Origin of the sequence: Curtobacterium flaccumfaciens (assembly GCF_013359815.1) — a bacterium.
In the GTDB taxonomy this organism is placed as follows: Bacteria; Actinomycetota; Actinomycetes; order Actinomycetales; family Microbacteriaceae; genus Curtobacterium; species Curtobacterium flaccumfaciens.
Map to the genome: position 1 here is coordinate 54,550 of NZ_JABMCF010000039.1, position 112,672 is coordinate 167,221.

Consider the following 112,672-nt stretch of genomic DNA (forward strand, 5'->3'; position numbering starts at 1 on the left):
GGCGAGGGCTTCGCGGATCGGCGTCCGGGACACACCGAGCCAGGCGATCAGGTCGTCGTCGTTGAGCCGTTCCCCGGGCTCGAGCGTGCCGTCCATGATGGCGTCGCGGATCTTGTCCTGCACCGTGTCACGGAGGAGCTTGCGCTCGGCAGCGGGCTGCGTCGAGGGAACTGGCATGGACCCAGCGTGTCACATGTCAGGGTTCGTGCGCGAGAGGCGCGACGGCCACCAGGCGCGGTGCCCGAGGTCGTAGGCCAGCGCCGGGACGAGCAGCGAGCGGACCACGATCGTGTCGAGCAGGACGCCGAACGCGACGACGAACGCGATCTGCACGAGGAACAGGATCGGGATCACGCCGAGGGCGGCGAACGTGGCGGCGAGCACGACGCCCGCCGAGGTGATCACTCCGCCGGTCACGCCGAGTCCGCGCAGGACGCCCTCGCGTGGACCGTGCCGCAGCGCCTCCTCGCGCACTCGTGTCATGAGGAAGATGTTGTAGTCGACGCCGAGTGCCACCAGGAACACGAACGAGTACAGCGGCACGCTCGGGTCCGCGCCCGGGAAGTGGAACACGTGGTCGAAGACGAGCGCTCCGACACCGAGGGCCGCCGCGAAGGACACGATCACGCTGCCGATCAGCACGAGCGGCGCGACGATGCTGCGGAGCAGGAGCATCAGGATCAGCAGGATCACGACGAGCACCACGGGGATGATCAGGGTGCGGTCACGGATGCCGGTGTCGTTCGTGTCGACCGCCGTCGCGGTAACGCCACCGACGATCGCTCCCGGGTCGACCCGTTCGACGGCGGTGCGGAGGTCGCGGACGGTCTGCTCGGCGGCGTCCGAGTCGGCGGCGTCGGACAGCGTCGCCTCGAGCAGGACGTCACCGCGGGAGACGGTCGGCGTGCTGCTGCCGGCGGCGGACCCGGTCACCGGGACGGTCCCGGCGGGGCTGTCCTTCGCTGCGGCGACGACACCGTCGACCCCGTCCACCGCGGTGATCGCGTCGACGAGCTGGTCGAGGTCGCGCTCCGCGCCGATGACCTGCGCGGGGCTGCCCGAGCCGCCCGGGAAGTGGTCGGCCAGCACGTCCTGGCCGTCACGGGCCTGCGACGACCCGATGATCAGGTCGCTCTGCGGCACCCCGTCCGCCTTGAGTCCGAACAGGCCGGCACCCATCGCGAGCAGGCCGACCGTGCAGACGATCCACACCACCCGCGACCGCCGGGCGACGAGCCGGCCGACGCGCGCCCAGATGCCGCGGGCGTCCGGACCGGTGAGCACGGGGTGGGCGCTGCCGAACGCGGGACGCAGCGGCCAGAACGCCGCGCGGCGGAACGCGAGCAGCAGCGCGGGCAGCAGCGTCAGGGCGGCGAGCAGGCTGAACGCGATGCCGATGGCCGCGACGGGGCCGAGCGCCTTGTTCGAGTTGAGGTCGGAGAGCAGCAGGCAGAGCACTCCGACGATCACCGTGCCACCCGAAGCCAGGATCGGCTCGAGGCTCCCCCGCAGGGCGGCCTTCGTCGCGTCCCAGCCGGTGCGGTGGTCGCGCAGCGCCTCCCGGAAGCGCGAGGTGTACAGGAGCGCGTAGTCCGTCGCCGCGCCGATCACCAGGATCGACAGGATGCCCTGGACCTGCCCGTTGACCGTCACGATGTCGGCCTTGGCGAGCCACCAGACCACGAGGATCGAGGCGCACAGGGCGAACGTGGCGGTCCCGAGCACGAGGACGGGCAGCAGGGGTGATCGGTAGACGATGATCAGGATCACGAACACCGCGGCGAGCGCCACCCCGAGCAGCAGCCCGTCGATGCCGGCGAAGGCCTCGGTCAGGTCCGCGGTGAACCCGGCGGGGCCGGTGACGTAGCCGCTCACCCCGGACGGCAGTGCGTCGTCGACGTCGGCCCGGATGGCCTCGACCGCATCTCCGGTCTCGGCGTCCTGCGTGAGTGTGGCGACGATCTCGACCGCGTCGCCGTCCTCGCTCGGGATCACGGGGCTGACGGCATCGACGTCGGCGCGGTCGGACAGCGTCGTGGTGAGCGCCTTCGCGTCGGCGAGGTCGGTCGACGTCAGTCCGCCGTCGCGCTCGAGGACGATGATCGCGGGCGCTCCGGACTCGTCGCGGAACTCGGAGGACCGCTCCTGCACCTTCGTGGCGTCGGCCGAGGCGGGCAGGAACGAGGTCTGGTCGTTGGTGGAGACCTCGGAGATCTTGCCGAAGAAGGGACCGCCGACCGAGGCGATGCCGAGCCAGACCACGATGACGAGCGCGGGGAGGACGATGCGGAGGAAGCGGGACACGTCGGTGAGCGTACACCGATCGTCAGCATGCTGATTACTTGACGGTCGAGCGCTCCTGACGACCATAGAATCACGGCATGCAGGACACGAGCGAGCAGTGGCCCCTCGGGCGCCTGCTGTCCGCGGCTGCACGGTCCGTCGAGCGGGACTGGGACGAACGACTCCGTGCCATCGGGCTCTCGCACGCCGCGGTCGTCGCGATCGACATCCTCATCCGGACCGGCCCGACCGGCGCGGACACCATCGCCCGCACCGCACGGGTCCAGCCGCAGACGATGTCCCGCACGCTCGAGCGGATGGAGCGGGACGGCCTGGTCGAGCGCACCCCGCACCCTGCCGATCGTCGGCGCCGCGTGGTGAGCGTGACGCCTGCCGGCCGATCCGCCTGGGAGACCGCGCGGCACATCGAGCGCGAGGTCCTGCCGGAGGACCCCGCACTCCGGACGGCACTGGGAGAGCTGCTCACCAAGCCGCAGCCCGAGTGAAACACTGTTCCTGAAATACCACATGCGATAAGATCCCGTGGTCGGTCCGTGCCGACCTGACCACAGGAGCCCGCATGTCCGAACGCCGAGCCGCCCGCGCGGCCGTTGCACACGCCCACCACGCCGCCAGCAGCAGACGGCGGCGTCGGCCGTTCCTCGTCGCGCTGATCACGACGCTCGGCTCGCTCATCGGTGTCGCCCTGGTCGTCGCCGTCGTCGCGAGTGCGTTCGTCGGCGGTCTCGCTCGGAGCTTCGACGCCGGGCGCGAGACCATCACGAACCCGTTCCCGAGCGGCACCCGACCGACGCCGACGTCAGGTGAGAACGTCCTGCTCATCGGTTCCGACTCCCGGGCGCAGGGCAACCCCGATGATGGCCCTTCGTCGTCCGGCGGGCGTTCGGACACCCTGATGCTGGCGCACGTGCCCGCCGATCGTCAGCACGTCTACCTGATGTCGATCATGCGGGACTCCTGGGTCGAGGTCCCCGGGCACGGGCGCGCCAAGATGAACGCCGCGTACGCCTGGGGCGGGGTACCCCTGACCGTGCGGACCGTCGAGCAGCTCCTGGACGTCCGGGTCGACCACGTCGCCGAGATCGACTTCACCGGGTTCGAGGACATGACCGATGCCCTCGGCGGCGTGACCGTGTCCTCCCCGCAGGCCTTCTCGACCACCCACCACGACTTCGTGGCGGGGACGAACCGCCTCGACGGCGCCGACGCACTCGCCTTCGTGCGGGAGCGACACGCCTTCGCCGACGCCGACCACACCCGGGTCCGCAACCAGCAGGCGTTCATGCGCGGCGTCGTGAACGGGCTGCTGTCCCGCGGCACGGTCACCAACCCCGGGCGCATCCAGGACTTCGTCGCCGCGACCAGTGCGCACCTGTCGGTCGACGCGGGCTTCACGTTCGCTCGGATGGCGGAACTCGGGTGGTCGCTCCGCGCGGTCCGAGCCGACGACCTCGTGACCTTCACGGTGCCGACGGCGGGCTCCGGGACGTCACCGGACGGACAGTCGATCGTGACGCTGAACCAGCTCGCGGTCGGGTCCCTGTCCCAGGCGCTCCGCTCCGACGACGTCGGCGGCTGGCTCGCGGACAACCCGCAGTAGCCCGGCACCGCACGCACGACGACGCCCCACGACTCGAGGTCGCGGGGCGTCGTCGTGTTCGGTCTGCGGAGAGATCAGGCTGGGAGCTGGAGCTCCTGGCCGGCGTAGATCAGGTTCGCGTCGTCGATGGTCGACGTGTTCGCGGCCCAGAGCTGCTTCCAGCCGCCGTCGATCCCGAGCTTCGTCGCGATCGTATCGAGCGTGTCACCCGAGGCGATCGTGTACGTCTTGCCGCTCGTCTTGACCGGGGCCGGCTTGCTCGGCGTGGTCGCTGCCGGGGCCGGCGTCGACTCGGTGGTGCTCGGCGCGGCCGGCTGCGGGGCAGCCTGCTCGGCAGGAGCCGGTGCCGGAGCAGCGGGCTGCGGGGCGGCCTGCTGTGCGGGCGCCGGAGCCGGTGCGGGGGCCGGAGCCGCCGCGGCGGGCGCTGCACCGCTGGTGCCGCTCAGCCCGAGCTGGGCGGAGCAGGCAGGCCAGGCACCCCAGCCCTGCGAGGCGAGGACACGCTCGGCGACGGCGATCTGGGCCTCGCGGGTGGCGGAGGCGGGGTTGCCCGCGCCACCGTTGGCCTGCCAGGTACCGAGGTTGAACTGCAGGCCGCCGTAGTAGCCGTTGCCGGTGTTGATGGCCCAGTTGCCGCCGGACTCGCACTGCGCGAGCTGGTCCCAGGTCGAACCGGACGCTGCGTTCGCGGGGGCTGCCGCGAGGCCGACACCGGTCGCGGCGATGCCGGCGAACGCCAGGCCACCGACGATGGTGCGGGTACGGGAAAGCTTCTTCATGTGATTGCTCCACCGGGGTCACGAGCCGCATCTGTTGCGGAATCCACTGCCCACCCCGACCGATCGCGGTCAGTTGTGGGGGTGCGCCACCGGGGGCAGTGGTCATCGGGCCGGCGGCACCTCGGTCGGCAACCATAGGAAACTCTTGACCGTTATCAAACCGAGACAAACGGTTCTACCCGTGCATGCTATGTACCCCGCCCCAGAACCTGAACGGCTCGATGCCCATGGCCATGGTGATCGAGGCGTACCCGGGTACGTGTCCTTGGCAATTCCCTGGCAATGCCGATCGGCGGTCGGGATCAGGCGCGCGTGAGCAGGGTCACGGCCTCGAGGTGACCGGTCTGCGGGAACATGTCCAGCACCCTGGCCCGCCGCAGCCGGAACGACGGCATGCGTGCCAGGTCCTTCGCCAGGGTCACCGGGTTGCAGCTCGAGTAGACGACGTGCTGGACGTCCGACTCCTCGAGCCAGGTCGACAACCGCTCCCCGATCCCGCGACGCGGAGGGTTCACGACGACGAGCTCGGGCACCGCGTCCGGACGGGCCCGGAGGGCGTGCTCGGTCGCGTCGTCGGCGGCGAACCGGAGGCCCTCGAGGCCGGCCTCACGAGCGGACTGCTTCGCGGAGCGGATCGCCTCGGCGCTCGTCTCGATGCCGGTCACCACGCGGCCGGGACGGGCAGCGTGCAGCGCGAACCCGCCGACGCCGCAGTACAGGTCCCACATCGACGCCGGGTCGAGCTCGTCGATCCAGGCCGTCGCCTGCGCGTACAGCTCGGTCGCGACGCCGGTGTTCGTCTGGAAGAAGCTCTGCGGCCGCAGGTGCATCGTGATCCCGCCGAGCCGCATCGGCAGGGTCTCCTGCTCGGTCAGCACGATCTCGCGGGCGCCCTCGGTGACGGCCTTGTGCTCGGGCAGCAGGTTGGCGGTCACCACGACCGCGTTCGGCAGTGCGGCACGCAGGGCGTCGAGGTGCTGGCGGAGCCGTGGCAGCTGCCCCTCGGAACGCAGCACGAACCGGATCATCAGCTCGCCGTCGGGCGACTCGGTGACCAGGACGTACTTGAGCTCGCCCCGGCGCGCGGCGACGTCGTACGGGATCAGCCCGGCGGTCGAGACGAACTCGGCCAGCACGGGCAACGCGTGCCGGATGCCGGGCGTGCAGATCCCGCAGTGCCGCAGGTCGACCCCGCGCTGCCGGTGGTCGAGGATGCCGACGGTGGGGTGCTGGACGGTCCCGCCCACGACCATCTTCGCCTTGTTCCGGTACCCCGACTCCGGGCTCGTGATCGCGGGCGACCAGGAGACCGCTCCGGGGCCCCCGGCGGCCTCGACCGCGGCCTGTAGGAGCTCGCGCGTGCGGAGTTCCTTGTCGAGGACCTGGTCGGCGTAGGGCTGGCCCATGAGCGTGCACGACCGGCACACCCCGCGGTCGAAGTAGTCGCACTGCATGGCCGAGTCAGGATACGGCAGCGTCCCGCGTCGTCGTGGCGATCCGGTACACCGACGTCGTCGCGGTCAGGAACAGCGTCGTACCGTCGTCGCCGCCGAAGCACAGGTTCGACGTGACCTCCGGCACGGCGACCGCACCGATCCGGGCACCCGTCGGGTCGAACACGACGACGCCGCGGTGCGAGGACGACCAGACGTTGCCGTGCACGTCGACCCGGATGCCGTCCGGCGCACCCTCTCCGGGCTCGAGCCGCGCGAACACCCGGCCGTTCTTCAGCAGGTCGCCTCGTCGGTCGTAGGCGCGGATGACCGGCTCGTCGCCCGACGAACTCGCGATGTACAGCACCCGCTCGTCGGGGTCGAAGGCCAGGCCGTTCGGCTCGTCCAGGTCGGTCGCCACTGGTCGCAGGTCCTCGCCCGCCGGGCCGCACCGGAACACCCAGTGGTCGCCGTACTCACGCACGCCCGGGTGTCCCTCACGCGGCTGGGTGATGCCGTAGGCGGGGTCGGTGAACCAGACGCCGCCGTCCCGCGCGACCACCACGTCGTTCGGGGAGTTGAACCGGCCCCCGTCCCACACGTCGACGATCGACGTGACGGCGCCGTCGCGGTCCCGCTCGACCCGACGCAGCCCGTGCGAGCACTGCACGACGCTGCCGTCCCGGTCGAGCGTCCGGCCGTTGGTGAACTCGACGCCCTCGGCGTACGTGGAGGTCTGGCCGGAGTCGGCGTGCCACTGCAGGATGCGGTCGCCTGGGATGTCGGACCACCGCAGCGTGCGCGTCGACGGGATCCAGCAGGGCCCCTCGGCCCAGGTGCTGCCGGTGGCGATGCGCTCGAGCGCGGCGGGGTCCGGTACGAGGTCGTCGAGCAGCACGGGTTCTCCTTCGAACGGGGTGCCCAGCCTACGTTCGTCAGGCCGCGGCCGCAGCCTCGCTCCGTCGTCGGACGGCCTTCTCGATCGCGGAGATCGCGAGGCCGAGCAGGATCGACGCCACGACCGCGAGGGTCGTGACGAGGAAGGGCTGCTCGCGGCTCCAGCGCCCGGTGGCCGAGGCGATGCCGACGCAGTACGCGGCCCACACGACGTCGGCGAGCACACAGCTGAGCAGGAACCGCCGGAGGTCGAGCCCGCTGTCGGCGCCGACCAGGTTCGTCGTCAACCGGCCCATCGGGATGAAGCGTCCGAGCACCGCGATGCGCCCGGGAGCGGCACGGTAGCGGCCGTCGATGGCGTCCCGGGCCGCGCGGACCTTCGGACGCGCGAACCACGACCTCGAGCCGAGGTCGACCGACCGCGCCAGGTGGTAGAGCCCGAGGTCGCCGAGGACCATCCCGATCGACGCCGCGACGACGAGGAAGAGGACCGGCAGGAGACCGCCGTCACCGCCCACCAGGAGCGTGCCGATCGCGACGACGAGTGCCTGGCTGGGCAGGAAGACCGCGACGCTGCCCACGGCGAGCACGAGGCCGACCACGAAGAACGCCCACGGGGTGCCGACGAGCTGGACGACCAGGTCCTGTGCTGCGTCCACGACTCACCCTCCACGGGCACCGGAGGGGCGCACCGGGGTCCATCCTCGCAGGTCCGGGGCGCTCCGATCACGTGCGGTCGACGATCGCCCGCATCGTCGCGGCCGCGTCGTCCGGGCGGCCGTCGAGGACGGCGTCGGCGAGTGCGAGGTGGAGGCCGACGTCGTGCCGGTCCGGGCGGATGCTCCCGCGTTCGCGCAGTACCTGGCCGACGACCTGGTGCAGGCGTCGGTACAGGGCGTTGCCGGACAGGTCGAGCACGAGCGCGTGGAACCGCACGTCCGCGGCCACGAAGTCGAGGCGGTCGTCGCGGGTCGCGGCGGCGGCGAGCTCGTCCGCGGTGGTGCGGAGGGCCTCCCGTCGGTCCGCGCACTCGTCGAGCGCTGCCCGCCGGGCCGCTGCGGCAGCGGCGGCGGGTTCGACCGCCGCGCGCAGCTCGCGGAGCTCGACCGCCACGCGGTCACCGTCGGGGCCACGCAGACGCCACCGCACCACACGCGGGTCCAGGACGTCCCACTCCCGCGCGCCGAGGACGGTCACGCCGACCCGGCGCCGCGCGGTGAGCAGGCCGAGGGCGACGAGGACGCGGACGGCCTCGCGGACGATGCTGCGACTGGCACCCGTCAAGGCCACCAGGTCGTCGATGCTCCGGCGGCTGCCGACGGCGACCGCACCGGAGACGACGGCGGCGCCGACCTGGTCGAGGACCCGTTCGAAGGTGCTCGTCACCGCTGCGAGACCGGCGACAGCACGAGCTCGTCGATGCGCACGTGCGCCGGCGACCCGAGCACGAAGGCGACCGTCCGCCCGATGTCCTCCGGTTGGAGCATGCGCTGCCGCGCGGCCGCGTCGGGGACCTCGGGCCGCTGGTCGAGGAAGTCCGTCGCGACGTCACCCGGGCACAGGTGGGTGGCACGCACGCCGTGCTCGGCCTCCTGCTGGTTGAGCGTCCGGACGACCGAGGCCAGCGCGGACTTGCTCGCCGAGTACGCGACACCCGCCCCCGGCTGGAAGGACCACCCGGCGTACGACGACACGACGACCACGACGCCGCCGGACGACCGGAGTGCCGGCAGTGCGGCATCCACGACGGTGACGACGGCTGTGAGGTTCGTGTCCACGATCGCGCGGAAGTCGGTCAGCGACTGGTCGTCCCACCGGCGCCTCGGGGCGTTGAGCCCGGCCGCCAGCACGAGCCCGTCGAGCCGCCCGTGCCGCTCGAGCACGGTGTCCCACGCGGCTGCGACGGCGTCGGGGTCGTTCGCGTCGAGGGGCAGGACGTCCGCGGTTCCCCCGGCGCCGCGGATGGTGCGTGCGACCTGCTCGAGCCGCTCGGCACGGCGCCCGCTGAGGACCAGCGTCCAGCCGTCCCGCGCCGCTGCCTCGGCGCTCGCGGCCCCCATGCCGCTGCCCCCACCCGTGACCCAGAGCACACGCTGATCCGTCATGCTCGAATAGTATGCCTATTCAAGGCACCGACGACGGGAGCAACGATGCACCTCGACCTGACCGACCGCGTGGTGGTCGTGACCGGCGCAGCGCGCGGGATCGGCCGCACGCTCGCCGACCGCTTCCTCAGCGAGGGGAGCCGCGTCGTCGCGCTCGACCTGGCCTTCGAGCCGGACTTCCCGCTCGACCACGTCGTGTGCAACGTCGCCGACCCGCAGTCGGTGCGCGACGCTGTGGACGAGGTCGTCCGGCGGCACGGCACGATCGACGTGCTGGTGAACAACGCCGGCATCAACGTCACGGGCACGGTCGCCGAACTCGAGTGGGACGCCTGGCGCCGCTGCATGGACGTCAACCTCGGCGGCACGTTCCTGATGAGCCAGGCCGTGGCTCCGGTGATGCAGGCGGCCGGGCGCGGTCGGATCATCAACGCCGCCTCGTTCGCGGCGATCGTGCCCAGCGTCGGGAGCGCGGCCTACGCGGCGTCGAAGGCCGCGGTCGTCTCGTTCACCCGGGTGCTCGCATCGGAGCTCGGACCGTGGGGCATCACTGTCAACGCCTACGCGCCGGGCATGGTCCCGACAGCGATGAACGGCTTCGCGACGATGCCGGCCGAGGCGCAGGACCGCCTGCTCGACACCCTGGCGCTCCGCCGGTGGGAGACGCCGGACGACGTGGCCGACCTGCTCGTCTTCGTGGCGAGCGACGCTTCCGGGTACATCACCGGGACCCTGCTCGACGTCTCCGGCGGCAAGCTCGCGACCCAGATCCCCGCCCGCGCGCACGGCCGGACCTGAGCGGACTGCTGTCCGGCCGCACAGGTTCTCCACATGGCCCTCTCCGTAGGCTGTGAAAGCCCAGTGAGCCGGACTGCCGCCCGACCCCGAGGAGGTGCCCGATGGTCCTCGTCCTCGTCGCGTTCGCGATCGTCGCCCTGATCGTCCCCGCTCTGACCCCCGTCCTCGGCCGCCGCGCGTTCTACGTGGCGGCCCTCGCCCCCGCCGCGGCGGCGGTGCTGACGATCGCCCAGACCGACGCCGCCCTGCACGGCAGCGTCGTCGAACGGCACCAGTGGGTCCCCCAGCTCGACCTCGACGTCACGCTGCGGATGGACGCCCTGTCGTGGGTGCTCGCCCTCGTGGTGTCGATCGTCGGCGCGTTGGTGCTGGTCTACTGCGCCTCGTACTTCGAGCGGGACGAACCCGGGCTCGGTCGGTTCGCCGGGGTCCTGACCGCCTTCGCCGGCTCGATGTACGGGCTCGTGATCGCCGACGACGTCATCGTGCTGTTCGTCCTGTGGGAAGCCACGACGGTCTTCTCCTACCTGCTCATCGGGCACGACGCCGCGAAGCGCGCCAGTCGCGCCGCCGCCATGCAGGCGCTCGTGGTCACCACCGCGGGTGGTCTGGCGATGCTCGCGGGTCTCGTGATGCTCTCGGTCACGGCCGGCACGACCTCGCTGTCCGCGATCGTCGCCGATCCCCCGAGCGGCACGGTCGTCTCGGTGTCGGTGGTCCTCGTGCTGCTCGGGGCGCTCACGAAGTCGGCGATCGTGCCGTTCCACTTCTGGCTCCCCGCCGCGATGGCCGCACCGACCCCGGTCAGCGCGTACCTGCACGCCGCCGCGATGGTGAAGGCCGGCATCTACCTGGTGGCCCGGCTCGCCCCCGCGTTCGCGCTGCTCGACGGCTGGCGCGAGACGATCACGCTGCTCGGCGTCGCCGGGATGCTCGTCGGCGGGTACCGGGCCCTGCGGCAGACCGACCTCAAGCTCCTGCTCGCCTACGGCACCGTGGCCCAGCTCGGGTTCCTCGTGCTCGCCGCCGGCTGGGGTGCCCCCGCGGTCGCCCTGGGCGGGGTCGCGCTGCTCGTGGCACACGCCGCCTTCAAGTCGACGCTCTTCCTGGTCGTCGGCGCGATCGACCACGTCACCGGCACGCGTGACCTCGGTCGGCTCAGCGGGCTCGGCCGTGCCCGCCCGTGGCTGGCGGTCGTCGCGGTGCTCGCGCTGCTGTCGATGGCCGGGATCCCGCCGACGATCGGCTTCGTCGCGAAGGAAGCCGTGCTGACCGGGTTCACCGAGTCCCTGCACGGCCCCGACGCCGGCTGGGCATGGTTCGCCCTGATCGGCGTGACCGTCGGTTCGGTGCTCACCGTGGCCTACTCGCTGCGGTTCCTGTGGGGCGCCTTCGCCCGCAAGCCCGGCGTCGCAACCACCGAACCGCACGCCCTGCACGGCCTGGGTGTGGTGCCGTCGATCCTGGCACTGACCGGCGTGGCCCTCGGCCTGCTGACCCCGGTCGTCGCGCACGGCATCGAGCCCGAGGCGACGGTGGCCTCGCTCCCCGGCGAGGAGGTCCCGCACCTCGCGCTCTGGCACGGCCTCGAACCCGCACTCGGCCTGTCTGCGATCACCCTGGTCGGCGGCCTCGCACTGTTCGCCCTGCGTCGTCCGGTCGAAGCGCTCCAGCACCGGCTCGCGGGGTTCCCGAGCGCTGCGGGCACGTACCGGCACGGCATGCGACTGCTCGACCGTGGGGCGACCGGACTCACCGCGAGCCTGCAGCGCGGCTCGCTCCCGTACTACCTGACGGTGATCCTGTCGGTCTTCGTCGCCGGGGCGCTCGCCAACCTGGTGCTCGGCGGGCCGTGGGAGTTCCACGTCCGGTTCGCCGACTCGTGGGGTCAGATCCCGGTGATGATCGTGATGTCGATCGCGGGCATCGCGGTGCTCACGGCGAAGACCCGGTTCGCCGCCGCGGTCCTGGTCGGCGTCACCGGCTACGGCCTCTCGGTGCTGTTCGTCCTGCACGGCGCCGTCGACCTCGCCCTGACGCAGCTCGTGGTCGAGACGGTCACCCTGATCGCCTTCGTCCTGGTGCTCCGACGACTGCCCCCGCGCATCGCCACGACCAACCCGTCGCGGTTCCGGGTCGTGCGGGCGCTCTTCGCCGGGCTGGCGGGGCTGACGCTGGCGATCGTCGTCGTCGTTGCTGCCTCGGCCCGAACGGCACGCCCCCTCTGGCCCGACCTGCCCGCACTGACGAGCTCGTTCGGGCACGGTCTGAACGTCGTGAACGTCGCCCTCGTCGACCTGCGCGGCTGGGACACCCTCGGTGAGCTCACCGTCGTGGTCGCCGCGGCCACCGGCGTCGCGAGCCTGATCTTCGTGAACTCGCGCGAGGACACCCTGCCGCGACTGCGCGACCTGCCGGAGACCCTGACCGCGAACGGCGAGCGCACCGACGGTGAACCCCGCGCCTGGCTGCCGACGAGCGCCGCGATCCCGACCGGCCGTTCGGCACTGCTCGACGTGGTCGTCCGCCTGCTGTTCCACGGCCTGATCGTGCTGTCGGTGTACCTGCTGTTCGCCGGGCACAACTCGGCCGGTGGCGGGTTCGCCGGTGGCCTGGTCGCCGGCATCGCGCTCGCGGCCCGCTACCTGGCCGGCGGCCCGGCCGAACTCGGCGCCGCAGCCCCGGTGCGTGCCGGTCGTCTGCTCGGCCTGGGGGTCGCGACGGCAGCCATCACCGCGATCGTGCCGCTGTTCTTCGGTCGCGAAGCCCTGTACTCCGAGTTCTTCGAGGCCACGGTCCCGATCCTCGGGCACGTCGAGTTCGTCACCGCCACGTTCTTCGACATCGGCGTGTACCTGGTCGTCGTCGGCCTGGTGCTCGACGTCCTCCGCAGCCTCGGTGCCGAGGTCGACCGGCAGCGCCTCGAGGACGCCTCGACCCCGACCCGCGACACCACCGAGGGGTCCGTCAGCGACGCCCTCGATGCCCCCACCCCGGAAGGGAGCGCCACGTGACCGTCACCCTCGTCCTCGTGATCGCCATGGCGGTGCTGTTCTCGTGCGGCGTCTACCTGCTGCTCGAACGCTCCCTGACCCGGATGCTCCTCGGCTTCCTGCTGCTCGGCAACTCGCTCAACCTGCTGCTGCTGGTGATGTCCGGCGCCGCGGGCGACCCGCCGATCGGCAAGAGCGCCGAGGGCATCACCGACCCGCTCCCCCAGGCGTTCGCCCTGACCGCGATCGTGATCACCTTCGCCGTGAGCGCGTTCCTGCTGGCCCTGATCCACCGGTCGTGGCAGCTGTCCCGCGCCGACGAGGTCGAGGTCGACGAGGCCGACGCAGCCATCGGCCGCGACCGCGACGAGGCGGCCGACGAGGACCCGGAGACCACCACCGACGCAGAACAGGAGGCGACCCGATGACCTGGCTCGTCCCGCTCCTCGTCCTCGTCCCGCTGCTCGGTGCCGCGGTCGCGCTCGGACTCCTCCGGCACCAGAAGCTGCAGCGTGCGATCACCGTCGTGGTGCTCGTCGTGGCCCTGGCCGTCGCCGCCACGCTCATGGTCCTGGTCGACCGGCACGGCACGATCGTGGTGCAGGTCGGCGGCTGGGACGCCCCCTACGGCATCTCGCTCGTCGTCGACCGGCTCAGCGCACTGCTGCTCACCGTCAGTGCGAGCGTCCTGCTGCTCGTCCTGCTCTTCTCGATCGGGCAGGGCCTGGCCGCCGACGACGAGGACGCCCCGGTCACGATCTTCTACCCGACGTACCTGGTGCTCGCCGCCGGCGTGCTCGACTCGTTCATCGCCGGTGACCTGTTCAACCTGTACGTCGCGTTCGAGATGCTGCTGGTGGCGAGCTACGTGCTCATCACGCTGGGTGGCAGCGAACAGCGCGTCCGGGCCGGCACGACGTACATCGTCACGAGCCTGATCGCGTCGGCGATCTTCCTCGCCGCCATCGGGCTGGTCTACGGCGCCACCGGCACGGTGAACATCGCCCAGATCAGCGAGCGCGTCGCCGACCTGCCGGAACACGTCCAGTTGCTCCTGCACACGATGCTGCTGATCGGGTTCGGCATCAAGGCGGCCGTGTTCCCGCTGGCGTTCTGGCTGCCGGACTCGTACCCGACGGCCCCGGCGCCGGTCACCGCGGTCTTCGCGGGCCTGCTGACGAAGGTCGGCATCTACGCGATCATCCGGCTCGAGACGGTGATCTTCCCGCGACCACAGCTCAACGAGGTGCTGCTCGTCGTCGCCGCACTGACGATGGTGGTCGGGGTGCTCGGCGCGGTGTCGCAGACCGACGTGAAACGGCTGCTGTCCTTCACGCTGATCAGCCACATCGGCTTCATGGTGATGGGCGTCGGCCTCGGCACCGTCGCGGGCACGGCGGCCGCGGTGTTCTACACGGTGCACCACATCGTCGTGCAGACCACGCTGTTCCTGGTGTCCGGCCTGATGGAACGCGTCGGCGGGACGACCTCGACCCGGTCGCTCGGCGGACTGCTGAAGGCCGCACCGCTGCTGGCCGCCCTGTACCTGATCCCCGCGTTCAACCTGGGCGGGATCCCGCCGTTCTCCGGCTTCATCGGCAAGCTCGGTCTGTTCCGCGCCGCCGCCGAGGACGGCTCCCCGATGGCCTACGTCACCATCGGCGCCGGCGTCGTCACCTCACTGCTCACCCTGTACGCGCTCATGCGGGTCTGGGACGCCGCCTTCTGGCGGCCGAAGCCGGCGGCCGAGGCCGCCGCCCCGCACGCGACGAGTGCCGAACCGCACGCCCACCTGCGGTCGCCGGAACCGGCGCCGCTCACCGTCTCCGAGGAGACGGGCGAGGCGTACCACCCGGGAGGCTCGGTGACGGTCACCGACGCACCGCACGCGGCCACCGCCTCCAGTCCGACCACCGGCGCGACCGAGGCGGTCGGCGAGGCTCCCGAGAAGGTGCGCCTGCCGCGCATGCTCGTCGGCGTGACGACCGTCGCGGTGCTCGGGTCCGTCGCCCTGACGGTCGTCGCCGGCCCGCTCTACGGCTACGCGACCCGCGCAGCGGAGTCGCTGGAGTCGCCCGACCGCTACGTGCAGGCCGTGCTCGGAGGTGAGCGATGACCGACGTCCGCCGCATCTCGAACGCCCGCCGGATCGCGCTGGCGTGGCGCTACGACGTGCCCCTGGTCGCGGGGCTCACCGTGCTCTGGGCGCTGCTCTGGGGGTCGTGGACCCCGCTGACGCTGCTGTGCGGCATCGTCGTGGCGCTCATCGTCACCCAGGCGCTGCCGCTCCCGCCGGTCCCCCTGTCCGCACGGTTCTCGATCGTGCACGTGCTGCGGTTTCTGGTGGTGTGGTCCGGGCTCGTCGTCGTGGCGTCCTTCCGGGTCGCCTGGGTCGCGTTCCGACCCCGCGGTGTGCGGCGGAGCTCGATCACGCTCGTGCAGCTGCACTCGACCTCCGAGATGACCTTCACCCTGGCCACCCTCGCGATCTCGCTCGTGCCCGGCTCGTACGTCGCCGACGTGGACCTGCGGCGCCGTCGCCTGCTGCTCCACGTGCTCGACACCGAGCGCCTCGAGCAGGTCGAGGACGAACGCCGCGTCGCACTCCGGATCGAGGCCATGGTCATCCGCGCACTGGGATCCAAGCAGGACGTCTCCGAGCTGTCCGAGCCCCTGCCGGAGGTGACCCGATGAGCCCCGCCGTCGTCGTGATGGGCATCGCCGTCGCGCTCGTGCTCGCGCTCCTCGGGGCGACGTTCGCCCTCGCGGTGTTCCGCATCGTGCGCGGCCCGACCATCCTCGACCGCATGATCGGCTCCGACATGGTGCTGACCACGGTGCTCGTGGTGATCGCCGCCGCGATGGTCATCCGCCAGGACCTGACCGGCATCCCCGTGCTCGTGGTGATCTCGGCGACGAGTGTGTTCGCCACGGTCGCCGTCGCCCGGGCCGTCACGCCCTCGGCTGACCCGTCCGACGAGGGACTGACCGTCACCACCCCCGAGCGCGCCGAGGAGGACCAGTCGTGATCGAGATCATCGAGTCGTTCGTCGACGACGCCGGCATCCGGGCGTGGATCGCCATCGGGCTGCTGCTCGTCGGGTCGCTGCTGTCGCTCGGCGCCGGGGTCGGCATCGTCCGGTTCCCGGACCCGCTCGTCCGCCTGCACGCGATGGCGAAGCCGCAGGTGCTCGGGCTCGCACTCGCGCTGGCCGCCATCGTGGTCGCGGTGTGGACGTGGACGGCGTTCTGGGTCGTGCTGCCGATCATGGTGTTCCAGCTGTTCCTGGTGCCGGTGTCGACGCACATGATCGCGCGCGCCGGCCTGCGTGCCGACGACTACCGGCACGAGGACCTGCTCGTCGACGACACGGAGTCCTGACGGTTTACGAGCGTTATCTCATTTTATGTGCGATCACTAAAGCAGGATAAACTCGATAAGCTCCCGCCGTGGACAGCGTCAGGAATCCCTACACGCCCAATGCAGGCGCCACTCCGGAGATCGTGGCCGGCCGCGTCGAGCACACGCGGGCCTTCGAGGTACTCCTGCAACGCCTCTCCCGAGGACGCACCGACCAGTCGCTGATCATGACCGGTCTCCGCGGCGTCGGCAAGACGGTGCTCCTCAACGAGTTCGCCGACCTTGCTCGGACCGCGAAGTGGGAGGTCGTGGAGTTGGAAGCGAGCAAACACGACGACGGCCAGTTCCGGCAGACGATCGCCTCACTGCTCCGATCAGCCCTGCTCCAGATCTCTCCACGGAAACGGTGGACGGACCGCGCACGTCGAGCAGCCGAAGTCCTCACCGCGTTCGGGATGTCCGTCGCCCCGGACGGCACCTGGTCCATGACCTGGGACGTCGAGCCAGCTGAAGGGCTCGCTGACCACGGCGATCTCGCCTTGGACCTGACCGACGTCCTCGTCGCGCTGGGCGAAGCCGCTCAGGAGCACGGACGCGGTGTCGCGATCCTCGTCGACGAGGTGCAGTTCCTGCGGTCCGCGCAACTCGAAGCGCTGATCCAAGCCCTGCACAAGACCGTGCAGCGGAAACTCCCGATCACCTTCGTCGGGGCTGGACTCCCCCAGATCGCAGAACTCGCCGGGGATGCGAAGTCCTACGCAGAGCGGCTCTTCCGGTTTCCCGAGATCGATTCGCTCGGCGAGGACGACGCACGAGAGGCGCTCATCCGCCCCGCGGAGCTCGAGGACGCGTCCTACGATCCCGACGCGGTCGATCTCGCACTGGAGATCACCAAGGGCTACCCCTACTTCATCCAGGAGCTCGGGTACCAGGCCTGGGAGATCGCGGCCGGGCCGGTCATCACCCTCGACGACATCGATGCAGCCCGCGAGGGCTACCTCACGAAGCTCGATAGGTCGTTCTTCCGTGTGCGACTCGACCGGGCCACGGGGCTGCAGACCGCGTACCTCCGCGCGATGGCCGAACTCGGACCGGACGCCCACAAGGCTTCTGACGTCGCAAGAGTGCTGCACCGAGAATCCACCCAACTCGGGCCGACGCGCGCAGAACTCATCGACATGGGTCTCCTGTACACACCGGAACACGGGTTCGCCGCCTTCACTGTGCCGGACTTCGACCAGTTCATGCTGCGGGCGGTACCGGAGCTCGTGATCCCGGAAGTGCGGCGGCGCCCCCGCCGCAGGACCGGTTCTTGACTCTGACGGACGGGAGGCCCGTGGCGGCGTCGCCACGGGCCTCCCGTCCGTCAGGTGGTCACGTTCGCGGTCAGGCGGTCGCGACCCGGCGCGGGAGCAGCAGGTTGCCGACCGCGGCGACCACGACGATCGCGGCGGAGACCGCCGGCAGCAGCATCGCTGCGGCGGTGCCGTGGTGCTCGGCGACGTCCCCGGTGATCGCGGAGGCGATCGACTGCCCGACGATGACGGCCGACCCGAGGATCGTCATGGTGGTGGCGGACCGGCCGACCGGTGAGCGGTCCGAGCCGAGGCTGTACTGGGCGACCAGGGTCGGCCCGATCCCGATGCCCATGATCGCGAGGACGACGCCCGCGGCGAGGACGGAGTCGGCGCTGGCGAACGCGACCGCACCGGCGAGGAGCACGACGCCGAACAGGAGCCAGCGCCAACCGAGGCCGAACGACCGCGGGAACGCTGCCGACCCGAGTGCCAGCCCGGCGGAACCGATGCCCATCAGGCCGTAGAGCAGGCCGGCCTGCGAGGCTTCGCCGTGGGTCTCCATGAAGGCCGTCAGCGAGGTGAGCGTCGAGCCGAAGAACAGGCCGATGCCGAGGATGCCGACGACCACGACGACGAGCCGCGGGCGCAGGAGCTGCCGTGCGGGTGCCTGCGTCGACTCCGCGTGCTGGCCGACCACGAGCTTGCCGGTCGGGTGCAGCGCGAACGCCGTGACGAACACGAACGTCAGGACCGAGGCGCCGGCGACGGCCACCCACGGGGCGATCGCGCTGGCGAGGATGCCGACCAGGAACGGGCCGATGATGAACACGGTCTCGTCGGCGGCGGACTCGTAGGCCATCGTGCCGCTGAGGGTCTTCTCGCGCCGCGCCGGGGCCATCCGCTGCCGGATGATCGCGACGAGCCGGGTGCGGGACATCGGGGCGACCTGCGGGGCCGAGGCACCGATGCAGAACGCGACCGCGAGGACGGCGAGGTCGGGCGCGGTGCCGCTGACGACGAACGGGAAGAACCCGAGCAACGCCGCGTTCACCAGGCCGACGGGGACGAGCACCGCCCGCTGGCCGTAGCGGTCGGCCGCGGCGCCGACCATCGGGCCGAAGATCGCGGAGCCGATGCCGACGGCGGCGGAGTTGATGCCGCCGAGGGCGACGGAGTCACGGGCGGCGACGACGAGGGTCAGGACGCCCACCACCATCATCGCGAACGGGAGCCGGGCGATGAACGCCACGGGGAAGTACCAGCGGCCGGCGAGGGAGACGAGTGAGCGGTCCGGAGCGGGCGGGGCGTCGGTTGAGCGGGTCTGGAGCATCGGGGTTGTGCCTTCTCGGCCCGCCCGGTTCAGTGGCGGCGGACCCATCGGGTGCCGCCGTTGTCCGCCGGGATGCCGGCGGCCGGTAGATACACACTGCGTGTTGTCGAACGCTGCCGATGGTACCAACCGGCCGCCGCGCCCCGGAGGAGTTCGCTCCGGGCGCCGTCCCGGCGGTCAGCCGTGGTGCGGTCGCAGACCGTCGCCTGCGGCGCCGCCAGCCGACAGTTCGTGACCGGTCGCCGGGCGACCCGCGACGGGTCGTGACCAGCCCCCGTATGCCGACCACGCGACGCAACGCGACCGGACGACGGACGGGAGGCGCGTGGCGGCGTGCCCCGTGCCTCCCGTCCGCCGCGCCGCGCGCCCAGGGCCAAGCAGCGGTCACGACACCCCGTCGGCCGTGCGCCGTGCGGTCACAGACCGTCGCCGGCGGCGCCGTCAGCCGACAGTTCGTGACCGGTCGCCGGGCGACCCGCGACGCGTCGTGACCGGCCGGCGGGACCCGCCGAGCGACGAGATGCGACCGGCCGAGGGACTGGTGCGGCGTGGGGCTCGGGTCAGGAGACCTCGCCCGCGCGGGCTCCCGCCCACAGGTCGACGTCGGTGATGCCGACCGAGTGCTCGTCGATGACGCGGAGCTCCTCGTCGCTGAACGACGTGTTCGACAGCGCGGCGACGTTGTCCTCGAGCTGCGACACCCGGGACGCACCGATGACGAGGGAGGTCACCCGCTCGTCGCGGAGTGCCCAGGCGAGGGCGAGCTGCGCGAGGGACTGTCCGCGGGCGGCCGCGACGTCGTTCAGGGCGCGGAGGTGCTCGACGACCTCGGGCGTGATGCTCGACGCGTCGAGGGACTTGCCCGCTGCCGCGCGGGAGTCCTCGGGCACCCCGTTCAGGTACTTGCCGGTCAGCAGACCCTGCGCCAGCGCGGTGAAGCCGATCACGCCGAAGCCGAGCTCGCCGGCGGCGTCGAGCAGCCCCTCGGTCTCGATCCAGCGGTTGAGCATCGAGTACGAGGGCTGGTGGATCAGGAGCGGGGTGCCGAGGTCGCGGAGGATCTCGACTGCCTGCCGGCTGCGCTCGGCGTCGTACGAAGAGATCCCGACGTACAGCGCCTTGCCCTGCTGGACCGCGGTGTGCAGGGCGCCCATCGTCTCCTCGAGCGGGGTCGAGGCGTCGAGGCGGTGCGAGTAGAAGACGTCGACGTAGTCCAGGCCCGTGCGCTGCAGCGACTGGTCGAGCGAGGCGAGCACGTACTTGCGCGAGCCACCGCCCTGCCCGTACGGCCCCGGCCACATGTCCCAGCCGGCTTTCGTCGAGATGACCATCTCGTCGCGGTAGGGCCGGAAGTCCTCGCGCATCAGGCGGCCGAAGTTCACCTCGGCAGCACCGTACGGCGGGCCGTAGTTGTTCGCGAGGTCGTGGTGGGTGATCCCGAGGTCGAACGCCCGGCGGCTGATGGCGCGCTGGTTCTCGAAGGGCATGTCGTCCCCGAAGTTGTGCCAGTACCCCAGGGAGAGCAGCGGCAGGTCGAGGCCCGAGCGGCCGGTCCGGCGGTACGTCATCGAGTCGTAGCGGTCGTCACTGGCGATGTAGGTCATGGGACGAGCCTGGCACTCGTTCGAGCCCTGGCCTCGCATGCTTCGCTTCGCGGACCCATGATGGGTGCACGAGACCACGAGGAGACGACGATGGCACGGACGACGAAGACCGAGACCACCTTCACCGACGAGGAGCGCGCGGCGATGCAGGAGCACGCCGCAGAGGTCAAGCGCGCCCGCGGCACGAAGGGCACCAAGGCCGAGAAGGCAGCGGCCGACGCCGCTGCGGTCGAGGCGAAGATCGCCGAGATGCCCCAGCCGGACCGCGGGCTGGCGGAGCGCATCCACCGCATCGCGCTCGAGGTCGCCCCCGAGCTCGCGCCGAAGCTCTGGTACGGCATGCCCGCCTACGCGCGGGACGGCAAGGCGGTGTTCTTCTTCCAAGACGCCGCCAAGTTCAAGGCCCGCTACGCGACACTCGGGTTCCAGGACTCGGCCGCGCTCGACGACGGCACGTTCTGGCCCACGTCGTGGGCGATCAGCCCCGAGTTCTCCGAGGCCGACGAGGCACGGGTGGCCGACCTGATCCGTCGCGCGGTCGGCTGACGGTGCTCGGGCTGGGCGCCGCTCCCGTCTTCGCCCTGCTGTTCCTGGTGCTGTACGTCCTGGGGCGGCGACGGGACCCGCGGATGCTCCGCAACGGGGTGTTCCTGACGGCGGCCGTGCTGTTCGGGCTCGCGACGGTCGTGGCCGTGCTGACCAGGGTGGTCCCCGGGTTCAGCCTGCTCGTCGCCGTGGTGCTGCTGCTCGTGCCGCTCGCCGTGGTGGTGCTCGGCGTCGCCCTGGTCGCGAACGGCCTGCAGATGCTCCGGGCCGAGGGGCGCAGCGTCGGCAACCTGCTGTCGCTCGCCGCCGGGGTGGCGGTGTTCGTGCTGCCGGCGATCGCCATCGCCCTGCTCGTCTCGGGCAGCGGCGAGGGCGTCACGCTCTGGGACGGCACGAAGATCGCGGTCGCCGTGCTGATGGTGTTCGTCTGCGGGTACTTCGCGCTGTCGCTGGTGGCGTTCGCCCTGTACTCCGTGGTCTACGGGCGGACGCGGCACGGCATCGTCCCCGACACGATCGTGGTCCTCGGCTCCGGGCTCGTGCACGGCGAGGTCCCGCCCCTGCTGCAGAGTCGACTCGACCGGGCGCTCGGCGTCTACCGAACCGAACGGGCCGCCGGACGCCACCCGCTCCTCGTGCCGTCCGGCGGACAGGGCGACGACGAACCCCGCCCCGAGGGCACCGCGATGGCCGAGTACCTGGTGGCGCACGGTGCCGACGCGGACGACGTCGTGGCGGAGACCGCGTCACGGAACACCCGCGAGAACCTGCGGTTCTCGCGGGACGTGCAGACGTCCGCCGGGCGGGACGGCCAGATGGTCGTGGTCACGAACAACTACCACGTGCTGCGGGCCGCGACCCTGGCCCGTCGCCTCGACCTGCCGGCCCAGGTCGTCGGCGCGCGCACGGCGGCGTACTACGTCCCGAGTGCGTTCCTGCGGGAGTTCGCCGCGGTGATCGTCGAGCACCGCTGGCTCAACGTGGTCGCCTGCACGCCGTTCGTGCTGTTCACCGGGTTCCTGCTCTGGGAGTCCTTCCAGCAGTAGGATCTCCACCATGGTCGAGATCCAGGCACCGCGGCCGACCGACCTGCTGCCCATCGGCGAGATCGTCCGCCGCACGGGCGTGGCCGCCTCGGCCCTGCACTTCTACGAGCGCAAGGGGCTGATCCACCCGGAGCGCACCGACGGTGGCACGCGGATGTACCCGCGGCACGTCGAACGGCGGATCGCGATCATCCAGGTGGCCAAGCGCCTCGGCATCCCGCTCAGCGAGGTCGCCGAGCAGTTCGAGGCCCTGCCCGCCGACCGCATGCCCTCGCTGCGCGACTGGAACCGGTTGAACGAGCGGTGGCGCGCACGACTGCGGGCCCGCCAGCTCGAGCTCGAGCGCCTGCAGCAGGAGATGACGCAGTGCATCGGCTGCGGGTGCGTCTCGCTCGGGGCCTGCTCGGTCGTGAACCCCGGCGATGCGCTGGGTGACGAGGGGCACGGCGCGCGTCGCCTGCTGCCGATCCAGGACGATGCGGCAGACGATGCCGCTGCCGAGGACACTGTCGCCTAGCCCGCGCGCAGTCCGTCGTCGATCCGCTGCAGCAGCTCCAGCGCCTCGACCGCACCCCGTTCGTCGCCGCCGAGGGCCGTCCGGAGCTTGCCGGACCAGTGCCGGTAGAGCCGGTCGACGCTCTCCTGGGCCAGGGCGGTCGAGTGCAGCTGCACGGTCCGGGCGTCCGCCGGGTCCTGGCGCCGCTCGACCATGCCCTTCGCCACGAGCGACCGGAGCGCGACGCTGAGGTTGCTGCGCTGCAGGGCGGTCGCCTCGGCGGTGGCACTGGGCGAGGTGCCGGGGTTGCGGTTGATCCAGCGCATCACGAGCGCCTCGGTGCCGGTCAGCGGCACGATGTCGAGGGTCTCCGAGCCGTGCGGGTCGATGTCACGCGCGATCCGGAGCAGGACGTCCGCGAACTCGGCGAGGACGTGGTCGGACACGGCGGAGTGCATGACCGTACTGTACCGATCTCGGGCAATGAGTTATGCTTTCATAACAATGACCACGGACACCGGAACCATCCGCGCGACGATCGCGACACCCACGACCAAGCAGCAGGGCATCACGACCGCGCTGCTCCTGGTGCTCGGCCTGCTCAGTGCCGTCGCCCCCTTCGCCACCGACCTGTACCTGCCGGCGTTCCCGCAGATGACCACCGAGCTCGGGGCGAGCGCCACCGCCGTCCAGCTCACCCTCACCGCGTTCCTGGTGGGCGTGACCGCGGGCCAGCTCGTGTTCGGTCCGCTGTCCGACCGGTTCGGCCGCGTGCCGCCGCTCATCGCCGGTGCCGCGGTGTGCGTGCTCGCCAGCATCGCCGCGGTGCTCGCGCCGAACATCGGCGTGCTGATCGCCGCCCGCCTGCTGCAGGGCCTCGGCGGTGCGGCCGGCATGGTGATCAGCCGTGCGGTCATCTCCGACCTGGCGACGGGCAAGTCCGCCGCCCGCGCGTTCTCCCTCATGATGATCGTCGGCGGGGTCGCCCCGGTCGTCGCACCGCTGCTCGGCGGCCTGCTCACCGGTCCGATCGGCTGGCGCGGCCTGCTCTCGATCGTGCTCGGCCTGTCGGTCGTCATGCTCATCGCGGTCCTCGCCGTGATCCGCGAGACCCACCTGAAGGAACACCGCGACGCCCTGCGCGAGGAACGCCGTGGCTCCGGCTCGGCGCTCCGTGCCCTGCGCTCCCGCACGTTCCTCGGCTACACCGCGGTGTTCGGCTTCGCGTTCGCCGTGATGATGGCCTACATCTCCGCGTCACCGTTCCTGTACCAGGACATGATCGGCTTCGGCACGGTCGGCTACGGCCTGGCCTTCGGGCTGAACGCCCTGGCGCTGATGGGCGTCAGCATCCTGTCCGCCAAGCTCACCGCGACCCGTTCGGTCACGGGCGTGCTGTCGCTCGGCATCGTGCTGGTGCTCGCGTCGACCGTGGCGTTCGCGCTGCTCGTCGTCTCCGGGGCGCCGGTCATCTGGCTCGCCGTACCGCTGTTCACCGCGGTGGGCTCGCTCGGTCTGGTGCTCGGCAACGCCACGGCACTCGCCCTCGGTGCCGTGCCCTCGGCCGCCGGCAGCGCCTCGGCCGTACTCGGTGCCCTGCAGTTCGGGCTCGCGGCGCTCGTGTCCCCGCTCGTCAGCATCGGCGGCTCGGACACCGCGGCGCCGCTGGCGATCGTGATGCTCGCCGCCGCCGTGGTGGCCGTCGTGGCGCTGCTCGCGGCGCGGGGCCGGACCAGCACGCTCCGCTGACCCGGACCAGCGCCGCCCGCTGACCCGGAACGACACCGCCCGCTGACGCGGAACGACACTGTCGACGTCGTACGACATCGACAGTGTCGTTCCGCGTCGACCAGACCGCCCCCGCACCCGCCCAACCAGCCCGGCGTCAGCCCCGCCCCGGCCGCAGGAACGGTACCCGCGGCATGAGCCAGTCGACCCACACCACCCGCACCCCCGGCGCCACGGCGAGCGCCCACAGGATCGAGGCAGCGGCGTCGGTCGGGTAGTGCACCGCGTCGATCGACACCGCGAAGAACACGATCACGATGGCCACGACCCCGAGGGTCAGCGCGAGTCGGTGCCACCGGGTCTCGCGGAGCAGCCAGATCAGGGCGATGACGAACGCCGTGATGTAGACCGTGTGCCCGCTCGGGTACCCGGGGTCGGGCTGCACGGGGAACGGGTGCGGCAGCACGGCCACGTCGGGTCGGGCGCGGTGCACGATCTCCTTCACGATCGCGGACGGCACCCACGTGATCGCGATGGTGCCGCCGAACGCCAGGGCCGGTCGCAGGTCGCGCGTGCGCCACCAGATCACGGCGACGACGACGACCGTGATCCCGATCGCCGGTGCCGGGCTGATCACGTGGTAGACCGCCGTGCTGAACGCACCGATGAACCCGGTGTGCAGCGCGTTGAGGGCCTTCGACAGCCCCAGGTCCACGGTGCCGAGGGTGAACCCGACGATGGTGATGACGACGACCGCGATGACGGCGATCGCCACCGAGACGAGCGGGTACGGCGAGCGCTCGAGGATCCCGTACGCGGCGGGCTCCCGTCGGCGGGGACGGAGGAGCGGCGCGTCGTCGGTCATCCCGCCATCGTCGCAGTCCGACCTCGGCATCCCAGGGCGAGTGAGCCTCACAAAACTCCGAAAGCGTTCAGCGCGACGGTCGGGAGTAGACAGGACGCATGCCAACCGTTGCCGAGAACATCGTCGCCACCCTCCGCGCCAACGACATCCACCGGGTCTACGGCCTGCCCGGTGACTCCCTGAACGGCTTCACCGACGCCCTGCGCAAGGACGGCACGATGCGGTGGGAGCACGTCCGGCACGAGGAAGCGGCCGCGTTCGCCGCCTCTGCCGAGGCCGCCCTGACCGGTGAGCTGACCGTCTGCGCCGGCAGCTGCGGGCCCGGCAACCTGCACCTGATCAACGGCCTGTACGACGCGAACCGTTCGCGGGTGCCGGTGCTGGCGATCGCCGCCCACATCCCCACGGCGGAGATCGGCTCCGGCTACTTCCAGGAGACGCACCCGCAGGAGCTGTTCCGCGAGTGCTCCGTCTACGTCGAGTACGTCGCCGACCCCGTCCAGATGCCCCGCCTGCTCGAGATCGCGATGCGCGAGGCGATCGAGAAGCGCGGCGTCGCGGTGCTCGTGATCCCGGGCGACGTGCTGCTCGCCGAGGCGAAGGACGACCGCACCACCCGCATCGAGCGGGCCACCCCGCGCATCGTGCCGAGCGAGGCCGAGCTGCAGCGCACCGCCGACCTGCTGGACGGTGCCGACCGGGTCACCATCCTGGCCGGAGCCGGCGTCGCGGACGCCCACGACGAGGTCGTCGCCCTGGCCGAGCGGCTGCAGGCCCCGATCGTGCACGCGCTGCGCGGCAAGGAGTACATCGAGTACGACAACCCCTACGACGTCGGCATGACGGGGCTGCTCGGCTTCGCCTCCGGGTACCGCGCGATGGAGGACGCCGACGTCGTGCTGATGCTCGGCACGGACTTCCCGTACCAGCAGTTCTTCCCCGCCAAGGCGAAGCACGTGCAGGTCGACATCCGCGGCTCGCAGCTCGGCCGGCGGCACCCCGTCGACATCGGGCTGGTCGGCACCGTCAAGGACACCGCCCTCGCACTCATCCCGCTGCTGACCGGCTCGCACCCGACGAAGCACCTCGAGGACTCGCTCAAGCACTACCGGAAGACCCGCGAGAAGCTCGACGACCTGGCCGTGCCCGCCGGGAAGAAGAAGCCGCTGCACCCGCAGTACGTCGCCCGGGTGCTCGACCGGCTCGCCGCCGAGGACGCCGTCTTCATCCCCGACGTCGGCTCCCCCGTCGTCTGGGCCTCGCGCTACCTCACGATGAACGGCAAGCGCCGACTGATCGGCTCGTTCGTGCACGGCACGATGGCGAACGCCGTCCCGCAGGCGATCGGCGCGCAGACGGCGTTCCCGGACCGGCAGGTGATCGCCCTGGCCGGTGACGGCGGGCTGACGATGCTCCTCGGTGAGCTCATCACGATCGTGCAGAACAAGCTGCCGGTGAAGATCGTCGTGTTCGACAACTCGTCGCTCAACTTCGTCGAGCTCGAGATGAAGGCCGCCGGCTTCGTGAACTACGGCACCGAGCTGCAGAACCCGGACTTCGCCGCCGTCGCCGAGGCGATCGGCATCAAGGGGTTCCACGTCGACGTGTCCGACGACTTCGAGGACGCGATGGCCGCCGCGCTCGCGCACGACGGCCCCGCGCTCGTGTCGGTCCGCGCGAACCGCCAGGAGCTCTCCATGCCCCCGGCGGTCACCCTCGAGCAGGCGAAGGGCTTCACGCTCTACGCCATCCGCACGGTGCTGTCGGGTCGCGGCGACGAGCTGCTGGACCTCGCGTCCACCAACGCGCGGCAGCTGCTGTAGACGCGAGCGGACGACGGCCTGGAGGCGCGGTGCCAGCTGGCACCGCGCCTCCAGGCCGCCTTTTCGTCACCACCCGAGCGTCTGGCCGTCCTCCAGGAACACGCCGGTGGGGCCCTCCGGGCCCGCGCTCGCGGCGGCCGCGATCGTCGCGGCGCTGACCTCGACGGGGCGACCGTGCGGGTTCGGCATGCCACCGAACTCGGTGGCCGTGTAGCCGGGCTCGATCGCGACGAAGTGCACCTCGGGCACGACGCGTGCGTACTGCACCGTCAGCATCGAGACGGCGGCCTTGGACGCGCCGTAGACCACGGCCGGCACGCTGAACGCCGGCTTCGACGGGTCGTGGGTGGCGGTGAAGGAGCCGAGCGCGCTCGAGAGGTTCACGACGATCGGGTTCGCGGAGCGACGCAGGAGCGGCAGCGCGGCCTCGGTCGCGCGGATCGTGCCGACGGCGTTCGTGTCGAAGACGGCGAGCGCCTCGGGCCCGCTCTGCCCCCAGACGGCGATGCCGGCGTTGTTGACCAGCACGTCGAGTCCGCCGTTCGCGTCGACGTGGGCGAAGGCCGCGGCGACCGAGTCGTCGTCGCGGACGTCGAGCTGGACGGAGCGGGCGCCGATCTCGGCGGCGACCGCGGCGCCCTGGTCGGCGTCGCGGGCACCGATCCAGACGGTGTGCCCCGCCTCGACGAGCTGGCGGGCGGTTTCCTTGCCGAGGCCGCGGGTGGCCCCGGTGATGAGTGTCGTTGTCATCGGTCCAGCGTCGTGCTCGGCGGCGACCGCAGGGAGTCGCCCGGTTGTCGTAGGACCGGCAGGGCCAGGACCCGGTCGACCGTCGCGCGCAGACTGGGGACATGGCGGACACGGACTTCGGGCACACCCTGCGGCGGCTGCGCGACCACGTCTCCCCCGAGGCGGCGGGAGTGGTCGTCGGGCCCCGTCGGCGTGCGTCCGGTCTGCGGCGTGAGGAGCTGGCCGGGCTGGCGGGGATCTCCGCCGACTACCTGACCCGGCTCGAGCAGGGGCGGGCGACCACGCCGTCCGCCCAGGTCGTCGAGGCGCTCGCGAGGGCGCTGCGGGTCGCTGATGCCGACCGCGAGCTGCTCTACCGGCTCGCCGGGCACGCGCTCCCCGGTGCCGACGTGGTGCCGTCGAGGATCCCGCCGAGCGTGCAGCGACTGCTCGACCGGCTGGCGGACACCCCCGTCGCGGTGCTCGACGCCGCGGGGAACCTGCTCGTCGCCAACGCCCCGTACGACGCACTGATGGGGCCGATCGGGGCGCTGCACGGGAACGACCGGAACACCGCGTGGCGGCACCTGGTCGGATCCGGCAGCCGAGCCGTGCACACGCCGGAGGAGCAGGCGGCGTTCGAGGCGAACCTGGTGGCGGGGCTCCGGATGACCGCGGCGCGCTACCCGCTCGACCGCCAGTTGCGGCAGCTCGTGCGAGACCTTCGGGCGGCGAGCCCGCGGTTCGTCGAGCTGTGGGACTCGGGCGCGACCGCGCTCGGCGAGACCGCCCGCCGGAAGGTGATCGACCACCCGGACGTCGGGCTGATCACGCTCGACTGCGACACCCTGGTCGTCGGGCCGGAGGACCTGCGGATCCTGGCGTACACGGCCGAGCCCGGATCGGTGGACGCGGAGCGGCTGGCCCTGGCGATCGTGGTGGGGACGCAGTCGTTGGTGGAGTGAGGCGGGGGTTCGATTTCGGTGTGCCCCGACTCCGAAGCGGCCGGACTAGCGAGCGGGCCGCACAGGTCTCCGCGGTGGGAGCGCAAGGGAACCACGACTGTGGAGGACGAGCAGGACCAGCCCGAGGGCCACCGGGAGTGCCACCAACTCGACGGACCCGCTCCCGACGTCCATCGCGCGGACTTCGTTCACCGCGACCGCCCCGACGTACGGGACGAGACTCAGGACGATCGTGAACGCTGTCCGCCACCACCGCACGATCGCGAGAACGACGGCGCTGATCTCGAGCACTGCCGTCCCGTACCAGGCGTAGAGGTTCCCGTCCCACAGGGACCGGCTGTACTGCCACTGTCCGGGATCGCTGACGCTGCAGTAGCTGAGGGCGCCGAGCAGGAACCACCCGACGGCTGCTGCCGCGGTGTGCTGGGAGCGGTGCGGGCGCCCGAGGACCGCGACGACCGCACACGCGCTGAGCAGGAGCAAGGTCGCCCGGTCGACACTCCAGACGCCCGGGTACCGGTTCAGGAGGTACGGCGACACGGTCCCGAGCAGCACGGACACCAGCAGGACGACGCGCCCGACGTTCCACCGGCCGGAGAGCGCAGCGACGAGGGCGATCACCCAGAGCGCCGCGAACACGAAGCCCGTGTCGCGGAAGGGTCCGACCTGCACCATCGATCCCGGAGCCGGGTTGCCGGTGATCCACGGCGCCCAACTCGAGAACAGGAACTCGGCGAGAGCAAGCCCGGTGCCGAGGGTCAGGGCCACCGTGCTCGCGGGGTTCCGCACATCGGCCACCACGAGCCCGTCGAGCCGCAGGCCCACGCCGTGCTCAGCGATGGCCCGACGTTCCTGACGGGTCGGACGCTCTTGGCCTTCGCCCTCGGCGACGTCGAGGAGTGTCCCGACGAGCGCGTCGGCGTTCGCGGACCGCCACGCAGCCGGGTACCAGGCGAGCAGTCGCCGGTACCGAGCTTCGAGTTCGGCGCTCATGCTCCGGCCACCTTTCCGGAGATGCTCGACGTGCGCGGCAGACGGGCACGCACCGCGCGCAGCCTGACCTCGAGTCGCTCGGTCTCCAGCGCGAGCCGCTGTTCGCCCTGGGTGGTGAGGGCGAAGTAGCGCCGGAGACGCCCCCGAACGACTTCGTCTCCGGCGCCGGTCACCAGTCCGTCCTGTTCGAGACGTTCCAGTGTCTTGTACAGCGTCGTCACCGGCAGGCTGACGTCGCCCTCCGTGAGCTCGGTGACGGCCTGGATGATGCCGTACCCGTGGAGCCGTCCCCGGGCGAGGGTGGTCATGACCCAGAACGCCGGCTCTCGCAACTCTGCTGTTCGCATGGTGAGACCATTTGCCCGAAATGGGAATATTTCCACCTCTCCAGATGAGCGCTGCGACGACTGCGGCGCGATGCCGCTCCCCCACTTCGCGGGTGATGCCCGCCCTCGGGCTCAAGGACGCTTCACAGGTTGGCTACGATCCGAGGGCGCCGGCTTCCGGCGATCGCACTCGTCCGGCCGTTGTCGGACGGCACACCCGAGGGGACAACCCGTGCCACACAGCACCGCAACACTCCGACGCGCATGCGCGATCGGCGCGACGATCGCCGTCATCGGCCTGAGCACCGGCTTCGGGGCGCTGTCTGCCTCGGCGGCAGAACTGCCGGACGCAGCACCGGCGAGCGCGTCGGCAAGTTCGACCGCGGCCCCCACCGAGGACACCGCGCCCGGAACCGGCACGGACCCCGGTGCCGGCACCGGCACCGGCACCGATGAGGAGACCGCAGCAGCGTCGCCCGACGCGACGACTCCTGTCGTCCCGGTTCCGGATGCCGCCGAGGACACGGAGGTGCCCGCGGACGAGACCACCGCGCCCAGCAGCGCTCCGGCCGCCCCGGCGACGTCTGCTCCCGCCGTCGCCGACCCCACCGCGACCATCGTCGGGGATGCGACCGTGGGCAGCACCCTCACCGCGACGGGGACGGGCTTCACCGGCACGCTCTCCTTCGTGTGGACGGGTGACGGCACCACGCTCCCCGTCACGACCGAGTCCTACCTCGTCCTCCCTTCGGACGCCGGCAAGGTCATCGCCGTCACGATCACGGGCGATGACGACCAGACAGCAACGGCGTCGACCGCTGCGGTGACACAGGCCGCCTCGTTCCCCGAGGCGACCACCGAAGACGAGCCGGTCATGCTGTCCACGACGGCCGGGGAACGGTTCACCCACACGTTCGCCGCGGACGGGTTCCCGAAGCCGACGTACTCGGTGGAGTACTTCTCGCTCGACGACCCGTACGCCGACGAGACCGATCAAGACGAATCCGGTTACCTTCCCTACGGTCTGTCGCTCGACCACTCCACCGGGGTGCTGTCCGGCACCTCTGACTACTCGGGCACGTACGCCTTCCGCATCGTCGCGACCAGCGGCACGACGACCGCATCGCAGTACGTGAACCTCACGACGGACGCCTCGACACCGCTCGGCGTGCGGGTGACGGCCGAGGACAAGGACACGTTCCTCACCGCTCATTCCACGAGCTGGGTCGTCGAGCGCGACGGCACCGTCTGGACCTTCCAGAACGAGACCACGCCCGAGCCCGACGGCGGTTACAGCACCTTGGGCGTGGGCTTCGAGGGCGGGCAGCCGACCATCGATCAGGGCGGCACGCTCCTGGTCGGCGGGAGCCTCGTCGACCGCTTCGGCAACGAGGTCGACGGCGCCGACGGCTACCCGGCACCGTTCACGGTGACGTCCGACCACACCTCTGACGTCATCGTCCCGAACACCGACCCGTGGGCAGGTGCCGAAGTGACGTTCCCGCACGCGTCGACCCACGCCCTGACCGTGGCGTCGAGCAGCTTCGCGACGGCGTTCACGGTGGACGTCCGTCCGACCGCTTCGACGGTGGCGACCCCTGTCGCTCCGACGAGCGCGGTCTCCGCTGCCGTCCCGACCGGCCAGCTGGCCTACACCGGGAGCGACGCGATGCACCTGCTGCCGTGGGCTGCGGGACTCGCGCTGACCGGCGTCGGCGTGATCGCGCTGCAGGCCAGTCGTCGGAAGCGATCCTGACCCACCACAGATGAACGACCGAGGGGCCCAGCGCGTGCTGGGCCCCTCGGCCGTTCACTGCGAGCCCGCCTGAACCCTTCGGAGAAGGCCCACAGGTCGGGTCCTTCGCCCTTGTCCGGCTCGGATGCCGTCCATAGGCTCCCGCTGTCAGACGATCGTCTGATTCCAGAGCGGGACGAGGACGGGCATGAACGACGACACGCAGGTCAGCATGAACCGGGTGCACTGGGACGGGGGCGTGCCGCGCAGTGCGGTGGACGCCCTGCTGCACGACGGCGGGCTGGCGGTGGTCCCCACCAAGGTCGGCTACATCCTGATGACCTCGGACCGCGCGGGTCTGGAGCGCAAGTTCGACGCGAAGGAACGCAACCGCAACAAGCCGGGCGTCGTGCTCGTGAGCTCGCTCGAGATGCTCCGGAGCATCGCGCAGCTCACCCCCGAGATCGACGCCCTGTACCAGCGGTGCTGGGACGAGGACGTCCTGCTCGGGTGCATCCTGCCCTGGAGCGACGAGGGTCGAGCGGCACTGCCGGCGGACGGCTCCGACGAACTCATGATGGACACCCGCGGGACGTCCTGCTTCGTCATCAAGTTCGGCGTCCCCGGTGAGCTCGCCGCCCGCGAGCTCTGGACCGAGCACGGCAAGTTCGCCTTCGCGAGCTCGGCCAACCCGTCGGGCACCGGCAACCGTGGCGTGGTGGACGGCATCGGCGAGCGCATCGCCGAGCGCGCCGACGTGATCGTCGAGGCGGACGACTACGTCGCGTCCATCCAGCCGGAGCAGAGTGCCGAGACCCGCTACGAGCAGGGAGTCATGGTGTCGATGGTCGACAGCACCGGAGCCCTGATCCCGCTGCAGGACGGACGCCGATCGGTCGTCCCCGCACCGACGCTGATCCGCAAGGGGCTCGACGTCGACCGGATCATGGGGCTGCTCGCGGACACGTTCACGAGCTGGGACTACCGGCAGGGTGAGTACTACTGAGCCCGCACGAGAGGACTTCCGTGGGCCGGAGCCGCCTGTCGCGTGAGGACGCCTCGAGCCGCATCACCGCGTTCGTGTACGGCAACATCGTGATCCTCGGCACGATCGCACCCATGCTCCCGGACACCGCCGAGAGCGGTCGGGGGCTCTGGTACGTCCTCGCCACCGCGTTCTCGACCTTCCTCGCACACACCTTCGCCGAATCGGTCGGACGACGTGCGCGGAGCGACCACCGCCTCACCGGGGAGACCGTCCGCGCCGAGCTGCGAGATTCGCTGCCCATCCTCACCTCCGGTCTCCTGCCGGCTGCCGTCCTCGCCTACGCCTGGCTGACCGGCACATCCGGGCTCGCGGCCGAGATCATCGCGATCGCGTACCTCGTGGTCCGGCTCGCGCTCCTCGGGCCCGTCGTGGCCAGGCTCCGCGGAGAGAACCCGTCCCCGCGGACGTTCGTGGCCGGTCTCGTCCTCGCGCTCGTCGGTGTCGGCATCGCGCTGGTCAAAGCGGGTCCCGGCTTCTGAGGCGAGCGTGCGCGGGAGCGCGGGAGCGCGGGAACCTCGACACCTCGCGTCGTCACGTGGGCTGACCGTCGGCGACGGCCGCGACGGCTTCGATCTCGACCAGCTGGTCGTCGTAGCCGAGCACCGTGACCCCGAGCAGGGTGCTCGGCACGTCGTGCGTCCCGAAGGCATCGCGCACCACCTGCCATGCGGCGACGAGGTCGGCCTGCCGCGAGGACGCCACGAGCACCCGGGTGCTCACGACGTCCTCGATGGAGGCGCCTGCGGCACGCAGCACCTCCTGCATCGTCTCGATGCACCGGGCAGCCTGGCCCGCGTAGTCGCCGACCGCCGCCGTGGACCCGTCCGAGGCGAGCGGGCAGGCCCCGGCGAGGAACACGAGCCGCGTCCCGGCCGGCACGGTGGACGCGTACGCGTACTGCGCCGCGTCGCTCAGGACGTCGGACCGGATGAGACGGACTGCGCTGGCCATGCCCGTCATCCTGCCAGCAGCGACGTTCGACCTTCGGTGGTGTCAGGCGCAGTACTCGTACGGCAACATCGCGACCGACCCCACCCAGATCGCCCCCACGGTGGTGCCGTCCGTCCCGAGCTGGAACGTCATGTAGCGCCCGTCGGCCTGCACGCTCCACATCGAGTACGGCCCCTGGTCCTCACCGTAGGTGCCGGTGTACTGCAGGTCCGGGTACGCGGAGCGCACCTCGGTCAGGGTCGCTCCGATGCCGATCCCGGCGTCGGTCTCGGGCGAGTTCGTCGTCACCGGGTCCGCCCCCACCCCACCGATGGTCACCCCGGCGACCTTGCCGTCGCGGGGGATGACGATGAGGCCGGGGGCGTCGGACCGCTCCCAGAAGGTCGTCTCCGGGCTGGCCGGACACGCATCCGTACTCCGGGTGTATGCAGCAGCCAGGTCGTCGATCTCGCCCTGCACCGGACCACCGAGGGCGATCGGTCCGACCTCGTCGGTCGAGATGGTCCACGTCGCGGGGTCCGACAGGCTGAAGGCCGTGTCCGTCGCGGTCGGGGTCGCAGCCGGGGTCGGAGTGTCGGGGTCAGCAGGCGCCTCCGGGGTCGCGGTGGCAGTCGCGGTGACGGTCCGGGTCGGCGACGCGGCCGGCGTGCCGGAACAGGCGGTCAGCGCCATCGCTGCGATCAGCCCGAGGGTCACCCCGGCGGTCCGGGCGGTGCCGTTCACGCGGCCCCCGCCGCACTGCGCCGCTGCCGGTCAGGCGGGAGCTGGGGGCCGGGTTGCTGCACGGTCCTCCAGCTGCCGATCCGCGGGTCGAGCCGGACGGCGTCCCCGCATTCGTCGCAGTGCGCCGCTCCCGCCTCGCCGAGCAGGATCTTCGCGCCGTCGTGGACGAACGGGTTCGGGTTGCCGGGCATCGTCTGTTTCCCTCCGTCGGCGGATGTCGAACGGTCCCCGCCCGCGGGCGGGGACCCGGCCGGCGCGGGCTCCGGAGAGCCGCAGCGCCGGCCGATGACCCCCGCGCCGTTGCGATGGCCGATCCACCGTACGCCGAGCCTCCACGAGGAACGGAACCCCTCGTCCGCCATCGCAACCAGAGCGTTACACAGCTTCCGGCGCAGCGATCAGGCGGCGTCCTCGACGTCGAACACGACGACCCGCGCACTCGCCGCACCGATGAACTCGGCCACCGGCCGGTGCTCCGGGTGCGGCAGGTACCCGGCGAGCGCGGCACGATCGCGGAACCGGACGACGAGCATCCAGTGGAACCCGCCCTCCAGCCCCTCGGTGCTCACGCTCGTGCCGGCCTGCACCGACTCGACTCCCTCGATCCGTGGCAGGTGCTCGCGCGACAGGGCCGTGGCCTCGGACGACCGGTCCTCCCCGTCCCACTCGACCAGCACGGTGTGCGTCACTCCGGACACGTGGTCCCCTTCCTCGAACGCAAGAACGCGAAAACGCCAAAAGCCCAGAACGACAGATCAGAACGCCGGCGTCCCGCCCGCGATCGTGATCGTCGACCCGGACTGGTAGCTCGACTCCGGGCTGACCAGGTGCACGTAGGCGGCACCGAGCTCGGCAGGCTGACCGGGACGGCCGAACGGCGAGCTCTCACCGAAGTGCGACACCGTCTCGGCGTCGTCGGAACCCGGCTGCAGCGGCGTCCACACCGGCCCCGGCGCAACGGAGTTCACACGGATGCCCTTCGGGGCGAGCTGCTGCGCGACGGCCTCGGTGAAGAGCTTGATCGCGCCCTTCGACACGGCGTAGTCGATCTTGTCCGGCGAGGGCGTGGACGCCTGGATCGAGCCGGTCGTCACGATGGTCGACCCGGGCTCGAGGTGCGGCACCGCAGCCTTGGTCAGCCAGAACAGCGAGTAGATGTTGGTCTTGAAGGTGGAGTCGAACATCGAGGTGTCGAGCGTGAGGATGTCCTCGTTGCTCTCCATGCGCCCCGCGACCATGACCAGGGTGTCGAGGCCGCCGAACTCGTCGACGCCCTTCTGCACCAGGTCGGTGCAGTACTGCTCGTCGGAGATGTCCCCGGGGAACAGCACGGCGCGACGGCCCTCGGACTCGAGCAGGTCGCGGACCTGTTCCGCGTCCTCCTGCTCGTCCGGCAGGTACGAGAGCACCAGGTCCGCACCTTCGCGCGACAGTGCGATGGCCGCGGCACGGCCGATGCCGGAGTCGGCACCGGTGACGATGCCGCGGTACCCCTTCAGCCGTCCGAGACCGACGTAGCTCTCCTCGCCGTGGTCGGGCTTCGGGTCCATCTTCCACGCGGCACCCGGCAGCGACTGCTCCTGCTTCGGGTACGGCGGTGCCGGGTAGAGGGTGTTCGGATCGCGCTTCTCGTACTGGCTCATGGCCCCACTGTCGTCGCAGCGCCCGCACGGGCGCTCAGCTGGAGCTGGTGGGCAACGACGCCGGGCAGGCGAGCAACGCCCTGGAGACGGGTGGGACGGACTGGAGGCGCGGTGCCAGCTGACACCGCGCCTCCAGTCCGTCAGGTGGTTCAGACGCCGGCCGTGGTCCGGATCCAGGACGAGGCCTGCGACAGCAGGGCGTAGTTCGAGCCGGCCTTGGTGTTCGCGCCCGGGTCGGCGCTGTCGCCGGTGGAGCAGACGGCGACGACCTTGCCGTTGACGAGCAGCGGGCCGCCCGAGTCGCCGTGGTTCGAGGCACCGGTCACGCCGGTGAGGTGCTGGGCGCGACCGCTGAAGGCGTCGGTGCTCGCGCCGGTGAGCGAGACCGTGGCCTGGTACAGGCCGTCGGACTGGGTCGCGTTCGCACGCAGGCCGTAGCCCTGGATGGTGCCGGTGCCGCTCGACTTGGCCGTCGCGGTGAGGTCGAGGGGTGCGTAGGTGGACAGCGAGTAGGCGGTCCGCAGGTGCACGAGCGCGATGTCACCCGCCGGCGAGGCGCTGACACGGTCGACGGCGACGGCCGTGCCGCGGTTGACGGTGGAGTTCGAGTGGTAGACGTTCATCGCACCGATGCCGTCGATGCAGTGCCGGGCGGTGAGGATCCACGAGGCGTTGAGCTGCTCGCCGGTGCAGTTGCTGACGTAGCCCGAGGGGATGCTCCCGCCGGAGGCTTCGAGCTGCACCGCCCACGAGGTGGTGGGGGCCTTCTCGCCGCCGACGACCTTCGTGCTGACGGGCAGCGCGGAGGCGGGCGAAGCGGCGAACACGCCGGCGGTGATGACGGCGACCGCGGCGAACGCGGCGGCGATGGACTTCTTCATGACGACTCCTCTGTCGGTGAAGCACCTGCCAGTTGCTCTGTGCAACTGATGCGTCATCCTGACCCTTCTTCAGGGGTCGCACCAGTCCGCACTTCGACGGACGCGGCTCCCGGAAGGGCCGTCGCGGGCTTGCTGACGGTCGTCCGCTACGCGAACTGGCTGAGCCGTGCGCCATCGGTCTGGACGTAGCGTCGAAGCATGACGACCAGTGACGCGATCAACCTGCCGGATCGGTTGGTGCCGGCTCTGGACACTGACCTCGAGGTGCTCGACGCCATGGACCGGGTCATCGCGGCGTGCGTGGAGGGGACCTCGGCGACGGAGGCGGGGGTCGTGCTGGCGGACCGGTCCGGCGCGTTGCAGGTCGTCGCCTCGACGAGCGAGCGCAGCAGCGAGGCCGAGGAAGCGCAGCTCGGGACGAACGAGGGCTCGTGTCTCGACTGCTACCGGACCGGGAAGACGATCGACGTGCCCGACGTGTCGACGCACGAGTCGGAGTGGCCGGCGTTCTCGGCGACGATGCGTGACCGCGGGCTGCACGGCACGTTCGCCGAGCCGATCCGTCTGCGGGACCGGACCATCGGTTCGCTGTGCGTCTTCGCCGACCACACCCGCGGGCACAGTGACCAGGACGTCGTGCTGATGCAGCTGCTCGCCGACGCGGCTTCAGCTGCCCTCGTGCGACAGCGCGACCGCGGGGTGTCGACCACGATCGAGGAACAGGTCGAGGACGCGCTCGAGGCCCGGGAACTCCTCGAACAGGCCAAGGGCGCACTCGCGTACCGACGGGGCATCCGCATGGACGAGGCGTTCCAGATCCTGCGGCGTGCTGCTGCCGGTGCGGGCCGCGGGATCCGGGCCATGGCGGAGGACGTCGTGCACCGGGGCGCCGACCTCGGCAGCACCGGCTAGGCCCGTCGGGTCCGCGGCCCGTCCGGCTCCGTCCGCAGCACCAGGCCGTGGTGGTCGGTGGTGAGCGTCACCGCGACCACCTCGCCGAACGCGTCGCCGTCGAGCTGCACACGCTCCGGGGTGTCGACGGTCAACCGCAGCGTCCGTGCCCGGGTGTACCGGAGCGCACGCGAGGTCGGCAGCACCCGCGCCAGGAGTCGCCCGAACCGGGTGCGCGCGAAGAAGCGGTTGAGCGTCAGGGCGTACCCGACCTTGGTCCAGCCGAACCACCCGGCCGGCCGGAACGCCACGGCGTCGAGGATGCCGTCGTCCGGTCGCGCCGCGGGGAGCAGCAGGATGCCCGCGGTCAGGGTGCCGCAGTTCCCGACGATGATCGTGTGGGCGCTCATGCTGCGGAGCGGGCCGTCGTCGATCCCGTAGTGCACGGGGATCTGCCGGTTGCCGATCACGGACCGGGCGATCGGATCCGAGTAGGCCACCCACCCCAACCGCTTCTTCACCCACGCATTCGTGTCCGCGGCCATGCTCGCATCGAGCCCGATGCCGGTCATCACCAGGAACGCGTGCGACGTCGTGGTGCCCGCCGGGTCGGTCAAGTCGGCCAGCCCGACGTCGATCGGGCGGTCCGTCCCGCTGAAGCCCGCTCGGACGGACCGCACCAGGTCGCCGAGGGGCAGACCGAGGTTCCGCGCGAACAGGTTGCCGGTGCCGCTGGGGAGGAGCGCCACCGGGATCCCGGTGCCGCGGAGTTCCGCGGCGACGACCCGGAGCGTGCCGTCACCACCGGCGACGAGGACGACGCTCGGGTGAGCGTCGCGCGCGGCCCGGGCAGCCGCCCGTCCGTCGTCGTCAGCGCTCGTCTCGAACCAGAGCGACTCGGCCCATCCGTACGCGCGCTCCTCGGCGCCGAGCACCGCTCGGAGGCGGGCCTGGTCGATCTTGGTCGGGTTCACGACCACCGCTGCTCGGAGCTGCTGGGGTTCGTTCGGGAGGTTCGGCACGGGGGTGGTGGTCAGTGGATCCTGAGCTCGGACACCATCGGGCAGACGAAGGGGTCGCGGGCGCCGAGGCCGACGCGGTTGAGGTACCGGACGACGATCCCGTAGGAACGCAGCAACGTGGTCTCGGTGTACGGCACGTCGAGGGTGTCGCAGTGGTCACGGACGAGCAGGCGAGCCTGCTTCAGCGCCGGACGCGGCATCGACGGGAACAGGTGGTGCTCGACCTGGTAGTTCAGCCCACCCATCAGGAACGACACCCACCAGCCGCCACGGATGTTGCGCGACGTGCGCACCTGGCGGGAGAAGAAGTCGACCTTCGCATCGTGCGCGATCGTCGGCATGCCCTTGTGGTTCGGGGCGAACGACGCACCCATCATCACGCCGAACACGGCCAGCTGCACCCCGAGGAACGCACACGCCATCCCGAACGGCAGGAACCAGAACACCACCGTCAGGTAGATCGCAAAACGGGCAACGAGCAGGACGCCCTCGAGGACCCGCCCCCGGACGTCACTGCGCCCACCCGTCCCGCGGAGCACCGACATGACGGCAGCCCGGTGCAGGTTGATGCCCTCGAGCGTGAGCAACGGGAAGAACAGCCAGCCCTGGTACTGCACGAACACCCGGAGCGGCCCGTTCTTGACGGCGGCGGCGTCCTCCGGCAGGAACCGGATCACGTCCGGCGCGATGTCCGGGTCCTTGCCGACGGTGTTCGGGTTGCCGTGGTGACGCGTGTGCTTGTTCATCCACCACGAGTAGCTGAGGCCCACCAGGAACGTCCCGACCCAGCGGCCAGCACGGTCGTTCCACTTCTGGGACGCGAACACCTGACGGTGCGCGGCCTCGTGCGACAGGAACGCGAACTGCGTGAACAGCACACCCAGCGCACCGGCCACGATCAGCTGGAACCACGAGTCACCCAGGAACGCGAACGCGACCCAGCAGGCGGCCGTCGCCACGACGAGGGCGGAGAACAGCGCCCAGTAGAACCCCCGACGGCGCTCGAGCAGCCCCGCTTCCTTCACCTGCGCCAGCAGTGCGGAGTACGACGAGGTGCCGCCGGTCCGCGGCCCGGCCGGGGAGCCGGTCTTCCGGTAGCCGCCGGTGAGGGGTTTCGAGCTGGTCTCCCGCTGCGGGCTGGTACCGGCGTGCTGCGTCGTCATGGGTTCCCTGGTCGTCGACGGAATGGAGGAACGTTCCGGCGGCCGGGGTCTGGGGCAGCTGCTCCAACGCTAGAGCCGCCGCGCTCCCGGGTGCAAGCCACAGGTCCGCGTGTCCGCTGCTCGACTACGGTTGTCCCGCCTGCTCGACGGAAGGACCGTTCCCCACATGACCGAGGTACGCGAAGCACGACTGGTCGAGACGTTCGTGACCCTCACCGACAGCCTGGTGGCGGACTACGACGTGGTCGACGTCCTGCAGACGCTGGTCGATCGGGCCGTCGAGCTGTTCGACGCCGCCGCGGGTGCCATCCACCTGCTCGACAAGCAGGACGAGCTGCGGGTCGTCGCCTCGACGAGCGAGCGCAGCAGCTTCATCGGTCTGCTCCAGCTCAACGCCGGCGAGGGGCCCTGCATCACTGCCGTGACCACCGGCCGGTTGGTGACGTCGGAGAACGCCGACGACCTGCGGCAGCACTGGCCGCGGTTCGCCGAGGCCTCGCGGGCGCGCGGGTACGCGGGGGTCCACGCCATCCCGCTCCGGCTGCGGGACACCACCGTCGGGTCGCTGAACCTGTTCCGCGAGACCGAGGGGGCGCTGAACGGAGCCGATGCCCGAGCCGCGCAGGCCCTCGCCGACGTCGCGACCATCAGCCTGTTGCAGCAACGGACCCTCGAGCACGCGACCCTCACCGCGGAGCAGCTCCAGCGAGCGCTCGACAGCCGGGTCGCCATCGAGCAGGCCAAGGGGTACCTCGCACGTGCGGCCGGGGTCGACGTCGAGCAGGCGTTCGGCATGATCCGTCGCTACGCCCGCGCCCACCAGCGCTCGCTGAGCCAGGTCGCCGCCGCCGTGGCGCGCGACGACGTCCCGCTCGCCGACCTGATCGGGGCCGGAGCGTCCTGAGGGTTCGCTCGGGACGCTCCGGACCGCGCACGACTACTTCGTCGTCGTGAAGGTGCCCCGGGCCCGCTGGTCCGAGCCGTAGCCACGGGCGTGCACCACGTGCGTGCCCGGCGCCAGCACCGCCACGGCCTTCGTGATCTCCAGACGGACCTTGCCGTCGGCGTTGGCCGTCGTGCGGGTGGCGCGACCGCCGTCGATGCTGACGGTGACCGACTCCCCGGCACGGAACCCCGTCGCCGAGATCGCGACCTTGGCACCCTTCCGGCTGCTCGTCGGCGTCACGGCGATGGCCGTGCTGGTCGCCTGCGCCTCGGCACACGCGTCACCCGGGGTCCCGACCGCCGGAGCGGACGCGGTCGGCCGTCCGTTCACGCTGCGCACGCCGTCGTCCTCGCGGATGCGCATCGTGCCGACCGAGTCACCGATCACCGATCCGCCCTGGGTGTTGCTGAGGGTCATCGCGTAGTCCGACGTCCGCGAGAACGACGGGGTGCGGTCACCGTTCACCGAGACCGCGACCGCGCGGCAGACCTCACCGGGCTGGAACGTGACGGGCTGGACCGCCGGGCGGATGCGCCCGTCGTACGCCTGGTCGAGGTCGAAGTACACGGTGGTGGCCTGCTCGGCCGGTCGGGAGAGCACGACCGCTGCCCGCACCACCGTGCGCGTGCGGCCCTCGTCGACGAACCGGTCCGCGATGCGTGCGGCGGGACGCTTCGTGACCACCGGGGTACCGAGGGTCGCAGCGGGCACGAGCGACAGGTCGCTCAGCAGGACCCCACTGTTCTTCTGCGGGACGTCGATGGTCACCTCGCGCACCGACGTCAGGTCGATGCCGGTGAACGTGTCGAGGGGGATGCGCGCCTGCTGCAGGATCGTCTTGCGCGGGGCCATCCGGGTACCGGGGAGCAGCTGTCCGGCACGGCTGGTGTCGGACAGGCGTCGGGTCGCCACGGCACCGGTCGCGTCGCGGAGGGTGATCGAGACGTTCGCGTTCGTCGTCGCGGTGTCGTCCGGGGTGAGGCGGAGCGACAGCGCCTGGAACCCCGTGAAGTCACCGGCCGCCGGAGCCACCGGGACGTGCACCTGTCCGCCGGTCGCCGCCTTGGTGGGCGAGACGTGCAGGGCGGGGGTGGCCGGCACCGACGACGCCAGGTACGCCGGTGTGTAGTCCGGGGCGTTGGACGAGATCGAGACGCACGCCGGCAGGATCTGCTTCGCGGGCAGGTTGTCGGTGCTCGCGCAGGTCTTCGCCGTCAGGGCACCGGTCGTGGTGATCGCCGGGTTCGCGGTGTCGAACAGGGCGAGGTCACGCCGACTCGCGCCGGGCTGGGAGGCGCTCACCCGGATGTCGGCCGTGCCCAGGGCGGCGGGCTGGCGGTCGGTGCCGTCGAACATCGGCAGGAACTGCTGCTCACCGTCGAGCGTCAGGCGGAAGAAGCCACTGATCAGGCTCGTGCCGACGGCGTACTGCTGGTCGGACGACAGCCGCGTGGTGTGCTTCGCCTTCGCCCCGCAGACCGCGTCGGACTCGTCGTACCAGTCGTCCGACGACGCCTTCGCGTACTTGCCGGGCGTCCACGTCGTGTTGAAGAAGTTGTGGTTCGCACCCATCACCAGCACCGAGGAGCGCAGCACGTCGTCCCCGAAGGCGGTGCGGGAGTCGTCGTAGAAGTGCTGTCCCTGCAGGTCGGACACGTCGCCGTCGCAGTACGGCAGGACGACCGCCGTGTTGGTGTCCGGCAGGGTCATGCGCCCGAAGTCGGTCGGTGCCAGGGGCAGGACGGCACGGATGCCGAAGGGGTTCGTGCGCTGCGTGTTGAGCAGGGCCGCGCGGACCACGCCGTCACCGCCGCGCGAGTGGCCCATGAGGCCGACGTCCTGCAGGTCGAGCTTGCCGGTGAGCAGCGGCGAGAGCCGGGGCTCCTGTCCGGCGTCCGCGCGCTGCAGCAGGCTGAGGTGGTCGAGGACGAGCTGCCCGCGGGCCACCGCTCCGCCGTCGTCCGAGTAGCTGCCGTCGAGGGCGTTGATCGCGTTCGCGGAGATCGACACGACGACGTTGCCGTGGCTCGCCAGCGCGGTCGCTGCCGCGTTGTAGCCGAGGTAGCTCGGGATGTCGGTCTGTCCCTTCCCGCACGGCCACGCCTTCGGGTTGTACGTGCCGCCGGAGCACGCCTCGTGGCGGCCGTGCAGGAACACCACGACCGGACGCTTGCCCGGGGCGTCCTTCGGCACGAAGACGGCGGCACGCATCTCGCCCTTGCGCCCGAAGCCCTTGATCGTCTCGGCTTCGTTGCCCAGGTCGTAGTCGGCCCGGGTCACCGCGTACTGGCCCGCGGCCGCCGGGTCGTCGGTCAGGGGTGCCGGGGCTTCGCTCGGCGCGACCGTCTGCGGCGCGGTGGCGGCCTGCCGGTTGCCCTGCAGGTCGGTCTCGCCCGTCCAGCCGAGCTCGACGCTGCGGGCATCGGCGACCGCGGGGTCGGTCGTGGTGACCGTCAGCTGCCGCTGGTCGAGGCTCGTCTGCGCGACGCCGATGTCGGTGCCGTCCACGAGCAGGACGGGGGCCGCCGCACGGAGCGGCAGGGGGTCGGCGAGGGTCAGGACGACGGTGTACCCGCCGTCGGTCGGCGTCACCGTCCAGTCGTCACCCTGCGCGACGGGCGTGCCCGGGGTCGTGATCGTGGTCGTCCCCGTCGCGGCGGTGGACCCGTCGCCCGGCGCGGCCGTGGCCGGCAACGCCGCGATCGTGCCGGAGACGGCGAGCGCCCCGGCGATGAGTGTCGAACACGCGATCTGCAGCGCGATGGTGGAACGGCGTCTCGGCGAACGGTTCACGTCGGATCTCCCCTGGTGCGACGGGCATGCGCCACCGCACGCTCCGTCGCCAACAGTAGGGAGCGCGCTGCTCGCCGCGGATCGTCCTGGAGGATGAGGTGGCGGCTCAGTCCCTGAGGGTCCTCACGGGTGCGACCACCGGGAGCCCGACGGCACGCAGACGGCCCCGCGACCAAGGTCGCGGGGCCGTCGATCGTGCGGGTGGATCAGATGCGGCCGACGGTGCGGCGACGGCGACGCAGCAGGACCATGAGCGTGGCACCCGCGGCGAGCAGTGCGGCGGCGATGCTCAGCGGGACGGTCGGGTCCGAGCCGGTGAACGCGAGCTCACCGGTGGGCTGGTCGGTTCCGCCGCCACCGCCACCGCCGCCGCCGGCGCCTGCGGGGCCGCTCGGGGTCGCGGTGGGCACCACTGCGGGTGCCGTCGGGGTGGGTGTCGCGGTGGGCACCGGTGCCGGGGCGCGGACCGTGATGGTGACCGTCTGGGTGTCGTCCGGGCTGGTGCCGTTCGACGCGGTGATCGTCACGGTCGAGGTGCCCGGGGTGGTCGGGGTGCCGGAGATGACGCCGGTGGTGCTGTCGATCGTCAGGCCGTCGGGCAGGCCCGTGGCGGTGAAGGTCGGGTTCGGGGTGCCGGTCGCGGTGACGGTGGACGAGTAGGGCACGTCCACGGTGCCGTCGGACGGGGTGCCCGAGGTGATGGTCGGCGACTCGGACGGCGTGCCCGGTGCGGGGCAGCCGTTGGAGGCCGTGATCGTGTTCGTGTCGAGGGTGACGGCGCCGGTGCGGGCCAGCAGTCGGCCCTGCACGGTCGCGCCGGTGGTGGCGGTCACGGACTGCTGCGCCAGGACGGTGCCCTGGAACTGGGCGCCGGTGCCGACGGTGGCGGAGCTGCCGACCTGCCAGAACACGTTGCACGAGCTGGCGCCGCCGGTGATCACGATCTGGCTGGCGGACCCGATGGTCAGGGTCGACGCGGCCTGGAACACCCACACGGAGTTCGCGCTGCCGGCCAGGGTCAGCGCACCGTTGTTCGCCAGGGCGAGGGCGCCGCCGGAGTACACGCCGGGCGAGAGCGAGAGGCCGTTCAGCTCGGTCAGACCGGTCTGGGTCGGGGAGAGCGACGCGGCGACGTTGTACGCGGTGGTGGTGTCGCGCTGGGCCTGTGCGGCCGCGGCGTCGGTCTGGTGCGTGGTGCCGTTGACGACGCCGTTCGGTGCGCCGCCGAAGCCGGTGATGGACGTGCCCGGCGACAACCCGAGGTCGCCGTTGATCACGGAGGGGCCGGTGTTCGTGACCGCGCTCGCGCCGAGGACTCCGTAGGTCGATGCGGTGCCGAGGTTGACCGGACCGTCGATGACCGTCGCGGCGGATGCTCCGCCACCGGTCCCGAGGGTGACCAGCGCGGCGACGGCAGCCGCCGACACGACCAGGAGGGAACTGCGTCTGAGATGGCGAGCCTGCACGGTCCGACCGCTTCCTGCAAGGAGAGGCGGGGTGACGTCGGCGACGAGCGCGCATTCTCGGTGGCTCGAAGTATGCGCTTCTCCACAGTGATTACCTAGGAATGTCTGAACATTCGCCCAAAGCCTGGCAGTTGGCCTGGCTGCCTAGGCGATCCCGGCCTGTGAGCGCATGCTCACCACAGGTTGACCGGCCGCTCTCACCAGCGGACGGGTAGGGAGTTCGGGTCTCCCGTCAGCCGGTGCGGCGCCGGTCCCGGGTAGGACCGGTCGCCCACCCCCGGACACACGGCGAAGGGCCCCGCGATCGGGATCGCGGGGCCCTTGCTGGTGCCGGGTGCTACTTGATGACGACCTTGATGGTCGGGCTGGTGCTCGTGCTGAGCTCCGAGGTCCCGGCGAAGACGGCGTGCAGGTTGTGCGTGCCCTTCTTCAGCGGGAGCTTCGACGTGACCACGCCGTTCTCCACCGTGACGGTGGCGAGGCGCTTCGAGCCCTGGTAGATCCGGGCGGTGCCGTCGACGCTGAAGCCGGTGGCCTTCACCTGGACGGTCGCCTTGCCGCCGCTGTACTTGATGGCGGTGCGGGACGGGGCCTTCTCGACGGTGACCGTCATGGCCTTCGCCGTCTTCGAGTTCGTTCCCGAGTACACCGGGTCCGCGTTGACGAACGAGGCCGTGACCGCGTGCTTGCCGATGGCGAGCGTCTTCGGCAGCGTCATGCTCGCCGCGCCGTCCTTGACCGGGGCCGTGCCGAGGACCTTGCTGCCGTCCTTGAACGTCACGGTGCCCTGCTGGGTACCGATGCCACCGGCGATGGTCGCGGTGACCGTGGCCGGCTTGGCGGTGCCGTAGGTCTGCTCCGCGGCCGACGCGGTGAGCGTGGTGGTCGTCGTCGGCAGCGTGGCGTGCAGGTTGAACTTGTCGACCGTCGAACCGATCGCAGCCGGGTCGGCCGTGGCCGTCGGCTGGAGGGTCACACCGCAGCTGTCCACCTTGCCGTGCTGCACCGCCGAGTTGAGCGTGGTGCAGTCGCTGGCGCGGATGTTCTCGACGGCGAGCTTGTCGTCGGTGACCGAGACCTTCACGAAGGTGCGGACGTGCTCCTGGTTCTCGACCGAGTTGGCGAAGTGACGCTCACCCTTGGGGTCGAGCGGGTCCGCGCCGTAGCCCTGGGTGGCGTCCGGGGTGGTGAGGTCGTAGTACTTCGAGCCGGAGGCCGAGTTCGCCGTCATGTAGATGACGCCGCCGGGGCCGGAGAAGACCTCGGGAGCAGCAGGCTGCTCGTTGACGTTGGCCTTCTTGCCGTTCTTGATCGCGTAGCTGCGCGAGTAGGAGTGGTCGTGGCCCTGCAGGACGAGGTCGACACCCATGTCCGAGAACGAACGCGTGAAGTCGAACCGGCGCTGCTGGTTGTCACGGTCGTTCGCGTGGTCGGCCGGCGAGTAGATCGAGTGGTGGTAGACCAGCGTCGTCCATTTCGCGTCGTCGCCGTAGCGGTTGATGACGTCGCGCACGTAGTTCACGTGGGCAGCGTCCGAACCGGCCGCGTAGGCGTTCGAGTTGATGTCGATGAACAGGACGCCCTTGTACATGTACCAGTAGTCGCCACCCGAGTTCGCGGTGGTGTTGCCGCCCGGGTAGAAGTCCGGCACCTTGAGCGAGTTCGGCACCTGGTTGTGCTGCTCGTAGGCCTTGCCACCCACGTCGTGGTTGCCGATGGTCGAGGCCCACGGGTAGCGCTTCAGCACGTCGCTGCTGTCGGCGAACGCACCCCACTCGTACTCGTTGTTGGCGTGCTCGACCTGGTCGCCACCGGAGACCAGGAGCTCGGCGTCCGGCTCGGTCGACGTGGCGTACTTGAGCGTGTCCGCCCAGCCGGCGCCGTCGTCGTCCGTGAAGCCGGACGAACCGATCTGCGGGTCACCGAAGAACAGGAAGTCGAAGTCGCCGGAGAAGCTCTTCGTGGTGAAGGTGTACGACGCGGACCAGGCCGAGCCGTCCGCCGCACCGACGTGGTACGTGTACGAGGTGTTCGGCTCGAGGGCCGAGATCGTCGCGTGCGCGTTGATGTAGCCCGACTCGGCGGCGATGCCCGGGATGCTCTTGGTGTTCGAGTCGGTCGCGCTCGAGTCGGCTGCGGTGTTCGCGGCCTCCGAGGCGGCGACCGTCTGCTTGGCGTCCGTGAAGACGCCGTCCGTCATGGACGCGGTCTTCTGGATCTCGAGCGACTGCGCGACGTTCGTGGGGAAGTACCACGAGGCGATGCGCTGGCTCTCGGTCGCGCCGACGCCGAGCAGGATGTGGATCGGGCCACCGGTCGAGATGTTGGTGGTGGGGGTGTTCGTCGCGGCGGTGGCGGCGTTCGTGCCGACCATCGAGGCACCGGCGATGAGCGCGGCCCCGAGGACGGCTCCGCAGACGCGGAGGGTGGTGGTTCTGCGCCGGGTAGTGGCGCCGGACAGGAGACTCATGTTGGTCCGTTTCTCAGACGTGGGATGGTGCAGCACGGAAGACTCTGCATGCACTGCAAAACGTCTTGGTAAACGCTGAGTGACGGTTCGTCGCTGTTCAGGAACGAACGCGACTCGTCAGCGGGCCCGAGGCGAGCGTCAGCCCGCCGCGAGCCGCTCGACGAACCAGATCATCCCCATCGCGAACACGCCGGCGGTCACGGCACCCGTCACCCAGAGCGACATCCGGTGTGCCTTCCGCCGCAGCAGCGAGAGCGGCGGGAAGACGATGACGATGATCGCGAGCTGCACGGCCTCGATGCCGACGTTGAAGATGAGGAGCGAGACCAGCAGCTGCCACGAGAACGCCTCGTGGATGCCGAGGGCCCCGGCGAACCCGAGCCCGTGGATGAGCCCGAAGGCGAAGACGACGGCCAGGCGGGTCCAGCCGGCGCGGTCGAGCGAGAAGTGTCCGTGCTCGCCGACCACCAGTTCGTCGGCCCGCGATCGACGACGCCAGAGCCGCCACAGGTACCAGCCGGCGACGGCGGCGATGGACAGGGCGATGAGCGGCTCGACCACGATCGCGGGCGGGCTCACCACACCGAGGGCGGCGAGGATGAACGTGATCGAGTGGGCGATCGTGAACGCGGACGCCGTGTAGACGACCTCGCGCAGGCGACGCGATCCGGCGATGAGCGCCACGAGGAACAGGATGTGGTCGATCCCGGTCAGCAGGTGCTCGGCGCCGAGGCGGAAGAACTCCCAGAAGCGCTCACCCGCCGACTGTTCGGTCGAGAACGTGCGCTGCGAGGCGTCGAGGGTGGCCGAACCCGTCCGGTCGTCGACGTCGTAGGTGACGATCGTCTTGGTGTCGCGCACGAAGGTCTCGTCGTCGGGGAAGAGCTCCGACGACACCACGTGCCCGGACTGCGTCTCCGACGGTTCCGGGCAGGTGAAGTCCGCGGTCACGTGGGCGTACGGCACCTCGTCCTGCAGGTCGACGGTGACGGTGTCGTCGAGCGTGCCCGTGCAGGCCTGCCCGCCGGCTCCGGTGACCCGGAACCGGTCGAACACGTACTTCCCGATCGCGTCGGTGTGCGCCTCGGCAGCCGTCACCATCCCCGGGAAGTCCCCGTCGTCCCAGGCCTGCTGCCCCTGCTCGTGCAGCGCGTCGTCGTGCTCGCTCGTGGCCACCGAGACGAGCATCAGGTCGTACTCGAGCCCGAGCTTCGCCTGCACGACGGTCGGCTTCGTGGACGTGACGTCGGCGTAGACCACCGAGCTGAAGCCGTGCGCCGACGCCGGTGCAGCACCCGCCAGCACGCCGATCACGACCACCCCGAGCAGCACGAGCGCGGCGACGACGCGTGCGACGAGCGCGAATAGGGGGAAGGAGCGGGCGGAGCGGGCAGGGCGGGCGCGCAGGAGCGCGGCGGTGGTTCCGGAGGGCACGCGCAGACGATCCGGCCCGCAGACGACCGGCAGGTGAACAACCGGTGACCAGCAACGGGACGGCGGTCGGACAGGTCCCCGGACCGGCCCGGAGCGGCCGTCGAGCGTGCTTGCATGGTGCCGTGATCCGCCCCGCCACCCGGACGACCTCCCTGTTGACCGCCGTCGCCCTCGCCGCGGCCGGCACCGCGCTGCTGGCCGGCTGCTCCGGGGCGTCGGACGGCGCCACCGGCGGCACCGGCCCGACGGCGACCGCGTCGGCGCACGCCTCGGCCGGGGTCCTGGGCACCGGGTTCTCCGACCCCGACCAGCCGCCGGCCCCCGAGGCCACCATCCACCCCGAGCCCGGTTCGTGGTCCGGGGTGCACGCCCCCGCCGGCTACGACGTCGTGCTGCTCTCCGACGCGGGTGACGCCGCCGACGCTCCGACCCGGACCCTGCTCGACGCCGTCGAGTCGTGGGCCGCGGACGAGGACGTCACCGTCACCCCGGTCTCGGCGAAGGGCCCCGACGACCGGATCGCCGCGGTCCTGCGCGCCGTCGACGCCGAGCCCGACCTGGTCATCACCGTCGGCAACCACATGGTCGACCCGCTCGCGGCCGTCTCGCCGACCGCGCTCCACCAGCAGTTCCTGGTCGTCGGTGCCGAGATCGCGGAGCCGACGTCGAACGTCACGGCGGCGGACTGGACGGGCGGCGGGTTCCGCGGCGAGGGCCTCGGCCCGTCGAGTCACTACGACCCGGAGACCTTCACCGAGGACCGCGCGGCCCGCGGCCTGCGCGCCGGACTCGCCGCCGTGCTCCACGACCTGCGCGGCATCGTCGTCTGGGTGCCCTGACCGGGCGCTCCCCCGCTACGCGGTCTCCGGCTCCAGCACGCGCGCTCGCACCTGCGCCGCTGCGCCGAGTGCCACGGCATCGGACCCGAGCGTCGACTGCGCGAGCCGGATCGTCGCCCCGCTGACCGGCGGTTCCGCGGCGATCGCCGCCGAGATGGCCGGTTCGAGCAGGTCCCAGGACCGAGCGATCCCGCCGCCGATCAGGACGGTGGTGACGTCGAGGATCCCCGCGGTCAGCAGTGCGGCACGGGCCAGGCCCCACCCCGCGGTGGCGAAGACGGCGGCCGCGTCGGTGTCCCCGCCGCGTGCGGCGACGGCGACGTCCCGTGCCGAGAGCATCCGCCCAGAGCGTTCGGCGTAGCGGTCGGCGATGCCCCGTGCGCCTGCGATGGTCTCCAGGTGCCCGGTCTGCCCGCAGGTGCACCGGGCATCGCCGAAGCCGGGGACGTGGCCGATCTCGCCGGCGGCTCCGCGCGGGCCGGCGAAGAGCCGTCCGTCGAGCACGAGCGCACCGCCGACGCCGGTGCCGAGGGTCATCCCGAGCACGTCGGACTCCCCCACGACCGCACCGGTGGCGATCTCGCCGAGCAGGAACGCGTTCACGTCGTTGTCCAGGGTCGCGGGGACGCCGAGGGCGTCCGTCACCGCCCGGGTCACGCCGTAGCCGGCCCAACCGGTGAACGAGTTGCCGGTGACCAGGACGGTCCCCGTGGTCCGGTCGACGACGCCGGCCGCGCCCACCCCGACACCCGCCAAGGAGGCCCGGTGCGTGTCGAGCAGACCCGTCACGGCCCCGAGTGCCGCCGTCACGATCGCCGCCCCACCCGCGTGGGCGGGCGTCGGCAGGTCGAGGCGGTCGATGACCTCGAGGTCGGGCGTGGTCAGGACGACCTTCGTGTTCGTGCCGCCGACGTCGACCCCGGCCAGGACCCGGGTCACGCGGTCACCGCCGCGAGTGAGGCGAGGCGCTCCGTCCGACGCTGCCGTTGCAGCACGGGGTCGGGCACCGGCACCGCGGCGAGCAACCGACGGGTGTAGTCGGTGGTGGGGTGCAGCAGTGTCGTGCCGGTGGTGCCCTGCTCCTCGACGACGCCCTGGCGCATCACGACGACGCGCTCGGCGAAGTGCTGCACGACGGCCAGGTCGTGCGAGACGAACAGGCACGCGAAGCCGAGGTCGTCCTGCAGCTCGCCGAGGACCTCGAGCACGGTCTCCTGCACGCTGACGTCGAGCGCCGAGGTGGGTTCGTCGGCGACGAGCAACCGCGGTTCGAGCACCAGCGCCCGGGCGAGCGAGACCCGCTGGCGCTGCCCGCCGGAGAGCTCGCGCGGGGCACGGGACGCCAGGGTCCGCGGCAGCCGCACGGCGTCGAGCACCTCGTCGATGCGACGACGACGATCGGCCGACGACATCCCGCGACGGTGCACGGCGAGGGGCTCAGCGATGCACTCGGCCACCGACATCCGGGCGTCGAGGGACGCCACCGGGTCCTGCAGCACGACGCCGATGCCGGAGCGGAGTGCACGACGGTCACGGCCCTTCGCGGTCCGCAGGTCCTGCCCGAACAGCGACACCGTGCCGGACGTCGGCTTGATGAGCCCGAGCGCCACCCGGGCCGCGGTCGACTTGCCGGAGCCGGACTCGCCGACCAGGCCGACGGTCTCACCGGCGTGCACCGCGATGTCGATGCCCGCGAGCGCGTGGACGGCGCGCGCCCCGCGCCCGAACGTCACCGAGACGTCCCGCAGGTCGACCACCGGGGCCGCACCGGGCCTCCCGGCCGGCTCGGTCTCCGCGTCGGTGACGGGAGCCGGCGGACGATCGCCCGCCACGTCGAGCCGCGGCACCGCGGCGAGCAACCGCTTGGTGTACTCGTGCTCGGGGCGGAGGAGGACGTCCTCGACCCCGCCGGTCTCGACGATCTCGCCCTGGAGCATGACCGCGACCCGGTCGGCGAAGTCCGCGACGACCCCCATGTTGTGCGTGACGAGCAGCACGCCGGTACCGGTCTCGACGGCGAGCGCGCGGAGGAGCTCGAGGATCTCGGCCTGCACGGTCACGTCGAGGGCGGTGGTCGGCTCGTCCGCGATGAGCAGCTTCGGGGCGTTCGCGATCGCCATCGCGATGACCACGCGCTGGCGCTGCCCACCCGACAGCTGGAACGGGAACGAACGGGTCCGGGACTCGGGGTCCGGGATGCCGACGCGACGGAGCAGGTCGACGGCCTCGGCCGCGGCGGCGGACGCGGAGACGTCTCGGTGGTTCCGGATCACCTCGGCGATCTGGGCACCGACGCGGGTGAGCGGGTCGAGCGCGGTCGCGGGCTCCTGGAAGACCATCGAGACGGTCGAGCCGCGCAGGGCCCGCAGCGCGGGTTCGGGGGCGCCGATCACCTGGTGCCCGGCGACGACGGCGCTGCCCGAGGCCGTCGCGTTGCCGGAGAGCAGACCCATCGCGGCGAGGGCGACCGTCGACTTGCCGGAGCCGGACTCGCCGACCAGGGCGAGGGTCTCGCCGGGTGCGACCGACAGGGACACCCCCCGCACGGCGTCGACGGTGCCGGACTCGGTGCTGAAGGAGACGCCGAGGTCGGTCGTCCGCAGGATCGGTTCGTTGGTCATCAGCGGCCCCGCACGTCGAAGGCGTCCCGCAGTCCGTCGCCCACCGCGTTGAACGCGCAGACGACCAGGATCACGGCCAGACCCGGCGGCACGATGAGCCACCAGCGTCCGGAGTAGGCGGCGGTGAGTCCCGCCGAGAGCATGCCGCCCCAGTCCGTCGCGGGCGGCTGCACGCCGAGCCCGAGGTACGAGACGTAGGCGACCAGCAGGATCGCGTCGGCGACCTGGAACGTCGCCGCGACGACGATCGTCGACACCGAGTTCGGCAGCAGGTGCTTGCCGATGGCGCGGGCGTGCGAGCCACCGATCGCGCGCAGGGTCAGGACGTAGTCGCGGTTCTTGAGCGTCAGGGTCTCGGCGCGGATCAGGCGGGACGGCACGAGCCAGGACACCAGGCCGAGGATGACGATGAGGCCGCCGACGCCGGGGTTCGTGATCGCCGAGATGACGAGCAGGATGAACAGGGCCGGGATCGCGATGCCGGCGTCGACGACGCGCATCATCAGGGCGTCGACCCAGCCGCCGACGTACCCGGCGACGGAACCCCACAGGGTGCCGACGACGGTGGCCAGGACCCCGGCGGCGATGCCCACCATCAGGGAGACCTTGCCGCCGTACATCAGGCGGCCGAGGACGTCGTGGCCGACGGCGTCGGTGCCGAGCCAGTGCGCGGCGCTCGGGCCCTGGTTGGCCTGCTCGAGCAGTGTGTGGGTCTGGTCGGTCGGGTACACGAACGGGCCGACGAAGCAGAACAGCACGATGACGACGATCAGGGCGAGGCCGATCACGGCGAGGGTGTTGCTCCGGAACCGGCGGGCTGCGAGCCGGAACCCGGTCGCCGCGACGGTGACGGGGGCGCCCGGGGCTTCGGGGGCCATCTGGACGGCGGTCATGCGCGGCTCGCCTTCACGTCATGGGTGGACGCAGCATCGATGGCTGACGTGGCGGTCATGCGCGGCTCGCCTTCACTCGGGGATCGATGAGGGACTGTGCGACGTCGGCGAGCAGGGTGCCGATGACGGTCGCGATGGAGATGACGAGCACGCAGCCGAGCAGCGTCGGGTAGTCGGAGGACTGCGCGGCGTTCCAGAAGAGCAGCCCCATGCCGGGGTAGTTGAACAGCTGCTCGGTCACCAGGGCGCCACCGAACAGCACCGGCAGGTAGTACCCGAGCATCGCGACGACCGGGGTCAGCGAGTTGCGGAACACGTGCCGCCGCAGGATCGTCGCGGTCGAGGCGCCGCCGGCACGGGCCGTGCGGACGTAGTCCTCCTGCAGGTTCTCGAGCGTCGAGGCGCGCATGTACCGACTGAACACCGCGATCATCGCGAGGGCTCCGGTCACCACGGGCAGCACGAGTCCGGCGGGGTCCTGGAACACCTCGGCCAGGGTGGTGCCGCTCGGGGCCTGGGACGGCAGCCACGGCAGCTGCTGGCTGAAGACGATGATCAGGACGAGCCCCAGGAAGAACGCCGGCGTCGAGTAGAAGACGAACGCCAGGGCGGTGGCGGCGTAGTCGACCGCACCGTTGCGGCGGGCCGCCTGGAGCATCCCGACCGGGATCGCGACGACGAGTCCGAGCACCGCGGAGATGCCGGTGAGCACGAGGGTCTTCGGCAGGCGCTCGGCGATGAGCTGCGAGACCGGCTCGTTGAGGGTGTACGAGGTGCCGAGGTCGCCGGTGAGCAGACGACCGAGGAACCGCAGGTACTGCACGGGCAGCGGCTGGTCGAGCCCCTGCGCCTGGTTGAACTGGGCGATCTGCGTGGGGGTCGCGGAGACGCCGAGCACGCCGCGGGCGGGGCCGCCGGGCAGCGCGTGCAGCAGGCAGAACACCACGACGGTGACGATGAGGATCACCGCGAGTGCCTGCAGGACGCGCCTGGTGAGGTAGAGAGCTGTGGTCATGCGGGTTCCGATGGTCGGTTCTTGCGTGAGCCGGGGCGGAGGCGCGGTGCGGGTCGGGCCCGCACCGCGCCTCCAGGCCGTGGTCGCGTCAGCGACCTACTTGGTCCACTTCCACTGGGCCGGGTGGAAGTTGGCGAGCGAGTCCTGGTCGAACCCGGACAGGCCCTTCTTGACGACCGAGATCTGGTAGTCGGGGCTCGGCAGCCAGATCACCGGCAGGTCCTTCGCGACCGCGGCGCTGTAGTCCTGCACGGCGGTGGCATCGGTCGAGGTGGTGGTCGCGTCGATCAGGGAGTCGACCTCCTTGTTCGAGTAGCTGCCGAAGTTCGCCGAACCGCCGGTCTGGAACAGCGACTCACCGGTCGGGTAGGCCGGGAAGTACCAGCTGCCCGCGGTGCCGAAGAACGACAGGTCCCAGTCGCAGCTGGCCTCGTCCGAGGTGCAGGTCGGGGTCTGCGACAGCACGCTCGACACCGGTGCGGTCTTGATGATGAAGTCGATGCCGGTCTTCGCGAGCGAGGACTGGATCGCGCTCATCATGTTGTCGGTCACGGTCGAACCGGACTGCGACAGGACCTGCATCGAGAACTTCGTGCCCTCCTTGACCCCCTCGCCACACTGGCTGGCGGACGTGCCCGGGTCGGTGCAGACCATCGTGCCGCCCTGCTCCTCCCAGCCGTGGCTGGTCAGCAGGTCCTTGGCCTTCGAGGTGCTGAACGAGTACGGGTTCGACTTCTGCACGTCGGAGACGTAGTCGGACTCCTGTGCCTGCGGGATCGGACCGTAGGTCGAGGTGGCGGTGCCGTTGAAGACCACCTTCGACAGCGACGTCTGGTCGATCGACATCTGGACGGCCTGACGGGCGTACAGCTGCTTGAAGACGGCGCCCATGTCGGGGTTGTTGAAGTTGTACGGCATGTACGTGATGGCCCAGCCGGTCCACGGCTCGACCTCGTAGCCCTTCCCGGTGAAGGACGCCTTCTGGTCCATGTCGGTGGCGTTGATGTACCCGTAGTCGACCTCGCCCGAGCGGACGGCGTTCACCTCGGCGTCGGCCGTGGTGAAGGGGAGCAGGTTCACCGTGGTGATCGACGGCTTCTCGCCACCGTCGTACTTCTTGTTGGCTGTCAGCGTGACCTTGCCGGCCGTGGTGAAGGTCTTGACGCCGTAGGGACCGGAGATGGTCTTCCACAGGTCGTCGGTGGCGTAGTCGGAGATCTTGCCGGCGGCGGTGTTGAGGTACTTCCACACCTGCTTCGCGCCGGCGGTGGTCTCGTCGGCGTCGGTCACCTTCGCGGTCGCGCTGGTCTTGTCCCAGGCGTGCTGGGGCAGCGGGATGATGTGGCTCAGCTGGTTGGCGAGCATCCAGTCCGAGTTGTAGGCCTTGTCGAACGTGATGGTGAAGTGCGTGTCGTCGACGGCCTTGAACGACGTCCAGTTGTCCGGCGCCTTGCCCTTGGAGTACGAGCCCCACTGGTCCTTGTTCGCCTTGATCAGGTTGAACCAGAACCCGACGTCGCGGCTCGTGATCGCCTCGCCGTCCGACCAGTGCCGGTCGCCGAGCGTCATGGTGACGCTCTTGCCGTCGTCGGCGAACTTCGCGTCGGTGGCGACGGAGCCGGCCTTGTTCCACGCGATCTTGCCGGTGGAGCCGTCGTACGCGACGAGCGGCTCGTACAGCGACTGGGCGATGGAGCCGTTGTTCGTGTTGAGGTGCGCGGCGGTGCCGATCGGCAGGATCCAGTTCGGCGTGAAGTTGGCGGGGAGCGCGTAGTCGATCTCGTCGGTCGATCCCTGCGAGGCGTTGCCGCCTCCGGAACAGCCGGCGAGCAGCGCGCTCACGGCGATCGCAGCTCCGGTGAGGAGCGCCCAGCGACGGGGCTTGGACATGCGGTGTCTCCTTGTGCGAGGGACTTCGGGGAGGTGGAGCACGGGTGCCGAGCGGCACGAGGACAGTCAAGGACCAAAGCGATTGGAAAAACAAACATCTCGATGTAAAAACTGCGTTACTGCGGAACGGACGAAAGGGTGGACCGCTCGATCCGCCCCGTAGGCTCGCGGCAGAACGGACCACCGACCGGTGTTCCACTCCCGTTCCGCCCGGATTGGAGAAAGTCGTGGCCGATCTCAGCGCCCGCGTCCTCGAGCTCGTCGCCTCGGGGCAGGCCGCCAGCCGGACCGAGATCGCGAAGGTGCTCGGAGCCGCCCCCTCGACCGTCTCGCACGTCGTCGGCCAGCTCCTGGAGCACGGGATCCTCGCCGAGGAAGGTACGGACGTCTCGACCGGCGGGCGCCCCCGCAAGGTGCTCCGCATCGGCGGCGTCGACGAGTACGCGGTCGCCGCGGACGTCGGTGGCGGGCACGCGCGCATCGGCGTGGTCCTGCCCGGAGGCGCGCTCGAGTCGGTCGCGAACGTCCCGTTCGCGCTCTCCGACGGTCCGACCGCCGGGCTCCAGCGCCTGGCCGCGCTGCTCGAGCGGCTCGCCGACGACCGTGGTCGCGAGGGGCTGCGGGGCGTCGGGCTCAGCCTGCCCGGGCCCGTCGACGTCGTCGCCGGGGTCGTGGACCTGCCGAGCCGGATGCCGGGGTGGAACGGGTTCCCCGTGGCCGCGTGGCTGAGCGACCGGTTCGGCCTGCCGGCGATCGTCGACAACGACGCGAACTGCATGGCGGCGGGTGAACAGACCGTGCAGGACCCGGCTCGACGCCAGACCATCACGATCAAGGCCGGGTCGGCGATCGGCGCGGGCATCGTCATCGACGGCCGGCTCTACCGCGGGTCGACCGGGGCCGCCGGGGACATCACCCACGTGCGGATCGACGCCGCCGGGGACACCCCGTGCTCGTGCGGCAACACCGGATGCCTGGAGACGGTCGCGTCCGGTGCCGCCCTGGTCCGGATCCTGTCGAACGCCGGGGTCGACGTCGCGTCGACCGCCGACGTCGTCCGGCTCGCCTCGGACGCACACCCCGAGGCAACCCGTGCCGTGCGGATGGCGGGCAAGTACCTGGGCGAGGTGCTCGCCGCCAACGTGAACTTCTTCAACCCGGACGCCGTCTACCTGGGCGGCATCCTGTCGACCCTCGACCCGTTCATCGCCGCCGTGCGGAGCCAGCTCTACGAGAGCTGCCACCCGCTGATGACCCAGCACCTGGCCATCGAGCCGGTGTCGCTCGGCGCCGACGCCGGGCTCGTCGGCGCCGGGCAGTTCGCGCTGCAGCGGGGCCTCGCCGCCTCGCTCGAGGAGCTCTCCGCGCCCATCCCCCAGTCCACCACCAGGAACAGGAGCGTCCGTGTCTGAGACCGGTCCCGTCACCCCCGCCGCCCCCGCCAGCACCGCTGGTGCCCGTCGCCCGGTCATCGCCATCGCCGGGCTCGCCATCGAGACGTCGACGTTCACGCCGACCCGGACCCACGCCCCCGCGTTCCACCCGGACCGCGGCGACGAGGCCGTCGCCCGGTACCCGTTCCTGGCGACCATGGCCGACCGGGCGGACTTCCGCGGGGCGCTCATCGGGCACGCGCTGCCCGGCGGGATCGTCGACCGGGCGTCGTACGAAGCCCTGGCCGACGAGATCGTCGAGCGGCTGGGTGCGATGGGTCCGGTCGACGGGCTCTGGTACGACATCCACGGTGCGATGGTGGTCGAGGGGCTCGACGACGCCGAGACGGACCTGCTCGGCCGCATCCGCGCGGTCGTCGGCCCCGACGTCATCGTCTCCGCGTCGATGGACCTGCACGGCAACGTCACGCGCGAGCTCGCCCACCAGGTCGACCTCGTCACCTGCTACCGGATGGCCCCGCACGAGGACACCCTCGAGACGAAGGAGCGTGCCGTCCGGAACCTCGTCGACGTGCTCATCGAACGCCCGGTCGGTGCGCAGCGACCCGTGAAGGCGTGGATCCCGATCCCCGTCCTGCTGCCCGGCGAGCAGACCTCGACCCGTCTCGAGCCGGCGAAGTCCCTGTACGCGCAGGTCCCGCTCGTCGAGCAGACCGAGGGCGTGCTCGACGCCGCGATCTGGGTCGGGTACGCCTGGGCCGACCAGCCCCGCGACCAGGCCGTCACCGTCGTCACCGGGTGGGACGAGGCCGCCGTCGCCGCCGGTGCCGAGCGGCTCGCCCGCGCGTTCTGGGACGTCCGCGAGGACTTCGTCTTCGTCGCACCGACCGGCACGTTCGAGGAGTGCCTCGACGCCGCGCTCGCCCCGGGCGCCGCGAAGCCGTACTTCGTCTCGGACTCCGGCGACAACCCCACGGCCGGCGGTTCCGGGGACATGACCTGGGGCCTGACGCAGGTGCTCGCCCGCCCGGAGTTCCAGGACCCGTCCGGCCCGACCGTCATCTACGCGAGCGTGCCCGGACCGGCCGCGGTCGCCGCGGCGGTGGAGGCCGGCGTCGGTGCGACGATCACCGTGACGGCCGGTGCCGAAGTCGACCACGTGCACGCGGGTCCGATCACGATGACCGGCCGGGTGCACGCGATCAAGCACGGCGACCGGGACGCCGAGACCGAGGTCGTGCTGCAGGTCGGCAGCGTCTTCGCGATCCTGACGAAGCTGCGGAAGCCGTACCACCACGAGCACGACTTCACCGACCTCGACCTGGCGCCGCGGCAGGCGGACGTCGTCATCGTGAAGATCGGGTACCTCGAACCGGAGCTGTTCGACATGTCCGCCGACTGGATGCTCGCGCTCACCCCGGGTGGTGTCGACCAGGACCTGCTGCGCCTCGGGCACCACAGGATCGAGCGCCCGATGTTCCCCTACGATCGAGTGTTCCCGACGGCACCGGACCTCCGCGCCCGCATCGTCCCCGCCTCCAACGAACCGCTCGGAGCCCCTGCATGAGCACCACCGCCGCACTCGAGATCGCCGTCACCTCTCCGGCGGGTGCGATCACCGCGCGGGACGGCGGCGCCGACCGCGTCGAACTCTGCGTCGGACTCGAGCTCGGCGGGCTCACCCCCTCGCAGGCACTGGTCGAGACGACCCACGAGACCGGGATCCCGGCGCACGCGCTGGTCCGCTGCCGCCCGGGCGGGTTCGTGCACTCCCCCGACGAGGTCGAGCTCATGGTGCGCGAGGTCCGCACGGTCCTGCGCTCCGGGGCCGCCGGTGTCGTGGTCGGTGCCCTGCGCCCCGACCGGACCCTGGACGAGGACGCCCTCCGCCGCTTCGTGGACGCCGCCCGGTCGGTCAGCGCCACCGCCGAGGTCACCCTGCACCGCGCGATCGACCACGCGACCGACCCCGTCGCCGCAGCCGGGTCGCTCGCCGCGCTCGGGTTCACCCGCGTCCTGACCTCGGGTGCCGCCCCCACCGCGGTCGCCGGCGCCGAGACGATCGCCCGCATGGTCGAGGCCGCCGGGCCCGTGCAGGTGATGGCCGGCGCCGGGGTCACCCCCGCCGACGTCCGCGCACTGCTCGCCACCGGTGCCGCCGCCGTGCACCTGTCGGCCAAGCGTCCGGCCGCGGACAGCACGCACGGCGGGGTGCCGATGGGCGCCGGGGACGACGGCTCCGCGCACTTCGTCACCGACGCCGAGGTCGTCGCGGCCGCACGGCGCGCGCTCGACGCCTGACCCGCTCGCCGTCACACGGGAATGGCGGCCGTCGGAACCCGCTTGACGCCCCCATGACATCGTCAGCAGCGCGCCGCGGGTGGCTCAGCGTCACGTCCGTCGCACTCGGGTCGTTCGTGCTCGTCCTGTCCGAGTTCCTGCCCATCGGACTGCTCCCCGCCATCGCCGACGACCTGGACGTCGGCATCGGCACCGCCGGCCTGATGGTCGTCGCCACCGGACTGGTCGGAGCCGTCGCCGCACCGGTCGTCACCGTCCTGACCTCGCGGCTCGACCGCCGGGTGGTGCTCGTGTCCCTGACCGTGCTGCTCGTCATCGCCGACGGCCTCGCCGCGATCGCGCCGTCGTTCTGGGTGCTGCTCATCGCACGGATGCTGCTCGGTGTCGGCATCGGGGGTTTCTGGGCCATCGGCGCCGGGATCGCCGGGCGACTCGTCCGGCCAGAGCTGACGATCCGCGCGACCTCGCTCATCACGGCCGGCGTCTCCGTCGCGACCGTCGTGAGCCTGCCGCTCGGCGCCCTGGTGTCGTCGCTCGCCAGCTGGCGCCTCGGCTTCGTGATCGGTGGGGCGCTCGGTGTCGTCGCGCTCGTCCTGCAGCTGGCGATGCTGCCGAGGATCCCCGCGCAGCAGCGGGTGCGGTTCGCCACGCTCGGTGCGCTGCTCCGCGTGCCCCGTGCCCGGGTCGGGCTCATCGCCGCAGCCTTCGTCTTCGCGGCCCAGTTCGCCGCGTACACCTACATCGCGCCGTACCTGCAGCAGCTCGTCGGCGTCGGCCCGGACACCGTGACGATCGCGCTGCTGGTGTTCGGCGTTGCGGGCATCGTCGGGAACTTCGCCGCGGGCTTCACGCTCGACCGCAGTGTCCTCGGCACCATCGGGGCGTCGAAGTTCGTGCTCGCGGCGGCCGTCGTGCTGCTGCCGCTGCTCGCCCACTCCGTCGTGGGGGTCTTCGTGCTGCTCGTCGTGTGGGGCCTGGTGTGGGGTGCGCTGCCGCTCGGGATGCAGACGTGGATGTCGACGGCGTCGCCAGCTGGGTCCGAGACCGGGCTCGCGCTCTTCGTCACGACGATCCAGCTCGCGATCGCCGCCGGTTCGGTGCTCGGTGGTGCCGCGGTGTCATCGTTCGGTCTGGCTGCTGACTTCTGGCTGGCCGGCGGGGTCGCGATCGTCGGTGCCGTGGTGCTCGTCGCGATGGGGCTGCGGAAGTCGAGCGCCGTGCCGGTGGTCGAGCCGGTCGCGGCCGACCCGACGCCGACCGGCCCGGTGGCCGTCGCCTGCCCCTGACCGCCGTTCCGGGGCCCGCAAAACACCGGTGTTCGTGCTCTGAACACGCGAGAACCGCGGTTCGACAGGTGAACACCGGTGTTTTGCGGAATCGGCACGACGGAAGCAGGGTCAGGTCAGGGTGACGATGCGGTCGGCTGCGGCGATCGCCACCGGGTCGTGGGCCGCGTGCACGACCACGACCCCGGCTGCGGCCTCGTCGGCGAGCGCCGCCACCACGAGCGCCGCCGACTCGGCATCCACGCCGGCGGTCGGTTCGTCGACCAGCAGCACCCCGCCCCGCTGGGCCAGCCCGAGCGCGACGAGGGTGCGCTGCCGCTGCCCGCCCGACAGTTCCTCGATCGGCCGGTCGGCGAGGTCCGTGATCGCCATCCGCTCGAGCTGCGCGTCGACGATCGCCCGGTCGGCGCGTCCGAGCGGCCGCCACCACGCGCGGTGCCGCCACCGCCCCATCGTGACGGCCGCGCGGACGGTGAGCGGGAGCGTGGTCGGCGGCACGGACTGGGTCACGTAGGCGACGCCGTCGGACGGGAGGCCCGTCACCCGCCCGGCGGTCGGCCGCACGACGTCCGCGACCACGTCGAGCAGCGTCGACTTGCCCGAGCCGTTCGGCCCGGTGAGCGCGGTGACGACCCCGGCGGGGAACGTCACGTCGAGCATGTCGAGGACGGTCCGGTCGCCGAGGACGGCCGTCACCCGGTCCAGGTGGACGGCGGATCGGGGCTCGGCGGGGTCGGTCGGCTCGGTCGCAGGCACCTGAGCACGCTATCAGTATCGATACTCGTTTTCATGTAGCGTCTCGGACCGTGACCTGGCTGACCGATCCGTTCTCCGTCGACTTCATGGTGCGCGCCCTGGTCGGCGGCTCCCTGGCGGCGGTCCTCTGCGCCGTGGTCGGCACGTGGGTGCTGGTCCGGGGCATGGCGTTCCTGGGCGAGGCGCTCTCGCACGGCATGCTGCCCGGCGTCGCGATCGCCACCCTGACCGGGATCCCGCCGGTGCTCGGTGCCGCGGTGAGCGCGGGCGTGATGGTGCTCGGCGTCGGGGCGCTGCGTCGTCGTGCCCGACTGTCGTACGACACCTCGATCGGCCTGCTCTTCGTCGGGATGCTCGCACTCGGCGTGATCATCGTGTCGTCCTCGCGGTCGTTCGCCACCGACGTCACCGCGATCCTGTTCGGCGACGTCCTCGCCGTCACCCGGGCGGACGTCGGTGGCCTCGCGATCGCCGCGGCCGTCGCCCTGGCCGTCGCCGTGGCGTTCCACCGACCCTTCACCGCACTGGCGTTCGACACCCGCAAGGCCACGACGCTCGGACTGCACCCACGACTGGCCGAGGTCGTGCTCATCGGGCTCGTCACCCTGGCGGTCGTCGCCTCGTACCGGGCCGTCGGCACCCTGCTCGTCGTGGGCCTGCTGCTCGCGCCGGCGGCCGCCGCCCGCGCCTGGACCCGGCACGTGGCCTCGACGATGCTCCTCGGCGCCGGCATCGGTGCCGCCGCCGTGCTCGTCGGGCTGCTCGTGTCCTGGCACGCCGGCACCGCCGCCGGCGCGAGCATCGCCGCGGTCGCCGTCGGCGGCGTCGTGGTCTCGCGCGCCCTGGCCGCCGTCGTCCTGCGGCGCACCCCGATCCCCACACCGGCGCGCGCGGCCGCGCCGGCAGCACCACGATCCGCCGCACCGTCTCGAGAGGGAGCATGAAGCACTCGACCACCAGCCGCGCCCCCGCGCGCCTCCTGTCCACCATCGGCCTCGCCACCGGCCTGGCCCTCACCGTCACCGCCTGTTCCACGGGCACCCCGTCGGCCGACGGCTCGACCGGCGCCGCCCGCCCCCACGGCTACGTGGCGGGCGCGAGCGAGTCCCAGGAACCCCAGGTGCGCCTCCTGGCCGTGTCGGCGACCGGCGCGACCGCGCTGCACGACCTGCTCACCGAGGAGAGCACCGAACTCGACGACGTGGACGCACCGGAGCACTCGGCGACCGACGGCCGGTTCCTCGTGACCAGCGACGCCGACCGCACGACGATCGTCGACGGCGGGTCCTGGACCGTCGACCACGGCGACCACACGCACTACTACGCCGCCGAGCCGCGGGTCGTGGGCACGATCGACGGCGGTGGCCGGATCGAGGTGCACTCGTCCGAGACCATGACGACGATCACCTGGCCGGACCGCGCCGAGGCCGTCGTGCTCGACCGCGAGGCGCTGGGCCAGGGCGAGGTCGACGAGACCGCACGGATCGACGCGAGCGTCCTGCTGCCGATGGGCGAGCAGCTCGTGGCGGCCGACGGCGACACCGTCCGCGTGCTCGACGCGGACGGCGAGGCGACCGACGCCGCCGACACCGCCGACACCGCCGACACCGTACAGACCTGCACCGACCCCGCCGGCGGGATCGTCACCCGCGCCGGTGCCGTCGTGGGCTGCGCCGACGGAGCGGTCGTGGTGGACGACGCCGGCGAGGCCTCGTTCGTCGCCCTGCCCGACGGCGCCGAGCGTCCGACGGCCTTCGCCGCCCGCGCCGGCCGGCCCACCGTGGCCGGGCTGGGCGGCACCACCGGGTTCTGGTTGCTCGACGTGCGAGAGGGCTCCTGGCGGCTCGTGCCGACCGAACGGCCCCTGCGCGCCGTGGTCGCGGTGGACGACGAGGACGAGCACGTGGTCGGGGTGGACGACTCCGGGCGGGTGGTCGTCGTGACCGCCTCGACGGGGAAGGTGGCCACGACGACGGCGCTCATCGACACCGGCGCAGACGACCCCGCGCCGATGCTGCAGCTCGACGCCCAGCGTGCCTACGTGGCCGACCCCGCGGACGGCACCGTGCACGAGATCGACTTCGCCGACGGCGCCCGGGTCGCTCGCACGATCGAGCTCCCCGTCACCCCCGTCGCCTTCGCCGAGGTCGGACTGTGACCGGCACCAGGGCCCTGACCGCGGGCCTCGTCGCCGCAGCCGTCGCCCTCGTCGCCACGGGGTGCACCACCGCCGGCTCCGACCGCCCCCTCGTCGCGGTGACGACGAACATCCTCGGCGACGTCGTCAGCGAAGTCGTCGGGGACCAGGCCTACGTCATGGTCCTCATGCCCCCGGGCGCCGACCCCCACTCGTTCGAGGTCTCCGCGCAGGAAGCCGCACGACTGCGGAGCGCCGACCTGGTGGTCGCGAACGGGCTCGGGCTCGAAGAAGGGGTCGCCCGTCACGTCGCGGCGGCGGCCGAGGACGGCGTGCCGGTCTCCACCGCGGGGGACGCGTTCGACCCGCTGGAGTGGACCACCGAGGACGACAGCGGCCCCGACCCGCACTTCTGGACCGACCCCGCCCGGATGGTCGACGTGGTCGAGGCCCTCGACCAGGACCTGCGCGACGCCGGCATCGAGCCGACCGGCACCGATGCCTACCTGGACGAGCTCCGCGACCTGGACAACACGATGACGACCGCGTTCCGGACCGTGCCCGAGGAACGCCGGGCGCTCGTCACGAACCACCACGTGTTCGGGTACCTGGCCGACCACTACGGGTTCCGGGTCGTCGGGGCGGTGATCCCGAGCGGGACCACGCTGGCCTCCCCGAGCGCCGCCGACCTGCGCGACCTGGCCGATGCGATCGACGAGGCGGGGGTCCGGACGATCTTCGCCGACGCCTCGCAGCCCGCGCGACTGGCCGAGGTGCTCGCGGAAGAGGTCGACCTGCACGTCGAGATCCGCCCGCTGGCGACGGAGTCCCTCACCGCGGACGGCGACGCCTCCACCTACCTCGGCATGATGCGCTCGAACACCGAGGCCATCGTCGACGGCTTGTCGACTGGTAATTGAGAATGAGAATCAATACAGTGAGCGATATGACGAACACGAAGACGCTCCGGGCCGCGTGGCCCGCCGCCCTGCTCGGCGCGGCCGCCCTGGCCCTGACCGGGTGCGCCACGAACACCGACGCCGGGTCCGACACCACTGCGACCCCGAAGGCCGACGGGACCCGCATCACCCTGACCTACGACGGCGGCCTGCTCGTCCTCGACCAGGACCTGCAGGTGGTGGCCGACGACGCGATCGACGGCTTCACCCGGGTCAACCCCGCCGGCGACGGACGCCACGTGCTCGTCACCGTGCCCGAGGGCTTCCGGGTCCTCGACACCCAGGCCGAGCCCGCCCTGACCGACGCGGTGTTCCCCGCCGACACCGGCGGCCACGCGGTCGTCCACGGTGACCGCACCGCTCTGTTCGCCGACGGCACCGGGGACGTGACGACGTTCGACCACACCGAACTCGACGGTGCCGACCTGCCCGAGGTCGAGACGACGAAGTCCGAGGCCGCCCACCACGGCGTCGCGATCGAGCTCGAGGACGGCACGCTCCTGACGACCATCGGCACCGAGGAGAGCCGCTCCGGCGTGCGCGCCCTGGACGCCGACGGCACGGAGATCACCCGGTCCGAGGAGTGCCCGGACGTGCACGGCGAGGGTGCGGTGCGAGGTGAGGTCGCGGTGTTCGGCTGCACCGACGGCGCCCTGGTCTACCAGGACGGCGCGTTCGAGAAGATCGACGCCCCGACCGAGTACGGCCGCACCGGCAACCTGTTCACCACCGAGGACTCGTCCGTCGCGGTCGGCGACTACAACGACGACCCCGACAGCGAGGGCTACCTGCTCAACCAGCTCGCCCTGATCGACGCGGCCTCGGGGAAGTACACGGTCGCGGACATGCCCGACGACGTCGGCTTCACCTTCCGTGACCTGGGCCGTGGCCCCGGCGACGAGGCCGTGGTGCTCGGCTCCGACGGCGCGCTGCACACCTTCGACGAGACGACCGGCGAGCAGCTCGAGTCGTACCCGGTGATCGACCCGTGGGAGGGCCCGGCCGAGTGGCAGGACGCCCACCCCGCACTGAAGGTCGACGGCGACGTCGCCTACGTCACCGACCCCGCCGAGCGGAAGGTCCACGCGGTCGACCTGACCACCGGCAAGGTCATCGCCTCCAGCGACGAGCTGCCGGGCGTGCCCAACGAGATCGCGGTCGCGTAGGGCTGGAAACGACCCGAGACGGACAGGAGGCCCGTGGCGATCCCGCCACGGGCCTCCTGTCCGTCGTCAACGCGTGGACCGCGCGACGTCAGCCGCCGTCCGTCAGCCCTTGACCGGGATCGACTGCGCCTTGAGCGCCGCGATGGTCTTGGACTGCCCGGCCTCGAGCGCCTCGCTCAGGGTGCCCGAGCCGGACGCCGCCTGCCCGAAGCCATCGGACACGTCCGAGTAGGTCTGCGTCATCGTCGGACCCCAGGTGAAGGGCTGGATGTCCTTCGCCGCGGTCGCGAACTCCTCGTAGATCTTCTGGCCACCGTAGAAGTCGAGCCCCTCGGTCAGGGCCGGCAGGTCGGCGCCGGTGGTCGAGGCCGGGTACAGGTTGGCCTCCTTGTTCAGTGCGGAGAGCGCCTCGGTCGAGGTGTTCAGCCAGACCAGGAACTTCGACGCCTCGGCCGGGTGCTTGCTGCCCGCGAAGACGACGTTCGACGAACCGCCCCAGGCGGCCGACTTGGTCTCGCCGGACTTCCACTGCGGCATCGGAGCGACGGCCCACTTGCCCGAGGTCGACGGAGCACCGCTCGAGATGGTGTTCGCACCCCAGACCGCGGAGACCCAGGTCCAGTCCTTGCCGTTGTCGTAGGCGTTGTTCCACTGGTCGGTGAAGCTCGGCAGGGTGTTGACGAGCTTCTTGTCGATCAGGTCCTGCCAGTAGTCGGCGACCTTCTTCGACGCGGCGTCGTCCAGGTTGACCTTCCAGTCCTGGCCCGAGTTCTCGAACCACTGGCCACCGGCCTGCGAGACGAGCCCGGCGAACTGGTTGACGTCACCCTTGGCGAAGTTGGTGATGTTGCCGCCGAGCTTCTTGATCTTCACGGCGTCCTCGGCGTACTCCTCCCACGTCTTCGGGGCGTCGAGGCCGGCCTTCTCGAACAGGTCCTTGCGGTAGTACAGCGCCATCGGACCGGAGTCCTGCGGCACGGCGTAGACCGACTTCCCTTCGCCGAAGGTGACCTGGTTCCACAGGCCGTCGGAGAAGTCCTTCTTCGCGTCGCTGATGCCGGCGCACGCGCCGATGTCCTCGAGGCCGCCCTGCACGCGGAACGCCGGCAGCGTGTCGTACTCGACCTGGCCGATGTCCGGCGCCTGCTTGGCCTTCAGCTGGTTGAAGAAGTTCTGGTAGGTGCCGCTGTTGCCGTTCGCGACGATCGAGACCTTGACCTGGATGTCCGGGTTGGCCTTGTTCCAGATCGCGACGACCTTGTCCATGTTCGGCACCCAGGTCGTGAAGTCGAGGGTGACCTTGCCGTCCGAGGGCTTGCAGCTCGCGGCCGCGGTGTCGGATCCACCGCCGCCGCTGCTGCTGCCACCGGTGCTGCAGCCGGCGAGGGCCACGGTGGCGGCCACGGCGATCGCGGCGACGCTGAGGAACTTCGTTGTCTTCATGCTGTTTCCGTTCGGATGTGGTGTGGGGAGAGCTGGTGCGGGAAGGGGTGCGGGTCGAGGGGCTACTTCAGGCCGCCGGAACCCAGGCCGGAGCGCCAGAAGCGCTGCAGGCTCAGGAAGGCGATGAGCAGCGGGATGATCGAGACGAACGACCCGATGAGCACGAGGGTGCGCAGGTCCGGGTACTGGTTCACGCTCGAGTTCCACGTGTAGAGGCCGAGGGTGACGGGGAACAGCGACGAGTCGCGGAGCATCACGAGCGGCAGGAAGAAGTTGTTCCACACGGCGACGAACTGGAACAGGAAGATCGTCACGAGCGCGGGCGACATGAGCCGCACGGCCACGGTGAAGAACGTCCGGACCTCGCCGGAGCCGTCGATGCGGGCCGCTTCGACGATCTCGTCCGGCACGCTCGACGCCGCGAACAGCCGCGACAGGTAGACGCCGAACGGGCTGACGATGCTCGGCAGGAACACCGACCAGAACGTGTCGGTCAGGTCGACCTGGCTGAAGATGAGGAACAGCGGCAGGGCCAGGGCGGTCGCCGGCACGAGCACGCCGCCGAGGAACACGTTGAACAGCACCTCGCGGCCGCGGAACCGGTACTTGGCCAGGGCGTACCCGCACATCGCGGAGAGCACGGTGCCGAGCAGCCCGGCGACCCCGGCGTAGGCGATGCTGTTCAGCAGCCAGCGCAGGTAGATGCCGTCCTGCCGCGTGAACAGCTCGACGAGGTTGCCGAAGAAGTCCTGCACCGAGGTGGCACTGAACCACAGGGAGAACGTCGAGTTGAAGTTCGCGGCGGTCTTGGTGGACGAGACCAGCAGCCAGAAGATCGGCAGCAGGAAGTAGAGGGTGAAGACCCCCATCACGATCATCGCGGCGCTGCGCGAGATGACGCTCTCACGGGGACCGCGCGCTCCGCGCTGGTGCGGACGGGAGGCCCGGTTCGGCTCGAGCGGTCGGCCGACGTCGCGGACGAGGTCACCTTGGGACGGGGCGTTGACGGTCATTCGGCGGCCTTCCGCTGGGTCAGTCGGAGGAACCCGATCGACAGGACGAACGTGGCGACGGCGAGGACGACCGAGAACGCCGCGGCGAGGTTGAAGTTCGGCACCGAGGAGGTCGAGTAGACGAGCATGTTCGGCGTGAACGTCGACGAGATGGTCGAGGTGAACTGGCGGAACACGGTCGGCTCGGTCAGCAGCTGCAGGGTGCCGATGACGGAGAACACCGCGGTGAGGACGATGGCCGGTACGACGAGCGGGATCTTGATCGACAGGGCGATCCGGAGCTGGGACGCACCGTCGAGCTTCGCCGCCTCGTACACCTCGGCGGGGATCGCGAGCAGCGACGAGTAGATGATGAGCATGTTGTAGCCGACGTAGACCCAGGTCACGACGTTGGCGACGGCCCACAGCACGGTGCTGCCGCCGAGCAGGTCGACCCGCGAGGTCACCGCGGAGAACGGCGACAGGTCGGGGGCGTAGAGGTAGCCCCACATGATCGCGGCGATGACGCCGGGCACCGCGTACGGCGCGAAGAACGCCAGGCGGAAGAACCGCTTGCCGCGCAGCAGCGGGGAGTCGAGCAGCAGGGCGAACAGCAGCGCGAGCCCGAGCATCACCGGCACCTGCACGACACCGAACAGCAGCACGCGGAGCACGGAGCTCCAGAACTCGCCGTCCTGGAACACCAGGGCGTACTGGCTCAGACCGCCGAAGACCTGCGTCGGGGCGCCGAACGTGCCCTGCCGCTCGATCTTCTGCAGCGACTCCCACACGGCGTAGAGGATGGGGACCAGGTAGAACGCCGTGAACAGGACGGCGAACGGCAGGACGAAGATCGCGATGGCGCGGCGGTAGCGGAACCCGCCGCCCCGGCGTCGTCGGGTCGCGCTGGGCGACTGTGCGGTGGTGGTCATGAGCGGTTCCTGTCGGTGCGGATGATCTGGGTCCCGCCGGGGGCGATGGCGGTGGTCCCGGTGACGGGGCGGTCGGCGACGAGCTCGTGGCCGGCCTCGTGGTGCTCCACGGTGCGGTCGGAGTGGTTCAGCAGGAAGACCCACTCGTGGGTGTCGTCCCGGCGACGCACGACCTCGAGTCCGGGGCGGACGGCGGGGTCGGCGCGCACCCCGGCCTCGTCGAGGACGCGGTGGACGAAGCCGCCCAGCGCACCGGCGTCGAGCACCGTCGACGTGTACCAGGCGGTCCCGGCGCCGTGCTCGTTGCGGGTGACGGCCGGGCGGCCGGCGAGCGAGCCCTCGGCGTAGTCGACGACGCTCGTCGCACCGCGCAGCTCGACCGGCTCCGACCAGACGCTGCCGGTCGTGCCGTCGGACAGCGCGATCGTGGCGTCGGCAGCGAGCGGGAGGAATTCGTCCACGCGCACGCCGAGCAGGTCACGGAAGGCGCCCGGGTAGCCGCCGGTGCGGACGCGGTCGCGCTCGTCGACGATGCCGCTGAAGCAGCTGACGATCGCGTGCCCGCCGCCGGCGACGTGGTCGGCGATGACGGCCGCGTGCTCGTCGCGCACCAGGTACAGCTCGGGGACGACGACGAGCGCGTACCCGTCGAGCGGTGCCCCGGGGGCGACGACGTCGACGGTCACGCCGAGGTCCCAGAGCGCGGCGTGGAAGGCGTGGACCTGCTCCAGGTAGCGGAGCGCGGTGCTGGGGTGGGCCTCCAGGTCGGCCGCCCACTGGTTCTCCCAGCTGAACACGAGCGCGACGTCGGCGACCACGCGTGACCCGCGCAGTTCGCCGAGCCGCTCGACCAGGGTGCCGAGCGCGACCACGTCGTGCCAGGTCCCCGACTCGGTGCCGGCGTGCGGCAGCAGCGCGGAGTGGAACTTCTCGCTGCCCTGCACGGACGCGCGCCACTGGAAGAAGCAGACCCCGTCGGCGCCGCGGGCGATGTGCGCCGCGGTGTTCCGGAGCATCTCCCCCGGGGCCTTCGCGACGTTGTGCGGCTGCCAGTTGACGGCACCCGTCGAGTGCTCCATGAGCAGCCAGGGGGCGCCGCCGGCCAGGCCACGCGTGGTGTCGGCGGCGAAGGCGAGCTCGACGTGCGGCCGGGGTAGGCGGTGGTCGAGGTAGTGGTCGTTCGCGATGACGTCCATGTCGCCGGCCCACGACCAGTAGTCGAGCGCCGTGATGTGCGCGGCGACCATGAAGTTCGTCGTGACGGGCTTGTCGCTCAGCTCGCGCAGGACGGCGGCCTCGGCGCGGTGGTGGCCGAGGAGCTCGTCGGACGAGAACCGGTCGAAGTCGATGGTCTGCGCCGGGTTCGTGAACGACAGCGTCGCGCGGGGCGGCAGCACCTGCTCCCACGCGGAGTACCGCTGGCTCCAGAACGAGGTGCCCCAGGCGGCGTTGAGTGCGTCGACCGTGCCGTACCGGGCCTGCAGCCAGCCGCGGAACGCCTGGGCGGAGACGTCGCAGTAGCAGTGTGCGTTGTGGCAGCCGAGCTCGTTCGACACGTGCCAGAGCCGCACGGCGGGGTGGTCGCCGTAGCGCTCGGCGGTGGCGCGGACCAGGGCGAGGGCGTGCTCGCGGTAGATCGGCGAGCTCGGGCAGAACGCCTGGCGGCCACCGGGCCAGCGGGTGGTGCCGTCGGCGACGACGGGCAGGACCTCGGGGTACCGGGTGGTGAGCCACGGCGGGGTCGATGCGGTGCCGGTGCCGAGGTCGACCCCGATGCCCGCGCCGTGCAGCAGCTCGATGACGGTGTCGAGCGCGGCGAAGTCGTACTCGCCCTGGCGGGGTTCGACGTGCGACCAGCCGAAGACGTTGATCGCGACGAGGTTCACGCCGGCCTCACGCATGAGCCGGACGTCCTCGACCCACACCTCGGGGTCCCACTGCTCGGGGTTGTAGTCGCACCCGAACGCGAGGCCCGTCGAGCCGAGGCCGAGCGCGCCGGTGGCGGTCGTCGGCAGGGTGGTGGTCGTCACGGGGATCCTCGCTGATCGGAGCGACCCCGGCCGCCTCGGTCGCGTGCGACCCCTTCGACGGCGAAGGCCACCCAGTGTTCTGGGAGCGCTCCCAGTCCGCACCGGCCGATCGGGGCCGGATGTTTCTGGGAGCGCTCCCAGATCAAACACCAGCGGCTGGACCCTGTCAACTGCGAGGCGTTCCGAGGGCTCCTCAGCGGCGGATATGGTTGCCCCATGTCCGAGGTCCGATCCGCTCGTCAGCGCGCCACGATCCAGGACGTCGCCGACGAAGCGGGGATGTCGCGCGGCACCGTCTCACGCGTGCTCAACGACGAGCCGTACGTGTCCCCGAAGGCGCGCGAGGCCGTGCAGGACGCCGTCCGACGCGTCGGCTACGTGCGCAGCGCCGCCGCCCGCAGCCTGGTCACTCGGCGTTCCGGGGCGATCGCGCTCATCGTCCACGAACCCTCGGTCGTGGTGCTCGACGACCCCAACATCGGCAACATCCTGATCGGCACGAACGCCGTCCTGTCCGACGCCGACCAGCAGCTCGTCACGATCATGGTCGACTCCGCCCGCGACAGCGAGCGCGTGGTCGAGTACCTGCGCGGCGGGTTCGTCGACGGCGCCATCGTGCTGTCCGCCCGCGACGGCGACCCGATCACCGGCGCGATCGAGGAGATCGGCATGCCCGCGTGCTTCGTCGGGCACCCGTCCGACGCCGCGAACATCTCGTACATCGGCATCGACAATCGCGCCGCCGCCGAGCAGATCACCCGACGGCTGGTCGACACCGGTCGACGCCGGATCGGGATGCTGGCGTCGGGGCTCGACCGCGACTCCGGGCAGGACCGCCTGGCGGGGTTCACCGCGGCACTCGGCGAGCGCTTCGACCCCGACCTCGTCGCCCGGAACCCCCTGTTCAGCTACACCGCCGGCGCCGAGGGCATGCGCGAGCTGCTCGAGCGAGCCCCGGACATCGACGGGGTGTTCGCCGCGTCGGACGCGGTCGCCGCCGGTGCGATGGACGTCCTGCAGCGCAGCGGCCGGAGCGTGCCGTCGGACGTCGGTGTGGTCGGGTTCGACGACAGCGCCTGGGCACTGCGGTGCGACCCGCAGCTGTCGACGGTGCGGCAGCCGGCGCGCCTGCTTGGCGAGCAGGCGGCACACCAGGTCCTCGAGCAGATCGGCGGCACGGACGACGGTCCACGTGGTCTGCTGTTGCCGACGGAGGTCGTCTGGCGCGGGTCCGCGTAGCCGGCCGCAGGACGGACTGGAGGCCCGTGGCGGCGTCGCCACGGGCCTCCCGTCCGTCCGTGGGTGCGTCCTGCACCCGGCCGGGTCAGCCCTGCGGCGGCGAGTAGAGCTGCAGGTCGTTGCCCTCGCTGTCCTTGAAGGGGATGATCTTGCCCCACGGGTGCTCGCTGATCTCGCCCTGGATGTCCGCGCCGCGCTCCTTGAGCGCGGCGACCTCGTCCTCGATGCTGCCGTCCGGCTGGAACGACACGACGGCGCCGCCGTCGCTCGCCTGGCTGGCGGACTCGCGCCCGTTCAGGCCGATCATCAGGCCGCCGGCGTCGATCTCGCTCCAGTCGTCGGACTGGTCCTTGACGGTGAGACCGAGCGTGTCGCGGTAGAACGCGACGGCGCGCTCCATGTCGCTGACCGGGACCCAGACTGCTGCGACTCCACTTGCCATGGTGTTTCCTCTCGTCGTGGTGTGCCATGGACGGTAGGCAGCGCTCGTGCACGCCGGTACAGGGTCGGTGTCCCCCGGCGTCGGGTCAGCCGGCGGCCGGACGCCACATGCTGATCGGGGTCGCCGCGCGGAACCCCGCGATCGGCGCGCCGTCCGCGAACCCGTGCCGTCGGTACAGCCGGCGGTTCACCGGGGTGGAGGACTCCAGGTACGCGCCGTCCGACGTCCGGTCCGCGCGCTCGAGTGCGTGGCCGAGCAGCAGTCCGCCGATGCCCCGACCACGTGCTGACGCCGACACCCCGATCTCGGCGAGGTACCAGTGCGGGGTGACCGGTCGGGCGCGCTCCATGCGGCGCAAGTGGGCCACCGCGCGGAGCGCCCCGCCGAGCCCCAGGGTCCGGAGGAACGCCGGCACCTGCCGCACGAAGGCCCGGACGCCACCGGGCTGCCGACCGGGTGCCTGCCAGAAGGCGGCACCGACCACGCGGTCACCGATCGCGGCGACGTCCACCCGACGTGCGGGCATCGGCACCGACCGGATGAGCGCGGCGAACAGCCCGGTCAGCACGGCGGAGCGGTCCTCACCGGATCGCGGCGGCCGGAACTCGGCGAGCACCGGATCGTCGGCGAAGGCCTCGGCGAGGACGGCCGCGGCCGCCTCGAGCTCGGCGGGTCCTGCTGCTCGGACGACGGTCTCCATGCTGACTCCTCGGGTGCTCGTTGATTTGGCCACGTGGCCGACTTCATCTTCACGGTCGGTCCTGCACGCGCCCCGTACGCTTCCTGTGATGACCGAGGACCAGCAGTCGCGCGGGTACCGCAGCCGACAGGACCGCCGTGCGGAGCTGCTCGACGCCGCGGCCCTGGTCGTGCGGGACGACGGCCTGCGCGGCCTCACCACCCGGGCCGTCGCCGCCCGAGCCGGCGTCGCCCACGGTGTCGTGCACTACGTCTTCGGTGCGCGGCGCAACCTGGTCGTCGCGCTGCTCGAACGGCAGGCACGTGCGGTCCTGCCGCCGGTGCTCGCGGCCGCCGACGAGCACGACGACCTCGCCTCCGCGCTCGAGGCGGGGATATCCGCGTACCTCGACCTCGTGCGGCGCGAACCCGAGCGGTTCCGGGTGCTCGAAGCCCTCAGCGCGACGGCCCTCGCCCCGGACGGCGACGGGGACCTGCTCGACGCCGAACGAAGGCTCTGGCGCGACGGCGTGGTCGCCGGGATCGAGCGCTGGACCGCGCGGCACGGGGCGACGCCGTCCGAGCCGGTGCCCGTCGTGGCCGATGCCGTGATCACCCTGGTGGACGGACTCGCCCGCGCCGCGTGGAGCGATCCGGACGGCACCGCGACCGCCCGATCGCGGGCGTTGCTGGTGCGCGGATTGACCACCGCGGTGACCGCCGCCGTGATCGCTGAGCACTGACCTGCAAACCGACCGGGGAAGCGCTCCGAATGTCATGTGTGCCGCACACTGCGGCGCGTACAGAAAAGAGGGCTGATCATGACCAGCAGCGCAGCAACCGCACGCACCACCTCCGGTTCGACGTGGACCCAGCGGGGCGCGTTCGTCTTCGGTGTCGTCTTCCTGATCGTCGGCATCGCCGGGTTCATCCCCGGACTCACCATGGACATGGGCTCGATGTCCATGGCCGGCCACGGCTCCATGGCCCTGCTCCTGGGCCTGTTCCAGGTGTCCGTCCTGCACAACATCGTGCACCTGCTCTTCGGCGTCGTCGGGCTGCTCGCCGCCCGCCGTGCAGCCTCCGCACGCCTGTACCTCGTCGCCGGCGGCATCGTCTACGCGGTGCTCTTCGTCTACGGGCTCTTCACCGCGGGCATGGCCGGTGGCGCGAACTTCGTGCCGCTGAACAGCGCGGACAACGTGCTGCACGCCTTCCTGGCCGTCGCGATGATCGTGCTCGGCTTCGTCCTGCCGCGGATCGGCACGCGCACCGCGCGCTGAACCACAGCACATGACGGACGGGAGGCCCGTGGCGACACCGCCACGGGCCTCCCGTCCGTCGCTGGCCCCCTTCGCGCCCCCTGGCAGGCATCGCGCCCCTGTGAGTCGGGGCGCGATGCCCGAACAGGGGCGCGACGCGCGGCGGCACCGCGTTCCGCACCGTGACCGTGGCTGAACCCGACCGGCGTACTGTCCGCTGCATGCCCGCACTCATCGACACGTTCACCATGTCCAACGGTCTGCACATCCCGAAGATCGGCTTCGGCACCTGGCAGATCCCGTCCGGCTCCGACGCGTACGACGCCACGAAGACCGCCCTCGACCTCGGCTACCGCCACATCGACACCGCCCTGGCCTACGGCAACGAGGCGAGCGTCGGCGAGGCCGTCCGCGACAGCGGCATCCCCCGCGACGAACTCTTCATCACCACGAAGCTGCCGGCCGAGATCAAGACGGCTTCGGGCGCCCGCGACGCCTTCGAGGAGTCGAGCCGCAACCTCGACCTCGGACACGTCGACCTGTACCTGATCCACGCGCCGTGGCCCTGGAGCGACATGGGCTCCGACCACCGAGACGGCAACGTCGAGGTGTGGAAGGTCTTCGAGGAGCTCTACGACGCCGGCCGCACCAAGAGCATCGGAGTCTCGAACTTCGCCGTCGCCGACCTCGAGGACCTGCTCGGCCGCACGGACGTCGTCCCGCACGCCAACCAGATCCGCTGGTTCATCGGCAACACCCAGGACGAGACGACCGCCTTCGACCGCGAGCACGACATCCTGACCGAGGGCTACTCCCCGCTCGCCACCGGAGGCCTGCTCGAGAACGAGCAGATCGCCGAGATCGCGGCGAAGTACGACAAGACCGTCGCCCAGGTCGCGATCCGGTACCTGCTCGAGAAGGACGTCCTGCCGCTGCCGAAGTCCACCACCCCGTCGCGCATCGCCGAGAACGCCGACGTCGACTTCGTGCTCGCCGCCGAGGACGTAGCCGCGCTCGACGCGCTCGAGGACACCGCGAGCTGACGCGACCCGACCCCGGACGGGAGGCGCGGTGCCAGCTGGCACCGCGCCTCCGGTCGGTACACGGCCGAGTCACGGGCGAGGCTCAGCCACCGTCCGGACGCACCGTGATCTCGGCTACGGAGTTCCGGTCCTCGTGCTCGAGGTTGTCGTCGGGGGCGTCCGTGACCGTCGCAGCGGTGCCGGGGTCGAGAAGGATGTTGGCGCGGGTTCCTTGGCCTTCGTCGCCCGGGGTGGCGTGTAGCGTTTGGCGCCCCTTCACCGGGCATTTTAGCGGGACAGGTATACGGGAATACCCCTGGTCAGGCGGCAGTAGGCAACGGAAGGCGTCGAAGGTCACAATTGGGGTGTAGCGGTGAAGCACCGGCTACCGGGCGGCTGTGTCCTCGCCTGCTCGACTACATCAAGAACTCGGTCGCTGCTTCGACCCCTTCAGTCATCAGGCTCCAGCTCGGCCGAGCGAAGTCCTCCCGCCTCAAGCGCACCCTGACCTCGTCAACGACCTCATCGGCGCGAGTCTGGGCACGAGTGACACCGTTGACCTCGTAACCGAGCTTCGCGGACACCCGAAGGGATGGCTCGTTCCAAGCGACTGCGCTCGACTCCGCCCACTCAGCTCCCAAATGGTCGAACGAGAACAGCAGCAGCGCCGCCCGCATCTCAGTCCCGAGCCCGTGGCCCTGATGCGCGAGGGCAAGCCATGAGCCGCTCTCGACGGTCCTTCGAGCTGCGAAGCGGCGAGCGTGCAGCTCCTGAACCCCGACCGGCGTCCCCTCGTGGAGCACGGTTGCTGCGGCACGCTTCAGCATCCGGGCTCGACCGGATCATCGCGGTTGCCCACGTCGAGAACGCTGCGTCGCGCCGAGTCTGTCTGCGTCTCGGGCTGACGAGCCAGGGACGGACGACTCGTTACTACGACGCGGAATACGAGTTGTTCGAATCGGGCTCGCTTCGCACTGACCGATCCTCAACCGGGACCGCACACGGTCCAACAAGGATCACCCGTTAGAGGAAAACTGCCATCCTTCAGCGCGAGCGAGCGCGAAGAAGTTCAACGTGTCGACCTGATGTTCGGTGGCGACGTTGGGGATCTTCTGGTTGTGATCTTGAACGTTGTCGCCAGCGCGGCGTTCCTCGGTGACGATCGTTCGGCCCCCAGCCGCCGCGTGTGCGATCAGCCATGGATCGGCAGCGTTGGCAGTGCCTTGCACCCAGCCGGGGTGCGCAGTGCTGATCGCGTCAACGATCGGAATTTCCTCAGCTGTGATCTCGCAGACGAACCCGGTCTCGTTCTTCGCCCAGCTGTGCAGCTGGTCGCCGCCGCGGGCAAGTTCGTCGAGGACTTCCCGACAGATGCACGCGTGCCGGGCGTCGATGAGCGCTTCAAGTTCAGCCCAGGGGCCGGGGAAGATGTCGCGCGGGTAGTGCCGGTTGAGCAGGATGAGGATGTTCGTGTCGAGGGTGTAGTCGGTCACTGGCTACCTCGTCGTTGGTACTCCTGCTCGAGCTTCTCGACCGTGGGGATCTTCGCGCCGAGCATGTAGCTGGCCTCGAGGTAGTCAACGCGGTTCTGATGCAGGGCTCGCATCACCCGGCCGACATAGGTCGGACCGAGGTCGCGGTATCGCAGCGTCGCGTACGGCGGGTGGCCGTCGGCGGCGCTGAGCTGGTCGCGTTCGCGCTGCCAAACGTCATCGGACTCCTGCCGCACCTGTTCCAGGTCCACCGTCTCGATCAGCTGCAGGCTATGCAGGCGGATCGCGGCCGCGAGCGTGCTCACCCCGTACGTGCTGACGACCTGGCGCACCATGTCGGCCCGACCGCCGCGCGTGACGCGGCGGCGCACGTCCGAGGCGGGCATCAGGACCTCGGCTGCAAACGCATTACAGAGGGACTCTTCGCGGCCGTCTTCTTGCTCGACACACACACCGCTGGACCGGTTGCTGAGGTGGCCTAGCTCGTGGAACAGGGTGAAGATCTTCCCGTTCGCGGCGTCGGCGCCGTTGACGAGGATGATCGGGTACTGCTCGTGAAACACGGACAGCCCCCGGTAGGTGCTGCGCGGCACACCGGTGCTCTGGAACACCAGCACCCCAAGCGTCTCGAGAGCCTCCCTCCACCGGTTGAACCCCTCCCCCGGCGTCCGCGGTTTGCCGTCCGGGAGGACGGCGAGCAGCTGCCGCCGGAGCGCGGCTGCGGCAGCAGCGAGGGTGCGGCGTTCGAACGGCTCGAGTCGGAGCTGCGCAGCGGGCGGACCGTCGAGTTCGAGGGTGGTGTCGCGGTACTGCTCGGCACGTTTAGTCTCGCGCCGCACCACGCTTGGGACGGTGCCGGCGGTTGCGCCGCGGAAGTCGACCACGGCGGGCACCCCGGTAGACGCCGGCGGGTCGGTGAGGAAAAACGCGATCGTGCGTTCGAGATGGTGCGCCACCTTCCGCAGCTGCGGAAGGGTAGGAGCGACGTCACCGGCCTCCCACTGCTCCACCTGCGTCGGCTTCACGGCAGCGCTCCGGGCGAGCTCTTCGGCGCTGATACCCATCGCGGTGCGGGCCCACTCGAGGGTCACCCCACGTATGGGCACGCGCACGCTCATGTCAACTCCGGAGGGATTCTGTGTGGGTCGATCCTGCCATGACACTAGCGACCACGACTGTCGACGGTAGGGATGAGCTGCGGAGGGAGTCCAGCACACAAGTGGATAGGACAATCTTCCCGCGAATGACGTGTCCGAAAGCCGATCGGCTATCGGGCACCGAGACCAGCGCTCCTGTGTCCGTCTACGACGCCATCCACCCCGCAGTCGGCCCTGTCTCGAAACCGATCTGGAGTGAACGGCATCAGGTCCTCGGGAGCGTGTGGCGGCGAGTTCGCTTGACGACGGTCATCGGATCGACAGATCGATCGCGACGACACCGAGCACGAAGATCAGGACGATGACCACGAGGCCGATCGTGGGTATCAGCACCTGTCGCCGCACCGTGGGAGCACCAGACGCCCCGATGACCCAGGTCGTGATCGCGACGACGAGTGCGAGGAGCGGCACGAGGAACTGCGCGGTCTCCCCGACGGCGTACGAACACCGCATCGTCTCGTCGGAGCCACACGGCGTGTACTGCAGCTGCGCGGCGAGCATCCCCGGCAGCGAGCCGATCGCCACGAAGACCTCGAGGAAGACGAGGAAACAGAACGCGAGTCCGAGCAGCCACCAACCACGTGGACGGCGCTGGACTTCGTCGATGGATGACCGCTTCATGTGAGGCTGACCGTACCGCAGGGGTGACACGGAGCACGGACTCGTAGGGTCGAGTCGTACCGACCGCACACCCGGGTGGGTCCTTGCCCCACAGCGGACCTGACGACGGGAACAGATCGTCCCTGTTGCCGGTTGCACCACACGGTGTCGCAGCCAGTGACACGAGAGCCCAGGAGGCCACCATGACCACCACCGAGACCGCCATCCTCGCCGGCGGATGCTTCTGGGGAGCGCAGCAGCTCCTCCGTCGTCGTCCCGGCATCGTCAGCACCCGCGTCGGCTACTCCGGCGGCGACGTGCCGAACGCGACGTACCGCAACCACGGCGACCACGCCGAGTCGGTCGAGATCGTCTTCGACCCGTCCCAGATCTCGTACCGGGACCTGCTGGAGTTCTTCTTCCAGATCCACGACCCGTCGACGAAGGACCGCCAGGGCAACGACATCGGTCGCAGCTACCGTTCGGCGATCTTCTACACGACCGACGAGCAGAAGCAGGTCGCCCTCGACACCATCGCGGACGTCGACGCGTCAGGCATCTGGCCCGGCAAGGTCGTCACCGAGGTCACCGCGGCCGGCCCGTTCTGGGAGGCCGAGGACGAGCACCAGGACTACCTCGAGAAGAACCCGCACGGCTACACCTGCCACTTCGTGCGTCCGGGCTGGAAGCTCCCGCACCGCGACGAGGCGACCGCGGCCGTCTGACCTGACGACCGCTGCGGATCAGCGCGATCCGCCGAGCAGTTCCAACCAGTCCCCGGGAAGGCGATCCGCCGGCCCGGGGACTGCCTGCGTCACGGGGTGGCTGGTGGGCGCTGCGAGCTCGAGCCCCTCGGAGCGGGTGTCGTCGCGGTAGTCCCAGGCCCAGGTCTCGCCGGGCTCGTAGCTCTGGATGACCGCGTGCCCTGTCTCCTCCCAGTGCCGCGTCGCGTGCGTGTTGAGCGAGTCGTCGCAGCAGCCGACGTGGCCGCACGCCGCGCAGCGGCGCAGGTGCACCCACCACGAACCGGTCGCGTCGCACTCGACGCACCCGTCTCCGCTCGGTGCGATCTCGGGGTGGATCATCTCGGCCTGGTCCGTCATGGCCCCATCATGCCTGTGAAGGGCCACATGCGGTCGGGAGGCACGGGGCGGGCCCGCACCGCGCCTCCAGGCCGTCATCGGGTCGCGTCCAGGGCGAGGCGTGGGGCGGTCGTGCGGGTGGCCGGGCCAGGATGGCCCTGGGGCCGACAGCCGATCGGCTCGCAGAGGGAGGACACCGTGGACACAGCGCCGTACTCGCAGCCGTTGCGGGAGTACATCGAACAGCTGCGGACCGAGGGGTACAGCGTCGCGGACGGTCAGACGGCCGACCCGGAGCTGATCGACCCGCACGGCAACCCGGTGCTCACCTGGCAGGACGACTACCCGTACTCGGAGCGCCTGCCGCGGGACGAGTACGAGTACCAGAAGTACCTGCTGCAGATCGAGCTGCTGAAGTGCCAGTACTGGCTCGAGGACACCGGCCAGAAGGTCGTGGTGCTCTTCGAGGGGCGTGACGCCGCAGGCAAGGGCGGCACGATCAAGCGGTTCACGGAGCACCTCAACCCCCGGACCTCGCGGGTCGTCGCGCTGAGCAAGCCGACCGAGCGCGAGCGTGGTGAGTGGTACTTCCAGCGGTACGTGCAGCACCTGCCGGCCGCCGGTGAGATGGTCCTGTTCGACCGCTCCTGGTACAACCGTGCCGGCGTCGAACGGGTGATGGGGTTCTGCAGCGACGACGAGTACGAGTCGTTCATGACCCAGGTGCCGCAGTTCGAGCGGATGCTGGTCGACTCCGGCATCCACCTGACGAAGTTCTGGTTCTCGGTGACCCGGCGCGAGCAGCGGACCCGGTTCGCGATGCGCCAGCTCGACCCGGTGCGGCGGTGGAAGCTGTCCGACATCGACCTGCTGTCACTCGACCGGTGGGAGGACTACACCGAGGCGAAGACGGCGATGTTCACCCGGACGAGCAAGCGCTACGCGCCGTGGACGATCGTGCGGTCGAACGACAAGAAGCGCGCGCGCCTGAACGCGATGCGGTACTTCCTGACGCAGTTCGACTACCCGGACAAGGCCGCCGACGTCATCGGCAAGCCGGACCCGCTCATCGTCCGCCGCGGCAAGCGGGACGTCGACGTCGAGTGATCCCCCGCCGCTGATCCGCCCGCCGACTCGGAACGTTTACACGCCGGGGCCTGCCGTCACGCACTCGAAACAGACGGGCAACGGCGCCGACACAGGGCCGCAAGACACTTGTCGCACTACCTGTCACCCGACAGGTACTCCGCGAAAGGTCTGCAGTCATGCGTTCTCCGCAAGCACCGCTCCACGCACCGCGCGCCACGTCCGACGTCGACACCCAGGGGCTCGCCCGCCTCGGCTACGAGCAGGAACTCCACCGCGGAGTCGGCTCGTTCTCCTCCTTCGCGGCGGGCTTCTCCTTCGTCTCGATCCTCACCACGGTCTTCCAGCTGTTCGGACTCGGCTTCGGGCTGGGCGGTGCTGCGTTCTTCTGGGCGTGGCCGCTCGTCTTCGGCGGCCAGCTGCTCGTCGCGCTGAACTTCGCGCAGCTCGCGGCCCGCTGGCCCATCTCCGGCGCGATCTTCCAGTGGTCGAGCCGCCTGGCCGGAGCCCGGTTCGGGTGGTTCACCGGCTGGACGATGATCATCGGCCAGATCCTCACCGTCGCGGTGGCGGCCATCGCCGTGCAGGCCGTGCTCCCCGCGATCTGGGACGGGTTCCAGGTCGTCGGCGGTCCGGGCGCGGACCCGTCCGTCGCGTCGCCGACCGGTGCCGCGAACGCGGTGGTCCTCGGGCTGGTGATGCTCGCCGTGACGACGATCGTGAACATCACGAGCGTCCGGCTGATGGCCCGCGTGACGAGCTTCGGCGTGCTCATCGAGATCATCGGCGTGGTCGTGCTCATCGGCGCCCTGTTCCTGCTGCCGGACCGCAGCGCGTCCGTGGTGTTCACGACCGCCGGGTCGACGAGCACCGAGCCGTACGTGTGGGCGTTCCTGGCGTCCTCGCTGATGGCCGCGTACGTGATGGTCGGCTTCGACTCGGCCGGTGAGCTCGCCGAGGAGACCCACAACCCGCGCCGGACCACCCCGAAGACGATCGTCCGGGCACTCACGGTCTCCGGCCTCGGCGGCGGGCTGCTCATCATCGGCGCCCTCGTCGCCGCCCCGAGCCTGACCGACGGCAAGCTCGCCACGCAGGGGCTCGCCTGGGTGATCACCTCGACCCTCGGCGACGTCTTCGGCCGGCTCCTGCTCTGCACCGTCGCCGTCGCCGTCTTCGCCTGCACCCTCGCCGTGCAGACCGCCGGCGCCCGGATGGTCTACTCGATGGCCCGCGAGAAGGCGCTGCCCTTCCACCGCACCCTCGCCCGGGTCTCGCCCCGCACCGGCACCCCGATCGCCGCGTCGATCGTCGTCGGGGTCGGCGCCGGGCTGGCCCTCGCCGTCAACATCGGGCAGTCCGCGATCTTCACCGCCCTGTCGAGCCTGTGCATCGCGATGCTCTACCTGGCCTACCTCGGGGTCACCGGGCCGCTGCTGGTCCAGCGGATCAAGCTCCGTCGCACGGGGCTGCCGACCGGGGTGGACGAGGACGGCAAGCCGCTGTTCACCCTCGGTCGCTGGGGCATCCCGCTCAACGCCCTGGCCGTGGCGTTCCAGATCGGCATGGCGATCAACCTCATCTGGCCCCGGCCGGAGATCTACGACCTGACCGGCACCTCGTGGTGGCTGCAGTACAGCGCCCTGCTCTTCATCGGCGGCGTGCTGCTCGTCGGCTGGGCGTGGTCGAGCTGGCGGCACCGCACCCACGGGCCGATCACCCTGGCCGAGGTCCCCACCACCGCGGCGGTGCCCGTCCCCGCAGCCGCGACTGCGGCGAGCCCGACCGCCGCCTCCGTCGAAGCCTGATCCGGAAGGAACCCCATGCGCGACCTCCACCAGACCGACAGCGTGCTCGCCTCCCGGTCCGACGCACGTGCCCAGGCCGGCTCGCAGTCCGAGTACATGCCGTACCTGCCGGCGTCGTCGTCACCGTTTGCCCCCGAGGGCGTCGACCCCGCTCAGCTCGTCTGGGCCGAGACGGTGGCGCCGGGCGGGTACACGCACAAGGTGCTGGCCCGCGGGTCACGGCTGCGGTTCGACGACCCGACGGGTCAGGCCTGCGCCAACGTCCTGGTGTTCAACGCGCTCGGACCGTGGGAGCGGCTCAACGTCGCCGACACCCAGAAGATCCCGTGGCAGGCGTACCTGGGCCAGGGTTCGCCGCTGCTGAGCGGGGACGGCCGGGCGCTGGCGACCGTGCTCGAGGACACCTCGGGGCACCACGACGCGTTCTGCGGCACCTCGACCGACGCCTGGAACGAGCGGAAGTACGGCGACGCGGCACCCGAGGGGCGCACCCCGAGCGGTCGGTCGCTGTTCGCGAAGGCCGCCGCGAAGCACGGGCTCACCAAGCGGGACCTGCCGCCGAGCATCTCGTTCTTCCAGGGCGTGCGGATCGACGCCGAGGGGGCGATGACCTTCACCGGTTCGGCGGGCGCGGGCACCCACGTCACGCTCGTCGCCGAGCTGCCGCTGCTCGTGCTGGTCGCGAACGTCGCGCACCCGATCGACCCGCGCCCGGACTACCTGGTCGGACCACTGCAGGTGCACGCCTGGCGCGGGGCCCCGACGACCGCGGCCGACGAGTGGTTCACCGCGACGCCGGAGCTCACCCGCGCCTACCTGAACTCGATCGACCACGCGGAAGCCCGAGGCCTGTGATGACCGGTACGACGACCCACACCCCCACCTCCACCGTCCCGGTGGGGGCCGTCCACGACCCGGACGTCGCCCTCGACTGGAGCGAGTCCCTGGTGCCGGGCACCGTGGTCCGCGACGACCGGGTCGCCCCGCTCGCGCCGTGGTCCGCCGTGGTCCGCGCCGGCGAGGTGCTCACCATCGTCGACGTCGGCGGCAACCAGAGCGCCGACTGCCTGCTCTACGACGCCCACGACCCCGACGAGCGGTACAGCGTGCCGGACACCCTCGCCGCACAGGGCAACGCGTACGTCCGCACCGGCACCGTCCTGATGTCGAACGAGGGCCACCCGCTGATGACCGTCGTCGCGAACGAGATCGACCGCCAGGACACCATCGGCGGCGCGTGCTCGAAGGAGTCGAACACCCTGCGGTACGGGCACCACACCCAGTACCAGCACGGCTGCCGCGAGAACTTCCTGGCCGAGGCCGGCCGCCACGGACTCGGTGCCCGCGACATCGTGTCGAACCTCAACTGGTTCATGAACGTGCCGGTCGAGGCCGACGGCGCCCTCGGGATCGTCGACGGCATGAGCGCCCCCGGCAAGCGGGTCGCGATCCGTGCCAAGCGGGACGTGCTCGTCGTCGTCTCGAACTGCCCGCAGATGAACAACCCCTGCAACGACTTCTCCTGCACACCGCTGCGCATGATCGTGGTCCAGCCGTGACCGCCGCGCCCGACCCCACCGGGACCGCCACCGTGAACCAGCCCCCTGCCCTCAGCACGGACACCGTCCTCGTCGCGAACCGCGGTGAGATCGCCCGTCGCATCATCCGCTCCGCGAAGGCGCTCGGCATGCGCACCGTCGCCGTCTACTCGGACGCCGACCGCGCGGCACCCCACGTCCGCGAGGCCGACACCGCCGTCCGGCTCGGTCCCGCACCCGCCCGCGACTCGTACCTGCGCATCGACGCGGTGGTGCAGGCCGCGAAGGACACCGGCGCCGGACTCGTGCACCCCGGCTACGGGTTCCTGTCCGAGAACACCGACTTCGCCCAGGCCTGCGAGGACGCCGGCATCCGGTTCGTCGGGCCGACCGCCGACCAGATCGTCCGGTTCGGCGCGAAACACACCGCCCGCGAGCTGGCCGCCGCCGCAGGGGTCCCGATGCTCGCCGGCACCGGGCTGCTCGCCAGCGTCGACGACGCCGTGGCCGAGGCCGAGCGCATCGGGCTGCCGGTCATGCTCAAGGCCACCGGGGGCGGCGGCGGGATCGGCATGCAGGCGTGCTCCACCCTCGACGAGGTCCGCGAGGCCTACACGAGCGTCGTCCGCCTGGCGACCGCGAACTTCGGGTCGGCCGGCATCTTCCTCGAGCGACTCGTGCGGCCGGCCCGGCACGTCGAGGTCCAGCTCTTCGGCGACGGCGAGGGCCGCGTCGCGGTGATCGGCGACCGCGACTGCTCCCTGCAGCGCCGCAACCAGAAGGTCATCGAGGAAGCCCCGGCACCGGCGCTCCCCGAGCACGTCCGCGCCGAGCTGCACGCGTCCGCCCGCCGCCTGGCCGAGAGCGTCGGGTACCGCAGCGCCGGCACCGTCGAGTTCGTCTACGACCCGGTGCGCGAAGAGGCGTCGTTCCTCGAGGTGAACACCCGCCTGCAGGTCGAGCACCCCGTCACCGAGGAAGTGTTCGGCGTCGACCTCGTCGAGCTCATGCTCCGCCTGGCCCGCGACGGTGCCGCCGGCATCGACCCCGACGTCTTCGACCGCACCTGGACCCCGAACGGCCACGCCGTCGAGGCCCGTGTCTACGCCGAGGACCCGGCGAAGGGCTCGCTGCCCTCGAGCGGCCTCGTCACCCAGGCCGTGTTCCCGAGCGCGACCACGGCATCCGGCGAGCGCACCGGCATCCGCGTCGACGGCTGGGTCGAGACCGGCTCCGAGGTGTCCGCGTTCTACGACCCGATGCTCGCCAAGGTGATCGCCACCGGGGAGGCCCGCGACGACGCCCTCGACCTGCTGCGCGACGGGCTCGCGGCCACCCGCATCGACGGCATCGTCACGAACGCCGGGCTGCTGCGTGCGCTGACCGACGACCTCGAGCTCCGCACCGCCACGCACTCCACCTCGACGCTCGACGCGACCGAGGACCCGGACCCGCGCATCGACGTCGTCGCCCCGGGCACCATGACGATGATCCAGGACCTGCCGGGCCGGGTCGGGTACTGGCAGGTGGGCGTCCCGCCGAGCGGCCCGTTCGACGCGGCGTCCTTCGCCGAGGCGAACCGCGCCGTGGGCAACCCGGACGGTGCCCCCGCGCTCGAGGTCACCGCCACCGGCCCGACGCTCCGGTTCTCGGCCGCCGCGGTGGTCGCGCTCACGGGTGCGCCGGCGCCGGTCACCCTCGACGGCGAACCCGTGGCACTGTGGGAGCCGGTCGAGGTCGGCGCCGGGCAGACCCTGGCGATCGGCACGGCCCCCGGTCCGGGCCTCCGCACCTACCTGGCGGTCCGCGGCGGCTTCGACGTGCCGACCTACCTCGGCTCGACCGCGACCTTCACGCTCGGTGGCTTCGGCGGTCACGCCGGTCGGGCCCTGCTCGCCGGCGACGTCCTGCGCCCGGGCTCCCCGGACTCGGACGCCCCGCACCCGGCGTTCCCGTCCGGGACCCGTCTGGGCCTGGTGGGCGGTCCGACCCCGGCCGACCGCCGCACCGCGCTCACCGACGCGTGGGAGATCGCCGTCACCGAGGGGCCGCACGCCGCACCGGACTTCTTCACCCGGGCCGACCTCGACGTCTTCTACGCCACCGACTACGCCGTGCACCACAACTCGGCGCGCACCGGCATCCGGCTCATCGGGCCGCGTCCGGAGTGGGCGCGGACCGACGGCGGCGAGGCCGGCCTGCACCCGTCGAACATCCACGACACCCCGTACGCCGTCGGTGCGATCGACTTCACCGGGGACACCCCGATCATCCTCGGACCGGACGGGCCGTCGCTCGGCGGCTTCGTCTGCCCCGCCGTGGTCGCCAGCGGCGACCTGTGGAAGCTGGGCCAGCTCCGACCGGGTGACACGATCCGGTTCGTCCCCGTCCGCGAAGCCGACGCCGCCGCGCTCGACGCGCACCGGGCCTCCAGGACGGTGCCGCGCACCGGAGGCGACGGCGACGACGGCGTGATCGCCCGCCTGGACGCGACCGACGTGCGGCCGAGCGTCGCGTACCGACGCGACGGCGACGACAACGTGCTCGTCGAGTACGGCGACATGACCCTCGACATCGCGCTGCGGATGCGCGTGCACGCGCTCATGACGAAGCTGCAGGAGCACACGCCGAAGGGGATCCTCGACATCACGCCCGGCATCCGATCGCTGCAGGTGCACACCGACGCGTCCGTGCTCAAGGCGCGCGACGTGGCGGGGCTGCTCCGCGAGCTCGAGGACGAGATCCCGCCGACCGACCAGCTCGTCGTACCGTCGCGCACCGTCAAGCTGCCGCTGTCGTGGGACGACCCGGCCACCCGCCTGGCGATCGAGCGGTACATGAACGGCGTCCGGAACGACGCCCCGTGGACCCCGTGGAACATCGAGTTCATCCGTCGCATCAACGGGCTGGAGAGCGTCGACGACGTCTTCCGCACCGTGTTCGACGCGAGCTACCTGGTGCTCGGCCTGGGCGACGTGTACCTCGGTGCCCCGGTCGCGACCCCGCTCGACCCCCGGCACCGCCTGGTCACGACGAAGTACAACCCGGCCCGCACCTGGACCGCCGAGAACTCCGTCGGCATCGGCGGCGCGTACCTGTGCATCTACGGCATGGAGGGTCCGGGCGGCTACCAGTTCGTCGGCCGCACCGTGCAGATCTGGAACCGGTTCCGCCGGGGCGGGCTGTTCCAGGAGAACCCGTGGGCGCTGCGGTTCTTCGACCGGATCGAGTGGTACCCGGTCGGTGCCGACGAGCTCCTCGAGCTGCGCGCCGAGACGGACGCCGGACGGGGCTCGTTCGAGACCGTCGAGGGCGAGTTCTCGATCGCGTCGTACAACCGGTTCCTGGCCGACAACGCCGGGTCCATCGCGGACTTCCGGGCGCAGCAGGCGCAGGCGTTCGGCGAGGAGAAGGAGCGGTGGCGGGCATCGGGCGAGTTCGACGTCCGTGACGAGCCGGCCGCCGCGGTGGCCGACGCCGTGACCGTGCCCGAGGGGTCGACCGCCGTGTACGCCCCCTTCACCTCGACCGTGTGGCAGGTGGACGTCCGCCCTGGTGACCGTGTGGACGAGGGGCAGAAGCTGCTGGCCGTGGAGGCGATGAAGATGGAGTCGATGGTGCACGCACCGGTGCCGGGCCACGTGCTCGAGGTGTACATCAAGCCGGGCGACCAGGTCGCGCCGGGCCAGGTCCTCGCCGCGATCGGAGCGGCAGCGTGAGCGGGGCCGTCGCTGCCGCGACCGCCACCACGTCCGCCGCCGCCCGCGTCCGCGACGCCTTCGCGCGCATCGACGCCGTCGACCGCCCCGAGGTCTGGATCACCCTGCGCGACCGCACCGACGTGCTGGCCGAGGCCGAAGCCGTCGACCCGACGCTGCCCCTGGCCGGCCTGCTGTTCGCCGTGAAGGACAACATCGACGTCGCCCGCCTGCCCACCACCGCAGCCGCCCGCTCCTACGCCCACGACCCCGCCGCCGACGCCACCGCCGTCGCCCGGCTCCGCGCCGCCGGTGCCGTCGTCGTCGGCAAGACGAACCTCGACCAGTTCGCCACCGGCCTGGTCGGCACCCGCTCACCGTTCGGCGCGGTCCGGAACGCCTGGGACCCGACGCGGATCTCCGGCGGCTCGTCGAGCGGCTCCGCCACGGTGGTCGCGCTGGGCATCGTGGACTTCGCGCTCGGCACCGACACCGCCGGGTCCGGCCGGGTGCCCGCCGCGCTCGGCAACCTGGTCGGGGTGAAGCCGACGAAGGGGCTCGTGCCGAACACCGGGGTCGTCCCCGCCTGCCGCTCGCAGGACTGCGTCACGGTGTTCGCCCGGTCGCTCGACCTGGCGCGCACGGCGGCCGAGCTGATGGCCGGTCCGGACGGCGTCGACCCGCTCGCGCGGCCCGACCTCGCCCTCGCCGACCTGCCCGCCGTCCCGCGCATCGCGGTGCCGCTGCCGTCGCAGCTCGAGGGGCTCGCACCCGGCTGGGCCGAGGCGTTCGCCGCGGCCGTCGACCGGTTCCGTGCGCTCGGACACCAGGTGGTCGAGGTCGACATCGCACCCCTGCTCGACGCCGCGTCGCTGCTCTACGACGGCGCGTTCGTCGCGGAGCGGTACGCGGCCGTCGGCGCCCACATCGAGGCCCACCGAGACGAGGTCGGTGCCGACCTCGACCCGTCGGTCGCCGCGATCGTGCTCGGTGGCGCACGGCCGACCGCCGCGGAGCTCTTCGCCGACCAGGAACGGCTCGACGCGTTCGGGGCAGCGGGTCGCGCCGCACTCGAGGGCACCACGGCACTGCTCACCCCGACGACGACGTGGCACCCGACGCTCGAGCAGGTCGCGGCCGACCCGATCGGCGCGAACAGCCGGATGGGTCGGTACACGAACTTCGCGAACCTGCTCGACATGGCCTCGCTCGCGGTGCCAGCGGGCTTCGTCGACGGCCTGCCCTTCGGCGTCATGCTCACCGGCCCGGCGTTCAGCGACCGGCGCCTGGCGGCGTTGGCCGCCGCGTTCGCCGCCCCGACCGTCGACCTGCTGGTCGTCGGGGCGCACCTGCGCGGTCAGCCGCTGAACGGACAGCTGGTCGCGTCCGGCGGATCGTTCGTCCGGGAGGCCCGCACCGCGTCCGACTACCGGCTGTACGCCCTCGACACGGTGCCGCCCAAGCCCGGGCTGGTCCGCGTGGGTCCCGTCGCGTCCGGCGCCGCCGCGCCGGGCTCGGGCATCGTCGGGGAGGTCTGGCGTCTGCCCGCCGCCGGCTTCGGCACCTTCGTCGCGGCCCTGCCGGCACCGATGGCGATCGGCACCGTGGCACTCGACGACGACACCGAGGTCACCGGGTTCCTGGTCGAGCCGTTCGCGGTCGAGGGCGCCGAGGACATCACCCACCACGGCGGCTGGCGCGCGTACCGGGAGCAGTCGTGACGGACACCGGCTGTCAGGATGGGGGCATGACCCCCGACGACCGGCCCGTGCGCCCCGGCCGACCGCGGGTCGTGCCGAACGCCGACTCCGCGCTGAGCCCGCGCGACCAGATCCTCGACGCCGCCGCCGCGCTGTTCGTCGAGAACGGCATCAGCGCGACCTCGACCCGGGCGATCGCCGAACGGGTCGGGATCCGGCAGGCCTCGCTGTACTACCACTTCGCCGGCAAGGACGACATGCTCGTCGAGCTGCTCACGACCTCGGTGCGCCCGAGCCTCGACCTGGTCCGCGGTCTCGAGCAGCTCGTGCCGGAGTCGGCCTCGGCAGCAGGGGCCCTCGCCGCGCTGGTCGTCGCCGACGTGGACACCCTCGCCCGCACGCCGCACAACATCGGCACGCTCTACCTGCTGCCCGAGGTGCAGGGTGAGCGCTACGACGGGTTCCGGGCCGAGCGCGTCGAACTGCAGGAGGCCTACGGGCGCCTCGGCTCGCGCGCCGCTACCCCGGACGTCGCCGCCGGTGTCGCGCCGTCGCGCCTCGGTGCGGTGCTCATCCAGATCACCGAGACCGTCATCCAGCTCCGCCGGTCCGGCCCCGTGCAGGACGCCGACCGCGATGCCCTCGTCGCGACCTGCCTGCGCGCCTGCGGCCTCGACACCGCCGCCGTGGAGGGGGCCCGGCGCGACGCCGAGTCCCTGCTGGCCGCCGTCGCGGTCTGACCCTCCCTCTCCCCTCTGCAAGGAGTCACCATGACCACGATCACCCTCGCCGCACACCGTCCGCTCGCCGATGCCCTGCTCCCCCGCACCGCCGTCGTCAGCACCGCCCTGGTCCTCGGCGGCGCGCTGCTGACCGCCGGTGCCGCGCAGGTGTCCGTGCCGATCTGGCCCGTCCCGATCACCGGGCAGACCCTGGCCGTGCTGCTCGTCGGCAGTGCCCTCGGTGCCCGTCGCGGTGCCCTGTCGATGCTCGTCTACGCGCTGCTCGGCGTCGTCGGGCTGCCGGTCTTCGCGGACGGTTCGGCCGGGGTCGGCGTGCTCGTCGGCCCCTCCGGCGGGTACATCGTCGGCTTCGTCGCCGCCGCGGCCCTGGTCGGTTGGGTCGCCGAACGCTTCGGCGACCGCCCGCTGCGGAACGCGCTGCTGTCCTTCGCCCTCGGCACCGTCGTCACCTTCGTCGCCGGGATGGCCTGGCTCGCGGTGGCACTCGGCCTCGACCTGCAGCAGACCCTGCAGTACGGGCTCTACCCGTTCGTCCTCGGTGGTGTGGTGAAGACCGTGATCGGCGCCGGCGTGATCTCGCTCGGGTGGACCGCGGCACTTCGCTCGGCCACCCGCCGGTGAGCGCTCCGTCAGGACTCCGGCGCCGGCCGTAGGGGTTCCGTCAGGAGGCCTTCCGCGCTGCTCGAGCGCGCGAGAGCGTGAGGTCGTGACACTGACTGCGATCATGCCGACGCTCCGCGCGTCGCTCCCCGATCCGATGGACCCGTTCCTCTGGCCGGCCCACACCGTCGCGACCACCGACGACCTGCTGGTCTCGGCGATCTCGATGGTCCGGCTCGCCGACCTCACCGGCACCCCGACCGTGCACACCGCCGAGCAGTCCCCGCCCCGGTACCGCCCGCGCGGCTGGGCGCCCCGCGACGTGAGCGTCGCCGTCGCGTCGGTCACCCGTGTGCGGCGGCCGCGCACCGGGGTGGTGCTCCTGGAACTGGACGCGGTCCTGCCGACCTGCGCCGTGCTCGACCAGGTGCGCCTGATCGGACGCCGGAGCACCGCTCCCCTCTCCCCGATGTACGTCGTCACCCGCTGTGACGGTCAGGCCGACGGTCCGTTCCACCGCCTCCCGGCTCCGTTGCCCGCCGACGTCCGCGAAGGCGACCTGGTCTGCTTCCCGTGCCTGGCGACCGTCCGGCACCGCGACGTCGTCGAGCCGGTCCGGGCGGAACTCGAGCCGGTCCGGGCGGAACTCGCGCCGGTGCGCACCGAACTCGCGCCGGCGGATCGATGACCGTCGCGCTGCCGGTCCGCACCCGGCTGCTCGACGGCACCCACCTGTGGGGCCGGTACACGATCCGCCCCGTCGGGCGGACGCTGTGGAGCTCGCGGACCCTCGTCGTGTTCCCGCCCGGCACGACCACCGGCGAGCGCCTGCTGCTGCGTGCCTGGCACGTCTGGCCGGCCGTCGGGGCGGTCGTCGCCCTCGCCGCCCTGGTGCTCGCCGTCTCGGTCCCCGCCGTCGGCACGACCACCGCGCTGCTCGTCTACGGCGGCGGCTTCGCGGTCCTCGCCCGCGCCACCCGCACGCTGCGACCGCGGGTGCGGTCCGTCACCGTGACGACGTTCCTGGGCGACGGCCGCCGCGAGGTCCACGGCGACGAACGCCTGCTCACCGGCTCCCTGGACGCGCTGTCGATCCTGGAGCAGGCGCTCCGGGCCGACCGCATCCGCCCCGTCGACTTCGAGCTGATCTGGGGCGACGTGTGGAACGCCCTGGAGTCCCCGGCCCCGGACCACCGCGTGCAGCGGTCATCCTGAAGCCGGTTCCCGCGCCGCCCGTTTGTATGGGTCCGGGAAGGAGTACGCGATGAAGCACATCCACTACGACGCCACCACGATCCTGGTCGGTGACGACGTCGCCGACGCCGTGATCGAGTACGCCGCGGCCCTCGCAGGCGGGGACCGAGCGGACACCGTCGACGTGCCCGCCGTCGCCGACGACGGGACGATGACCACCACGAAGATCCTCATCGGACCCTCGAGCGAGATCGTCATCGAGGACGCGGAAGAGGACGAACTCGAGATGGACAACGGGGAGTTCGTCGGACGGCTGCGCGCCGCCGCGAAGACCTTCGGGCACAGCGAGCCGATCCACGCGAACACGCGGTCGGACCTGGCGGACGCGGCGGAGGCTGCCGAGGAGTCCTGACGCCCGGGCGTCGCGCTTCCGCGACGAAACGGAGAGGGTCTCCTGTACTGTGGTTGTTCCGGAGAGCCTCTCCGGTACTCGACGCCACAGCCTGGAGGCCCGCCATGCCCGAGCAGACCGCTCCCGCCGGGCGCGCACCGCGTTCACTGCACTCGCCGCGTCCCGCGCGCGCTGACGCGCTGCGGAACCGGGACCACATCCTGCGGGTCGCGGAGCGGGCGTTCACCGAGCACGGCGTCACCGGCTCGCTCGACGCGATCGCCAAGCAGGCCGGCGTCGGCGCCGGCACCCTGTACCGGCACTTCCCCACGCGCGAGGCCCTGCTCGCCGAGCTCCTCGCCGCGCGCGACGAGCACCTGGTGGCCCGTCGCGAAGCCCTGCGCGACGGCTCCGTCGACGCCGCCGACGCCCTGCACGGCTGGCTCGACGCCGTCACCGAGTGGGCGGGCACGTTCGACGGACTGCCCGAACCGCTCCGTGCCGCCGCCTCGTCCGACTCGTCGCCGCTCGCCCTGACCTGCCAGGGGTTCATCACCACCACGGACGAGTTCCTCCGCGCCGCGCAGCGTTCCGGTCGTGCGCGTGCCGACGTCCGCGCGCGGGACCTGTTCCTCGCGGCGTTGGCGACCAGCTGGGTCCGGGGTGCCGCGATGGCCGACGACTCGTCGTCCGCCGCGCTCTCCGCCCTGTCGCGGCGGGGCTGGGAAGCCCCGCTTCTTCCTTGACGTCCACCTCCTTGAAAGGGCACCACATGAACCGCATCGGCATCATCGGCAGCGGCGCCATCGGCACCGCGATCGCACGCCTGGCCGTCGCCGCCGACCTCGACGTCCTCATCGCGAACTCGCGCGGCCCCGAGTCGCTGCAGGACCTCGTCGCCGAGCTCGGCCCGCGCGCCCAGGCCGGCACCGTGCGCCAGGCCGTCGAGTTCGGCGACGTGCCCGTCCTCGCGATCCCGCTCACCGCCTACCCGGCACTCGCCCCCGACCTCGACGCCTTCGCCGGGCGGACCGTGCTGTCGACGGGCAACTACTACCCCGGTCGCGACGGCCGGATCGAGCAGCTCGACACCCTCGCGACGACCACGGCGGAGTACGAGCAGACGCTCCTGCCCGGCACGCGGATCGTCAAGGCGTTCAACAACATCGTCGCGCACCACATCCCGAACCTCGCCGGCTCCACGCCCCGCACCGCACTGCCGATCGCGGGCGACGACGAGCAGGCCAAGGCCGTCGTCGCCGAGCTCGTGCAGCTGCTCGGGTTCGACACCGTGGACGCCGGCACCCTGGCCGACTCGTGGCGCTTCGAGCCGGAGTCCGGGGCGTACACGGGGATCTACGCGGCGAGTGCCGAGGGGTTCGCGGCGTACTACCTGGCGGATCGGGGAGCACCGTTGCCGGCGGAGCGGCTGCGGGACATACTGGCGGTGTCGCACCGGGCGGATGTGGCGAACCGGCAGTTCTGACGATCGCAGCTCCAGGGGGACACTTGCGACGACGAAACCATCAGCTCCTCACCGCAGCGGCGGGCGTGGTCTGCATCGCAGTGGTCACCGGGGTGTCCGCATGTGCCACGCCTGGGGCTGCCTCCGGGCCGGAGCCCGATGCGCTGAGCGCGGCGCGAGCGGAGACCATCCTCGACGCGAATGCCGACCAGGCGTGGCAGCTGGTCTCGTCACGCCATCCAGGGCTCGAGCGGCCGGCGGTCGGCCGCGTCCGGACCGTCTCGCACGCCGACTGGGCCCCGACGCAGGAACGCTGCATGAGCGCCGCGGGGTTCCCGCAGGCGAAGGCGATGCCCGACGCGAGCCTCGCCTCCGGGCAGGTCCCGGACGCACGGTCCGAGGCGTTCGCGGTCGCTGAGTACACGTGCGGGGCCGAGTACCCCATGGCCGCGAAGTACCAGACGGCCTTCAACGAGTCCCAGCTGGAGTGGCTCTACCGCTACTCCACGGGCGAGCTCACGAAGTGCCTGCAGGACCACGGCATCTCGGTGGAGCGTGGCCCGAGCGAGCAGGAGTTCGTCGACAGCGACGGGGCGTGGTCGCCGTACCGGTCGGTCGATCTGCCGCAGTCCCAGTACTACGAGCTCGTCACCGCCTGCCCGGAGATCCCGGACTCGATCTACGGCTGAGCGGCTCGGAAGAAGGCCCCCGAGACACCGCTCGTCCGAGCTGCCCGCCGAGAGAACCGAGGAGCGCGACGACGAAGCCGACGATCTGCAGCGCTGACAGCGCCTGGCCGAGGACGACCCACCCGAGCACCGCAGCGGTCAACGGGCTGAGGACGCCCAACAACGCCATCCGGGCTGACGGCAGCGCCCGTGCGCCTCGGAACCAGACGCTGTAGGCCAGGGCCCCACCGACCAGCGTGAGCCAGGCGTACGCACTCGGAGACGACCTGACGCGCTCCGCTTCAGGCGGCGCCGTGGCCCCGGCCGTGGCCGGGCTTCGTCGCGTTGGCGTTGACGAGGTGCAGTTCGTTGCCGTGGCGCTCCACCACGGGCTTGTACCCGGCGGGCAGGCCGGCGACGCGGACCCTGCTGAAGCTCGAACCCTTCGCGATCCGGTCCGCCGTGATCAGGACCAGGTCGTTCGCCACGGCCGCGCCCTTGGCGACGTGCACCCGCAGCGTTCCGCCGAACGACGCCGTGCCCTCGACGCGCAGGGCAGGACGGGGTCCGGAGACACTCAGCGACAGTGCGGCGTGCGAGCGCTGCGTCAGGTTGCCGCCGATGCGGATCACCCTCGTGCTGGCCTCGGCGAGCGTGCCGGAGACAGTGGTCACCGACCCCTTGCCCAGGGCAGCAGCGGAGTCCGCGATCAGCGTCCCACCGCGGACGACGGTACCGCCGGTGTAGCGGTTCGAGCCGGCGAGGGTGAGGGTGCCGGTCCCCCGCTTGGTCAGTGACCCGTTCCCGCCGATGTTGTTGCGCCAGGTGTCGGCGGCGTCGAGTCCCTTCTCGGCGGCGTCCATCGAGACCGTCACCGCGCTGTCGAAGGCTCCGTAGCCGGACGCTGCCGAGAAGAGGTCGAGTCGCCCCCACCCTTCCGCGTCGTCCAGCAGGGGGTAGCCCGACGGCAGCGCGGTCGTCCGGAGCACCTCCCGGATCTGGTCGTCGCTGAGGTACGGCAGGCGGGTCCGCAGGAGCGCCTCGGCACCCTTCGGCACCGTGGCCGGGATCGTCTTCGTGCCGGTCCGCGTGAACCCGTACGTCAGACGCCCGCGGTAGTCCTTCTTGTCCGCTGCGTAGTCCGCATACCGATCGACCGCGCTGGGGCTGGCAGCGGCGAGCACCTTCTCCGCCTGCTGGTGCGCCTGCTGCTCGAGCTGCGTGTTGGCCGGGTCGTCCAGGACGGCCGCTGCCAGCGCAGTCGCCAGGACCCGACCGCCCATGACGTCGAGCGGTGAGTGCATCCCCGCGACGATCCGACTGTTGCCGATCTCCGAGCCGTTGGCGAGGAGCTCGGTGTACTTCTCCGGGTACGCGTACGCGAACGCCAGAGAGGCCAGGTAGCCGGCGTTGGTGTGTCCGCTGGGGAACCCGCCGTCGGTGGCGGGCGTCGGGGACTCCTCGGGGACGAGCTGCGGCAGCACCTTGACGTCCTGGCTCTGCCGGTACGGCCGCGCGTACTGGTAGTACTTCTTCGCGTTGCTGGCCGAGGAGTAGTCGCCACGCAGCGTGTTCACCAGCTGGACGACGTCGCCGAGTTCCGAATCGGTGTCCGCCCACGACCCCTTCGCGTTGCCCTGGTCGACGTACTGCTTCGTCGTGGCATCCGCCGGAATCTCGTCGGGGATCGTCGTGCCGGCGTTCGTCGCGGTCCGCACCGCGTCGGACAGGTCACCGAACCCCGCGATGGCCGAGTAGCTCTGGTTCCGTCGGTCGATCAGGTACGCCTCGTGCCCCTGCGCATCCGTGCGGGTCTGCGTGGTCCGCGCTGCCTGCGCGATGTTCGAGTCCAGGATCCGCTGCGCTGCGGCACTGGTTGCGACCCCGTTGTCCCACGACGATCCCGGGCTCCACAGGTTGCCGAACTGCGACAGCACCCCGGTCGCGGCGTTCGTCTCCGGCGTCGTGGCGGCAGGGGTGTTCGTCTTGTAGGTGTCCACGAAGTACCCGTAGGCCCCTGGACGCGGCGCGGTCCGCGATGTCGCCGCGGACGCTCCCGCCGGAGCGATCAAGGACACGGCGCACGCCACCGCCAGGACCCCCAGCACCGTGCGGGCCCGACGTCTCGGAACAGCGATCAGGATCCGGCGCATGGCGTTCTCTCCACTCGGGGCGTGGTCACACGACTCGGTGACACAGAGCAGAAGCGTGGCGCAGCCCCGTGAACCGGAAGTGGCAGGTGCGTGAACCGCCGCCGTACTCGCTGCTGTTGCTCACCACGGACGCCGCCGGGTGCAACAGCGACGCCGCGAAACCGGGGCCTTCGCCTCCCCCGTCTGGCCGGTCACGTGCCTGGGACGGCTGACGAGACGGACTGGAGGCGCGGTGCGGGCTGGCACCGCGCCTCCAGTCCGTCGGTCGACCCGTCACGGGCGGGAGGGGCGGGGGTACCCGATCCCGCCCCTCCCGCCCGTCGATCAGCCCGCGCCGTGCGGCGCAGGGTGTCGCGCGCCAGGACGGCGAAGTCGCGCAGGAGGTCGAGTTCCACGGTGCCCGCATCGCGTGGAGCGGGGTCGAACACGCAGACCGCACCGACGCGGGTGCCGTCCAGGTCCTCCAACGCCGACGGCCACGCAGACGACCAGAGCACCGCCCGGGCCCGCGCCGTCGACGGCCTCGAGCTCGCCGCGGGTACGACGTCGTGCCGACGAACACGCAGAGCTCATCCGCGGCACGGGAACATCACCGTCCGCGCAGTCGCCCGGTCGACCGAGATCCGACCGCACGAAGCGTCCGGACCGAACTACGCCGCCGCCCTGAAGGCCTACCTGGAGTCGATCTCCGACGGGTGGATCAGCCTCGGCACCACCGTCGACGCCTGACGCCGCCGACAATTGCACTTGAACCAACGACCATCGAGAGGTGCGAGGATCGCTTCATGCCCATCAGACGCACGCCGGAGGAGATTGCACGTCAGGGGCCCGCGCTCCTCGCCCGACTGGGGCGGGCACTGACCGCCGTCGAGGCCCGGGAACTGGGCGCCAGTGAGGAACTTGCAACAGTTCTCCGCATTCTGATCGACTCGACAAACCCGGGCAACCGGGGCATGGCACGGTTGGCCACTGCCGCTCAAGTCCAGCTACCTGACGTGCTCGTGTCGGAAGAGCCAGCCGGGATAGCTGCCGCCCCTCGGGGCCTCGTTTTCTCATTCGGGAACCTCCCCGCGAGTGAAGTGGCGGCACCGGGGCAGGGTCAGGCTCCACGATGGATGCCGTTCACCGCTTGGGTAGAAGCCGTGTCGGTTGTCGCACCCAGTTCCCAGAAGCGGCGGCAATCCTGGAGCCAATTCGTGACCCTGATGGCGAATACAGGGGGAGCTCACCTCAGCACCGAGTATCACGACTTCCTCGTCACAAACGATCTGTTTAGCACAATCGACATGCCGCTGCAGGACTACTTTCTGCGGCAGGTTGGCTGGCAGGTCGAGCACGCTCTCGCTCGAGTCGTCGCACAGTCCGGTCATCCCGTCCTGCCGCGCACCCGCCAGTTGGAACTCCTCCCACGTGTGCCGACATGGATGGAGTTCCGGGACAAGCCTGGCGAAGCGCTCGAAATGGCTGTAGTTGTACATGTTTCGGACGATGTTGTCGGTGAAGTAGAGGTCATGCGCTTCAGCGGCCGGGGCCGCGTGCACCGCATTCTGCACAACGGCGGCAGACCAAACATTGATCTGCAGGCCCGGCTCGTGATTGACGATCCGACGACTGGTCGCACGTATCAGCAAGATGCGGAGGAAGGGTCAGTGATCCCCGACTGGTACGGCAAGTAGCACGAGGCGCTCATCACTCCCCAGCTCCTCGAGCAGCAGCTCCACGAGAGCTACAACCCCGACATGCCTTCCCGTGCATGGGTCGAGGTCGCCCTGCTCACTATCGGGGCCTCTCAATAGCCGATCCGCTAGTAGGTGCCAATCAGCGCACCCAAGGCCTCGTTGGGTTAGGAGTTCCGGCTGCGTCGCCCCATGTTCTCGAAGAAGCGAAGCACCGACTCAGGCGGCGTGCCCATTCGAGCCATATCGATCATGGAATTTGTCTCGTCGTCCAGGTCGCGTGAGTCGATCTCACCCGATTCGACAAAGGCCAGCAGGGTGGTTGCAGCGTCGAAGGTCGGCCGCCCGGAGACCACCGGGAAACCGAACGTGGTGCGGATAGCTCGCGGTCGTAGCACCTTCGACGCCATCAACGGGTAGCCAAGTTCCGGATCCGCGACATCGGCACGAAGATGAGCCTGGAAGGGGACCCATGCAAATCCGTGCTGAGGGGACAGCACTTCCCACCCGATAGATCGATAGAAATCTGCCGAGGCCTCTGGAATATGCGCCACAAGCGCGTTCTGGCGAGCACTGGTCGCTCGCGCAGTAATCTCGGCTATCAAAGCCGAAGCGATTCCTTGACGTCGGTGTTCCGAATCAACAGCGACGTATTGCAGCACCATGTCGGATGGGTCCAACTCACCGGTGCCAGGGAAGGACCATGGCGCCGCCATCGCGAAGCCGACAACCTTACCGTCGCCTTCCGCGACGATCGTGAATGACCTCACCGGGGCGGCAAGGTGCTCCGTGAGCGTCAACGTGGAAAGCTCCGGATCTGCGAACAGGTAGCCGGCATGAGTCTGTCTTGCGACGGCGGGGAAGTACGTGCGTTCGAGCTGCAACAGCTCCGCCGCATCAGTGGGGACGCCGAAGCGGAGAGACCATGAACTCATAATCTGAGCATACGCCAGCTTTCGGCTTCGAGTCGATGATCGAGGTCAGAGTCGTCGGCGCTGGGACTCTTTGAAGTCCACGCTGAAATCAGCTACCGCTTCAAGGGCCCGATCGAGGTCGCCGCCGAACAATCCCACCTGCAGCGGCCGCCACGCTTCTCCGGCAGACCGGATCACGCTTTCGAGCTCGTCGACGACGTCTTGCCGGCTGTGGCGATCGATCCACGTGTATCGCCCTAGCCACGCTGAGTTCTGCCGCCACGTGCTGTCGCTATGGGAGATGAGGTCCTGCGAGAGCACTCCGAGGAAGAGCTCGGCGTCGTTGAAACCGCGCTCGTACTCTGATCCGGTCGCAAACTGGTCGCTCAGGGCCGGTCGCAAGAGTTCCAATAGCCAGTCACTCACGGGCGTGTACTTCCTCGGGATGCTGCCATTTCCGATTCCCGTAGCGAGAGCGGCCGAGTCCTGGTCTGTGCCGATGCGCCGGGATAGGAGGTTCGGGAGGAAGTCCGAGTTGTCGAACGGCGTCCATGGGCCGAGCACGTTCAACAGCGCGTCTGGACGCCCGTTACTGGCGTCGATCTGCAACGTGGTTAGGTCGCGAACCACGTCCCACCGCCCAGCGGCGTGCGCCGCGATCGCGGCGGTCGTGAACAAGCACAGCGCTGGCAATGAGCGCAGCGCGATCAAATTGGACCGACCAGAAGCCAGCGCAGCGGCTTCCGCTGTGAGCGTGCGGAGCGCGCTGCCCCACGCGGTGAAGCCGTCACTGTTAGACCATCTCGCGGCGACTTGAGCCGACCAACACAAGGGTTCGACGAGCGCGACGAGGTCATCAGCGCGGCGCACCAGGAGCTGAATCTGCTCGCCCTCCGTAGCCCCGGTGGTACTCAGCGGCATGACTGAAGGGTCATTGATCGCACTCACGATGCGTCGAGTCTCTTGCAACACCAGATCATCAAGCTCGATCCGCTTGCTCGAGTCGTGCAACATCTCCTTGGTCGCACGACGCATCAGGAGCGGCCGCTGCTCAGCTGCGGCGCCAGCGACTGCTTCCGCTGACTGTGCGGCACTCGTGCCAGTAATGCCGAGCACAGAACTCATTCGCATCACGAGGGCCGCCGCCTCAGCTGCATAGTCTTCCCCGAACAAGCTGGTGTAGTTCAGGTCGCCCAACGTCCGGCCGCCGCCGAGATCCCAATCCGGGATTTCGACCTCATCCAGCCGGGCAGGGATCAACCAAGTCGCGCCTGGCGGACGCATGCGGAACTCTTCGGTGGCGAGCGTGAGCTCCTCATTCATGTACGACTTCGGCTTCGCCACCGACGTCGTTGAGAAGCACGCAAGGAACACCAAGGACTCAGACCGGATCGCATCGCGGATCTTTGTCTTCCACGCATCCCCCGGTGCCAGTGCACGACGATCACGCCAATACGGCACTCCAGCGCGGTCCAGTACCCGGCAGAGCGCCTCCACTGCAGGGGTGTCTTCCTTGACGTACGAGATGAAGACATGCTTGGGATCGCCGGTGACCATACGCTGATTGTATGTGACCTCGACTCATGAAGTCGCGGAAGTGGATACCTAGGTCCCAGTGCTTTGAGGAGTCCTCCCAGTGCCCGTTGGCCGATCGGCTATCGGACACGTGCGGCCGTTTCTGGAGCCCGCCAGGATCCAGAGTTCTCAGTGTCTCAATAGACCCGCCCGGCGATGTGCCCGGTGACGATTCGGCGGATTCTGATGGTCGACGCAACAGATGGTCGATTTAGGACTGGTTTCAGGGTAGCTGGAGGGCAGTGATGCGGCTGCTGCTGTGGAGGGCAAGGTTCGTGCCCTTGGGGAAGTACTGCCGGAGGAGCCCGGTGAAGTTCTCGTTCGCGCCGGGCTGCCATGGGCTGGAACGGTCGGCGAAGAACACGGGGACGCCGGTCGTGGCAGCGAGTTGACGATACCGGTGCACCAGGCGCAAGCGGGGAGACAGCGCGGCACGGGGAGGCGCGCGAAGGCAAAGCCGCCGAATCGAGCCTCTAGGCCACACCGCAGCAGACTCATGGTTCGTGGCTGGCACCATGTCCAACGAATCGACCGATCTGCAGCCGAGTCCGGCAGTTGCTCACCGAACCTCGCGGTTGACCCGTTACCGCTCGGTTACTGGCACGTGCACGATTGCAAACGAAAGAGCCCCAGATCCCTGTTGTGACGGGGATCTGGGGCTCTTTGCGTTGGCGGTACCGGTGGGATTTGAACCCACGGTGGAGTTGCCCCCACACATGTTTTCGAGACATGATCCTTCGGCCGCTCGGACACGGTACCGGGAAAGAGTTTACACGATCTGGGAGGCCCGTGATGACACCCCGGGCCGGGTCGCCCTCCACAGGGGGTCGCCTGCAGGGCTCTCCCCACACCCACAGGTCCTCCTCGTCTCCGGCAAGACCGGCGGGCGTACCGTCCACGGCATGAGATCCCGCACGCTCATCGCACTCCTCACCTCCGTCGTCGGCAGCCTCGGCGTCGTCGGTGCCGCAGCCGTCGGTGCCCGCGCCGGTGTGAAGGGCCAACGGGCAGCGGCGCAGCGGGTCGTCGACATGCTCCCGATCCACGCCGACTGGTGGCGCGAACGACAGCAGCACGAGGGGCAGCTGCTCTACGTGGCGATCGGTGACTCGGCAGCGCAGGGCGTCGGTGCGACCGCACCTGGCCGCGGTTACGTGGGGCTGCTCGCACGGCGCATCCGGCACCGTTCCCACATGTCGGTACGGGTGGTGAACCTCAGCGTCTCCGGCTCGACCACGTGGGGCGCGAAGCGTGACCAGCTGCCGAAGCTCCGGCACTACGCGCCCGACGTCTGCACGGTGTCGATCGGGGCGAACGACATCGCCGACTTCGACCCGGACAAGTTCGAGCGCAACATCCGGGCGATCTACGGCGCGGTGCCCTCGCACGCCGTGGTGGCCGAGCTGCCGTGCATGTTCGTGCCGGACCGGGAGCGCAAGGTGGCGGTGGCGAACGAGATCGTGCACCGGGTGGCCGACGAGTTCGGGCTGACGGTGGCGCCGCTGCACACGATCACGAAGCGCGTCGGGGTCCGCCGCACCTTCTTCAACAGCTACGGCGACCTGTTCCACCCGAACGACCGCGGCTACGAGGTCTGGGCGAGCGCCTTCGAGCCCGCGGTCGACGCGCGGGTCGACACGGTGGCGGCGATCCGGCACTACCTGTCCGTGCGCGAGGCAGAGAACCTCGGCCGCGAAGCCGGGGCGGTGGCGAACGCCCGCGCCGAGCAGGACACCGACGGCGCCGAAGCGCTCGACCACGCCTCGCGCCAGGGTCCGGGGCCGGTCGAGCGCCTGCGCCACCGGATGACCGGGTCGATCCCGGTGCCCGACGAACGAGACCGGTCGGACGAACCAAGCGGACCAGACGAGCCGGGCGACCACGCCGGTGATGTCGGCCGTACGGCCTAGCCTCGACGACATGGCGCGCCCGCAGTCCCTCTACCGTTGCACCGAGTGCGGCTGGACCAGCATCAAGTGGGTCGGCCGGTGCGGTGAGTGCCAGACCTGGGGAACCGTCGAGGACAGCTCCGCGGCGTCAGCGAGCACCCGGGGCACGTCAGCGGTCGCCGTCACCGGTGCCCGCGCCGCGCGACCGATCACCGAAGCCCGCGGCACCTCCGTGCAGCGCTGGCAGACCGGCATCGGCGAGTTCGACCGTGTCCTCGGCGGCGGCGTTGTGCCGGGCGCGGCGGTCCTGCTGAGCGGCGAGCCCGGTGTCGGCAAGTCGACCCTGCTGCTCGAGGTCGCCTCCCGAGCCGCAGCCTCGGGCAAGCGCGTCCTCTACGTCAGCGCCGAAGAGTCCGTCGACCAGGTCCGACTCCGTGCCGAACGCACCGGTGCGATGCACGACGACCTGTACCTGGCGAGCGAGGTCGACCTCGGCGTGATCATCGGCCAGATCGACCAGGTCCAGCCCGACCTGCTCATCGCCGACTCCGTGCAGACCATCTCGTCGAGCTCGATCGACGGCATCGCGGGTGGCACGTCCCAGGTGCGCGAGGTCGCCTCGACCCTGATCCGCATCGCGAAGGACCGCGCCCTGCCCGTCCTCATCGTCGGCCACGTCACGAAGGACGGCACGATCGCCGGCCCGCGGCTCCTGGAGCACCTGGTCGACGTGGTCTGCCACTTCGAGGGCGACCGGCAGACGGCACTGCGCTTCGTCCGGGCGCTCAAGAACCGCTTCGGCCCCACCGACGAGGTCGGGTGCTTCGACATGGGCGGCGACGGCATCCACGAGGTCCCCGACCCGAGCGGCCTCTTCATGTCGAAGAACGCCACCCCGGTGTCCGGCACCTGCGTCACCGTCGCACTCGAGGGGCGTCGGGCGCTGCCGGTCGAGGTGCAGGCCCTCATCGTCCCGAGCTCAGCGCCACAGCCACGCCGGGTCGTGAACGGTGTCGATGCCTCCCGTGTCGCGATGCTGCTGGCGGTGCTCGAACGCCGCGCCGGCCTCAAGCTGTCCGACGCCGACGTCTACGTGTCCACGGTGGGCGGCATGAAGCTCACGGAGCCCGGCGCCGACCTGGCGATCGCACTGGCCCTCGCGAGCGCCGCACGAGACCGTCCGTACCCGCACACGCTCGCGGCCGTCGGGGAGATCAGCCTCGCCGGCGAGATCCGTCCGGCCACGGGCACGAAGCAGCGCGTGAACGAGGCCACCCGCCTCGGGTTCACGACCGTGCTCGGCTCGGACTCCGGGCACCTGCGCGAGGCCCTGCGTGTGGCGTTCTCGATGACGCAGTCACCGCGCGAACGCGAGCTCGACCGCGCGTTCTGAGGCGCTACGCGCGCAAAGCGGCCAGCAGGTCCGCCGGCGCGGCCTGCATCGTGTGCGGGCCGGCGATGTCGAAGAACACGCCCTCGAGCATGTCGAGGTGGGCAGCCAGGAACTCCTCGAGCCGCGGCCCGTCGTAGACCATGACCTGCCGGATCTTCTCGTCCGGCACCATCGCCGTGTAGGCGTCCGCCGACGAGAACAGCAGCAGGATGCGCTTGTCCGACCCCTCACGGCCGAACACCCGCACCTGCATGTCCTTCTTGCCGGTGACGAGTCGGGGGACGATCACGATGTCGTGGCGGAGCGCGAACGCCACCGCAGCGACGTCCTGCTTCGCGAGGGCTTCCTCGAGCTGTTCGCTCCGGAAGCGCTGTTCCTTGTCTGCCATCAGCTCAATTCCACCAGATTTTCGTCGTTCCGTGACGCACGGGTAGCCAGTCGGCCCAGAGCACGCTAGCCTGATGGAACCGCTTCGGCGGCGCTCAACGTCCGGGCGAGGTGGTTTGCCCCTCAACCCGGGCCCCAGGGTCACTGGCCGACAGGCCTGGCCCCGAACCCGTCCCGCCGGCACCTGCCCGCGTGGCGCATCACCCCCGTCGACGTACGTCGGGGTCTCCGTCGGTGCATCTGCACCTTGGCGGAAGCAAGAAAGCTAAGGAAACGCCATCATGGCATCTACCGGTACCGTCAAGTGGTTCAACAACGAAAAGGGCTTCGGCTTCATCGCCCCGGACGACGGCAGCGCTGACGTCTTCGCGCACTTCTCTGCGATTGCTGGCAACGGCTACAAGTCGCTCGAGGAGAACCAGAAGGTGGAGTTCGACATCACCGAGGGCCGCAAGGGCCCGCAGGCGGAGAACATCACCGTCCTCGGCTGATCACATCAGCTTGAACAGGCCCCGTCGTCTTCGGACGACGGGGCCTGTTGCTGTTTCCGGCACCTCTGCTCGGCACAGCCCAGCCGTAGCGGATCGGAACCGCGAACCGCGCACCCGCCGCCTACTGCAGGATGAACTGCACCGAGCTCTTCGACTCGAGGTTCCCGACGGCGACCTGCAGGTGGTAGCTCGCGCCTCCCGCGGTGACCGCCGGCCGTGACGAGTCGCACGTCGACGTGGACGAGCGGGTGCGGTCCCAGGCGATCGCCGGTGTCGTGAGCGTCTGACCCGACTTGATCGTGACGTCCTGGTTCGTGCCGCCGGTCTGGCAGTCCTTCGACGACCAGTACTGCTCCTGGCCCGAGCTGATGGTCAGCACCTGCTGCGCCGATCCGAGGTCCAGGTGGCAGGAGTTCGTGCCGGAGTTCTTGATCGACATCGCGATCTTCGGGTCCTCGGTGGGGCCGTAGGCCGACTTGTCGAGCACCGGGGTCAGGACGATCTGGTCCTTCGTGCAGGTCGAACCGTCGGCAGCTGCGGGCTTCGACGCAGAAGCCGAGGCGGAAGCCGACGGCTTCGGCGCAGCAGACCGCGAGGACCCGGAACCGGACCCAGAACCGGCAGACGATGCATCGGCACCAGACCCGGCAGACGCCGACGCACTCGGCGCCGCCGAGGTGGCCCCGCTCCCCCGCCCGACGACGATGAGCACCACGACCAGGACGACGACCAGCAGCGCCCCGAGCACGAGCGCCCGGCGGCGCCAGTAGACGACCGGCTTCTCGGGCCCGACGGGGTGACGCAACGACGACATGCGCACAGGGTAGACAACGGTGCGGGCCGCACACGGCCACCCCGCCGGGCGGCACGAGAAAGCGTCAGAGGTTCTTCAGCATGCGGGTGTTGCCGAGGGTGTTCGGCTTGACCCGGGCGAGGTCGAGGAACTCCGCGACCCCTTCGTCCGACGAGCGGACCAGTTCGGCGTAGACGTCCGGTGAGACGACGCTCTCGCCGATCTCCAGGTACCCGTGCTTCGCGAAGAAGTCGACCTCGAAGGTCAGGCAGAAGATCCGGGCGACGCCGAGTTCACGGGCGTCGTGCTCGAGCGCCTCGAGCATCCGGTGGCCGACGCGCTTGTGGATCCACTGCTCGTCGAGGGCGAGCGTGCGCACCTCGGCGATGTCGTCCCAGAACACCGCGAGCGCGCCGCACCCGATGGGCGTGCCGTCGGGCCCCTCGGCGATCCGGAACTGCTGGATCGAGCCGTACAGGGCGACGTTCTCCTTGCCGAGCAGGATGCGCCGGTCGACGTAGGGGGCGATGAGCCGCTGGATGTGCGGGACGTCCGAGGCGAGCGCCGGACGCACGAGGATCCCGTGGTCGTCGCGCTCGTGGAACGCGTGCTTGCCGTGCTCTGTCATCCGCCTCACACTACCGGGGTCGCAGGGGGACAGCGCTGCTGAGTGCCGCCCAGGTCGATCGGCCTACCGTCCGGTGCATGCCTCAGATCATCGAAACCGTCGACGTCAACGTCCCCGTCCGCCAGGCCTACGACCAGTGGACCCGTTTCGAGGAGTTCCCGCACTTCCTCGACGAGGTCGAGAAGATCGTCCAGGTGGACGACAAGACCACCGACTGGACCGTGAAGATCGCCGGCCAGGAGCGCGAGTTCCGGGCCCTCATCACGGAGCAGCACCCCGACGAGCGTGTCGCCTGGACCGTGAAGGACGGCGAGACCGACCACGCCGGCGTCGTCACCTTCCACAAGCTCTCCGACGCCGAGACCCGTGTCACCGTGCAGATCGACTGGGAGCCCTCCGGCATCCTCGAGAAGCTCGGCTCCGCCGTGGGCGTCGGCGGCCACGCCGTCAAGAAGGACCTGCAGAACTACAAGGAGCGCGTCGAGAACGCACCGACCCAGTCGGGCTGGCGCGGCGACGTGCAGGCGTAGTCCGCACCACACGACGGACGGGAGGCGCGGTGCCAGCTGGCACCGCGCCTCCCGTTCGTTCGTCCCCCGTTCGGCATCCCCCCATCGAAATGCCGACCTGACGAGCGAGCGCGAGCCTGGCAGAGTGGTGACACCGGCCGACGCGCTGGATCAGTTTTATCATGTCTGAGACAGATGTGAGAGTGGGGACACGTGATCGAGTACAACGACGACGACGCACACCGTCGGGAACTGTCGCGCAAACTGCAGCTCCTGATGGACGTCGTCGAGGCCAACTCGGGCCAGCGACCCCCGTACAAGGAGATCGCCGCCGAGATCGAGACGCAGGGTGCGTCGATGAGTCGACCGCGCTGGGGTTACATGCTCGGCGGCAACGGTCCGGCCGTCCGAGACCAGCGACTCCTGGCCGCCCTGGCGACCTACTTCGGCGTGCCGGCGGAGTACCTGACCGACGCGGCCGGCAACACGGACGTGCCGGAGCGGGTGCAGGCGCAGCTGGAGCTCGTGCTCGAACTCCGCAAGCGCGAGGTCGTCGCGTTCGCCACCCGGCGTCTGGGCGAGTTCGCCTCGGCGGACGAGATCCGCGACTTCACCGACCACCTGCGTCGCCTGGACGAATCGGGCGGCACCCCGTGAGCGGGTACCGCGACCGCTTCGACGCCCTGCGTCGGCAGACCGAGGCCCGTCGCCGCGTGCAGCGCCTCGGGCTCCCCCGTCGGCTGTCCCTGCCGGAGCTGACCGCCCGTGCCGAGGCGGCGCTCGGCAAACCGATCCACGTGCGCACCACGGAGCTGCCGGGCGACCTGTCCGCGCGGCTCATCCAGCGCACCGACCACGCCCTGCTCGAGACCCGCCCCGGGCTGTCCGAGCGCTCCCGGGTGGCGTGCGTGCTGCACGAGCTCGCCCACGTGTTCATGGACGACACCGGCTGCGACCACCAGGCGTACACGGGGCTGCTCAGCGGCCGGACGGCGTTCACCCGCTCGCTGGACACCCCGCACGAGCAGGCCGTCGAGCTCGTCGCCGACCAGCTCGCGCTGCGGATCGGGCTGCTCGACCCCGAGGGCCAGCCCGGGATCTTCCGGTGACGCGGTGACGCTGCACGTCTGGGGATCGATCCCGGTCTGGCTGATCCTGGCGGTGCTGGTCGCCCGGCTGCTCCTGGTGCGCACCCAGTCGGCGAGCGTCACCTGGCTGATGGTCTGCTGCAGCTGCGTCGCCGTCGGACTCACGATCAACCAGCCCGACGTCACGACGTTCCTCGCCGGTGTGACGCACGTGCCGAACATCGCCGACCTGATCGGCCGCTGCCTGATGGTGTGCGGCATGTTCGCCCTCGCGCAGTCGGTCGAGGCCGCAGCACGCTCCGCCAAGCTCCTGCGCGCCAGCCGCATCATCGGCTGCGTGCTCGTGCTCGTCGCCCTGGTCGTGCTGTTCAGCTTCATCGACGCGCCGAACCCCACGGCGCAGTTCATGGTGGCCTACGGCGACCAGCTGCCGACCGCGCTGTACTCGGCGGTCGAGATGACCTACATCGCCATCGTGATCGCCCGGTCGGCCGTCGCCGTGCTGCGCGGGTTCCGGAGCGGCGACGGGCTCGGCCGCCTGTACTGGCTCTTCGTCGTCGGTGCCGCCGGCCTCGTGCTGCTCGCCGGCATCGCGATCGCCCTCGACGCCGTGCACGTCGCCTGCGCCGACGGTGCGGTCGGGGTCCTGTCGACGCTCTACACCCCGGTGTTCCTCGGCTCCATGGTCCTGCTCGCCATCGGCGCGGCCGGCGGCGTCCTGCCCGACGCCGCACGGGAATTCCGCGACTGGCGGGCCGCCCGACGCCGGTTCCGGGTGCTCGAGCCAGAGCTCCGGCGGCTCGAGACGGCATCGGGCAACACCGGGCTCTACTTCACGATCGTGTGGCAGCGTCGCCAGTGGCGGAGTCGGCAGCACCGACTGTCCGTCGAGATCGAAGACCGCGCGCGCGAGGCCGGGCAGGACGTCCCGGCCGCTGCGACGCTCACCACGGCACGACTCAGGGAGATCACATGACCGGCGCACGCATCACGGCACTCGGTACCGCGGCAGGAGCGGTCGGCACGCTCGGACTCGGTGCCTTCGTCGCACGGCGGCTGCTGTTCCCGACGCCGTACACGGCGACCGCGACGGTCCGCAGCGCCACGGACACCGAGGTCGAGCTGACCGCCACCCGCGACACCCGCCTGCCGGGCACCTACGACCTGCAGCGCGACGACACCCGGGTGCAGGTCGGCCCGATCACCACCGCGAGCACGGCGACCGGAGCCGGTAGCGACGGCGACACCGTCCGCCGCAGCGTCACCGCCCCCGTGGCGACCGGTGCGTGGGCCTGGGACGCCCTGCGGTACGACGGACCGGACGACGTGCCCGGCACCGAGCCCGAGGCCGCCACGACCCACGTGGTCCACGTGCACGGCCAGTCCCTCGGCCCGCGCCAGGTCCTGCGCGGTGTCGGCGTCTGGCGTTCGCTCGGCGCCTCGTCCGAGGTCGTCGACACCACCGACCTGCCCCTCCGCTCCCTCGACGCCGGGGCAGCGGACCGCATCGTCGCCGCCGTCGGCGCCGCCCGGGCCCGCGGTGCCCAGCGCGTCGTGCTGCAGGGCTGGTCCGCCGGTGCGCTCGCCTGCTCCGTCGCCGCCGCACGTGTCGACGTCGACGGCCTCGTGGCGGTCTCGCCCCTGCTCGACGTCGCCTCGGCACTCCGCGGGGCCGTCCGTGGGGCGCGCCTGCCCACCTTCGTCGGCACCGTCGCCGCCCGCATCGCGACCACGAACGTGCTGTCGCGGCTCGCCGGGGCCCCGACCCCCGTCACGACGACCACCTGGCAGGACTCGTCGACGCCGACGCTGCTGATCCACTCCGAGGCCGACGCCCTGGTCGCGGCCGACGACGTCGCCGCCGTCGCCGCGCGGCAGGGCGCCACCACGGTGACGTTCCGCACGGCACCGCACACGCTCGAGTGGAACGAGGACCCGGAGCGCTGGGAGCGCGCCGTCCGCGACTTCGCCGCAGAGCTGCCTGCCGCCGTCTGACACGGCGGACGTCCGCCCGCGCGGCGGACCGGCCCCGAACGAACCACCCCCGGACGTGCAACGGCCCCGGTCTGCGAACAGACCGGGGCCGGCTGCGTCTCGATCCGTTGGGGGGAACCGATCGAGCGCGACGCGCGAGGAGTTGGGGGGAACGTCTCGCGCGTTGTCATCACAGTACCCCCGGACGGGGGTCCGTGGCCGCAAGGACGCGCAGATCGGCGAGGCGGGATCTGAACGCGACCAGGGAACGGACAGGAGGCCCGGTGCCAGCTGGCACCGAGCCTCCTGTCCGTGGGGTGTCAGGTCCTAGGACTCGATCTCGCCCTGGGGCGTGTCGGTCGCGGCCTCGACCGCGGCTGCACCGGCGAGGACCTCTTCGCGGCCCGGCTGACGCCCGGTCTCGAAGTGGAACGCACCGTCGACGAAGTCGACCTTCACGTGGTCGCCGGCGTTGAGCTCACCCTGCAGGATGTGCTCGGACAGCTGGTCCTCGACCTCGTGCTGCATCGCGCGACGCAGGGGCCGTGCACCGAGGGACGGGTCGAACCCGACCTTGATGAGCTGCTCCTTGGCCGGCAGCGTGAGCTCGACGGTCATGTCGCGGTCGAGCAGGCGGTCGGCCAGACGCTTCACGAACAGGTCCACGATCTGCAGCAGCTCGGGCTGCGACAGCTGCGGGAACACGATCGTGTCGTCGACACGGTTCAGGAACTCGGGCTTGAAGTGCTTCTTGAGCTCCTCGTTGACCTTGCCGCGCATGCGGTCGTAGCCGACGGCCGAGTCACCCTCGACCTGGAAGCCCACCGGGCCACCGGCGATGCCCTGCGAACCGAGGTTCGTGGTCATGATGATGACGGTGTTCTTGAAGTCGACCACGCGGCCCTGACCGTCGGTGAGACGGCCTTCCTCGAGCACCTGCAGCAGCGAGTTGAAGATGTCCGGGTGGGCCTTCTCGATCTCGTCGAACAGGACCACGGAGAACGGCTTGCGGCGCACCTTCTCGGTGAGCTGGCCGCCCTCCTCGAACCCGACGAACCCGGGAGGAGCACCGAACAGGCGGGACACGGTGTGCTTCTCACCGAACTCCGACATGTCGAGGGAGATCAGCGCACCCTCGTCGTCGAACAGGAACTCGGCGAGGGCCTTGGCGAGCTCGGTCTTCCCGACGCCCGTGGGGCCGGCGAAGATGAACGAGCCGGAGGGACGGTTCGGGTCCTTCAGGCCGGCACGGGTTCGGCGGATGGTCTTGGACAGGGCCGAGATGGCCTCTTCCTGACCGATGACGCGCTCGTGCAGTGCCTTCTCCATGAAGACGAGACGCGAGGTCTCCTCTTCGGTGAGCTTGAACACCGGGATGCCCGTGGCCTGGGCCAGGACCTCGGCGATGATGCCCTCGTCGACGGTGCCGGACGCGGCGACGTCACCCGCACGCCACTGCTTCTCGAGGCGGAGACGCTCGCCGAGGAGCTTCTTCTC

The 112,672-nt window shown here is 70.9% G+C and carries 110 protein-coding genes, 1 tRNA gene and 2 pseudogenes (2 of these 113 running past the window's edge); 59 read left to right on the plus strand and 54 right to left on the minus strand.

What is annotated here, in order from left to right:
* On the minus strand, positions 1 to 177 hold the 5' portion of the coding sequence (locus HP445_RS11775) for a GntR family transcriptional regulator (RefSeq protein WP_128780184.1). 474 nt of this gene lie to the left of the window's left edge; the window shows 177 of its 651 coding nt (coding positions 1–177); it begins with the start codon at positions 175 to 177; the stop codon falls past the left edge of the window.
* A 12-nt stretch (positions 178 to 189) separates the two neighbouring features.
* On the minus strand, positions 190 to 2,304 hold the full coding sequence (locus tag HP445_RS11780) for an MMPL family transporter (protein WP_128780185.1): 2,115 nt from the start codon (positions 2,302 to 2,304) through the stop codon (positions 190 to 192).
* 77 nt (positions 2,305 to 2,381) lie between these two features.
* On the opposite strand from HP445_RS11780, the gene HP445_RS11785 reads away from it, so the two are divergent.
* The gene (locus HP445_RS11785) at positions 2,382 to 2,789 is read left to right on the plus strand and encodes a MarR family winged helix-turn-helix transcriptional regulator (protein ID WP_128780186.1); all 408 of its coding nucleotides are present in this window, start codon (positions 2,382 to 2,384) and stop codon (positions 2,787 to 2,789) included.
* Between the two features lie 74 nt (positions 2,790 to 2,863).
* Positions 2,864 to 3,904: an LCP family protein gene (locus HP445_RS11790; protein WP_128780187.1), complete on the plus strand. Its 1,041-nt coding sequence runs from the start codon at positions 2,864 to 2,866 to the stop codon at positions 3,902 to 3,904.
* 74 nt (positions 3,905 to 3,978) lie between these two features.
* On the opposite strand, the gene HP445_RS11795 is transcribed toward HP445_RS11790, so the two are convergent.
* From HP445_RS11795 to HP445_RS11820, 6 genes are all read right to left on the minus strand, one after another.
* Positions 3,979 to 4,683: a LysM peptidoglycan-binding domain-containing protein gene (locus HP445_RS11795; protein WP_128780188.1), complete on the minus strand. Its 705-nt coding sequence runs from the start codon at positions 4,681 to 4,683 to the stop codon at positions 3,979 to 3,981.
* A 302-nt stretch (positions 4,684 to 4,985) separates the two neighbouring features.
* Complete coding sequence (gene rlmC, locus HP445_RS11800) at positions 4,986 to 6,137, minus strand: 23S rRNA (uracil(747)-C(5))-methyltransferase RlmC (RefSeq protein ID WP_128780189.1); 1,152 nt, start codon at positions 6,135 to 6,137, stop codon at positions 4,986 to 4,988.
* 7 nt (positions 6,138 to 6,144) lie between these two features.
* Positions 6,145 to 7,011, minus strand: coding sequence for an SMP-30/gluconolactonase/LRE family protein (locus tag HP445_RS11805; protein ID WP_254699561.1), 867 nt, complete (start codon positions 7,009 to 7,011; stop codon positions 6,145 to 6,147).
* 40 nt (positions 7,012 to 7,051) lie between these two features.
* Positions 7,052 to 7,672, minus strand: coding sequence for a DedA family protein (locus HP445_RS11810; protein WP_071404822.1), 621 nt, complete (start codon positions 7,670 to 7,672; stop codon positions 7,052 to 7,054).
* A 67-nt stretch (positions 7,673 to 7,739) separates the two neighbouring features.
* Complete coding sequence (locus HP445_RS11815) at positions 7,740 to 8,399, minus strand: FadR/GntR family transcriptional regulator (RefSeq protein ID WP_128780190.1); 660 nt, start codon at positions 8,397 to 8,399, stop codon at positions 7,740 to 7,742.
* Positions 8,396 to 9,118, minus strand: a complete 723-nt coding sequence (locus tag HP445_RS11820; protein WP_164941145.1) for an SDR family oxidoreductase — start codon at positions 9,116 to 9,118, stop codon at positions 8,396 to 8,398. Before HP445_RS11820 ends, HP445_RS11815 begins: the two co-directional genes overlap by 4 nt.
* 45 nt (positions 9,119 to 9,163) lie before the next feature.
* On the opposite strand from HP445_RS11820, the gene HP445_RS11825 reads away from it, so the two are divergent.
* The 8 genes from HP445_RS11825 to HP445_RS11860 all read left to right on the plus strand — a co-directional run bounded on the left by HP445_RS11825 (position 9,164) and on the right by HP445_RS11860 (position 17,586).
* Complete coding sequence (locus HP445_RS11825) at positions 9,164 to 9,916, plus strand: SDR family NAD(P)-dependent oxidoreductase (RefSeq protein ID WP_128780191.1); 753 nt, start codon at positions 9,164 to 9,166, stop codon at positions 9,914 to 9,916.
* A 101-nt stretch (positions 9,917 to 10,017) separates the two neighbouring features.
* Positions 10,018 to 12,930, plus strand: coding sequence for a Na+/H+ antiporter subunit A (locus HP445_RS11830; protein WP_128780192.1), 2,913 nt, complete (start codon positions 10,018 to 10,020; stop codon positions 12,928 to 12,930).
* Positions 12,927 to 13,337, plus strand: a complete 411-nt coding sequence (locus tag HP445_RS11835; RefSeq protein WP_110865552.1) for a Na(+)/H(+) antiporter subunit C — start codon at positions 12,927 to 12,929, stop codon at positions 13,335 to 13,337. The genes HP445_RS11830 and HP445_RS11835 overlap by 4 nt, the downstream gene beginning before the upstream one ends.
* On the plus strand, positions 13,334 to 15,025 hold the full coding sequence (locus HP445_RS11840) for a Na+/H+ antiporter subunit D (RefSeq protein ID WP_017887554.1): 1,692 nt from the start codon (positions 13,334 to 13,336) through the stop codon (positions 15,023 to 15,025). Before HP445_RS11835 ends, HP445_RS11840 begins: the two co-directional genes overlap by 4 nt.
* Complete coding sequence (locus HP445_RS11845) at positions 15,022 to 15,603, plus strand: Na+/H+ antiporter subunit E (protein ID WP_071404815.1); 582 nt, start codon at positions 15,022 to 15,024, stop codon at positions 15,601 to 15,603. Before HP445_RS11840 ends, HP445_RS11845 begins: the two co-directional genes overlap by 4 nt.
* Entirely contained in the window at positions 15,600 to 15,938 is a 339-nt protein-coding gene (locus HP445_RS11850; RefSeq protein WP_051597118.1) for an MrpF/PhaF family protein, read from the plus strand. The genes HP445_RS11845 and HP445_RS11850 overlap by 4 nt, the downstream gene beginning before the upstream one ends.
* Positions 15,935 to 16,291, plus strand: coding sequence for a monovalent cation/H(+) antiporter subunit G (mnhG, locus tag HP445_RS11855; protein ID WP_071245814.1), 357 nt, complete (start codon positions 15,935 to 15,937; stop codon positions 16,289 to 16,291). The genes HP445_RS11850 and mnhG overlap by 4 nt, the downstream gene beginning before the upstream one ends.
* A gap of 68 nt (positions 16,292 to 16,359) precedes the next feature.
* A complete protein-coding gene (locus tag HP445_RS11860) occupies positions 16,360 to 17,586 on the plus strand; it encodes an ATP-binding protein (RefSeq protein ID WP_111233592.1) in 1,227 nt (408 codons plus the stop codon).
* 70 nt (positions 17,587 to 17,656) lie between these two features.
* Here HP445_RS11860 and HP445_RS11865 read toward each other — a convergent pair whose 3' ends face one another.
* Both HP445_RS11865 and mgrA read right to left on the minus strand, forming a co-directional pair.
* Positions 17,657 to 18,898, minus strand: coding sequence for an MFS transporter (locus HP445_RS11865; protein ID WP_128780193.1), 1,242 nt, complete (start codon positions 18,896 to 18,898; stop codon positions 17,657 to 17,659).
* Positions 18,899 to 19,458: 560 nt separating this feature from the next.
* A complete protein-coding gene (gene mgrA / locus HP445_RS11870; protein ID WP_128780194.1) occupies positions 19,459 to 20,502 on the minus strand; it encodes an L-glyceraldehyde 3-phosphate reductase in 1,044 nt (347 codons plus the stop codon).
* A 90-nt stretch (positions 20,503 to 20,592) separates the two neighbouring features.
* On the opposite strand from mgrA, the gene HP445_RS11875 reads away from it, so the two are divergent.
* Genes HP445_RS11875 through soxR form a run of 3 tightly spaced genes read left to right on the plus strand, consistent with a single transcriptional unit; the run spans position 20,593 to position 22,611 of the window.
* Positions 20,593 to 21,048: an iron chaperone gene (locus tag HP445_RS11875; protein ID WP_196783353.1), complete on the plus strand. Its 456-nt coding sequence runs from the start codon at positions 20,593 to 20,595 to the stop codon at positions 21,046 to 21,048.
* A gap of 2 nt (positions 21,049 to 21,050) precedes the next feature.
* Complete coding sequence (locus HP445_RS11880) at positions 21,051 to 22,094, plus strand: YdcF family protein (RefSeq protein ID WP_241660383.1); 1,044 nt, start codon at positions 21,051 to 21,053, stop codon at positions 22,092 to 22,094.
* A 10-nt stretch (positions 22,095 to 22,104) separates the two neighbouring features.
* Complete coding sequence (soxR, locus tag HP445_RS11885) at positions 22,105 to 22,611, plus strand: redox-sensitive transcriptional activator SoxR (protein WP_128780195.1); 507 nt, start codon at positions 22,105 to 22,107, stop codon at positions 22,609 to 22,611.
* On the opposite strand, the gene HP445_RS11890 is transcribed toward soxR, so the two are convergent.
* A complete protein-coding gene (locus tag HP445_RS11890; RefSeq protein WP_216852147.1) occupies positions 22,608 to 23,048 on the minus strand; it encodes a MarR family winged helix-turn-helix transcriptional regulator in 441 nt (146 codons plus the stop codon). The genes soxR and HP445_RS11890 overlap by 4 nt on opposite strands.
* Positions 23,049 to 23,094: 46 nt before the next feature.
* Here HP445_RS11890 and HP445_RS11895 point away from each other — a divergent pair, with 46 nt between their 5' ends.
* A complete protein-coding gene (locus HP445_RS11895; protein WP_111094368.1) occupies positions 23,095 to 24,339 on the plus strand; it encodes a multidrug effflux MFS transporter in 1,245 nt (414 codons plus the stop codon).
* Between the two features lie 136 nt (positions 24,340 to 24,475).
* On the opposite strand, the gene HP445_RS11900 is transcribed toward HP445_RS11895, so the two are convergent.
* Complete coding sequence (locus HP445_RS11900) at positions 24,476 to 25,183, minus strand: phosphatase PAP2 family protein (protein WP_071404807.1); 708 nt, start codon at positions 25,181 to 25,183, stop codon at positions 24,476 to 24,478.
* A gap of 98 nt (positions 25,184 to 25,281) precedes the next feature.
* Here HP445_RS11900 and poxB point away from each other — a divergent pair, with 98 nt between their 5' ends.
* Positions 25,282 to 27,006 carry a ubiquinone-dependent pyruvate dehydrogenase gene (gene poxB / locus HP445_RS11905; protein ID WP_128780197.1) on the plus strand — a complete coding sequence of 575 codons (1,725 nt, stop codon included), beginning with the start codon at positions 25,282 to 25,284 and terminating at the stop codon, positions 27,004 to 27,006.
* Between the two features lie 66 nt (positions 27,007 to 27,072).
* On the opposite strand, the gene HP445_RS11910 is transcribed toward poxB, so the two are convergent.
* Positions 27,073 to 27,756, minus strand: a complete 684-nt coding sequence (locus HP445_RS11910; RefSeq protein WP_111054797.1) for an SDR family NAD(P)-dependent oxidoreductase — start codon at positions 27,754 to 27,756, stop codon at positions 27,073 to 27,075.
* A gap of 101 nt (positions 27,757 to 27,857) precedes the next feature.
* Here HP445_RS11910 and HP445_RS11915 point away from each other — a divergent pair, with 101 nt between their 5' ends.
* Complete coding sequence (locus HP445_RS11915; protein WP_128780198.1) at positions 27,858 to 28,700, plus strand: helix-turn-helix transcriptional regulator; 843 nt, start codon at positions 27,858 to 27,860, stop codon at positions 28,698 to 28,700.
* Positions 28,701 to 28,745: 45 nt separating this feature from the next.
* On the opposite strand, the gene HP445_RS11920 is transcribed toward HP445_RS11915, so the two are convergent.
* Together HP445_RS11920 and HP445_RS11925 are read right to left on the minus strand one after the other, a co-directional pair.
* Positions 28,746 to 29,693 carry a hypothetical protein gene (locus tag HP445_RS11920; RefSeq protein ID WP_128780199.1) on the minus strand — a complete coding sequence of 316 codons (948 nt, stop codon included), beginning with the start codon at positions 29,691 to 29,693 and terminating at the stop codon, positions 28,746 to 28,748.
* Entirely contained in the window at positions 29,690 to 30,001 is a 312-nt protein-coding gene (locus tag HP445_RS11925; RefSeq protein WP_206647594.1) for a PadR family transcriptional regulator, read from the minus strand. The genes HP445_RS11920 and HP445_RS11925 overlap by 4 nt, the downstream gene beginning before the upstream one ends.
* Positions 30,002 to 30,251: 250 nt before the next feature.
* Here HP445_RS11925 and HP445_RS11930 point away from each other — a divergent pair, with 250 nt between their 5' ends.
* The 3 genes from HP445_RS11930 to HP445_RS11940 all read left to right on the plus strand — a co-directional run bounded on the left by HP445_RS11930 (position 30,252) and on the right by HP445_RS11940 (position 33,281).
* A complete protein-coding gene (locus HP445_RS11930; RefSeq protein ID WP_128780201.1) occupies positions 30,252 to 31,775 on the plus strand; it encodes a putative Ig domain-containing protein in 1,524 nt (507 codons plus the stop codon).
* 187 nt (positions 31,776 to 31,962) lie between these two features.
* The gene (locus HP445_RS11935) at positions 31,963 to 32,760 is read left to right on the plus strand and encodes an L-threonylcarbamoyladenylate synthase (RefSeq protein WP_111032637.1); all 798 of its coding nucleotides are present in this window, start codon (positions 31,963 to 31,965) and stop codon (positions 32,758 to 32,760) included.
* A 20-nt stretch (positions 32,761 to 32,780) separates the two neighbouring features.
* Positions 32,781 to 33,281: a hypothetical protein gene (locus HP445_RS11940; protein WP_241660384.1), complete on the plus strand. Its 501-nt coding sequence runs from the start codon at positions 32,781 to 32,783 to the stop codon at positions 33,279 to 33,281.
* 52 nt (positions 33,282 to 33,333) lie between these two features.
* Here the strand turns inward: HP445_RS11940 and HP445_RS11945 are convergent, their stop codons facing one another.
* The 6 genes from HP445_RS11945 to HP445_RS11970 form a co-directional block, all read right to left on the minus strand.
* On the minus strand, positions 33,334 to 33,753 hold the full coding sequence (locus HP445_RS11945; protein WP_128780202.1) for a RidA family protein: 420 nt from the start codon (positions 33,751 to 33,753) through the stop codon (positions 33,334 to 33,336).
* Between the two features lie 42 nt (positions 33,754 to 33,795).
* Positions 33,796 to 34,476 (minus strand): hypothetical protein, encoded by a 681-nt coding sequence (locus HP445_RS11950; protein WP_128780203.1) that lies wholly within the window; start codon positions 34,474 to 34,476, stop codon positions 33,796 to 33,798.
* Positions 34,473 to 34,667 (minus strand): hypothetical protein, encoded by a 195-nt coding sequence (locus tag HP445_RS11955; RefSeq protein WP_071404793.1) that lies wholly within the window; start codon positions 34,665 to 34,667, stop codon positions 34,473 to 34,475. Before HP445_RS11955 ends, HP445_RS11950 begins: the two co-directional genes overlap by 4 nt.
* Positions 34,668 to 34,874: 207 nt before the next feature.
* Positions 34,875 to 35,174: a Dabb family protein gene (locus tag HP445_RS11960; protein WP_164941146.1), complete on the minus strand. Its 300-nt coding sequence runs from the start codon at positions 35,172 to 35,174 to the stop codon at positions 34,875 to 34,877.
* A gap of 57 nt (positions 35,175 to 35,231) precedes the next feature.
* The gene (locus HP445_RS11965) at positions 35,232 to 36,119 is read right to left on the minus strand and encodes an SDR family oxidoreductase (protein ID WP_110858568.1); all 888 of its coding nucleotides are present in this window, start codon (positions 36,117 to 36,119) and stop codon (positions 35,232 to 35,234) included.
* A 149-nt stretch (positions 36,120 to 36,268) separates the two neighbouring features.
* Positions 36,269 to 37,000, minus strand: a complete 732-nt coding sequence (locus HP445_RS11970; protein WP_084740785.1) for a S1 family peptidase — start codon at positions 36,998 to 37,000, stop codon at positions 36,269 to 36,271.
* A gap of 198 nt (positions 37,001 to 37,198) precedes the next feature.
* On the opposite strand from HP445_RS11970, the gene HP445_RS11975 reads away from it, so the two are divergent.
* The gene (locus tag HP445_RS11975; protein ID WP_128780205.1) at positions 37,199 to 37,912 is read left to right on the plus strand and encodes a GAF and ANTAR domain-containing protein; all 714 of its coding nucleotides are present in this window, start codon (positions 37,199 to 37,201) and stop codon (positions 37,910 to 37,912) included.
* Here the strand turns inward: HP445_RS11975 and HP445_RS11980 are convergent.
* A complete protein-coding gene (locus HP445_RS11980) occupies positions 37,909 to 38,913 on the minus strand; it encodes a diacylglycerol/lipid kinase family protein (protein WP_128780206.1) in 1,005 nt (334 codons plus the stop codon). The genes HP445_RS11975 and HP445_RS11980 overlap by 4 nt on opposite strands.
* Before the next feature lie 11 nt (positions 38,914 to 38,924).
* Positions 38,925 to 40,076, minus strand: coding sequence for a fatty acid desaturase family protein (locus HP445_RS11985; protein ID WP_111088343.1), 1,152 nt, complete (start codon positions 40,074 to 40,076; stop codon positions 38,925 to 38,927).
* A 166-nt stretch (positions 40,077 to 40,242) separates the two neighbouring features.
* On the opposite strand from HP445_RS11985, the gene HP445_RS11990 reads away from it, so the two are divergent.
* Complete coding sequence (locus HP445_RS11990; RefSeq protein ID WP_128780207.1) at positions 40,243 to 40,980, plus strand: GAF and ANTAR domain-containing protein; 738 nt, start codon at positions 40,243 to 40,245, stop codon at positions 40,978 to 40,980.
* A gap of 33 nt (positions 40,981 to 41,013) precedes the next feature.
* Here HP445_RS11990 and HP445_RS11995 read toward each other — a convergent pair whose 3' ends face one another.
* The 4 genes from HP445_RS11995 to HP445_RS12010 form a co-directional block, all read right to left on the minus strand.
* Complete coding sequence (locus HP445_RS11995) at positions 41,014 to 43,815, minus strand: alpha/beta hydrolase (RefSeq protein WP_128780208.1); 2,802 nt, start codon at positions 43,813 to 43,815, stop codon at positions 41,014 to 41,016.
* A gap of 206 nt (positions 43,816 to 44,021) precedes the next feature.
* Positions 44,022 to 45,242 (minus strand): ice-binding family protein, encoded by a 1,221-nt coding sequence (locus HP445_RS12000; protein WP_241660385.1) that lies wholly within the window; start codon positions 45,240 to 45,242, stop codon positions 44,022 to 44,024.
* Between the two features lie 376 nt (positions 45,243 to 45,618).
* Positions 45,619 to 47,751 carry an Ig-like domain repeat protein gene (locus HP445_RS12005; RefSeq protein WP_111028678.1) on the minus strand — a complete coding sequence of 711 codons (2,133 nt, stop codon included), beginning with the start codon at positions 47,749 to 47,751 and terminating at the stop codon, positions 45,619 to 45,621.
* A 138-nt stretch (positions 47,752 to 47,889) separates the two neighbouring features.
* Entirely contained in the window at positions 47,890 to 49,185 is a 1,296-nt protein-coding gene (locus HP445_RS12010) for a HupE/UreJ family protein (RefSeq protein WP_128780210.1), read from the minus strand.
* Positions 49,186 to 49,307: 122 nt separating this feature from the next.
* Here HP445_RS12010 and HP445_RS12015 point away from each other — a divergent pair, with 122 nt between their 5' ends.
* Positions 49,308 to 50,024, plus strand: a complete 717-nt coding sequence (locus HP445_RS12015; RefSeq protein WP_128780211.1) for a type 1 periplasmic-binding domain-containing protein — start codon at positions 49,308 to 49,310, stop codon at positions 50,022 to 50,024.
* Positions 50,025 to 50,039: 15 nt separating this feature from the next.
* Here the strand turns inward: HP445_RS12015 and HP445_RS12020 are convergent, their stop codons facing one another.
* From HP445_RS12020 to HP445_RS12040, 5 genes are all read right to left on the minus strand, one after another.
* Complete coding sequence (locus tag HP445_RS12020; protein ID WP_128780212.1) at positions 50,040 to 50,963, minus strand: ROK family protein; 924 nt, start codon at positions 50,961 to 50,963, stop codon at positions 50,040 to 50,042.
* Positions 50,960 to 52,645 (minus strand): dipeptide ABC transporter ATP-binding protein, encoded by a 1,686-nt coding sequence (locus HP445_RS12025; protein WP_128780213.1) that lies wholly within the window; start codon positions 52,643 to 52,645, stop codon positions 50,960 to 50,962. Before HP445_RS12025 ends, HP445_RS12020 begins: the two co-directional genes overlap by 4 nt.
* Positions 52,645 to 53,538 (minus strand): ABC transporter permease, encoded by an 894-nt coding sequence (locus HP445_RS12030; RefSeq protein ID WP_111024068.1) that lies wholly within the window; start codon positions 53,536 to 53,538, stop codon positions 52,645 to 52,647. Before HP445_RS12030 ends, HP445_RS12025 begins: the two co-directional genes overlap by 1 nt.
* 55 nt (positions 53,539 to 53,593) lie before the next feature.
* Complete coding sequence (locus HP445_RS12035; RefSeq protein ID WP_027467218.1) at positions 53,594 to 54,553, minus strand: ABC transporter permease; 960 nt, start codon at positions 54,551 to 54,553, stop codon at positions 53,594 to 53,596.
* Between the two features lie 96 nt (positions 54,554 to 54,649).
* Positions 54,650 to 56,443, minus strand: a complete 1,794-nt coding sequence (locus HP445_RS12040; protein WP_128780214.1) for a peptide ABC transporter substrate-binding protein — start codon at positions 56,441 to 56,443, stop codon at positions 54,650 to 54,652.
* Between the two features lie 227 nt (positions 56,444 to 56,670).
* Here HP445_RS12040 and HP445_RS12045 point away from each other — a divergent pair, with 227 nt between their 5' ends.
* Genes HP445_RS12045 through HP445_RS12060 form a run of 4 tightly spaced genes read left to right on the plus strand, consistent with a single transcriptional unit; the run spans position 56,671 to position 61,424 of the window.
* On the plus strand, positions 56,671 to 57,855 hold the full coding sequence (locus tag HP445_RS12045; protein ID WP_083404204.1) for an ROK family protein: 1,185 nt from the start codon (positions 56,671 to 56,673) through the stop codon (positions 57,853 to 57,855).
* Positions 57,848 to 59,404, plus strand: a complete 1,557-nt coding sequence (locus tag HP445_RS12050; protein WP_128780215.1) for a M81 family metallopeptidase — start codon at positions 57,848 to 57,850, stop codon at positions 59,402 to 59,404. The genes HP445_RS12045 and HP445_RS12050 overlap by 8 nt, the downstream gene beginning before the upstream one ends.
* Positions 59,401 to 60,138: a copper homeostasis protein CutC gene (locus HP445_RS12055; RefSeq protein WP_128780216.1), complete on the plus strand. Its 738-nt coding sequence runs from the start codon at positions 59,401 to 59,403 to the stop codon at positions 60,136 to 60,138. Before HP445_RS12050 ends, HP445_RS12055 begins: the two co-directional genes overlap by 4 nt.
* Before the next feature lie 53 nt (positions 60,139 to 60,191).
* Complete coding sequence (locus HP445_RS12060; RefSeq protein WP_128780217.1) at positions 60,192 to 61,424, plus strand: MFS transporter; 1,233 nt, start codon at positions 60,192 to 60,194, stop codon at positions 61,422 to 61,424.
* Positions 61,425 to 61,535: 111 nt separating this feature from the next.
* On the opposite strand, the gene HP445_RS12065 is transcribed toward HP445_RS12060, so the two are convergent.
* Positions 61,536 to 62,180, minus strand: coding sequence for an ATP-binding cassette domain-containing protein (locus HP445_RS12065; RefSeq protein ID WP_241660386.1), 645 nt, complete (start codon positions 62,178 to 62,180; stop codon positions 61,536 to 61,538).
* Positions 62,181 to 62,230: 50 nt separating this feature from the next.
* Between HP445_RS12065 and aztB the strand changes: the two genes are divergently transcribed.
* From aztB to HP445_RS12085, 4 genes are read left to right on the plus strand one after another with little or no spacing between them, the layout of a single operon-like run.
* Positions 62,231 to 63,124: a zinc ABC transporter permease AztB gene (aztB, locus tag HP445_RS12070; RefSeq protein WP_111039703.1), complete on the plus strand. Its 894-nt coding sequence runs from the start codon at positions 62,231 to 62,233 to the stop codon at positions 63,122 to 63,124.
* The gene (locus tag HP445_RS12075; RefSeq protein ID WP_128780218.1) at positions 63,121 to 64,338 is read left to right on the plus strand and encodes a YncE family protein; all 1,218 of its coding nucleotides are present in this window, start codon (positions 63,121 to 63,123) and stop codon (positions 64,336 to 64,338) included. The genes aztB and HP445_RS12075 overlap by 4 nt, the downstream gene beginning before the upstream one ends.
* On the plus strand, positions 64,335 to 65,237 hold the full coding sequence (locus HP445_RS12080; RefSeq protein WP_241660387.1) for a metal ABC transporter substrate-binding protein: 903 nt from the start codon (positions 64,335 to 64,337) through the stop codon (positions 65,235 to 65,237). The genes HP445_RS12075 and HP445_RS12080 overlap by 4 nt, the downstream gene beginning before the upstream one ends.
* A gap of 26 nt (positions 65,238 to 65,263) precedes the next feature.
* Complete coding sequence (locus HP445_RS12085; RefSeq protein ID WP_128780219.1) at positions 65,264 to 66,442, plus strand: hypothetical protein; 1,179 nt, start codon at positions 65,264 to 65,266, stop codon at positions 66,440 to 66,442.
* A 102-nt stretch (positions 66,443 to 66,544) separates the two neighbouring features.
* On the opposite strand, the gene HP445_RS12090 is transcribed toward HP445_RS12085, so the two are convergent.
* From HP445_RS12090 to HP445_RS12105, 4 genes are all read right to left on the minus strand, one after another.
* Entirely contained in the window at positions 66,545 to 67,885 is a 1,341-nt protein-coding gene (locus tag HP445_RS12090) for an ABC transporter substrate-binding protein (RefSeq protein ID WP_128780220.1), read from the minus strand.
* A gap of 62 nt (positions 67,886 to 67,947) precedes the next feature.
* On the minus strand, positions 67,948 to 68,898 hold the full coding sequence (locus HP445_RS12095) for a carbohydrate ABC transporter permease (RefSeq protein WP_217499912.1): 951 nt from the start codon (positions 68,896 to 68,898) through the stop codon (positions 67,948 to 67,950).
* Positions 68,895 to 69,809 (minus strand): carbohydrate ABC transporter permease, encoded by a 915-nt coding sequence (locus HP445_RS12100; RefSeq protein WP_027467229.1) that lies wholly within the window; start codon positions 69,807 to 69,809, stop codon positions 68,895 to 68,897. The genes HP445_RS12095 and HP445_RS12100 overlap by 4 nt, the downstream gene beginning before the upstream one ends.
* Positions 69,806 to 71,839, minus strand: coding sequence for a beta-galactosidase (locus tag HP445_RS12105; RefSeq protein ID WP_128780221.1), 2,034 nt, complete (start codon positions 71,837 to 71,839; stop codon positions 69,806 to 69,808). The genes HP445_RS12100 and HP445_RS12105 overlap by 4 nt, the downstream gene beginning before the upstream one ends.
* 216 nt (positions 71,840 to 72,055) lie before the next feature.
* On the opposite strand from HP445_RS12105, the gene HP445_RS12110 reads away from it, so the two are divergent.
* Positions 72,056 to 73,078: a LacI family DNA-binding transcriptional regulator gene (locus tag HP445_RS12110; RefSeq protein WP_071251736.1), complete on the plus strand. Its 1,023-nt coding sequence runs from the start codon at positions 72,056 to 72,058 to the stop codon at positions 73,076 to 73,078.
* Positions 73,079 to 73,163: 85 nt separating this feature from the next.
* Here the strand turns inward: HP445_RS12110 and HP445_RS12115 are convergent, their stop codons facing one another.
* Both HP445_RS12115 and HP445_RS12120 read right to left on the minus strand, forming a co-directional pair.
* Positions 73,164 to 73,520: a VOC family protein gene (locus HP445_RS12115; protein ID WP_027467232.1), complete on the minus strand. Its 357-nt coding sequence runs from the start codon at positions 73,518 to 73,520 to the stop codon at positions 73,164 to 73,166.
* Between the two features lie 85 nt (positions 73,521 to 73,605).
* Positions 73,606 to 74,220, minus strand: a complete 615-nt coding sequence (locus HP445_RS12120; protein WP_128780222.1) for a GNAT family N-acetyltransferase — start codon at positions 74,218 to 74,220, stop codon at positions 73,606 to 73,608.
* An 88-nt stretch (positions 74,221 to 74,308) separates the two neighbouring features.
* Here HP445_RS12120 and HP445_RS12125 point away from each other — a divergent pair, with 88 nt between their 5' ends.
* From HP445_RS12125 to HP445_RS12135, 3 genes are all read left to right on the plus strand, one after another.
* A complete protein-coding gene (locus tag HP445_RS12125; protein ID WP_164941147.1) occupies positions 74,309 to 74,941 on the plus strand; it encodes a TetR family transcriptional regulator in 633 nt (210 codons plus the stop codon).
* Positions 74,942 to 75,019: 78 nt separating this feature from the next.
* Entirely contained in the window at positions 75,020 to 75,481 is a 462-nt protein-coding gene (locus HP445_RS12130; RefSeq protein ID WP_128780224.1) for a DUF4383 domain-containing protein, read from the plus strand.
* Positions 75,482 to 75,681: 200 nt separating this feature from the next.
* On the plus strand, positions 75,682 to 76,503 hold the full coding sequence (locus HP445_RS12135) for an aldo/keto reductase (RefSeq protein ID WP_128780225.1): 822 nt from the start codon (positions 75,682 to 75,684) through the stop codon (positions 76,501 to 76,503).
* A 395-nt stretch (positions 76,504 to 76,898) separates the two neighbouring features.
* Here HP445_RS12135 and HP445_RS12140 read toward each other — a convergent pair whose 3' ends face one another.
* The 4 genes from HP445_RS12140 to HP445_RS12155 all read right to left on the minus strand — a co-directional run bounded on the left by HP445_RS12140 (position 76,899) and on the right by HP445_RS12155 (position 79,753).
* Positions 76,899 to 77,309, minus strand: a complete 411-nt coding sequence (locus tag HP445_RS12140) for a GNAT family N-acetyltransferase (protein WP_128780226.1) — start codon at positions 77,307 to 77,309, stop codon at positions 76,899 to 76,901.
* Positions 77,310 to 77,498: 189 nt separating this feature from the next.
* Positions 77,499 to 77,975: a DUF4411 family protein gene (locus tag HP445_RS12145; protein WP_128780227.1), complete on the minus strand. Its 477-nt coding sequence runs from the start codon at positions 77,973 to 77,975 to the stop codon at positions 77,499 to 77,501.
* Entirely contained in the window at positions 77,972 to 79,066 is a 1,095-nt protein-coding gene (locus HP445_RS12150; protein WP_164941148.1) for a helix-turn-helix domain-containing protein, read from the minus strand. The genes HP445_RS12145 and HP445_RS12150 overlap by 4 nt, the downstream gene beginning before the upstream one ends.
* Positions 79,067 to 79,381: 315 nt before the next feature.
* Positions 79,382 to 79,753, minus strand: coding sequence for a hypothetical protein (locus tag HP445_RS12155; protein ID WP_128780229.1), 372 nt, complete (start codon positions 79,751 to 79,753; stop codon positions 79,382 to 79,384).
* A 182-nt stretch (positions 79,754 to 79,935) separates the two neighbouring features.
* Between HP445_RS12155 and msrA the strand changes: the two genes are divergently transcribed.
* Positions 79,936 to 80,457 (plus strand): peptide-methionine (S)-S-oxide reductase MsrA, encoded by a 522-nt coding sequence (gene msrA / locus HP445_RS12160; RefSeq protein ID WP_111024046.1) that lies wholly within the window; start codon positions 79,936 to 79,938, stop codon positions 80,455 to 80,457.
* A gap of 18 nt (positions 80,458 to 80,475) precedes the next feature.
* Here the strand turns inward: msrA and HP445_RS12165 are convergent, their stop codons facing one another.
* Positions 80,476 to 80,835, minus strand: coding sequence for a UBP-type zinc finger domain-containing protein (locus HP445_RS12165; RefSeq protein ID WP_071404761.1), 360 nt, complete (start codon positions 80,833 to 80,835; stop codon positions 80,476 to 80,478).
* A 177-nt stretch (positions 80,836 to 81,012) separates the two neighbouring features.
* On the opposite strand from HP445_RS12165, the gene ppk2 reads away from it, so the two are divergent.
* From ppk2 to HP445_RS12235, 14 genes are all read left to right on the plus strand, one after another.
* Positions 81,013 to 81,921 carry a polyphosphate kinase 2 gene (ppk2, locus tag HP445_RS12170; protein WP_027467245.1) on the plus strand — a complete coding sequence of 303 codons (909 nt, stop codon included), beginning with the start codon at positions 81,013 to 81,015 and terminating at the stop codon, positions 81,919 to 81,921.
* A 158-nt stretch (positions 81,922 to 82,079) separates the two neighbouring features.
* Positions 82,080 to 83,708 carry an APC family permease gene (locus HP445_RS12175; RefSeq protein WP_128780230.1) on the plus strand — a complete coding sequence of 543 codons (1,629 nt, stop codon included), beginning with the start codon at positions 82,080 to 82,082 and terminating at the stop codon, positions 83,706 to 83,708.
* 15 nt (positions 83,709 to 83,723) lie between these two features.
* A complete protein-coding gene (locus HP445_RS12180; protein ID WP_128780231.1) occupies positions 83,724 to 84,563 on the plus strand; it encodes an urea amidolyase associated protein UAAP1 in 840 nt (279 codons plus the stop codon).
* Positions 84,563 to 85,267, plus strand: a complete 705-nt coding sequence (locus tag HP445_RS12185; RefSeq protein ID WP_128780232.1) for an urea amidolyase associated protein UAAP2 — start codon at positions 84,563 to 84,565, stop codon at positions 85,265 to 85,267. The genes HP445_RS12180 and HP445_RS12185 overlap by 1 nt, the downstream gene beginning before the upstream one ends.
* On the plus strand, positions 85,264 to 88,965 hold the full coding sequence (gene uca, locus HP445_RS12190; protein WP_372496368.1) for an urea carboxylase: 3,702 nt from the start codon (positions 85,264 to 85,266) through the stop codon (positions 88,963 to 88,965). Before HP445_RS12185 ends, uca begins: the two co-directional genes overlap by 4 nt.
* Positions 88,962 to 90,665, plus strand: a complete 1,704-nt coding sequence (locus HP445_RS12195; protein WP_128780233.1) for an allophanate hydrolase — start codon at positions 88,962 to 88,964, stop codon at positions 90,663 to 90,665. The genes uca and HP445_RS12195 overlap by 4 nt, the downstream gene beginning before the upstream one ends.
* Positions 90,666 to 90,691: 26 nt before the next feature.
* Positions 90,692 to 91,384 carry a TetR/AcrR family transcriptional regulator gene (locus HP445_RS12200; RefSeq protein WP_128780234.1) on the plus strand — a complete coding sequence of 231 codons (693 nt, stop codon included), beginning with the start codon at positions 90,692 to 90,694 and terminating at the stop codon, positions 91,382 to 91,384.
* Between the two features lie 30 nt (positions 91,385 to 91,414).
* Positions 91,415 to 92,008, plus strand: coding sequence for a biotin transporter BioY (locus HP445_RS12205; protein WP_128780235.1), 594 nt, complete (start codon positions 91,415 to 91,417; stop codon positions 92,006 to 92,008).
* 85 nt (positions 92,009 to 92,093) lie between these two features.
* Complete coding sequence (locus tag HP445_RS12210; protein WP_128780236.1) at positions 92,094 to 92,675, plus strand: hypothetical protein; 582 nt, start codon at positions 92,094 to 92,096, stop codon at positions 92,673 to 92,675.
* Positions 92,672 to 93,202: a DUF6611 family protein gene (locus HP445_RS12215; RefSeq protein WP_128780237.1), complete on the plus strand. Its 531-nt coding sequence runs from the start codon at positions 92,672 to 92,674 to the stop codon at positions 93,200 to 93,202. The genes HP445_RS12210 and HP445_RS12215 overlap by 4 nt, the downstream gene beginning before the upstream one ends.
* 49 nt (positions 93,203 to 93,251) lie before the next feature.
* Positions 93,252 to 93,593 carry a hypothetical protein gene (locus HP445_RS12220; protein WP_071404752.1) on the plus strand — a complete coding sequence of 114 codons (342 nt, stop codon included), beginning with the start codon at positions 93,252 to 93,254 and terminating at the stop codon, positions 93,591 to 93,593.
* A 104-nt stretch (positions 93,594 to 93,697) separates the two neighbouring features.
* The gene (locus HP445_RS12225) at positions 93,698 to 94,318 is read left to right on the plus strand and encodes a TetR/AcrR family transcriptional regulator (protein WP_128780238.1); all 621 of its coding nucleotides are present in this window, start codon (positions 93,698 to 93,700) and stop codon (positions 94,316 to 94,318) included.
* Between the two features lie 26 nt (positions 94,319 to 94,344).
* The gene (locus tag HP445_RS12230) at positions 94,345 to 95,058 is read left to right on the plus strand and encodes an NADPH-dependent F420 reductase (protein ID WP_128780239.1); all 714 of its coding nucleotides are present in this window, start codon (positions 94,345 to 94,347) and stop codon (positions 95,056 to 95,058) included.
* A 296-nt stretch (positions 95,059 to 95,354) separates the two neighbouring features.
* A complete protein-coding gene (locus tag HP445_RS12235; protein ID WP_175330814.1) occupies positions 95,355 to 95,726 on the plus strand; it encodes a hypothetical protein in 372 nt (123 codons plus the stop codon).
* On the opposite strand, the pseudogene HP445_RS12240 reads toward HP445_RS12235, so the two are convergent.
* Positions 95,686 to 95,967: pseudogene (locus tag HP445_RS12240) on the minus strand (EamA family transporter); the annotation flags it as partial. The gene HP445_RS12235 and the pseudogene HP445_RS12240 overlap by 41 nt on opposite strands.
* A 40-nt stretch (positions 95,968 to 96,007) precedes the next feature.
* Complete coding sequence (locus tag HP445_RS12245) at positions 96,008 to 97,705, minus strand: acid phosphatase (protein ID WP_128780241.1); 1,698 nt, start codon at positions 97,703 to 97,705, stop codon at positions 96,008 to 96,010.
* A gap of 549 nt (positions 97,706 to 98,254) precedes the next feature.
* Between HP445_RS12245 and HP445_RS12250 the strand changes: the two genes are divergently transcribed.
* Positions 98,255 to 98,587 carry a hypothetical protein gene (locus HP445_RS12250; protein WP_128780242.1) on the plus strand — a complete coding sequence of 111 codons (333 nt, stop codon included), beginning with the start codon at positions 98,255 to 98,257 and terminating at the stop codon, positions 98,585 to 98,587.
* A 56-nt stretch (positions 98,588 to 98,643) separates the two neighbouring features.
* Positions 98,644 to 99,534: a hypothetical protein gene (locus HP445_RS12255; RefSeq protein ID WP_128780243.1), complete on the plus strand. Its 891-nt coding sequence runs from the start codon at positions 98,644 to 98,646 to the stop codon at positions 99,532 to 99,534.
* 167 nt (positions 99,535 to 99,701) lie between these two features.
* On the opposite strand, the gene HP445_RS12260 is transcribed toward HP445_RS12255, so the two are convergent.
* The 4 genes and pseudogenes from HP445_RS12260 to HP445_RS12270 form a co-directional block, all read right to left on the minus strand.
* Complete coding sequence (locus HP445_RS12260; RefSeq protein WP_128780244.1) at positions 99,702 to 100,469, minus strand: GNAT family N-acetyltransferase; 768 nt, start codon at positions 100,467 to 100,469, stop codon at positions 99,702 to 99,704.
* A gap of 45 nt (positions 100,470 to 100,514) precedes the next feature.
* Entirely contained in the window at positions 100,515 to 102,005 is a 1,491-nt protein-coding gene (locus tag HP445_RS12265; protein WP_128780245.1) for a toll/interleukin-1 receptor domain-containing protein, read from the minus strand.
* A gap of 268 nt (positions 102,006 to 102,273) precedes the next feature.
* Positions 102,274 to 102,396: pseudogene (locus HP445_RS19310) on the minus strand (IS30 family transposase); the annotation flags it as partial.
* Between the two features lie 296 nt (positions 102,397 to 102,692).
* Positions 102,693 to 102,782: transfer RNA gene (locus tag HP445_RS12270), tRNA-Ser, on the minus strand.
* A gap of 143 nt (positions 102,783 to 102,925) precedes the next feature.
* On the opposite strand from HP445_RS12270, the gene HP445_RS12275 reads away from it, so the two are divergent.
* Both HP445_RS12275 and radA read left to right on the plus strand, forming a co-directional pair.
* A complete protein-coding gene (locus tag HP445_RS12275) occupies positions 102,926 to 103,933 on the plus strand; it encodes an SGNH/GDSL hydrolase family protein (protein WP_128780246.1) in 1,008 nt (335 codons plus the stop codon).
* Positions 103,934 to 103,943: 10 nt separating this feature from the next.
* Positions 103,944 to 105,305 (plus strand): DNA repair protein RadA, encoded by a 1,362-nt coding sequence (gene radA / locus HP445_RS12280; protein WP_027467076.1) that lies wholly within the window; start codon positions 103,944 to 103,946, stop codon positions 105,303 to 105,305.
* Positions 105,306 to 105,309: 4 nt separating this feature from the next.
* On the opposite strand, the gene HP445_RS12285 is transcribed toward radA, so the two are convergent.
* Positions 105,310 to 105,693 carry an SseB family protein gene (locus HP445_RS12285; protein WP_017887661.1) on the minus strand — a complete coding sequence of 128 codons (384 nt, stop codon included), beginning with the start codon at positions 105,691 to 105,693 and terminating at the stop codon, positions 105,310 to 105,312.
* 280 nt (positions 105,694 to 105,973) lie between these two features.
* Here HP445_RS12285 and cspE point away from each other — a divergent pair, with 280 nt between their 5' ends.
* Positions 105,974 to 106,183 carry a transcription antiterminator/RNA stability regulator CspE gene (cspE, locus tag HP445_RS12290; protein ID WP_017887662.1) on the plus strand — a complete coding sequence of 70 codons (210 nt, stop codon included), beginning with the start codon at positions 105,974 to 105,976 and terminating at the stop codon, positions 106,181 to 106,183.
* A gap of 121 nt (positions 106,184 to 106,304) precedes the next feature.
* Here the strand turns inward: cspE and HP445_RS12295 are convergent, their stop codons facing one another.
* Together HP445_RS12295 and HP445_RS12300 are read right to left on the minus strand one after the other, a co-directional pair.
* Positions 106,305 to 106,997: a hypothetical protein gene (locus tag HP445_RS12295; RefSeq protein ID WP_111024021.1), complete on the minus strand. Its 693-nt coding sequence runs from the start codon at positions 106,995 to 106,997 to the stop codon at positions 106,305 to 106,307.
* Between the two features lie 64 nt (positions 106,998 to 107,061).
* Entirely contained in the window at positions 107,062 to 107,604 is a 543-nt protein-coding gene (locus HP445_RS12300) for an amino-acid N-acetyltransferase (RefSeq protein WP_071245253.1), read from the minus strand.
* 77 nt (positions 107,605 to 107,681) lie between these two features.
* Between HP445_RS12300 and HP445_RS12305 the strand changes: the two genes are divergently transcribed.
* From HP445_RS12305 to HP445_RS12325, 5 genes are all read left to right on the plus strand, one after another.
* On the plus strand, positions 107,682 to 108,134 hold the full coding sequence (locus HP445_RS12305; RefSeq protein ID WP_128780247.1) for an SRPBCC family protein: 453 nt from the start codon (positions 107,682 to 107,684) through the stop codon (positions 108,132 to 108,134).
* A 192-nt stretch (positions 108,135 to 108,326) separates the two neighbouring features.
* On the plus strand, positions 108,327 to 108,770 hold the full coding sequence (locus HP445_RS12310) for a hypothetical protein (RefSeq protein WP_111054751.1): 444 nt from the start codon (positions 108,327 to 108,329) through the stop codon (positions 108,768 to 108,770).
* A complete protein-coding gene (locus HP445_RS12315; RefSeq protein ID WP_111024020.1) occupies positions 108,767 to 109,222 on the plus strand; it encodes a hypothetical protein in 456 nt (151 codons plus the stop codon). The genes HP445_RS12310 and HP445_RS12315 overlap by 4 nt, the downstream gene beginning before the upstream one ends.
* A 4-nt stretch (positions 109,223 to 109,226) precedes the next feature.
* On the plus strand, positions 109,227 to 110,177 hold the full coding sequence (locus HP445_RS12320) for a hypothetical protein (protein WP_128780248.1): 951 nt from the start codon (positions 109,227 to 109,229) through the stop codon (positions 110,175 to 110,177).
* Positions 110,174 to 111,196, plus strand: coding sequence for an alpha/beta fold hydrolase (locus HP445_RS12325; protein WP_128780249.1), 1,023 nt, complete (start codon positions 110,174 to 110,176; stop codon positions 111,194 to 111,196). Before HP445_RS12320 ends, HP445_RS12325 begins: the two co-directional genes overlap by 4 nt.
* A 306-nt stretch (positions 111,197 to 111,502) precedes the next feature.
* Here the strand turns inward: HP445_RS12325 and HP445_RS12330 are convergent, their stop codons facing one another.
* Positions 111,503 to 112,672 carry the end of an ATP-dependent Clp protease ATP-binding subunit gene (locus tag HP445_RS12330; RefSeq protein ID WP_027467068.1) on the minus strand. The gene runs 1,350 nt beyond the window's last position, so 1,170 of the gene's 2,520 nt are visible here — the last part of the coding sequence; the start codon falls outside the window, past its right edge; its stop codon occupies positions 111,503 to 111,505.

What these genes read in the sequence shown, in the direction of transcription:
- HP445_RS12265 (WP_128780245.1), bottom strand. Translation starts at nt 102,005, where the DNA reads ATGGTCACCGGCGATCCCAAGCATGTCTTCATCTCGTACGTCAAGGAA.
- HP445_RS12095 (WP_217499912.1), bottom strand. Translation starts at nt 68,898, where the DNA reads ATGACCGTCAACGCCCCGTCCCAAGGTGACCTCGTCCGCGACGTCGGC.
- HP445_RS11970 (WP_084740785.1), bottom strand. Translation starts at nt 37,000, where the DNA reads ATGAAGAAGTCCATCGCCGCCGCGTTCGCCGCGGTCGCCGTCATCACC.
- HP445_RS11845 (WP_071404815.1), top strand. Translation starts at nt 15,022, where the DNA reads ATGACCGACGTCCGCCGCATCTCGAACGCCCGCCGGATCGCGCTGGCG.
- HP445_RS11790 (WP_128780187.1), top strand. Translation starts at nt 2,864, where the DNA reads ATGTCCGAACGCCGAGCCGCCCGCGCGGCCGTTGCACACGCCCACCAC.
- HP445_RS12235 (WP_175330814.1), top strand. Translation starts at nt 95,355, where the DNA reads ATGAGCGCCGCGGGGTTCCCGCAGGCGAAGGCGATGCCCGACGCGAGC.
- HP445_RS11915 (WP_128780198.1), top strand. Translation starts at nt 27,858, where the DNA reads ATGGCGGACACGGACTTCGGGCACACCCTGCGGCGGCTGCGCGACCAC.
- HP445_RS12185 (WP_128780232.1), top strand. Translation starts at nt 84,563, where the DNA reads ATGACCGGTACGACGACCCACACCCCCACCTCCACCGTCCCGGTGGGG.
- soxR (WP_128780195.1), top strand. Translation starts at nt 22,105, where the DNA reads ATGGTCGAGATCCAGGCACCGCGGCCGACCGACCTGCTGCCCATCGGC.
- HP445_RS12055 (WP_128780216.1), top strand. Translation starts at nt 59,401, where the DNA reads ATGAGCACCACCGCCGCACTCGAGATCGCCGTCACCTCTCCGGCGGGT.
- HP445_RS12060 (WP_128780217.1), top strand. Translation starts at nt 60,192, where the DNA reads ATGACATCGTCAGCAGCGCGCCGCGGGTGGCTCAGCGTCACGTCCGTC.
- HP445_RS12090 (WP_128780220.1), bottom strand. Translation starts at nt 67,885, where the DNA reads ATGAAGACAACGAAGTTCCTCAGCGTCGCCGCGATCGCCGTGGCCGCC.
- HP445_RS11795 (WP_128780188.1), bottom strand. Translation starts at nt 4,683, where the DNA reads ATGAAGAAGCTTTCCCGTACCCGCACCATCGTCGGTGGCCTGGCGTTC.
- HP445_RS12205 (WP_128780235.1), top strand. Translation starts at nt 91,415, where the DNA reads ATGACCACGATCACCCTCGCCGCACACCGTCCGCTCGCCGATGCCCTG.
- HP445_RS12325 (WP_128780249.1), top strand. Translation starts at nt 110,174, where the DNA reads ATGACCGGCGCACGCATCACGGCACTCGGTACCGCGGCAGGAGCGGTC.
- HP445_RS11985 (WP_111088343.1), bottom strand. Translation starts at nt 40,076, where the DNA reads ATGACGACGCAGCACGCCGGTACCAGCCCGCAGCGGGAGACCAGCTCG.
- HP445_RS12110 (WP_071251736.1), top strand. Translation starts at nt 72,056, where the DNA reads ATGTCCGAGGTCCGATCCGCTCGTCAGCGCGCCACGATCCAGGACGTC.
- HP445_RS11785 (WP_128780186.1), top strand. Translation starts at nt 2,382, where the DNA reads ATGCAGGACACGAGCGAGCAGTGGCCCCTCGGGCGCCTGCTGTCCGCG.
- HP445_RS12035 (WP_027467218.1), bottom strand. Translation starts at nt 54,553, where the DNA reads ATGACCACAGCTCTCTACCTCACCAGGCGCGTCCTGCAGGCACTCGCG.
- HP445_RS11910 (WP_111054797.1), bottom strand. Translation starts at nt 27,756, where the DNA reads ATGACAACGACACTCATCACCGGGGCCACCCGCGGCCTCGGCAAGGAA.
- HP445_RS12030 (WP_111024068.1), bottom strand. Translation starts at nt 53,538, where the DNA reads ATGACCGCCGTCCAGATGGCCCCCGAAGCCCCGGGCGCCCCCGTCACC.
- HP445_RS11840 (WP_017887554.1), top strand. Translation starts at nt 13,334, where the DNA reads ATGACCTGGCTCGTCCCGCTCCTCGTCCTCGTCCCGCTGCTCGGTGCC.
- HP445_RS12140 (WP_128780226.1), bottom strand. Translation starts at nt 77,309, where the DNA reads ATGCTGAAGCGTGCCGCAGCAACCGTGCTCCACGAGGGGACGCCGGTC.
- HP445_RS11895 (WP_111094368.1), top strand. Translation starts at nt 23,095, where the DNA reads ATGACCACGGACACCGGAACCATCCGCGCGACGATCGCGACACCCACG.
- mgrA (WP_128780194.1), bottom strand. Translation starts at nt 20,502, where the DNA reads ATGACCTACATCGCCAGTGACGACCGCTACGACTCGATGACGTACCGC.
- HP445_RS12230 (WP_128780239.1), top strand. Translation starts at nt 94,345, where the DNA reads ATGAACCGCATCGGCATCATCGGCAGCGGCGCCATCGGCACCGCGATC.
- HP445_RS12305 (WP_128780247.1), top strand. Translation starts at nt 107,682, where the DNA reads ATGCCTCAGATCATCGAAACCGTCGACGTCAACGTCCCCGTCCGCCAG.
- HP445_RS12200 (WP_128780234.1), top strand. Translation starts at nt 90,692, where the DNA reads ATGACCCCCGACGACCGGCCCGTGCGCCCCGGCCGACCGCGGGTCGTG.
- HP445_RS12215 (WP_128780237.1), top strand. Translation starts at nt 92,672, where the DNA reads ATGACCGTCGCGCTGCCGGTCCGCACCCGGCTGCTCGACGGCACCCAC.
- HP445_RS12120 (WP_128780222.1), bottom strand. Translation starts at nt 74,220, where the DNA reads ATGGAGACCGTCGTCCGAGCAGCAGGACCCGCCGAGCTCGAGGCGGCC.
- HP445_RS11990 (WP_128780207.1), top strand. Translation starts at nt 40,243, where the DNA reads ATGACCGAGGTACGCGAAGCACGACTGGTCGAGACGTTCGTGACCCTC.
- HP445_RS12295 (WP_111024021.1), bottom strand. Translation starts at nt 106,997, where the DNA reads ATGTCGTCGTTGCGTCACCCCGTCGGGCCCGAGAAGCCGGTCGTCTAC.
- HP445_RS11975 (WP_128780205.1), top strand. Translation starts at nt 37,199, where the DNA reads ATGACGACCAGTGACGCGATCAACCTGCCGGATCGGTTGGTGCCGGCT.
- HP445_RS11875 (WP_196783353.1), top strand. Translation starts at nt 20,593, where the DNA reads ATGGCACGGACGACGAAGACCGAGACCACCTTCACCGACGAGGAGCGC.
- radA (WP_027467076.1), top strand. Translation starts at nt 103,944, where the DNA reads ATGGCGCGCCCGCAGTCCCTCTACCGTTGCACCGAGTGCGGCTGGACC.
- cspE (WP_017887662.1), top strand. Translation starts at nt 105,974, where the DNA reads ATGGCATCTACCGGTACCGTCAAGTGGTTCAACAACGAAAAGGGCTTC.
- HP445_RS12255 (WP_128780243.1), top strand. Translation starts at nt 98,644, where the DNA reads ATGCCCATCAGACGCACGCCGGAGGAGATTGCACGTCAGGGGCCCGCG.
- HP445_RS12115 (WP_027467232.1), bottom strand. Translation starts at nt 73,520, where the DNA reads ATGGCAAGTGGAGTCGCAGCAGTCTGGGTCCCGGTCAGCGACATGGAG.
- HP445_RS12300 (WP_071245253.1), bottom strand. Translation starts at nt 107,604, where the DNA reads ATGACAGAGCACGGCAAGCACGCGTTCCACGAGCGCGACGACCACGGG.
- HP445_RS11965 (WP_110858568.1), bottom strand. Translation starts at nt 36,119, where the DNA reads ATGAGCCAGTACGAGAAGCGCGATCCGAACACCCTCTACCCGGCACCG.
- msrA (WP_111024046.1), top strand. Translation starts at nt 79,936, where the DNA reads ATGACCACCACCGAGACCGCCATCCTCGCCGGCGGATGCTTCTGGGGA.
- HP445_RS12180 (WP_128780231.1), top strand. Translation starts at nt 83,724, where the DNA reads ATGCGCGACCTCCACCAGACCGACAGCGTGCTCGCCTCCCGGTCCGAC.
- HP445_RS11820 (WP_164941145.1), bottom strand. Translation starts at nt 9,118, where the DNA reads ATGACGGATCAGCGTGTGCTCTGGGTCACGGGTGGGGGCAGCGGCATG.
- HP445_RS11925 (WP_206647594.1), bottom strand. Translation starts at nt 30,001, where the DNA reads ATGACCACCCTCGCCCGGGGACGGCTCCACGGGTACGGCATCATCCAG.
- poxB (WP_128780197.1), top strand. Translation starts at nt 25,282, where the DNA reads ATGCCAACCGTTGCCGAGAACATCGTCGCCACCCTCCGCGCCAACGAC.
- HP445_RS11945 (WP_128780202.1), bottom strand. Translation starts at nt 33,753, where the DNA reads ATGGCCAGCGCAGTCCGTCTCATCCGGTCCGACGTCCTGAGCGACGCG.
- HP445_RS12285 (WP_017887661.1), bottom strand. Translation starts at nt 105,693, where the DNA reads ATGGCAGACAAGGAACAGCGCTTCCGGAGCGAACAGCTCGAGGAAGCC.
- HP445_RS12075 (WP_128780218.1), top strand. Translation starts at nt 63,121, where the DNA reads ATGAAGCACTCGACCACCAGCCGCGCCCCCGCGCGCCTCCTGTCCACC.
- HP445_RS11955 (WP_071404793.1), bottom strand. Translation starts at nt 34,667, where the DNA reads ATGCCCGGCAACCCGAACCCGTTCGTCCACGACGGCGCGAAGATCCTG.
- HP445_RS12130 (WP_128780224.1), top strand. Translation starts at nt 75,020, where the DNA reads ATGACCAGCAGCGCAGCAACCGCACGCACCACCTCCGGTTCGACGTGG.
- rlmC (WP_128780189.1), bottom strand. Translation starts at nt 6,137, where the DNA reads ATGCAGTGCGACTACTTCGACCGCGGGGTGTGCCGGTCGTGCACGCTC.
- HP445_RS12125 (WP_164941147.1), top strand. Translation starts at nt 74,309, where the DNA reads ATGACCGAGGACCAGCAGTCGCGCGGGTACCGCAGCCGACAGGACCGC.
- HP445_RS11825 (WP_128780191.1), top strand. Translation starts at nt 9,164, where the DNA reads ATGCACCTCGACCTGACCGACCGCGTGGTGGTCGTGACCGGCGCAGCG.
- HP445_RS11850 (WP_051597118.1), top strand. Translation starts at nt 15,600, where the DNA reads ATGAGCCCCGCCGTCGTCGTGATGGGCATCGCCGTCGCGCTCGTGCTC.
- HP445_RS11920 (WP_128780199.1), bottom strand. Translation starts at nt 29,693, where the DNA reads ATGAGCGCCGAACTCGAAGCTCGGTACCGGCGACTGCTCGCCTGGTAC.
- HP445_RS11935 (WP_111032637.1), top strand. Translation starts at nt 31,963, where the DNA reads ATGAACGACGACACGCAGGTCAGCATGAACCGGGTGCACTGGGACGGG.
- HP445_RS12025 (WP_128780213.1), bottom strand. Translation starts at nt 52,645, where the DNA reads ATGACCAACGAACCGATCCTGCGGACGACCGACCTCGGCGTCTCCTTC.
- HP445_RS11900 (WP_071404807.1), bottom strand. Translation starts at nt 25,183, where the DNA reads ATGACCGACGACGCGCCGCTCCTCCGTCCCCGCCGACGGGAGCCCGCC.
- HP445_RS12155 (WP_128780229.1), bottom strand. Translation starts at nt 79,753, where the DNA reads ATGAAGCGGTCATCCATCGACGAAGTCCAGCGCCGTCCACGTGGTTGG.
- HP445_RS11830 (WP_128780192.1), top strand. Translation starts at nt 10,018, where the DNA reads ATGGTCCTCGTCCTCGTCGCGTTCGCGATCGTCGCCCTGATCGTCCCC.
- HP445_RS12260 (WP_128780244.1), bottom strand. Translation starts at nt 100,469, where the DNA reads ATGAGTTCATGGTCTCTCCGCTTCGGCGTCCCCACTGATGCGGCGGAG.
- HP445_RS12175 (WP_128780230.1), top strand. Translation starts at nt 82,080, where the DNA reads ATGCGTTCTCCGCAAGCACCGCTCCACGCACCGCGCGCCACGTCCGAC.
- HP445_RS12275 (WP_128780246.1), top strand. Translation starts at nt 102,926, where the DNA reads ATGAGATCCCGCACGCTCATCGCACTCCTCACCTCCGTCGTCGGCAGC.
- HP445_RS12225 (WP_128780238.1), top strand. Translation starts at nt 93,698, where the DNA reads ATGCCCGAGCAGACCGCTCCCGCCGGGCGCGCACCGCGTTCACTGCAC.
- HP445_RS12085 (WP_128780219.1), top strand. Translation starts at nt 65,264, where the DNA reads ATGACGAACACGAAGACGCTCCGGGCCGCGTGGCCCGCCGCCCTGCTC.
- HP445_RS12220 (WP_071404752.1), top strand. Translation starts at nt 93,252, where the DNA reads ATGAAGCACATCCACTACGACGCCACCACGATCCTGGTCGGTGACGAC.
- HP445_RS12100 (WP_027467229.1), bottom strand. Translation starts at nt 69,809, where the DNA reads ATGACCACCACCGCACAGTCGCCCAGCGCGACCCGACGACGCCGGGGC.
- HP445_RS11890 (WP_216852147.1), bottom strand. Translation starts at nt 23,048, where the DNA reads ATGCACTCCGCCGTGTCCGACCACGTCCTCGCCGAGTTCGCGGACGTC.
- HP445_RS12040 (WP_128780214.1), bottom strand. Translation starts at nt 56,443, where the DNA reads ATGTCCAAGCCCCGTCGCTGGGCGCTCCTCACCGGAGCTGCGATCGCC.
- HP445_RS12165 (WP_071404761.1), bottom strand. Translation starts at nt 80,835, where the DNA reads ATGACGGACCAGGCCGAGATGATCCACCCCGAGATCGCACCGAGCGGA.
- HP445_RS12005 (WP_111028678.1), bottom strand. Translation starts at nt 47,751, where the DNA reads ATGAGTCTCCTGTCCGGCGCCACTACCCGGCGCAGAACCACCACCCTC.
- HP445_RS11865 (WP_128780193.1), bottom strand. Translation starts at nt 18,898, where the DNA reads ATGCTCCAGACCCGCTCAACCGACGCCCCGCCCGCTCCGGACCGCTCA.
- HP445_RS12135 (WP_128780225.1), top strand. Translation starts at nt 75,682, where the DNA reads ATGCCCGCACTCATCGACACGTTCACCATGTCCAACGGTCTGCACATC.